This window comes from Shimia sp. R9_1 (assembly GCF_017743775.1).
Classification (GTDB): Bacteria; Pseudomonadota; Alphaproteobacteria; order Rhodobacterales; family Rhodobacteraceae; genus Shimia.
Window position 1 is genome coordinate 225,812 of the sequence record NZ_JAGHRN010000003.1, and the last position, 112,666, is coordinate 338,477.

At 58.9% G+C, this 112,666-nt stretch carries 112 protein-coding genes, 1 tRNA gene and 1 other RNA gene (2 of these 114 cut by a window edge); 61 read left to right on the forward strand and 53 right to left on the reverse strand.

Annotation, left to right across the window (positions count from 1 at the left end; translation table 11 throughout):
• Together J7399_RS12070 and J7399_RS12075 are read right to left on the reverse strand one after the other, a co-directional pair.
• Window positions 1–28: the beginning of a class I SAM-dependent methyltransferase gene (locus J7399_RS12070; protein WP_209086486.1), read on the reverse strand. The gene continues 665 nt to the left of window position 1, outside the view; only the first 28 of its 693 coding nucleotides appear in the window; its start codon is at window positions 26–28; its stop codon lies beyond the left edge, outside the window.
• Between the two features lie 204 nt (window positions 29–232).
• Complete coding sequence (locus J7399_RS12075; protein ID WP_209062531.1) at window positions 233–934, reverse strand: B12-binding domain-containing protein; 702 nt, start codon at window positions 932–934, stop codon at window positions 233–235.
• A gap of 232 nt (window positions 935–1,166) precedes the next feature.
• On the opposite strand from J7399_RS12075, the gene J7399_RS12080 reads away from it, so the two are divergent.
• Window positions 1,167–2,237, forward strand: coding sequence for a PA0069 family radical SAM protein (locus tag J7399_RS12080; protein ID WP_247742870.1), 1,071 nt, complete (start codon window positions 1,167–1,169; stop codon window positions 2,235–2,237).
• 178 nt (window positions 2,238–2,415) lie between these two features.
• On the forward strand, window positions 2,416–3,123 hold the full coding sequence (locus tag J7399_RS12085) for a TIGR02594 family protein (RefSeq protein ID WP_209086490.1): 708 nt from the start codon (window positions 2,416–2,418) through the stop codon (window positions 3,121–3,123).
• Window positions 3,124–3,206: 83 nt separating this feature from the next.
• Here the strand turns inward: J7399_RS12085 and bmt are convergent, their stop codons facing one another.
• From bmt to J7399_RS12100, 3 genes are all read right to left on the reverse strand, one after another.
• A complete protein-coding gene (bmt, locus tag J7399_RS12090; protein WP_209078917.1) occupies window positions 3,207–4,229 on the reverse strand; it encodes a betaine--homocysteine S-methyltransferase in 1,023 nt (340 codons plus the stop codon).
• A gap of 98 nt (window positions 4,230–4,327) precedes the next feature.
• Window positions 4,328–6,238: a phosphatidylglycerol lysyltransferase domain-containing protein gene (locus tag J7399_RS12095; protein WP_209086492.1), complete on the reverse strand. Its 1,911-nt coding sequence runs from the start codon at window positions 6,236–6,238 to the stop codon at window positions 4,328–4,330.
• A gap of 143 nt (window positions 6,239–6,381) precedes the next feature.
• Window positions 6,382–6,696, reverse strand: a complete 315-nt coding sequence (locus J7399_RS12100) for a DUF1476 domain-containing protein (protein WP_209086493.1) — start codon at window positions 6,694–6,696, stop codon at window positions 6,382–6,384.
• A 156-nt stretch (window positions 6,697–6,852) separates the two neighbouring features.
• Between J7399_RS12100 and purC the strand changes: the two genes are divergently transcribed.
• The 12 genes from purC to J7399_RS12160 all read left to right on the forward strand — a co-directional run bounded on the left by purC (window position 6,853) and on the right by J7399_RS12160 (window position 21,310).
• Window positions 6,853–7,611 (forward strand): phosphoribosylaminoimidazolesuccinocarboxamide synthase, encoded by a 759-nt coding sequence (gene purC / locus J7399_RS12105; RefSeq protein WP_209062544.1) that lies wholly within the window; start codon window positions 6,853–6,855, stop codon window positions 7,609–7,611.
• Between the two features lie 110 nt (window positions 7,612–7,721).
• Window positions 7,722–7,952, forward strand: coding sequence for a phosphoribosylformylglycinamidine synthase subunit PurS (purS, locus tag J7399_RS12110; RefSeq protein ID WP_209086495.1), 231 nt, complete (start codon window positions 7,722–7,724; stop codon window positions 7,950–7,952).
• On the forward strand, window positions 7,952–8,620 hold the full coding sequence (gene purQ / locus J7399_RS12115) for a phosphoribosylformylglycinamidine synthase subunit PurQ (RefSeq protein ID WP_209086497.1): 669 nt from the start codon (window positions 7,952–7,954) through the stop codon (window positions 8,618–8,620). Before purS ends, purQ begins: the two co-directional genes overlap by 1 nt.
• A gap of 66 nt (window positions 8,621–8,686) precedes the next feature.
• On the forward strand, window positions 8,687–10,420 hold the full coding sequence (locus tag J7399_RS12120) for an ATP-binding protein (protein WP_209062550.1): 1,734 nt from the start codon (window positions 8,687–8,689) through the stop codon (window positions 10,418–10,420).
• 4 nt (window positions 10,421–10,424) lie between these two features.
• Window positions 10,425–11,759 (forward strand): sigma-54 dependent transcriptional regulator, encoded by a 1,335-nt coding sequence (locus tag J7399_RS12125; RefSeq protein ID WP_209062552.1) that lies wholly within the window; start codon window positions 10,425–10,427, stop codon window positions 11,757–11,759.
• Window positions 11,760–11,886: 127 nt separating this feature from the next.
• A complete protein-coding gene (locus tag J7399_RS12130; RefSeq protein ID WP_209086499.1) occupies window positions 11,887–12,573 on the forward strand; it encodes an HAD family phosphatase in 687 nt (228 codons plus the stop codon).
• A 578-nt stretch (window positions 12,574–13,151) separates the two neighbouring features.
• Entirely contained in the window at window positions 13,152–16,478 is a 3,327-nt protein-coding gene (locus J7399_RS12135; RefSeq protein WP_247742871.1) for a ribonuclease E/G, read from the forward strand.
• 219 nt (window positions 16,479–16,697) lie between these two features.
• Window positions 16,698–17,831, forward strand: a complete 1,134-nt coding sequence (locus J7399_RS12140) for an ABC transporter substrate-binding protein (RefSeq protein WP_209062556.1) — start codon at window positions 16,698–16,700, stop codon at window positions 17,829–17,831.
• Between the two features lie 142 nt (window positions 17,832–17,973).
• Entirely contained in the window at window positions 17,974–18,891 is a 918-nt protein-coding gene (locus J7399_RS12145) for a branched-chain amino acid ABC transporter permease (RefSeq protein ID WP_209086501.1), read from the forward strand.
• Window position 18,892: 1 nt separating this feature from the next.
• Complete coding sequence (locus J7399_RS12150) at window positions 18,893–19,876, forward strand: branched-chain amino acid ABC transporter permease (RefSeq protein ID WP_209086503.1); 984 nt, start codon at window positions 18,893–18,895, stop codon at window positions 19,874–19,876.
• A complete protein-coding gene (locus tag J7399_RS12155) occupies window positions 19,869–20,624 on the forward strand; it encodes an ABC transporter ATP-binding protein (protein WP_209086506.1) in 756 nt (251 codons plus the stop codon). The genes J7399_RS12150 and J7399_RS12155 overlap by 8 nt, the downstream gene beginning before the upstream one ends.
• On the forward strand, window positions 20,621–21,310 hold the full coding sequence (locus J7399_RS12160; protein ID WP_209086509.1) for an ABC transporter ATP-binding protein: 690 nt from the start codon (window positions 20,621–20,623) through the stop codon (window positions 21,308–21,310). Before J7399_RS12155 ends, J7399_RS12160 begins: the two co-directional genes overlap by 4 nt.
• A 190-nt stretch (window positions 21,311–21,500) precedes the next feature.
• On the opposite strand, the gene J7399_RS12165 is transcribed toward J7399_RS12160, so the two are convergent.
• Window positions 21,501–22,613: a CaiB/BaiF CoA-transferase family protein gene (locus J7399_RS12165; protein WP_209086511.1), complete on the reverse strand. Its 1,113-nt coding sequence runs from the start codon at window positions 22,611–22,613 to the stop codon at window positions 21,501–21,503.
• 237 nt (window positions 22,614–22,850) lie between these two features.
• Here J7399_RS12165 and J7399_RS12170 point away from each other — a divergent pair, with 237 nt between their 5' ends.
• Window positions 22,851–24,065 carry an acyl-CoA dehydrogenase gene (locus J7399_RS12170; protein ID WP_209086513.1) on the forward strand — a complete coding sequence of 405 codons (1,215 nt, stop codon included), beginning with the start codon at window positions 22,851–22,853 and terminating at the stop codon, window positions 24,063–24,065.
• Between the two features lie 37 nt (window positions 24,066–24,102).
• On the opposite strand, the gene J7399_RS12175 is transcribed toward J7399_RS12170, so the two are convergent.
• The 3 genes from J7399_RS12175 to J7399_RS12185 form a co-directional block, all read right to left on the reverse strand.
• Entirely contained in the window at window positions 24,103–25,860 is a 1,758-nt protein-coding gene (locus J7399_RS12175) for a hydantoinase B/oxoprolinase family protein (protein WP_209086515.1), read from the reverse strand.
• The gene (locus tag J7399_RS12180; protein ID WP_348539462.1) at window positions 25,857–27,935 is read right to left on the reverse strand and encodes a hydantoinase/oxoprolinase family protein; all 2,079 of its coding nucleotides are present in this window, start codon (window positions 27,933–27,935) and stop codon (window positions 25,857–25,859) included. The genes J7399_RS12175 and J7399_RS12180 overlap by 4 nt, the downstream gene beginning before the upstream one ends.
• A gap of 61 nt (window positions 27,936–27,996) precedes the next feature.
• Window positions 27,997–28,782, reverse strand: a complete 786-nt coding sequence (locus tag J7399_RS12185) for a copper chaperone PCu(A)C (protein WP_209086517.1) — start codon at window positions 28,780–28,782, stop codon at window positions 27,997–27,999.
• A gap of 28 nt (window positions 28,783–28,810) precedes the next feature.
• Here J7399_RS12185 and J7399_RS12190 point away from each other — a divergent pair, with 28 nt between their 5' ends.
• The 6 genes from J7399_RS12190 (at window position 28,811) to J7399_RS12215 (ending at window position 35,000) form a co-directional block, all read left to right on the forward strand.
• Window positions 28,811–30,250 (forward strand): hypothetical protein, encoded by a 1,440-nt coding sequence (locus J7399_RS12190; protein ID WP_247742872.1) that lies wholly within the window; start codon window positions 28,811–28,813, stop codon window positions 30,248–30,250.
• 107 nt (window positions 30,251–30,357) lie between these two features.
• Window positions 30,358–31,662, forward strand: a complete 1,305-nt coding sequence (locus J7399_RS12195; RefSeq protein WP_209086519.1) for an ABC transporter substrate-binding protein — start codon at window positions 30,358–30,360, stop codon at window positions 31,660–31,662.
• A 66-nt stretch (window positions 31,663–31,728) separates the two neighbouring features.
• Window positions 31,729–32,655, forward strand: a complete 927-nt coding sequence (locus J7399_RS12200; RefSeq protein WP_209086521.1) for a branched-chain amino acid ABC transporter permease — start codon at window positions 31,729–31,731, stop codon at window positions 32,653–32,655.
• Complete coding sequence (locus J7399_RS12205) at window positions 32,652–33,599, forward strand: branched-chain amino acid ABC transporter permease (RefSeq protein ID WP_209086523.1); 948 nt, start codon at window positions 32,652–32,654, stop codon at window positions 33,597–33,599. Before J7399_RS12200 ends, J7399_RS12205 begins: the two co-directional genes overlap by 4 nt.
• Window positions 33,596–34,318, forward strand: a complete 723-nt coding sequence (locus tag J7399_RS12210) for an ABC transporter ATP-binding protein (RefSeq protein ID WP_209086526.1) — start codon at window positions 33,596–33,598, stop codon at window positions 34,316–34,318. Before J7399_RS12205 ends, J7399_RS12210 begins: the two co-directional genes overlap by 4 nt.
• Window positions 34,305–35,000: an ABC transporter ATP-binding protein gene (locus J7399_RS12215; protein ID WP_209086529.1), complete on the forward strand. Its 696-nt coding sequence runs from the start codon at window positions 34,305–34,307 to the stop codon at window positions 34,998–35,000. The genes J7399_RS12210 and J7399_RS12215 overlap by 14 nt, the downstream gene beginning before the upstream one ends.
• Window positions 35,001–35,032: 32 nt before the next feature.
• Here J7399_RS12215 and J7399_RS12220 read toward each other — a convergent pair whose 3' ends face one another.
• Window positions 35,033–35,548 (reverse strand): MarR family winged helix-turn-helix transcriptional regulator, encoded by a 516-nt coding sequence (locus tag J7399_RS12220; protein ID WP_348539463.1) that lies wholly within the window; start codon window positions 35,546–35,548, stop codon window positions 35,033–35,035.
• A gap of 79 nt (window positions 35,549–35,627) precedes the next feature.
• Between J7399_RS12220 and J7399_RS12225 the strand changes: the two genes are divergently transcribed.
• The 4 genes from J7399_RS12225 to J7399_RS12240 are packed head-to-tail and all read left to right on the forward strand — an operon-like array spanning window position 35,628 to window position 41,485.
• Window positions 35,628–36,482: an FAD binding domain-containing protein gene (locus tag J7399_RS12225; protein WP_209086531.1), complete on the forward strand. Its 855-nt coding sequence runs from the start codon at window positions 35,628–35,630 to the stop codon at window positions 36,480–36,482.
• Window positions 36,479–39,199 carry a molybdopterin cofactor-binding domain-containing protein gene (locus J7399_RS12230; RefSeq protein ID WP_209086533.1) on the forward strand — a complete coding sequence of 907 codons (2,721 nt, stop codon included), beginning with the start codon at window positions 36,479–36,481 and terminating at the stop codon, window positions 39,197–39,199. Before J7399_RS12225 ends, J7399_RS12230 begins: the two co-directional genes overlap by 4 nt.
• Window position 39,200: 1 nt before the next feature.
• Window positions 39,201–40,667: a 6-hydroxynicotinate reductase gene (locus J7399_RS12235; protein ID WP_209086535.1), complete on the forward strand. Its 1,467-nt coding sequence runs from the start codon at window positions 39,201–39,203 to the stop codon at window positions 40,665–40,667.
• A complete protein-coding gene (locus J7399_RS12240) occupies window positions 40,664–41,485 on the forward strand; it encodes a UPF0280 family protein (RefSeq protein WP_209086537.1) in 822 nt (273 codons plus the stop codon). Before J7399_RS12235 ends, J7399_RS12240 begins: the two co-directional genes overlap by 4 nt.
• Here the strand turns inward: J7399_RS12240 and rsmA are convergent.
• The 6 genes from rsmA to lptF all read right to left on the reverse strand — a co-directional run bounded on the left by rsmA (window position 41,469) and on the right by lptF (window position 49,031).
• Entirely contained in the window at window positions 41,469–42,311 is an 843-nt protein-coding gene (gene rsmA, locus J7399_RS12245) for a 16S rRNA (adenine(1518)-N(6)/adenine(1519)-N(6))-dimethyltransferase RsmA (RefSeq protein WP_209086539.1), read from the reverse strand. The genes J7399_RS12240 and rsmA overlap by 17 nt on opposite strands.
• Window positions 42,312–42,397: 86 nt before the next feature.
• Complete coding sequence (gene pdxA, locus J7399_RS12250) at window positions 42,398–43,390, reverse strand: 4-hydroxythreonine-4-phosphate dehydrogenase PdxA (protein ID WP_209086541.1); 993 nt, start codon at window positions 43,388–43,390, stop codon at window positions 42,398–42,400.
• Window positions 43,387–44,631: a peptidylprolyl isomerase gene (locus J7399_RS12255; RefSeq protein ID WP_209086544.1), complete on the reverse strand. Its 1,245-nt coding sequence runs from the start codon at window positions 44,629–44,631 to the stop codon at window positions 43,387–43,389. The genes pdxA and J7399_RS12255 overlap by 4 nt, the downstream gene beginning before the upstream one ends.
• 22 nt (window positions 44,632–44,653) lie before the next feature.
• Window positions 44,654–46,825 (reverse strand): LPS assembly protein LptD, encoded by a 2,172-nt coding sequence (gene lptD / locus J7399_RS12260; RefSeq protein ID WP_247742873.1) that lies wholly within the window; start codon window positions 46,823–46,825, stop codon window positions 44,654–44,656.
• Window positions 46,822–47,919, reverse strand: coding sequence for an LPS export ABC transporter permease LptG (gene lptG / locus J7399_RS12265; RefSeq protein WP_209086547.1), 1,098 nt, complete (start codon window positions 47,917–47,919; stop codon window positions 46,822–46,824). Before lptG ends, lptD begins: the two co-directional genes overlap by 4 nt.
• Window positions 47,916–49,031 carry an LPS export ABC transporter permease LptF gene (gene lptF, locus J7399_RS12270; protein ID WP_209086551.1) on the reverse strand — a complete coding sequence of 372 codons (1,116 nt, stop codon included), beginning with the start codon at window positions 49,029–49,031 and terminating at the stop codon, window positions 47,916–47,918. The genes lptG and lptF overlap by 4 nt, the downstream gene beginning before the upstream one ends.
• Window positions 49,032–49,175: 144 nt before the next feature.
• Here lptF and J7399_RS12275 point away from each other — a divergent pair, with 144 nt between their 5' ends.
• The gene (locus J7399_RS12275; protein ID WP_209086554.1) at window positions 49,176–50,642 is read left to right on the forward strand and encodes a leucyl aminopeptidase; all 1,467 of its coding nucleotides are present in this window, start codon (window positions 49,176–49,178) and stop codon (window positions 50,640–50,642) included.
• A 4-nt stretch (window positions 50,643–50,646) separates the two neighbouring features.
• Complete coding sequence (locus J7399_RS12280) at window positions 50,647–51,114, forward strand: DNA polymerase III subunit chi (RefSeq protein WP_209086557.1); 468 nt, start codon at window positions 50,647–50,649, stop codon at window positions 51,112–51,114.
• Between the two features lie 10 nt (window positions 51,115–51,124).
• On the opposite strand, the gene J7399_RS12285 is transcribed toward J7399_RS12280, so the two are convergent.
• From J7399_RS12285 to J7399_RS12295, 3 genes are read right to left on the reverse strand one after another with little or no spacing between them, the layout of a single operon-like run.
• Entirely contained in the window at window positions 51,125–51,706 is a 582-nt protein-coding gene (locus J7399_RS12285; protein ID WP_209086559.1) for a TIGR02281 family clan AA aspartic protease, read from the reverse strand.
• A 26-nt stretch (window positions 51,707–51,732) separates the two neighbouring features.
• A complete protein-coding gene (locus J7399_RS12290; RefSeq protein ID WP_209062609.1) occupies window positions 51,733–52,356 on the reverse strand; it encodes a MarC family protein in 624 nt (207 codons plus the stop codon).
• A 42-nt stretch (window positions 52,357–52,398) separates the two neighbouring features.
• Complete coding sequence (locus J7399_RS12295; protein WP_209086830.1) at window positions 52,399–54,249, reverse strand: ATP-binding cassette domain-containing protein; 1,851 nt, start codon at window positions 54,247–54,249, stop codon at window positions 52,399–52,401.
• 134 nt (window positions 54,250–54,383) lie between these two features.
• On the opposite strand from J7399_RS12295, the gene ndk reads away from it, so the two are divergent.
• Both ndk and J7399_RS12305 read left to right on the forward strand, forming a co-directional pair.
• Window positions 54,384–54,806: a nucleoside-diphosphate kinase gene (ndk, locus tag J7399_RS12300; protein ID WP_209062611.1), complete on the forward strand. Its 423-nt coding sequence runs from the start codon at window positions 54,384–54,386 to the stop codon at window positions 54,804–54,806.
• A gap of 91 nt (window positions 54,807–54,897) precedes the next feature.
• Window positions 54,898–55,434, forward strand: coding sequence for an NUDIX hydrolase (locus J7399_RS12305; protein WP_209086561.1), 537 nt, complete (start codon window positions 54,898–54,900; stop codon window positions 55,432–55,434).
• On the opposite strand, the gene J7399_RS12310 is transcribed toward J7399_RS12305, so the two are convergent.
• From J7399_RS12310 to J7399_RS12335, 7 genes are all read right to left on the reverse strand, one after another.
• The gene (locus J7399_RS12310) at window positions 55,431–55,760 is read right to left on the reverse strand and encodes a TfoX/Sxy family DNA transformation protein (protein ID WP_209062617.1); all 330 of its coding nucleotides are present in this window, start codon (window positions 55,758–55,760) and stop codon (window positions 55,431–55,433) included. The two genes, J7399_RS12305 and J7399_RS12310, sit on opposite strands and share 4 nt — an antisense overlap.
• A 44-nt stretch (window positions 55,761–55,804) precedes the next feature.
• Window positions 55,805–55,930, reverse strand: a complete 126-nt coding sequence (locus J7399_RS21095) for a hypothetical protein (RefSeq protein WP_280637792.1) — start codon at window positions 55,928–55,930, stop codon at window positions 55,805–55,807.
• A gap of 82 nt (window positions 55,931–56,012) precedes the next feature.
• Entirely contained in the window at window positions 56,013–56,660 is a 648-nt protein-coding gene (locus J7399_RS12315; protein ID WP_209086563.1) for a hypothetical protein, read from the reverse strand.
• A 271-nt stretch (window positions 56,661–56,931) separates the two neighbouring features.
• On the reverse strand, window positions 56,932–58,101 hold the full coding sequence (rnd, locus tag J7399_RS12320; protein ID WP_209086565.1) for a ribonuclease D: 1,170 nt from the start codon (window positions 58,099–58,101) through the stop codon (window positions 56,932–56,934).
• An 85-nt stretch (window positions 58,102–58,186) separates the two neighbouring features.
• Complete coding sequence (gene purN, locus J7399_RS12325; RefSeq protein ID WP_209086567.1) at window positions 58,187–58,780, reverse strand: phosphoribosylglycinamide formyltransferase; 594 nt, start codon at window positions 58,778–58,780, stop codon at window positions 58,187–58,189.
• The gene (gene purM, locus J7399_RS12330) at window positions 58,777–59,826 is read right to left on the reverse strand and encodes a phosphoribosylformylglycinamidine cyclo-ligase (RefSeq protein ID WP_209086569.1); all 1,050 of its coding nucleotides are present in this window, start codon (window positions 59,824–59,826) and stop codon (window positions 58,777–58,779) included. Before purM ends, purN begins: the two co-directional genes overlap by 4 nt.
• A 107-nt stretch (window positions 59,827–59,933) precedes the next feature.
• Window positions 59,934–60,899, reverse strand: coding sequence for an MBL fold metallo-hydrolase (locus J7399_RS12335; RefSeq protein WP_209086571.1), 966 nt, complete (start codon window positions 60,897–60,899; stop codon window positions 59,934–59,936).
• 125 nt (window positions 60,900–61,024) lie between these two features.
• Between J7399_RS12335 and J7399_RS12340 the strand changes: the two genes are divergently transcribed.
• Together J7399_RS12340 and J7399_RS12345 are read left to right on the forward strand one after the other, a co-directional pair.
• Window positions 61,025–61,957 (forward strand): LysR family transcriptional regulator, encoded by a 933-nt coding sequence (locus J7399_RS12340; protein WP_209086574.1) that lies wholly within the window; start codon window positions 61,025–61,027, stop codon window positions 61,955–61,957.
• 35 nt (window positions 61,958–61,992) lie between these two features.
• Window positions 61,993–62,068 (forward strand) — tRNA-Ile (locus J7399_RS12345).
• Window positions 62,069–62,158: 90 nt separating this feature from the next.
• Here the strand turns inward: J7399_RS12345 and J7399_RS12350 are convergent.
• On the reverse strand, window positions 62,159–62,665 hold the full coding sequence (locus tag J7399_RS12350) for a hypothetical protein (RefSeq protein WP_209086577.1): 507 nt from the start codon (window positions 62,663–62,665) through the stop codon (window positions 62,159–62,161).
• Between the two features lie 128 nt (window positions 62,666–62,793).
• On the opposite strand from J7399_RS12350, the gene J7399_RS12355 reads away from it, so the two are divergent.
• Complete coding sequence (locus J7399_RS12355; RefSeq protein WP_209086579.1) at window positions 62,794–63,204, forward strand: SufE family protein; 411 nt, start codon at window positions 62,794–62,796, stop codon at window positions 63,202–63,204.
• Between the two features lie 68 nt (window positions 63,205–63,272).
• Here J7399_RS12355 and J7399_RS12360 read toward each other — a convergent pair whose 3' ends face one another.
• From J7399_RS12360 to J7399_RS12415, 12 genes are all read right to left on the reverse strand, one after another.
• Complete coding sequence (locus J7399_RS12360; protein ID WP_209086582.1) at window positions 63,273–63,506, reverse strand: ribbon-helix-helix domain-containing protein; 234 nt, start codon at window positions 63,504–63,506, stop codon at window positions 63,273–63,275.
• Complete coding sequence (locus tag J7399_RS12365) at window positions 63,503–63,688, reverse strand: DUF4169 family protein (protein ID WP_209086585.1); 186 nt, start codon at window positions 63,686–63,688, stop codon at window positions 63,503–63,505. The genes J7399_RS12360 and J7399_RS12365 overlap by 4 nt, the downstream gene beginning before the upstream one ends.
• 76 nt (window positions 63,689–63,764) lie before the next feature.
• Window positions 63,765–63,902, reverse strand: coding sequence for a hypothetical protein (locus J7399_RS12370; protein ID WP_209086588.1), 138 nt, complete (start codon window positions 63,900–63,902; stop codon window positions 63,765–63,767).
• A gap of 131 nt (window positions 63,903–64,033) precedes the next feature.
• Entirely contained in the window at window positions 64,034–65,428 is a 1,395-nt protein-coding gene (gene fumC / locus J7399_RS12375; RefSeq protein WP_209086591.1) for a class II fumarate hydratase, read from the reverse strand.
• A 152-nt stretch (window positions 65,429–65,580) separates the two neighbouring features.
• Window positions 65,581–66,051: a ClpXP protease specificity-enhancing factor SspB gene (locus J7399_RS12380; protein WP_209062642.1), complete on the reverse strand. Its 471-nt coding sequence runs from the start codon at window positions 66,049–66,051 to the stop codon at window positions 65,581–65,583.
• Window positions 66,052–66,130: 79 nt separating this feature from the next.
• Window positions 66,131–67,387, reverse strand: coding sequence for a chromate efflux transporter (gene chrA, locus J7399_RS12385; RefSeq protein ID WP_209086594.1), 1,257 nt, complete (start codon window positions 67,385–67,387; stop codon window positions 66,131–66,133).
• Window positions 67,388–67,438: 51 nt separating this feature from the next.
• Window positions 67,439–67,870 carry a nuclear transport factor 2 family protein gene (locus J7399_RS12390; protein WP_209078875.1) on the reverse strand — a complete coding sequence of 144 codons (432 nt, stop codon included), beginning with the start codon at window positions 67,868–67,870 and terminating at the stop codon, window positions 67,439–67,441.
• A 229-nt stretch (window positions 67,871–68,099) separates the two neighbouring features.
• Window positions 68,100–68,449, reverse strand: a transfer-messenger RNA (tmRNA) gene (gene ssrA / locus J7399_RS12395).
• 108 nt (window positions 68,450–68,557) lie between these two features.
• The gene (locus J7399_RS12400) at window positions 68,558–69,205 is read right to left on the reverse strand and encodes a TenA family protein (RefSeq protein WP_209086597.1); all 648 of its coding nucleotides are present in this window, start codon (window positions 69,203–69,205) and stop codon (window positions 68,558–68,560) included.
• A gap of 77 nt (window positions 69,206–69,282) precedes the next feature.
• Window positions 69,283–69,915 carry a ferric reductase gene (locus tag J7399_RS12405; protein WP_247742874.1) on the reverse strand — a complete coding sequence of 211 codons (633 nt, stop codon included), beginning with the start codon at window positions 69,913–69,915 and terminating at the stop codon, window positions 69,283–69,285.
• Between the two features lies 1 nt (window position 69,916).
• A complete protein-coding gene (locus J7399_RS12410) occupies window positions 69,917–70,402 on the reverse strand; it encodes a twin-arginine translocation pathway signal (protein ID WP_209086599.1) in 486 nt (161 codons plus the stop codon).
• A gap of 111 nt (window positions 70,403–70,513) precedes the next feature.
• The gene (locus J7399_RS12415) at window positions 70,514–71,260 is read right to left on the reverse strand and encodes a FadR/GntR family transcriptional regulator (RefSeq protein WP_209086602.1); all 747 of its coding nucleotides are present in this window, start codon (window positions 71,258–71,260) and stop codon (window positions 70,514–70,516) included.
• A gap of 81 nt (window positions 71,261–71,341) precedes the next feature.
• On the opposite strand from J7399_RS12415, the gene J7399_RS12420 reads away from it, so the two are divergent.
• From J7399_RS12420 to J7399_RS12490, 15 genes are all read left to right on the forward strand, one after another.
• Window positions 71,342–72,145 carry a DUF2182 domain-containing protein gene (locus tag J7399_RS12420; RefSeq protein ID WP_209078870.1) on the forward strand — a complete coding sequence of 268 codons (804 nt, stop codon included), beginning with the start codon at window positions 71,342–71,344 and terminating at the stop codon, window positions 72,143–72,145.
• 2 nt (window positions 72,146–72,147) lie between these two features.
• Window positions 72,148–72,852, forward strand: a complete 705-nt coding sequence (locus tag J7399_RS12425; protein ID WP_209078869.1) for a DUF1326 domain-containing protein — start codon at window positions 72,148–72,150, stop codon at window positions 72,850–72,852.
• A complete protein-coding gene (locus tag J7399_RS12430) occupies window positions 72,852–73,367 on the forward strand; it encodes a DinB family protein (RefSeq protein ID WP_209086605.1) in 516 nt (171 codons plus the stop codon). The genes J7399_RS12425 and J7399_RS12430 overlap by 1 nt, the downstream gene beginning before the upstream one ends.
• Window positions 73,358–74,461: a dimethylsulfoniopropionate demethylase gene (locus tag J7399_RS12435; RefSeq protein ID WP_209086608.1), complete on the forward strand. Its 1,104-nt coding sequence runs from the start codon at window positions 73,358–73,360 to the stop codon at window positions 74,459–74,461. Before J7399_RS12430 ends, J7399_RS12435 begins: the two co-directional genes overlap by 10 nt.
• Before the next feature lie 105 nt (window positions 74,462–74,566).
• Entirely contained in the window at window positions 74,567–75,559 is a 993-nt protein-coding gene (gene acuI, locus J7399_RS12440) for an acryloyl-CoA reductase (protein ID WP_209086610.1), read from the forward strand.
• A gap of 201 nt (window positions 75,560–75,760) precedes the next feature.
• On the forward strand, window positions 75,761–76,204 hold the full coding sequence (locus tag J7399_RS12445; RefSeq protein WP_348539464.1) for a hypothetical protein: 444 nt from the start codon (window positions 75,761–75,763) through the stop codon (window positions 76,202–76,204).
• A 123-nt stretch (window positions 76,205–76,327) separates the two neighbouring features.
• Window positions 76,328–76,744 (forward strand): HIT family protein, encoded by a 417-nt coding sequence (locus tag J7399_RS12450; RefSeq protein ID WP_209062667.1) that lies wholly within the window; start codon window positions 76,328–76,330, stop codon window positions 76,742–76,744.
• A gap of 80 nt (window positions 76,745–76,824) precedes the next feature.
• Window positions 76,825–78,048: an aminotransferase class V-fold PLP-dependent enzyme gene (locus J7399_RS12455; protein WP_209086835.1), complete on the forward strand. Its 1,224-nt coding sequence runs from the start codon at window positions 76,825–76,827 to the stop codon at window positions 78,046–78,048.
• Between the two features lie 68 nt (window positions 78,049–78,116).
• The gene (locus J7399_RS12460; protein ID WP_209086613.1) at window positions 78,117–79,544 is read left to right on the forward strand and encodes a deoxyribodipyrimidine photo-lyase; all 1,428 of its coding nucleotides are present in this window, start codon (window positions 78,117–78,119) and stop codon (window positions 79,542–79,544) included.
• Window positions 79,545–79,609: 65 nt separating this feature from the next.
• Entirely contained in the window at window positions 79,610–80,821 is a 1,212-nt protein-coding gene (locus tag J7399_RS12465; RefSeq protein ID WP_209086616.1) for a cyclopropane-fatty-acyl-phospholipid synthase family protein, read from the forward strand.
• The gene (locus tag J7399_RS12470) at window positions 80,818–81,252 is read left to right on the forward strand and encodes a TrgA family protein (protein ID WP_209062673.1); all 435 of its coding nucleotides are present in this window, start codon (window positions 80,818–80,820) and stop codon (window positions 81,250–81,252) included. Before J7399_RS12465 ends, J7399_RS12470 begins: the two co-directional genes overlap by 4 nt.
• Window positions 81,253–81,255: 3 nt before the next feature.
• Window positions 81,256–82,383, forward strand: a complete 1,128-nt coding sequence (locus tag J7399_RS12475; RefSeq protein WP_209086619.1) for an NUDIX domain-containing protein — start codon at window positions 81,256–81,258, stop codon at window positions 82,381–82,383.
• 58 nt (window positions 82,384–82,441) lie between these two features.
• On the forward strand, window positions 82,442–83,479 hold the full coding sequence (locus J7399_RS12480; protein ID WP_209086622.1) for a cysteine synthase A: 1,038 nt from the start codon (window positions 82,442–82,444) through the stop codon (window positions 83,477–83,479).
• A 12-nt stretch (window positions 83,480–83,491) separates the two neighbouring features.
• Window positions 83,492–85,951 (forward strand): DUF3772 domain-containing protein, encoded by a 2,460-nt coding sequence (locus J7399_RS12485; RefSeq protein WP_209086625.1) that lies wholly within the window; start codon window positions 83,492–83,494, stop codon window positions 85,949–85,951.
• Entirely contained in the window at window positions 85,948–86,667 is a 720-nt protein-coding gene (locus J7399_RS12490; RefSeq protein ID WP_209086628.1) for an alanyl-tRNA editing protein, read from the forward strand. Before J7399_RS12485 ends, J7399_RS12490 begins: the two co-directional genes overlap by 4 nt.
• A 147-nt stretch (window positions 86,668–86,814) precedes the next feature.
• On the opposite strand, the gene J7399_RS12495 is transcribed toward J7399_RS12490, so the two are convergent.
• On the reverse strand, window positions 86,815–87,513 hold the full coding sequence (locus tag J7399_RS12495) for a PAS domain-containing protein (protein WP_209086631.1): 699 nt from the start codon (window positions 87,511–87,513) through the stop codon (window positions 86,815–86,817).
• A gap of 235 nt (window positions 87,514–87,748) precedes the next feature.
• On the opposite strand from J7399_RS12495, the gene J7399_RS12500 reads away from it, so the two are divergent.
• From J7399_RS12500 to J7399_RS12555, 12 genes are all read left to right on the forward strand, one after another.
• The gene (locus J7399_RS12500; RefSeq protein WP_247742875.1) at window positions 87,749–88,639 is read left to right on the forward strand and encodes a YicC/YloC family endoribonuclease; all 891 of its coding nucleotides are present in this window, start codon (window positions 87,749–87,751) and stop codon (window positions 88,637–88,639) included.
• 4 nt (window positions 88,640–88,643) lie between these two features.
• Window positions 88,644–89,285: a guanylate kinase gene (gmk, locus tag J7399_RS12505; RefSeq protein WP_209086633.1), complete on the forward strand. Its 642-nt coding sequence runs from the start codon at window positions 88,644–88,646 to the stop codon at window positions 89,283–89,285.
• Complete coding sequence (locus J7399_RS12510) at window positions 89,285–89,806, forward strand: gamma carbonic anhydrase family protein (RefSeq protein ID WP_209086635.1); 522 nt, start codon at window positions 89,285–89,287, stop codon at window positions 89,804–89,806. Before gmk ends, J7399_RS12510 begins: the two co-directional genes overlap by 1 nt.
• Window positions 89,807–89,938: 132 nt before the next feature.
• The gene (locus J7399_RS12515) at window positions 89,939–91,027 is read left to right on the forward strand and encodes an ATP-binding protein (protein ID WP_209062697.1); all 1,089 of its coding nucleotides are present in this window, start codon (window positions 89,939–89,941) and stop codon (window positions 91,025–91,027) included.
• 153 nt (window positions 91,028–91,180) lie between these two features.
• Window positions 91,181–92,218: a substrate-binding domain-containing protein gene (locus J7399_RS12520; protein WP_209062699.1), complete on the forward strand. Its 1,038-nt coding sequence runs from the start codon at window positions 91,181–91,183 to the stop codon at window positions 92,216–92,218.
• An 89-nt stretch (window positions 92,219–92,307) separates the two neighbouring features.
• Window positions 92,308–93,780 (forward strand): phosphate ABC transporter permease subunit PstC, encoded by a 1,473-nt coding sequence (gene pstC, locus J7399_RS12525; RefSeq protein ID WP_209086636.1) that lies wholly within the window; start codon window positions 92,308–92,310, stop codon window positions 93,778–93,780.
• The gene (gene pstA / locus J7399_RS12530; protein WP_209086639.1) at window positions 93,777–95,132 is read left to right on the forward strand and encodes a phosphate ABC transporter permease PstA; all 1,356 of its coding nucleotides are present in this window, start codon (window positions 93,777–93,779) and stop codon (window positions 95,130–95,132) included. The genes pstC and pstA overlap by 4 nt, the downstream gene beginning before the upstream one ends.
• A 17-nt stretch (window positions 95,133–95,149) precedes the next feature.
• The gene (gene pstB / locus J7399_RS12535) at window positions 95,150–95,947 is read left to right on the forward strand and encodes a phosphate ABC transporter ATP-binding protein PstB (protein WP_209062706.1); all 798 of its coding nucleotides are present in this window, start codon (window positions 95,150–95,152) and stop codon (window positions 95,945–95,947) included.
• A gap of 12 nt (window positions 95,948–95,959) precedes the next feature.
• The gene (gene phoU, locus J7399_RS12540; protein ID WP_209086641.1) at window positions 95,960–96,655 is read left to right on the forward strand and encodes a phosphate signaling complex protein PhoU; all 696 of its coding nucleotides are present in this window, start codon (window positions 95,960–95,962) and stop codon (window positions 96,653–96,655) included.
• Window positions 96,656–96,678: 23 nt separating this feature from the next.
• Window positions 96,679–97,368, forward strand: a complete 690-nt coding sequence (gene phoB / locus J7399_RS12545; RefSeq protein ID WP_209062710.1) for a phosphate regulon transcriptional regulator PhoB — start codon at window positions 96,679–96,681, stop codon at window positions 97,366–97,368.
• Window positions 97,369–97,678: 310 nt separating this feature from the next.
• Window positions 97,679–98,443: a LuxR family transcriptional regulator gene (locus J7399_RS12550; RefSeq protein ID WP_209078850.1), complete on the forward strand. Its 765-nt coding sequence runs from the start codon at window positions 97,679–97,681 to the stop codon at window positions 98,441–98,443.
• Window positions 98,444–99,163: 720 nt separating this feature from the next.
• Window positions 99,164–100,975 carry a methyl-accepting chemotaxis protein gene (locus J7399_RS12555; protein WP_209086643.1) on the forward strand — a complete coding sequence of 604 codons (1,812 nt, stop codon included), beginning with the start codon at window positions 99,164–99,166 and terminating at the stop codon, window positions 100,973–100,975.
• Window positions 100,976–101,200: 225 nt separating this feature from the next.
• Here the strand turns inward: J7399_RS12555 and tsf are convergent, their stop codons facing one another.
• The 3 genes from tsf to rpsB form a co-directional block, all read right to left on the reverse strand.
• On the reverse strand, window positions 101,201–102,076 hold the full coding sequence (tsf, locus tag J7399_RS12560) for a translation elongation factor Ts (protein WP_209062716.1): 876 nt from the start codon (window positions 102,074–102,076) through the stop codon (window positions 101,201–101,203).
• A 122-nt stretch (window positions 102,077–102,198) separates the two neighbouring features.
• Entirely contained in the window at window positions 102,199–102,759 is a 561-nt protein-coding gene (locus J7399_RS12565) for a hypothetical protein (protein ID WP_209086645.1), read from the reverse strand.
• Window positions 102,760–102,887: 128 nt separating this feature from the next.
• Entirely contained in the window at window positions 102,888–103,706 is an 819-nt protein-coding gene (rpsB, locus tag J7399_RS12570; RefSeq protein WP_209086647.1) for a 30S ribosomal protein S2, read from the reverse strand.
• 324 nt (window positions 103,707–104,030) lie between these two features.
• Between rpsB and J7399_RS12575 the strand changes: the two genes are divergently transcribed.
• Complete coding sequence (locus J7399_RS12575; RefSeq protein ID WP_209086649.1) at window positions 104,031–104,645, forward strand: glutathione S-transferase; 615 nt, start codon at window positions 104,031–104,033, stop codon at window positions 104,643–104,645.
• 55 nt (window positions 104,646–104,700) lie between these two features.
• On the opposite strand, the gene J7399_RS12580 is transcribed toward J7399_RS12575, so the two are convergent.
• From J7399_RS12580 to J7399_RS12590, 3 genes are all read right to left on the reverse strand, one after another.
• Window positions 104,701–105,519, reverse strand: a complete 819-nt coding sequence (locus tag J7399_RS12580; RefSeq protein ID WP_348539465.1) for a lysophospholipid acyltransferase family protein — start codon at window positions 105,517–105,519, stop codon at window positions 104,701–104,703.
• Window positions 105,516–106,295, reverse strand: coding sequence for a GNAT family N-acyltransferase (locus J7399_RS12585; RefSeq protein ID WP_209086651.1), 780 nt, complete (start codon window positions 106,293–106,295; stop codon window positions 105,516–105,518). The genes J7399_RS12580 and J7399_RS12585 overlap by 4 nt, the downstream gene beginning before the upstream one ends.
• A gap of 121 nt (window positions 106,296–106,416) precedes the next feature.
• Complete coding sequence (locus J7399_RS12590; RefSeq protein ID WP_209062721.1) at window positions 106,417–106,599, reverse strand: DUF3553 domain-containing protein; 183 nt, start codon at window positions 106,597–106,599, stop codon at window positions 106,417–106,419.
• A 29-nt stretch (window positions 106,600–106,628) separates the two neighbouring features.
• Here J7399_RS12590 and J7399_RS12595 point away from each other — a divergent pair, with 29 nt between their 5' ends.
• Window positions 106,629–107,225 (forward strand): histidine phosphotransferase family protein, encoded by a 597-nt coding sequence (locus J7399_RS12595; RefSeq protein WP_209086653.1) that lies wholly within the window; start codon window positions 106,629–106,631, stop codon window positions 107,223–107,225.
• A gap of 55 nt (window positions 107,226–107,280) precedes the next feature.
• Here J7399_RS12595 and J7399_RS12600 read toward each other — a convergent pair whose 3' ends face one another.
• The 7 genes from J7399_RS12600 to J7399_RS12630 all read right to left on the reverse strand — a co-directional run.
• Window positions 107,281–108,546, reverse strand: a complete 1,266-nt coding sequence (locus J7399_RS12600) for a glutamate-5-semialdehyde dehydrogenase (protein ID WP_209086655.1) — start codon at window positions 108,544–108,546, stop codon at window positions 107,281–107,283.
• A gap of 76 nt (window positions 108,547–108,622) precedes the next feature.
• On the reverse strand, window positions 108,623–109,729 hold the full coding sequence (gene proB, locus J7399_RS12605) for a glutamate 5-kinase (protein ID WP_209086658.1): 1,107 nt from the start codon (window positions 109,727–109,729) through the stop codon (window positions 108,623–108,625).
• Window positions 109,717–110,763 carry a GTPase ObgE gene (gene obgE, locus J7399_RS12610; RefSeq protein ID WP_209086661.1) on the reverse strand — a complete coding sequence of 349 codons (1,047 nt, stop codon included), beginning with the start codon at window positions 110,761–110,763 and terminating at the stop codon, window positions 109,717–109,719. Before obgE ends, proB begins: the two co-directional genes overlap by 13 nt.
• Before the next feature lie 55 nt (window positions 110,764–110,818).
• Complete coding sequence (locus J7399_RS12615) at window positions 110,819–111,358, reverse strand: GNAT family N-acetyltransferase (RefSeq protein ID WP_209062731.1); 540 nt, start codon at window positions 111,356–111,358, stop codon at window positions 110,819–110,821.
• 14 nt (window positions 111,359–111,372) lie between these two features.
• Window positions 111,373–111,966, reverse strand: coding sequence for a LysE family translocator (locus tag J7399_RS12620; protein ID WP_209086664.1), 594 nt, complete (start codon window positions 111,964–111,966; stop codon window positions 111,373–111,375).
• 83 nt (window positions 111,967–112,049) lie between these two features.
• Window positions 112,050–112,319, reverse strand: coding sequence for a 50S ribosomal protein L27 (gene rpmA / locus J7399_RS12625; RefSeq protein ID WP_209062735.1), 270 nt, complete (start codon window positions 112,317–112,319; stop codon window positions 112,050–112,052).
• 23 nt (window positions 112,320–112,342) lie between these two features.
• Window positions 112,343–112,666 carry the 3' portion of a 50S ribosomal protein L21 gene (locus J7399_RS12630; RefSeq protein ID WP_209086667.1) on the reverse strand. 282 nt of this gene lie beyond the right edge of the window, so only the last 324 of its 606 coding nucleotides appear in the window; its start codon lies off the right edge, out of view; its stop codon occupies window positions 112,343–112,345.

Consider the following 112,666-nt stretch of genomic DNA (forward strand, 5'->3'; position numbering starts at 1 on the left):
CGAGATCGGGAGAATAGAGACCGGACATGCGCGCACCTTATCGCATTTTGCGTTTGAGACTAATCACTTGTTCGCGGCGTCTCTGGGGGATCAGCGGCAAAAAATGATGGTTTGGTTTTGAGTGGAGCGCACAGGCAAAAACAGGCAAAACCTGGCGCATGTTACAAAAAGGCCCGCCTGATAAGGGCGGGCCAAGTCCGCTTCCGCGGAAGGGGAGTGTGACTTGGCTGTGTTAGCCGGCAGACATCTGGTTGTGCTTGCGCGAAACGAAGTCTTTTGCCATTTCCACGGCCACAGCAGCGTCGCGGCAGTAGCCGTCTGCGCCAATGGCTTTGCCGAACTCTTCGTTCAGTGGCGCGCCGCCAACCAGAACGATGTATTCGTCACGCAGGCCTTGCTCGACCATCGAGTCGATCACGACCTTCATGTAAGGCATGGTGGTGGTGAGCAGCGCAGACATGCCGAGGATGTCTGGTTTGTGCTCTTCCAGAGCTTCGATGTAGTTTTCTACCGGGTTGTTGATGCCCAGATCCACAACTTCAAAGCCTGCGCCTTCCATCATCATGGAAACGAGGTTTTTGCCGATGTCGTGGATGTCGCCTTTGACCGTGCCGATCACCATGGAGCCCATGCGTGGGGCGCCGGTTTCTGCCAGCAGCGGTTTCAGGATGGCCATGCCGCCTTTCATGGCGTTGGCCGCCAGCAGCACTTCTGGCACAAACAGGATACCGTCGCGGAAGTCTGCGCCCACGATGGTCATGCCGCCCACGAGGGCTTCTGTCAGGATGCGGTAGGGGGCCCAGCCGCGCTCCAGAAGAATGTTCACACCTTCTTCGATTTCCTCTTTGAGACCATCGTAGAGGTCGTCAAACATCTGCTGGACAAGTTCCTCGTCGTCCAGCTCGGACAGGATGATGTCTTCTTCTTCTGACATGCGCGTTCTCCCATACCTTGGCGTGGCCCTCATCGGGGCGCCGGTTGCTCTCTGATTTTCAGGTGTCGTTCTTTTTGCTGCGACAGACTGTCTGATTAACGACATAGCCAAAGCCTCGTGCGACGTGTAGCGGCAAAATTGGCCTGTGCGATGAAAGTTTTTCATCCAGATCATGGGGTTTGTTGTGTATGTTCTCTTTTTGTTCTAAATTGAGGGCATGTCCCAGGATGAGATGCCCAAAATCGACCCGAAGCGGCGGCGCGCCCGTGGTGCGTTGAGCAATCACGCGAGCCGATATGAGCCGGTACGCGAGGAGGTGACCGATGGGTGGGATATCGAAGAAGAGCGGCGCAGCTTTGTCACTGAGGTGAGTGAGGAGAGCCCGCGCTGCGTGATCACGCGCAACCAATCCCCGGATATTTCCTTTGACCGGTCGCTCAATCCGTATCGCGGCTGTGAGCATGGCTGTGTCTATTGTTTTGCACGGCCGACACATGCCTATCTGGGGCTGTCGCCGGGGCTGGATTTTGAAAGCAAGCTGGTGGCGCGGCCAAAGGCGGCGGAGGTTCTGGAGCGGGAGCTCTCCAAGACATCCTATAAGGCAGAGGTGATGGCGATCGGGACCAACACCGATCCCTATCAGCCGATTGAACGGCGCTACCGGATCATGCGGGCGACCTTGGAGGTTCTGGAGCGGTACAATCATCCGGTGGCGATTGTCACCAAAGGCACATTGATTGAGCGCGACATAGATATATTGGCGCGTATGGCAGAAAAAGGGTTGGCGCAGGTCGGGATTTCGCTGACCACCATGGATGCGGGGTTGTCGCGCGCGATGGAGCCGCGTTGCCCAGTGCCTGCGCGGCGGGTGGAGATGATTCGCAAGTTGAGCGCGGCGGGCGTTCCGGTGCGGGTGATGCTGGCGCCGGTGGTGCCGGGGCTGAGTGACCATGAGGTTGAGGCCTTGTTGACGGCGGGGGGCGAAGCCGGGGCCAAGGCGGCGAGCTGGGTGATGCTGCGTCTGCCGCGCGAGGTGGCACCGCTCTTTGAGGAATGGCTCAAGGAGGCGTTCCCGCAGCGGGCGGCGAAGGTCATGGCGCGGGTGCGGGAGATGCACGGGGGCGAGGTCTACGCGGCGGATTGGGGCAAGCGCATGCGGGGCGAAGGCGTCTACGCGGAGATGGTGGCGCAGCGGTTTGAGGCGGCGCGTAAGTGGTTGGGGCTGGCCCGTGATCTGCCCGCCCTGAGAACGGATTTGTTTGCGGTGCCTCTGGCGCGCGGCGGGCAGCTCGCCTTGTTTTAAGCGGCGTTTCAGGCACTTGTCGCGGAGTCTTCATGGGCGCCGTACAATAGAAGCTTTCAGGCAAGGTTAAGACGCCGGACGCGGGCTTGGTTCAGTCTATGCGCGTTTTGTGGTAGGATGGCGGCAGGGCACGCGGTTGTGCCGATTGATTTAGTGATTGGTTAAAGGGAGTATTTCGATGACTCCACGTGATTGGATTAAGGTTCAGAAGCGTTTGATTTTGCTGGGGTTTAACCCAGGGCCGGTGGACGGCATCCGGGGACGGATGACCATCGGGGCAATCAAGAATTTTCAGCAGTCAAAAGGGCTTGTGCCGGATGGCATTGTCGGGCCGCTGACCTATGATGCGTTGTTTGGTGAGGCCACGGGCGGCACGGTGCCGAGCTTTGACTCGCTGCCGTGGTTTGATGAGGCCAACCGGCTGATGGGCACACGTGAAGTGGCCGGGCCGGGCAACAACCCTGTGATCATGGATATGGCGGCGGATCTGGACATTGACTACGCCGGAGATGACGTACCTTGGTGTGGGTTGTTTGTGGCCCATTGTATCGGCTCGACCATGCCTGCCGAAGCTCTGCCCAACAACCCGCTGGGTGCGCGCAAATGGATGAGCTTTGGCGAGGAATGTGAGCCTCAGCTTGGCGCGGTGATTGTGTTCTGGCGCGAGAGCCGGGCGTCGTGGAAAGGCCATGTGGGCTTTTATGCGGGCGAGGATGCGACCCATGTGCATTGCCTTGGCGGGAACCAGAGCAATGCGGTGAACATCCGCCGCTTTCCACGCAACCGTGTGCTTGGCGCGCGTTGGCCGCTGACCGGTCCGTCACAGAGTGGCGTGACGCTGCAGGGCGGCTCTGGTGTGCAGGACACGGATGGCGACGAATCCTGATCCGGCGTCTTGTTTGTGAAAGCGAGCGAAACAAAAAAGCCCGGCGCAGGCCGGGCTTTTGGATTTTGATGTGAAGGCAGGTCTTAGGCGCTGCGACGGCGGCGGCCGCGGCGCTCACGTGCCGGTGCCTCGGCGTCATCACCGGTGCCATCGGTTGCGGACGAAAAGCCGCCAAGCACTTCGGTCACCTGCTCCAGCGACGGGCGGGCACCGCGTGGGCGGGTTTCCAGCGCCTTGCGCATCGCGCTCAGGTGCTCTGGCATGGTGCCACAGCAGCCGCCAATGATGGTTGCGCCACAGTCGCGCGCCATCACGGCATATTCTGCCATCAGTTCTGGTGTGCCGTCATAGTGGATGTGGCCGTCGTGGTATTTAGGGATGCCCGCGTTGCCCTTGGCGATGATCGGGGTTTCGGTGCCTTGTGCGGAGAACCCCAGCACGGTGCGCAGAAGGTCTGCTGCGCCGACGCCGCAGTTTGCCCCAAAGCCGATGGGCGCATTTGGCAGGCCATTGACCATCTGGACCATATCCGCGGAGGTCATACCCATCATGGTGCGGCCAGCGGTGTCAAAGCTCATGGTGCCACACCAAGGCATATCCGCCAGCGCGAAGGCTTCGGCTGCGGCCTTATACTCTTCAGGGGCCGAAATGGTTTCCAGCCAGAGCACATCTGCGCCGCCTTCTTTCAGGCCTTCGGCCTGCTCGTGAAACATCTCCACCGCGTCTGCGTGGCTGAGCGAGCCGACAGGTTCCATGATGTCGCCGGTCGGGCCAACGGAACCTGCCACGATCACCGGGCGGTTGGCGGCGTCTGCAACCTCGCGGCCAATCTCTGCGGCCAGTCGGTTCAGCTCGCGCACACGGCCTTGGGCGTCATGCAGTTTCAGGCGGGAGGCGTTGCCACCAAAGGAGTTGGTCAGAAAGATGTCTGAGCCGTTGTCCACCGCGAGGCTGTAGAGCTTCTTGATGTTCTGCGGGTGGGTCGCGTTCCAGAGTTCTGGCGCGTCCCCGGAGCTGAGGCCCATGTTGAACAGGTTGGTGCCGGTGGCGCCGTCGGCCATCAGCCAGTCGCGTTTCTCGAGAAGTCTGGACAGGGCGTTTGTCATCTGTGCCTCCTATCGGCGCGTCGATCACGCGCGCGTGTTGTGTTCAGCGCATGTGCCATGGCACTGACATGAGCACAACTTCATTTGCTGCAAGAAAATTATGAGGCGCGTTGCATAACCGGCTGCGGGATCGGCGCAAGTGGTTGATTTGCAGGCATACATGCGATTGGCGTGGCCGGTGCGCTGCGCAGGTTGACCGCGCGGATCATGTCCAACGTGGCCACACAAAGCTGCATCGGGCCGGGGGCTGCCATGAAGAGCGGCTGCCAGCGCGGGGCGAAACAGGCCTTGAACTGACGCAGGCCCGCGCCGCCACCATGTTTGAAATGTTTGGTGCGCAGGAAGCGCTCAAGCCGTGTGCGGCCGGTTGCCAACGCTGGAGCAGCGGCGAGAGAGAGGCTGTCCACGTTCAGCTCGGCGGCGGCTTCAATGGCGGTCTGCACAAGCAGGTGCATGGTGCCGTCCGGCGCGTCAGGCAGCACGCGCATCAGATCCAGACACCACTCATGGGCGGTGGCATGGAAGCTGACGAAGCCCACGAGGCGGGCCTCCTGATAAGCGAGGAAGACCTTTTGATGGCCCACATAGAGGTCATCGAAGCGGCCCATGGTCAGACCGCGCGGCACGCCGTTGCGCGCTTCCCATGCAGCAGAGACGCGGGCCATATCGGTCAGCGGCAGCCGGGTGCGGGAGGCAGAGACGGTGACGCCGGCTTTCTCGGCCTGACGCAGCTTGCGGCGCAGCTGGCGATAGGTTGAGCCGTCGGTGCTGTGATCTGCGGGGCGCAGGATGGCCTCATCAGAGACATGCATCACAGCCCAGCCAGCGGCGCGGGCGCGCACAGCCTGGCGGGCGGAGATTTTGTATTTGCAGGCGATGCGGTTTTGCGCGCGGGCGGCCTGACGCAGGGGGCGGGCCAATGTGTTGGCATCGCCTTCGATGGGGTCAAACAGGGCCACAAGGGTCTGGCCGGTGCGCACGGTGCCGTAGCGGCCCGCATCACAAGACAGAAGCGCGCCGCCGTTTTGACGGATCACGCCTAGCTCGGCGCGGCTGATTGGGGACAGCGGGGCGTCCTCCAGCGGCCGGAAGGCGCGCATGTGGCGCGGGGCGCGGGCAGGGCGCGGGCGCAGCAGGTGACGCATGAAGACCAGACCTGCGATCATCGCAGGCAGCGCGTAGTAAATTGCACGAAACGCCAGAACAGCGCCCAGCAGGGCGGGCTCCGGCTGATGTGGCAGCAGGGCCAGCAAGGTGAGCTCAAAGGGGCCAACGCCACCGGGGGTGCCGGAGAAAATCGCCGCGCCCAGAGCGATCAGGAAGACCGGCATGAGGGTTGCAAAGCCGATGGTGATCTCTGGCGGCAGCAAGACATAGAGCGCCAGACCGGCAAACACGGTGTCGAGCAAGCAGAGGCACAGCAGGCTGAACATGGCGGAAACCGTGGGCAGGCTGAACACGCGGCCCTGACGGGCCAGAACCGGAAACACAAAGGCCACAACCGCAAGCCCCAGCGCCACGGTCAGGATGCAATAGGGCATCAGGGCCGGGATATGCGGGGTTGGCAGGGTCAGCGCGGCGAGCGCGATGGTCACAGCAAGCGCTGCCATAAAGGTGACGGTGACAAAGGCCGTGATGCGCGCGGAATCTTTCAGCGACAGATCCGGGGTCATGCGCCAGCGCACAAAGGCACCCACAACTGCACCAGCGCCAAGGGTTTGGCCCAAACCAATCGCAGTGGCGCCAATGGCCATGGTCTCGGTTGAGGCGCGCTGTATCTGGAAGTGACGCTGTGCAATCACATCATAGCGCGCCACGGCGAGAAAACTGACGATGGTGGCGCCAATCGCAAGCGCCCATTGCAGCGTGGACACGCCCATGACCGCCGCCCAGAGCGCGGAAAGGTCCAAACCATTGAGTTGTCTTGCAAGAATCAAGCAACAGGCTGCGCCAAGTGCAAAAGGCCAGATGTGCCGCAGCACTTTCCCAACAGCTGAAAAACGCGTCATCGTAAAGTTTCCCGCCCCAAAAATTTTAAATCCACCTACCCAGCGCTACAGGAAAGAGGGTTTCTGCGGGCTTAACGTCTTCAATTGGACATAAAAAAACGCGCAGGTTGTCCTGCGCGCCTTGCGTGCTCTGATACGGTGTATCAGGCTTCGTTCATCAACTCGTCTTGCGCTTTGGCAAGGCATTCGCGGCGTTTTGCGCGAATGGCGGCCTCATCAACGATGCCTTCCAGATCAGCGGCCACTTTGCGGATCACGTCGTCATGGCCGGCTTCTTCGAAGTCTGCACGGATCACAGTGAGCGCATAGGCTTCGGCGTCTTCGCCAAATTTGTCCTGCAAATCAGCTGCCCAGAGCCCCAAGAGCTTGTTGGCGCGGGCCTCTGCCTTGAATTTGATTTCTTCATCGTGTGCGAATTTGGCCTCAAAGGCGGCTTCACGATCATCAAATGTGGTCATGGATGACTTTCCCTATAAGTCTCAACTGATGCACAGATTATATGCGCATCGCGTGAGATAAGCGCAAGAGCACTTGGCACGCTTGCGACAATCCACCCCTTCCAGTATGAGGGCGGCTGAATCCGGGACTCATTCTCGGAAAAAGAGGGTCTAGCGATGGCACGCGGCAAAAAAATCTACGAAGGCAAAGCAAAAATCCTGTTTGAAGGGCCTGAGCCGGGCACGATTGTGCAATACTTCAAAGACGATGCCACCGCGTTCAACGCTGAAAAGAAAGACGTGATTGACGGCAAAGGCGTGCTGAACAACCGCCTGAGCGAGTATTTCATGACCGGTCTGGGCCAGATTGGCGTGCCGACCCACTTTATGAAGCGCCTCAATATGCGTGAGCAGCTGGTGCGCAACTGTGAGATCATCCCGCTGGAAGTGATCGTGCGCAATTTTGCCGCAGGCTCCATGAGCAAGCGTCTGGGCATCGAGGAAGGCACGCAGCTGCCACGCCCGATTGTGGAATATTGCTTCAAGGACGACAGTCTTGGCGATCCGCTGGTGAGCGAAGAGCACATCGCGGCCTTTGGCTGGGCCAGCCAGCAGGACATGGACGACATTCTGGGCCTTGCGCTGCGGGTGAATGACTACCTCAGCGGCGTGATGTATGGCGTCGGCATCCGTCTGGTGGATTTCAAGATCGAGATCGGCCGTGTTTATGAAGGGGATTTCCAGCGCCTTGTGGTGGCTGATGAGATCAGCCCGGACAGCTGCCGCCTGTGGGACATCGAGACCGGGCGCAAGCTCGACAAAGACGTGTTCCGCCGCGATCTGGGCAATCTGACCGATGCCTATGCAGAAGTCGCGCGCCGTTTGGGTGTGATGCCGAAGGGCACCGGACCGCAAAAGCCGACTTTGGTGAACTGAGATCCCAAGCTGAGGCGCCTGCGTCCGGTTGCGGGCGCCGGACATGAGAAATTTCGGCAGGATGAAACGGGAAAGGCCCGTGATGATCTGCCCCACAGGAGAGACCGCTAATGAAAGCCCGCGTATACGTCATGTTGAAAAACGGTGTTCTGGACCCGCAAGGCGAGGCCGTGCGCCACGCGCTTGGCAGCCTTGGGTTTGATGGCGTGGATGGTGTGCGTCAGGGCAAGGTGATCGAGTTGGATCTGGCGGAAGGCACCACCGAAGCCACCGTGAACGAGATGTGCGAAAAGCTGCTCGCCAACACGGTGATCGAAAGCTACCAGGTGGAGATGGGCTGATGAAAGCGGCGGTCATTGTTTTTCCTGGCTCCAACTGTGACCGCGATCTCGCGGTGGCGTTTGAGCAGGCCGGTGCCGATGTCACCATGGTGTGGCACAAGGACACCGCATTGCCCGAGGGCATCGACATCGTGGGTGTGCCGGGCGGCTTCAGCTTTGGTGACTATCTGCGCTGTGGCGCGATTGCGGCCAACTCTCCGATCTGCCAATCCCTGATCCAGCACGCCGAGCGCGGCGGCTATGCGCTTGGGGTGTGCAACGGCTTTCAGATCCTGACCGAAACCGGCCTGCTGCCGGGCGCGCTGCGTCGCAATGCCGGGCTGAAATACATCTGCCGCACGGTTGGTCTGAACGTGGCCTCCGCGGACACGGCCTTCACATCCGGTTACAGCAAAGGCGACGTGGTGAACGTGCCGATTGCCCACCATGATGGTAATTATTTCGTGACGGATGAAAAGCTTGCGGAACTTCAGGCGGAAGACCGCATTGCTTTCACCTACACCGACAACCCGAATGGCTCGGTTGCGGATATTGCAGGTGTGGTCAGCAAGAACCGGCGCGTGCTTGGCATGATGCCGCACCCGGAGCGGGCGGCGGATATCGGCCATGGCGGCACCGACGGGGTGGCAATGTTCCGCGCGTTGGCGGATCAGTTCATGCTTGCCTGACTTGAGGCTAAGAGTTGAGCAGCGTAATGTTGAGCAATGACGCTGCCGACTTCTCGATCATATGACATGGCGCCTGCCACCCCCAGCGGGTGGCGAGCGCGTTTTGCTCTGATCATTATTGTTGTGGTTGCGGCAGCCACGATCTGGATCACCAACAGCTTCCTGACAGACCGGTTTACGGAAAACACGCGCAACCGTGCGGAGCTACGTCTGGCGCTCTATTCCGGTAACTTGCTGAGCGAGCTGCGCCGCAACGCGATTGTGCCGCAGCTTTTGGCAAAAGACCCTGAGCTGATCGGCGCTTTGGAATCACAGGACTTTTCCAGCTCGACCGCGCGCCTGATCAGCTTTGTTGACGAGATCGGCGCGGCCTCGCTTTTGCTTCTGGATGAAAGCGGGCGCACGGTGGCGGCCACAGATCGCACGCGGCTTGGCACGCTTTATCGCGATCAGCAGTTTTTCATCAACGCGCTGCGCTCCAACGCAACGCTGTTTACCACTGCTCGTGAAGAGACCGGGGCCTATCGTTTCATCTATTCGCGCCGGTTGGAAAGCCAGGGGGAGACCCTGGGTGTGATTGCCGTAGAGGTTGATCTGCACAAGTTTGAGCGGGCCTGGGCCGGGATTTCCGATGCGGTGCTGGTGACTGACAGCGAAGGCGTGATCATCCTTGCCAGCGAGCCGCGTTGGCGCGGGGCGACCGAGGAAGAAGCGCTGGCGCGTCAGCCTGCGCTTGGGGCGATTGAACGCGCCATCAAAGTGACCTCTGATTGGACGCAAGTGCCCGCGGATGCCTATCTGCAAGGGGAAGCGGTGATGCGCATGGGCGCGCGCATTCCATTCCGCGGCTGGCAGATGGCGAGCTTCACCACCTATGCCAGTGTGCGGGAAAAGGTGAATGCGGTTCTGGCGCTGGAGATCATGGGCTTTGCGATCCTGCTGGCCGTGGCGTTTTACGTGCTGGGGCGCAAGAGCGCCTCTCGCATGGTGTTTTTCCAGCGCGAAAGCGTGGAGCTGCGTCGGTTGAACCAGCGTTTGCAGCGCGAGATTGCAGAACGCGAGCGCATGCAGTTGAGCCTTGAGGTGGCGGAGCAAAGCCTCGCGCAGAGCTCCAAACTGGCCGCGCTTGGCGAAATGTCAGCGGCAGTGAGCCATGAGCTGAACCAGCCGCTGGCGGCGATGAAGACCTATCTGGCGGGCGCGCGTCTTCTAGTGCAGCGCAATCGCCCGGAAGAGGCGCTGACCTCGTTTCAGCGGATTGACGATCTGATTTCCCGGATGGGGTCGATCACCAAGCAGCTGAAATCCTATGCCCGCAAAGGCGGGGATGAGCTGCATGCGGTCGATATGGGGGATGCGGTGGCTTCCGCCCTGTCGATGATGGAGCCGCAGCTGCGCCAGCGTCAGGTGCAGATCAGCAAGATTGTGCCCTCAGAAACCGTCAAGGTGATGGGCGACCGGGTGCGGATTGAGCAGGTGATGATCAACCTCTTGCGCAATGCGCTGGACGCGACGGAGTCGGTGTCTGATCCGGAAATCGAGGTGCTTTTGGCGGTTGGAGAAACGGCGACGCTGACAGTGCGGGACAACGGGCCGGGGATCGAAGACCTCGACAGCTTGTTTGAGCCGTTCTTTACCACCAAGCAACCGGGAGACGGTGTCGGGCTGGGTCTCGCGATCTCTTCGGGCATCGTGAATGACCTTGGCGGGCGGCTTACAGCGCGCAATGGCGAGACACGGGGGGCTGTATTTGAAGTACAACTCCCTATCTTAAATGAAGATATAGAAGCAGCGGAGTGAACGCGTGGCTCAAGGAATGAAAATCGCAATCGTGGATGATGAACAGGACATGCGTCAGTCCATTAGCCAATGGTTGGCTCTGTCCGGCTATGACACGGAGACCTATGGCAGTGCAGAAGATGCGCTGAAGTCTCTGGGGGCGGATTACCCCGGGATTGTGATCAGCGACATCAAGATGCCCGGCATGGACGGGATGCAGTTCCTTAAGAAGCTGATGGGCACGGACAGTGCGTTGCCGGTGATCATGATCACCGGGCATGGGGACGTGCCGATGGCGGTGGAAGCCATGCGGGTGGGGGCGTTTGATTTCCTTGAGAAGCCTTTTAATCCCGACCGTATGACCCAACTGGCCAAGAAGGCCACCAATGCGCGCCGTCTGACGTTGGATGCCCGCGCGCTGCGTCGTGAGCTGAGCGATGGCGAGCAGATCATGGGCAAGCTGATTGGCGCAAGCCCGGTGATGACCCGCCTGAAAGAGGATATCCTAGATCTTGGGTTGGCCGATGGGCATGTGCTGATTGACGGGGAAACCGGCACCGGCAAAACGCTGGTGGCGCATGCGCTGCACGCTGTGGGCAGCCGCGGCGGGCGCAAATTTGTGCTGGTGAGTTGTGGCGCCTTCGAGGAAGAAGCGCTGGCCAAACGTCTGTTTGGGCCGATGAACCCGGAAGACAGCCAGTTGCCCGCCGTCGAGGAAGCGCGCGGCGGTACGCTGGTGCTGGAAGATATCGAAAGCCTGAGTGACAGCCTGCAGGCGAAATTACTCAATGTTATCAATGAGCAGGGCACCCCAGCTGAGACGCGAATCATTGCGATCTGCAATATGCAGGAGCAGGACCGCACCTGCGAAGATGCGCTGCGTCCGGATCTGTTTTACCGTCTGGCTGCGTTGCGGATCACTGTGCCGCCATTGCGTCAGCGGGGCGAAGACATCCTGTCGCTGTTCACGCGGCTGTCGGAGCAGTTCAGCGAGGAATACGGCTGTGATGCGCCCAAGGTCAGTGCGCAGGAGGCGGCGCAGCTGCTTCAGGCGCCATGGCCGGGCAACGTGCGCCAGCTGATCAATCTGGCGGAACGCGCGGTGCTGCAGAGCCGTCGTGGTGGTGGCACCATTGCGTCTCTACTGATGAACGATCACGAGGAAATGCAGCCGGTGGTGACCACCGAGGGCAAACCGCTGAAGGAATACGTCGAAGCCTTTGAGCGCATGCTGATTGACAACACTATGCGCCGCCATCGCGGCTCGATTGCGGGTGTCATGGAGGAGCTGTGCCTTCCGCGCCGGACGTTGAACGAGAAGATGGCCAAATATGGCCTGCAGCGGGCCGACTATCTCTAGGGATCATTACACGCCGTTAGGAATTTTGAACGCCACATGACCGAAGAGGGATTGTGGCGTTTGTATTTGTTTGCAATGGGTTGCGCAGCGCAACTTCACGTATTTCCTGCCTCAAAGGTGTTTTCAAATGACCGAGTTTCTGTCACGCCCCGCCGCGTTTCTTTTTGATATGGACGGGCTGCTGCTGGACACGGAGCGCATGTTTATGCAGGCGTTTGTGACTTTGACCTCGGAAATCGGCATTGCGGCGGAGCGTGCAGAGGCGTTTTTTGCCACGCTGGTTGGCTCTTCCAGTGCACACACTACGGCGAGATTGGTGGAGTTCTTGCCTGAGGGGATCGATTTTGCGGCCTTTGATCAGGCCTGGCGCGGATTGCATCGGGAAAACGCGCGTGCCGGATTGCCGGTGAAGGCACATGCGCGCGAGATCTTGACGGCCATTCGCGCCACGCAAATTCCTGTGGCTGTGGTGACATCAACCAATGCGGAAACGGCGCATCATCATCTGGATCAGGCGGGGTTGCTGCCGTTTTTTGAAACCGTCTGTGCAGGCGATGAGGTGGCCGCGAACAAGCCCGACCCTGCGCCTTATCTGGAAGCGGCGCGGCGGCTTGGTGTGGCTGCCTCCGATTGCGTGGCCTTTGAGGACAGCGATATGGGCACAACCGCGGCGGTGCGGGCAGGGTGTCACACCTTTCAGGTGCCTGATGTGCGTCCCGCTGACCAACCACTGCCAAATCTTGGGCAGGTGATCGTGCCAGACCTCGGAGAAGCGGCGCGGCGCATCTCTGTGTTGCAGCACGCCTTTGCATAAGCATTGAGTCGGCGCGCAGTGGCTTGTGGATAACTCGGGTGCCGGAGGTTCGATTTGCACGGCTCAAAGGGTTAATAAGGACTTAAGCCCGCAAGTTCCGGTGCCGCGAAAATATACCGAATTTCAAGGAATTTAGAGCAAAGCGCCGGGATATCCACAGCGTGGCGCGATTGGCCATTGTAATCTGGTCGGGCTTGGTCTTATGTAGTTTGACGGCAGGTGAATTTTTCATCGCCGCATGAGTTTCGCTGTTTGGCGCGTTTCAAACGGTCCGCAAAGCCCAAGAGGCACGGGATCGGCGCATCAGACAGACCGATTGGATCTGGAGACAGATCAATAGAGATGCCCGCACCGCTGTTGCGGAGGGCTTAGAACAGGCGCAGACGCGGCAATCATTGCCCGCTGTGTCGGAGAAGAAACGCGATGAAGCGCGCGATTGATTTGAGAGACCGAGTGGGGGCCGCAAGCGGCACCATCGGCGGCGCGCATCCCCTCGCTCTGACAAGACACCCCCTGCAACGTTACTGGCCTGATCCTCCGGGAGGGTCACGGCGCTTGTGTGGGTGCACACGGAAAACATGGCTAAGAAAATGCTCATCGATGCCACCCACGCGGAGGAAACCCGCGTCGTGGTGGTTGACGGAAACAAGGTTGAGGAGTTCGACTTTGAATCCGAAAACAAGCGGCAGCTCGCCGGCAACATCTATCTTGCAAAAGTAACACGGGTTGAGCCGTCGCTTCAGGCGGCTTTTGTGGACTATGGCGGAAACCGTCATGGCTTCCTTGCGTTCTCGGAAATCCATCCTGACTACTACCAGATCCCCGTGGCGGACCGTGAGGCGCTGCTGGAAGAAGAGCGCGCCTATGCTGAGGCGATGAAGGCGCGCGATGAGGATGAGGAGAAGCCGAAATCCCGTTCGCGTTCGCGCAGCCGCTCCCGCCGCAAGAAGGGCGAGGATCAGGTTGCCGGTGAGGCACAGACCACAGAGACCAACGAGGCCTCTGTTGAGGCGGAAACGCCGGTAGAGGCCGCCGCAGAGGCCCCCATGGCGGAGATTTCCGGCATGGAGACCATCGATCTGGTGGAAGATGCTGGCGATGATCCTGAAGAGGGTCTGTCCCCTATGGAGCTGGTGGAGGACACACCGGTTGAGGAGCCAACAGAGGCGTCTGATGCGGCAGAGGATGCGGGCGCAGATGCGCCTGCGGAAGAAGCTGAAGCAAGTGATGCGGCTGAAGACGCAACTGCAGAAGACGCTGAGGCGGCTGCCGAGGACACGGCTGAAGAAGTTTCTGAGGACGTAGCCGAAGAACCTGCTGGAGCGTCTGAGAGCGAGAGCGCAGAAGCAGACGAGTCTGGCAAAGACAGCGGTGGCAAGACCATGGCTGCTAACACTGAGGGCGAAGACGCCGTTGTTTCCAAAGATCCTGAAACAGGTGAGGAAACCGAGACAGAAGCCAACACCGGTGAAGACGCGGCTGAAGAAGCTCCTGCTGCTGAGGCAGAGGCAGACGCAGAAGATGCGGCTGTTGAGACCGTTGAAGCGGACGCAGTAGAGGCGGAGGCACCTGAGGCCGAAGCGGCTGAGGCTGAGACCGCTGAAGCGGATGCAGCAGAAGAGATTGCTGCGGAAGATGCTCCAGCGGAAGAAAGCGCTGAAGAAGCGCCGGCTGAAGAGGCTGCCGCTGAGTCTGACTCACCAGAGGCGGCTGCAGAAGAGGCATCTGACGCGGAAACTGCTGATGAAGCTGCGGACGAGTCTGAGGCAGAGAGCGATGAGTCTTCTGATGAAGATGACGACGAGGACAGCGAAGACAACGGCAAGAAAAACGGCCGTCGCCGCTCCCGCCGTCGTGGCAAACGCTCTGATGCGGCCGAAAAAGACGAGAACATCGAATCTGTCGCGGATGATGATGACAGCGATGACATTCGCCCACCCCGCAAGCCACGACCACGCCGCTACAAGATCCAGGAAGTGATCAAAGTGCGCCAGATCATGCTGGTGCAGGTGGTGAAAGAAGAGCGCGGCAACAAAGGCGCGGCGTTGACGACCTATCTGTCGCTGGCGGGCCGGTATTGCGTGCTGATGCCAAACACCGCGCGTGGTGGTGGCATTTCGCGCAAGATCACCAACGCTGCTGACCGCAAGAAGCTCAAAGAGATTGCGAGTGAGATCGACGTGCCACAGGGTGCGGGTCTGATCGTGCGCACAGCCGGTGCGAAACGCACCAAGAGCGAGATCAAGCGTGACTATGAATATCTGCAGCGCCTGTGGGAGCAGATCCGCGAGCTGACGCTGAAATCCATTGCGCCTGCGAAAATCTATGAAGAAGGCGACCTGATCAAACGTTCGATCCGTGATCTCTATTCACGTGAGATCGACGAGGTTCTGGTGGAAGGCGAGCGCGGCTATCGCATCGCCAAGGACTTCATGAAGATGATCATGCCGTCCCACGCCAAGAACGTGAAACAGTATCAGGACGCGCTGCCGCTGTTTGCGCGCTATCAGGTGGAAAGCTACCTGTCGGGCATGTTCAACCCGACTGTGCAGCTGAAATCTGGCGGCTATATCGTGATCGGTGTCACGGAAGCGCTGGTGGCAATTGACGTGAACTCCGGCCGGGCCACCAAAGAAGGCTCGATTGAAGAGACCGCGCTAAAGACAAACCTTGAGGCCGCGGAAGAAGTGGCACGCCAGCTGCGTCTGCGCGATCTGGCCGGTCTGATCGTGATCGACTTCATCGATATGGATGAGCGCAAGAACAACACAGCGGTTGAGAAGCGTCTGAAAGACAAGCTGAAAACCGACCGTGCGCGCATACAGGTGGGCCGTATCTCGGGCTTTGGCCTTTTGGAGATGTCCCGTCAGCGTTTGCGCCCGGGCATGATCGAGGCGACCACACAGCCGTGTCCGCATTGCCATGGCACCGGTCTGATCCGCTCTGATGACAACCTCGCGCTGTCGATCCTGCGTCAGCTGGAAGAAGAGGGCACCCGTGGCCGCTCTCGCGAAGTGCTGGTGAAAGCGCCGGTGGCGATTGCCAACTATCTGATGAACCAGAAGCGTGAGCATATCGCGCAAATCGAAGCGCGCTATGGCCTGTCCGTGCGTGTGGAAGGTGATCCTGCGCTGGTGTCTCCGGACTTCACCATCGAGAAGTTCAAGACCGCGACCCGTGTGGTGCCTGAGCCAAGCGCGCCGGTTGTCTCTGCTGATATGTCCATCATGGACGCGATTGACGAAGCTGAGGTTGAAGAGGCCGAAGAGGCGACCACTGCCGCTGAGGGGGCCGCCCCAGAGGATGGGGAGGCGAAACCGAAGAAGCGCCGCCGTCGTCGTCGCCGTCGTCGTGGCGGGTCTGACAACGCGGATGGTGACGCGAACGGCAACGACAACGCGTCGGACGAAAACGCAGAGGCCTCTGACAACGCGGATGCTGAGGCGAAAACCGACGAAGCGCCTGCAGAGGATGCAGAGGCGGAAGAGAAGCCCAAGAAGCGCTCTCGTAATCGTCGCAGCCGCTCCCGTGGCAAGAAGGCAGATGCAGAGACCAACGCAGACGTCGAAGCGCCAACTGAGGAGGCATCCGCTGAGGAAGCTGCGCCGGTAGAAGCTGAGACTGAGGCTGTGGTCGAGGCGGACGCGGCAGAGGTTGAAGCGCCAGAATCTGAGGCTGTTGAGGCCGTCGAAGAGGCGCCAGCACCTGCAGAAGAGCCCGCTGAGGACGCTGCCCCTGTGGTTGAAGAGACTGCAGAGCCAGTTGCCGAGACAGTTGTGGAAGAGGTGGCAGAAGAGCCTGCACCGGAGGCCACACCTGAGCCCGAGCCAGCGGTGTCGGAGGTGGCTCCAGAGCCTACCGCACCCCCCAAGCCAAAGCGGCGTGGCTGGTGGTCACGAGGCTGATAATTGAGAGACGCCGGGGTTCGCCCCGGCGTTTTCTTTTTGGATTGCGCTTTGACTTTATGTGAGCTTTGATCGCCAACGTGCTGAATTGACGTGTGAAACCTCTTTTTTAGGCTTCGATATTTCAAGCTTGAAAAAAATTTCGTCTGCTTATTGACGGAAAGGGGGCTGAGCGCTCAAGGTTTGGTAACAGGATAAAAAGCGATAGGGAGCGAAGCGATGTTTTTAAGGACGGCGGTTTTGGCTGCGTCGACGGCCCTTTTGGGCGCCATGGCGCAGGCAGATGTGAAGGTTGGGATGATCACCACTTTGTCCGGTGGCGGTGCCGGGCTTGGTATTGATGTGCGCGACGGATTTATGCTGGCGGTCAAGCAGGCCGGACGCGATGATCTGGAGGTTGTCATCGAGGATGACCAGCGCAAGCCGGATGTGGCAGTGCAGCTGGCCGACAAGATGATCCAATCTGAAAAGGTCGATGTATTGACCGGGATTATCTGGTCCAACCTCGCCATGGCCGTAGTGCCAGCCGCAACTGCGCAGGGCAAATTCTACCTCTCGCCAAATGCGGGCCCATCCCCATTGGCGGGCAAGGGCTGTCATCCGAACTACTTCAACGTGGCTTGGCAGAATGACAACCTGCATGAGGCAGCCGGGGCCTATGCCAATGATGCGGGCCTGAAAAACAGCTTCATCCTTGCGCCGAACTATCCGGCGGGCAAAGACGCGCTCACGGGCTACAAACGCATGTTTGGCGGCGAATTGGCGGGCGAGCTTTACACCAAGCTGGGCCAGACGGACTATGCGGCAGAGATTGCGCAGATCCGGGCGAGCGGCGCGGACAGCGTGTATTTCTTCCTGCCGGGCGGCATGGGGATTTCCTTCTTGAAGCAATATGCCGCGAGCGGCGTGGATCTGCCATTGGTGGGCCCTGCGTTCAGCTTTGATCAGGGCATTCTGCAAGCGGTGGGTGACGCGGCATTGGGCGTCAAAAACACCAGCCAATGGAACAAGGACATCGACAATGCGGCCAACGCGGCCTTTGTGGAGACCTTCCAGGCAGAATACGGGCGTCTGCCATCGCTTTATGCAAGCCAGGGCTTTGACACGGCAAATCTGTTGATCTCGGCCATGGGCAAAGCGGATGTGGCGGATGCGGATGCCTTCCGGGCGGCGCTGAAAGCGGCGGAGTTCGACTCCGTGCGCGGGGATTTTGCCTTTGGCGACAACCACCATCCGATCCAGGACATTTATGTGCGCGAAGTGATCAAAGAGGGGGATGTGTTCACCAATAAGATCATCGCGACCGGCCTGTCTGATCATGCCGATGCCTATGCGGCCGAGTGTAAGATGTAAGAGACCTTGGGGAAGGCTCGCGGGCCTTCCCCAATGATGTTCCAAGCGCAGGAAATGGTTGCGCTTTGGTGGGTAAATTTCTGATAGATATGACTTTCTGCCATGGGCAGAGCTGCGCTTAGGACCGGCGCGGGGTGGGGCAATGACAACTCTTCTATTCATAGAACAGCTGCTGAACGGGCTTCAGTTTGGCGTGATGCTGTTTCTGATGAGCGCCGGTTTGACGCTGGTGTTTGGCGTCATGGGGCTGATCAATCTGGCGCATGGCTCGCTCTATATGATCGGGGCTTTTGCAGCGGCAGCGGTGGCTGCGGCGACAGGATCTTTTCTGCTCGCGCTTATGGCTTCGCTGGCGGCGGCTGCATTGGCGGGGGCGTTGATTGAGCTGACGATCATCCGGCGGCTCTATGATCGGGACCATCTGGATCAGGTGTTGGCGACCTTTGCGCTGATCCTGATTTTCTCGGAAGGCACGCGCTGGCTGTTTGGCTCTTTCCCGCTGTTTCTGGATGTGCCTGCGGCGCTTTCAGGGCCGGTCACCTTGCCCGGCGGGATTCAGTATCCGGCCTATCGTTTGACCATCATTCTGGTTGGGCTGGCTGTGGCGGTGGGCATGTTTGCCCTGATCAACCGCACGCGGTTGGGCATTCGCATTCGCGCAGGTGAGGCGGATCGGGAGATGATCGCCGCACTTGGGGTGGATATTGCCAAGCTTTACACCTTTGTTTTTGCCCTTGGCGCGGCTTTGGCGGGTTTTGCCGGTGCGCTTGTGGGCGCGATCCAATCGGTGCAGGTGGGCATGGGGGAGCCTGTGCTGATCCTGGCTTTTGTGGTGATTGTGATTGGCGGCATCGGCTCGATCAAAGGGGCTTTTGTGGGCGCGTTGCTGGTGGGGCTGACCGACACGCTGGGGCGGTTTTTGCTGCCGCAGATGTTTGCCCTGATTTTGGAGCCTTCGGCGGCGGTTTCTGTGGGCTCAGCTTTGGCGTCGATGCTGATTTACATCCTGATGGCCGGTGTTTTGATCTTCCGCCCGCGCGGACTTTACGGGGTGGCCTGAGATGACGCGAGAGACTTGGACAAACCTCGCTGCGTTGGCCGTTTTGGCGGGTGTACCGCTGTGGGCTTATGTGGCGGATGAGCCGTTTATCATCACACTGGCGACACGCGCGGCGATCTTTGCGCTGGCGGGTGTGGGGCTGAACCTCGCGCTGGGGCTTGGCGGGCTGGTGAGCCTTGGCCATGCGGCGTTTTTTGGGATCGGCGGCTACGCCATGGGCATATTGGCAAGCCATGCGCAGGCCTACGCGCCGTTGGCGGAATGGCCCTTCCTGATTGAGGGCACAGAATCCATGCCGGTGATCTGGCTGGTGGCGGTGGTTGCAAGCGCGCTTGCGGCGCTGGCCATCGGGGCGCTGAGCCTGCGCACCTCTGGCGTGTATTTCATCATGATCACCTTGGCCTTTGGGCAGATGATTTATTACTTCGCGATCAGCTGGCCTGCTTATGGCGGCGAGGACGGGCTGTCGATTTATGTGCGCAACGGGTTTCCGGGGCTGAATACACTCGATCCGATCCAGTTCTTTGGTCTGTGTTTCGCGGTGCTCTGTACGGTGCTGGTGCTGATGTGGCTGGTGCAGAATTCGGCTTTCGGGCTGGCGCTGAGCGCGGCGCGGCAGAATGAGACGCGGGTGCTGTCGGTGGGCATGGTGCCGTATCGTCTGCGGCTGGTGGCCTTTGTGATTTCCGGGGCGATCACCGGATTGGCGGGGGCACTTTTTGCCGATCTGAACCGCTTTGTCAGCCCCACGATGCTGAGCTGGCAGATGTCTGGTGAGATCATGATTTTCATCATCATTGGCGGAGTGGGTCGTCTGTTTGGACCGGTGATCGGCGCGATGGTGTTTATCCTGCTGGAGCACACGTTGGGCGGCCTGTCAGAGTTCTGGCATGTCTATCTGGGAGCGCTTCTGCTTGGCATCGTGCTCTTTGCCAAAGGCGGCGTGATTGGCGCGATTGCGGGGCGGGAGAAAGCACATGACTGAGGTGGTGCTGCGCGCGGAGCGGCTTTTCAAAAGTTTCGGAGCCTTGAAGGCCACAAACGATGTGTCGCTGGATTTGCGCAAAGGGGAGATCCATGCGCTGATCGGCCCGAACGGCGCGGGGAAATCCACGCTGATCCAGCAGATCACGGGGCATTTGGCGTCGGATAGTGGCGCTGTGGAGCTCATGGGCACGCCGCTCACCGGGCTTGGCCCGGCGCAGAGGGCGCAGTTGGGATTGGGGCGGACGTTTCAGATCAGCGCGCTGGCGATGGAACACACGGTTTTGCAAAATGTGGTGCTTGGCGCGCTGGGGCAGCGTGGCACCGTGATGCGGTTTTTCGGGCCCGTGATGAAGGACAAATCCCTGCTGGCAGCGGCCCATGAAGCGCTTGAGCAAGTGGGCTTGTCCGAGTTTGCCAGCACGCGCACAGCGGACCTGAGCCACGGGCAGCGGCGGCAGTTGGAGGTGGCTGTGGCGCTGACGCTGAAACCAAAAGTGTTTTTGATGGATGAGCCGATGGCGGGGCTGGGGCTGGAAGGGGCGCAGCAGATGATTGCGCTGCTGACTGAGCTGCGAAAGGCTGCGCCGATCCTGCTGATTGAGCATGATATGGATGCTGTTTTTGCGCTTGCAGATCGGATCAGCGTGTTGGTTTACGGGGAGATCATCGCCACAGGCACGCCGGAAGAGATCAAGGTGAACCCGGAAATCCGGCGCGCCTATCTGGGGGATGAGGTGCCGGCATGAGCCTTTTGACTGTGCAGAATGTTGCGGCGTTTTACGGGCCAAGTCAGGCGCTGTTTGATGTGTCACTTGATGTGGCCGAAGGCGAGGTGATTGCGCTGATGGGGCGCAATGGCATGGGCAAAAGCACCACGGTGAAAGTGATCTGCCGGATGCTGGCGCAGTCTGCCGGGCAGGTTAGTTTCGCGGATCAGAACATCGGCGCCTTGCCGTCACATAAGGCGGCGCGGCTCGGCATCGGCTTGGTGCCGGAGGGACGGCGCTGTTTTGCAAATTTGTCGGTGCATGAGAACCTGATCGCCGCTGCGCGCAAGGGCGCTTGGGATTTTGCCGCCGTTTGCGCGCTGTTTCCGCGACTGGAAGAACGGCGCGATCAACTGGCCGCCTCACTGTCTGGCGGCGAGCAGCAGATGCTGGCCATCGGGCGCGCTTTGATGACCAACCCCAAGCTGCTCATTCTGGATGAGGCCACTGAGGGGCTTGCGCCGGTGATCCGTCAGGAAATCTGGGCGGCGATTGCCAAGCTCAAGGCGGAAACCGGCATGGCGATCATTGCGATAGACAAGTCGCTGCGTGAGCTGGGACAGGTGGCGGACCGTGCGGTCATCCTAGAAAAGGGGCGCACGGTCTGGAGTGGGGCTTTTGAAACCTTGGGTGCGGAAGAAACAGATCGCTATCTGGGCGTCTAAAACTTAGTCCAACAAATTTGCAACGCCTGAAAATAGTCACATAGACCAGCCCCTGACCCTGGGTGAGGGAGAAGCCCCCTCCCGTCAAACCAAAGGTTTGCCTTCGGCAAAACGGGGAGGGTCGGGGGCTGGTCGGCTTCGCCTCTCAAGGGAGGGGCGAGACCGGCTGAGTCAGATTTTGAGGCTCCGCTTAGGGTTTCACCTTTGGAAGCTTGGGCGCGGATTTGTCCAGCGCGAGCTCTGCATCTGAGAAGGTCCAGGGGCCGCGCACGCCTTTGACGCCATCGGCCTCAATCACCATGCCGCGTGCTTGGATCTGGGGATCGTTGAGCGTGTCGGCCACCGCGTTGATCGGCCCTGCGGGCACGGTGGCTGCCTCAAGCGCTGAGAGCAGATCGGCAGCGGACCATTTGGTGGTTTCAGCTTCGATTTCCGCGGTGAGCGCGTCGCGGTTCGTGACCCGCAGTTGGTTGGTGGCGTAGGCCGGATTGTCGCCAAGATCGCCACGGCTGAGCACACCACAGAGGCGCTGAAACTGCCCGTCATTGCCCACGGCAATGTTGATGTGGCCGTCGGACGTTGGCACCACCTGATAAGGCGCGATATTGGGGTGGGCGTTGCCCTTGCGCGTGGGGCTTTTGCCGGTGGCAAGGTAATTCATCGCCTGATTGGCCAGCAGCGCGGTGGCACAATCCAGAAGAGACATATCGATATGCTGGCCGCGCCCGGTGGTGTGGCGCTGCTCCACAGCGGCGAGAATGCCGATGGTGCCGTAGAGACCGGTCACCACATCGGTGACCGCAACGCCGACCTTCTGCGGCTGGCGCTCCGGCTCTCCGGTGATCGACATCAAGCCGGACATGCCCTGGATCATGAAATCATAGCCGGCACGGGAGGCATAGGGGCCGGTCTGGCCAAAGCCGGTGATGGAGCAATAGATCAGGCGGGGATTGATCTTGGCGAGGCTGTCGTAGTCCAGCCCGTATTTTTTGAGCCCGCCGACTTTGAAATTTTCGATCAGAATGTCGGCGTCTTTGATCAGCTCCAGCACCTGCGCGCGGCCTTCCTCGGTGCGGAAATCGGCAACGACGGAGGTTTTGCCCCGGTTGGCGGCATAGAAATAAGCAGCGGTTTTGTCACCGTCCCGTTCGATGAAGGGCGGGCCCCAGGTGCGGGTGTCATCCCCCTGAGGGGCCTCGACTTTAATCACCTCAGCGCCAAGATCGGCAAGGGATTGCCCGATCCATGGACCAGCAAGAATACGTGCGAGTTCAACAACTTTGAGACCGTGTAGTGGGGGCATTGGGGGCCTTTATCATTCTGGGCCAAGCTGTGTTAAACTGGCCGTCATATGCGCCGCCTTCGGCGGTGTTGCGGTCTAACAATTTGCAAAAACCCTGAAAAGGCAAGGGTATAGAATTTTTGCGACGTCGCGGACTTTTGCCGGCATTGGCTTGACCTTACAGGCGCGCGGCGCATTGTGGGCCGCAAAGAAGACACCCGCAAAATGCCCAGCCAAGGGCGCGAGGAAGGAGATCACATGGCCAAAGATCTGGCACCGCAGTCCAAACCGGAATTGGGATCATTCAACTGGGAAGATCCATTTCTGATCGAGAATCAACTTCTGGAAGATGAGCGCATGGTGCGTGATGCCGCGCGGGCGTATTGCGAAGAGAAGCTGGCGCCACGTGTCACCACAGCTTTTGAGAATGAAGAAACCGATCCGGCGATTTTTGCAGAGATGGGCGCGATGGGCCTGTTGGGCACCACCATTCCGGAAGAATACGGCGGGATCGGCTCCAGCTATGTGACCTACGGTCTGGTGGCGCGTGAGGTTGAGCGCGTGGACAGCGGCTATCGTTCGATGATGTCGGTACAAAGCTCGCTGGTGATGTATCCGATCTATGCCTATGGCAGCGAAGAGCAGCGCCAGAAGTATCTACCAAAGCTGGCCTCTGGCGAATGGATCGGGTGTTTTGGTCTGACCGAGCCGGATGCGGGCTCTGATCCTGCGGGCATGAAGACCACCGCGAAGAAAACTGACGGTGGCTACGTGCTGCACGGCTCCAAGATGTGGATCTCCAACGCGCCGATTGCGGATGTGTTTGTGGTCTGGGCCAAATCTGAGGCGCATGGTGGAAAGATCCGCGGCTTTGTGCTGGATAAGGGCACCAAGGGCCTGAGCGCGCCAAAAATCATGCATAAGGCCAGCCTGCGGGCCTCGATCACTGGTGAGATTGTTCTGGACAATGTTGAGGTCTCTGAGGATGCGTTGCTGCCGAATGCGGAAGGTCTCAAGGGGCCATTTGGCTGTCTCAATCGCGCGCGGTATGGCATTGCCTGGGGCGCGATGGGGGCGGCAGAGTATTGCTGGCATGCGGCACGCCAATATGGTCTGGACCGCAAGCAGTTCAACAAGCCGCTGGCACAGACCCAGCTGTTTCAGTTGAAGCTCGCAAACATGCAGACCGAGATTTCGCTGGGCCTGCAGGCGGCGCTACGTGTGGGGCGTCTGATGGATGAGGCGGAAGCTGCACCGGAAATGATCTCTCTGATCAAGCGCAACAACTGTGGCAAGGCGCTGGATATTGCGCGGATGTCGCGGGATATGCACGGCGGCAACGGCATCAGCCTTGAGTTTGGTGTGATCCGTCACATGGTGAACCTTGAGACCGTGAATACCTATGAAGGCACCCATGATGTACATGCGCTGATCCTTGGTCGGGCGCAGACTGGACTGCAGGCATTTTTCTGATTTTAATCAGTGCGTTGATGGATGAATTTGATGCGCGTCACTCACGGGTGGCGCGCATTTTTGCACGGAGGGTCTCTGTGCATTCTGCGTTATCATCCCCAGTGGCGGCATTGATCATCACGCCAAAGAGCTCCCGCGCCTGAGGCGGGTTATAGCGGCCAAGCCGCACGTCTTCGACGACAAGTGCCGGGTCCCGCGCCAGCGGGTCGCCGTAGCCACCTCCACCGGGGGTTTGCACATGCACCCGATCTCCGGGCGCAAGCGGGATGTCCTGTTCTTTGGACAGATGCTCGGGCGTGTAGGCCACGCCATCCTGCCAGACGGTGACGCGATTGATGCCGCCGTCACAGCCACCCAGCGCGCCTTGAGGGCCAAAGCGCCCGTGATCCATCACGAAGCTTGCCTTGGCATGGCCGCGGCGCAGCTCGATTTCATAATCAAGCCCAAAGCCGCCCCGTTGCGTGCCCGCGCCGCCGGAGCCTTCGTGCAGGGCATAGCGGTGATAGAGCACAGGGTAGGCCTGTTCCATGATTTCAATAGGCGGCGCTTTAGAGATGCCGATGGTTGAGCAGCCGTTGGCCAGCCCGTCATGGTCCGCATTGCCGCCATATCCGCCACCGGAAATCTGATACATCACATAGTCGCGCCCCTTTTCAGGATCATGCCCCCCCAGCGCAAAATTGCCGCTGGTGCCAGCGGGCGCGGCGGTGACACGGTCGGGCAGCGCGGGCACAAGCGCGGCAAAGACCGCTTCGGCGATGCGTTGGGAGACTTCGGCGGCGCAGCCTGAGACCGGGCGCGGGTAATTGGCATCCAGAAAGGTGTCCTCAATGCCCGTGACCGTGAAAGGCGCAAAAGCTCCGGCGTTCATTGGCACTTCGGGGTAGATGTGGCGCATGGCGAGATAGACCGCGCTGAGCGTGGTGGCGCGCACGGAATTCATCGGCCCCATACAGGGGGCGCTGCTGCCGCTGAAGTCAAAGGTCAGACCAGCGGCGTCGCGGGTGACCGCAAGCGCGATTTCAAGCGGGGTGTTCACCACGCCGTCGCTGTCGACATAGGCGGTGGCGCGGAAGTGGCCCGGCGCAATTTCATCAAGACAGCTGCGCATCTGGGTTTCGGCGCGGGCGCGTAGCTCTTTGATGGCAGTAGCAACCTGCGCATCCCCGTAGCGATCCAATAGTGCGCACAGGCGGTCCTGACCCACGAGCAGGGCGGCGGCCTGTGCCTGTACGTCGCCAATGCGCTGATCGGCCACGCGGATATTGGACTTGATGATCGAAAAGATTTCCTGATCCAAGACGCCCTGCTTGAAGAGTTTCACGGGGGGCAGGCGTAGGCCTTCTTGCTCCACTGCGGTGGCAGAGGCGGAGAAGCCGCCGGGAACCGCGCCGCCGGTGTCGGGCCAATGTCCTGTGTTGGACAGCCAGCAGAAGATCTTTCCATCGCGAAAGAGCGGCGTGGCAAAGCGCACGTCCATCAGATGTGTGCCGCCCAGATAGGGATCGTTCACGATGTAGATGTCGCCGGGCTCCGGGGCGGCCACGTCGCCTGCGGCAATCATCTCAACCAGTGTGCGGGTTGAATACTGCATGGTGCCGACAAAGACCGGAAGCCCTGCGTTGCCCTGTGCAATCAATGCCCCGTCGTCGGCGGCGTAGATACCATCGGAGCGGTCGTTGGCCTCAGCAATCACAGGGGAGAAGGCTGCGCGGGAAAAGCTGAGGTCCATCTCGTCGCAGACCTGTTGAAGCCCGGCCTGGATGACGGTCAGGGTGATCGGATCAACGGTCATGATGCGCTCCCGATGGTGATGATCAGATTGCCGTCTTCATCCGGTGTGGCTTGATCGCCGGGCGGGATGAGGACGGTGGTGTCGAGCTGTTCAATTACCGCCGGGCCGGTGAGGGTGAAGGAGGTGGGAAGGGCATCCCGCTCATAAACGGGTGTTGTGTGCCACCTGTCCTCAAAGAACACATCGCGGGTGCCGGTTTGGGCGGCCTGCAACGTGGGTTGCCGTTTGTTGGGGTCAAAGAGCAGGCTGAGATCCAGCGTTTCGCGGCGTCCGATCACAGAGCAATTGACGTTCACCACGGCGGCGTGGATGTCTTTCAAGGCGACATGAAAACGGTCGTTATAGGCTCTTTCAAAGAGCGCCTGCAGGGCGTCCTGCGCGATATAGGGGCTGGATAGGGGCACGCGAAGCAAGTGGGTTTGGCCGACAAACTGCATATCCAGTGAGTAGAGCGTGTCAATGTCTGTGATAGGCAGGTTTTCTCCTGAAATCAAACGCTTGCCGCGTGATGTTTGCGCGGTGAGTATCTCGGAGATTTCGTTGGGCTGCAGATCTTTGAGGGGCGTGTTGATGGTTTGCACAAAATCATGACGCAGATCAGCAACCACGCAGCCCAGCGCGTTGGTCAACCCGGGGCGCGCAGGCACAAGCACGCGGGGGATATTGAGTTCGCGCGCAAGAGCGCAGGCGTGCAGCGGACCAGCGCCGCCAAAGGCAAAGAGTGCAAAATCGCGGGGATCGGTGCCCAGTGAGAGCGAGACCATGCGGATGGCCCCGGCCATTTTGGTGTTGGCAACCTGGATCACGGCAGCGGCGGCCTGAGTGACGCTGCAGCCCAGCGCAGAGGCAATCTCGGTTTCAAAAATGCCTTCGACCGTCGCGCGTTGGGCCTCTCCGGTGATGGTGCTGAGGCCTGACGGGTTCAGCCGGCCAAGCAGCATGTTGGCGTCAGAGATGGTCGGGTCTGTGCCGCCCAGCCCGTAGCAGATCGGCCCCGGTGTTGCACCAGCGCTTTGCGGGCCGATGTCAAGCAAGCCGCCGCTGTTGATCTTGGCAATGGAGCCGCCGCCTGCGCCGACGGTGCGCACATCGACCATGGGTACATGGATGGGCATGCCGTATTCCACGTCGATTTCATTTGAGACCGAAGGCGTGGTGTCGCGGATCAAGGCAACGTCGGTGGAGGTGCCGCCCATATCATAGGTGATGACATTGGCGATGCCTGCCCGGCGGGCGGTGTAGGCGGAGGCCATAACGCCGGACGCGGGGCCGGACATCACGGTTTTGGCCGCCTCCTTGGCCACATGGACCGCGCTGACCATGCCGCCGTTGCCATTCATCACCAGCAGCTCACCGGGATAGCCTTTCTGGGCAAGAGTGGCGGCGAGCTTTTGCACATAACGATCCAGCAAAGGCTGCACAGAGGCATTCACGGCGGCGGTGACACCGCGCTCATATTCGCGGTTTTCCGAAAGAAGCTGGTGGCCCGCGGTGATGTAGCGGTTGGGCCAGAGGGACTGGATTTCGGCGATGGCCTCAAGCTCGTGCGCGGGGTTGGCGTAGGCGTGCAGGAAATGCACCACAATGGCCTCACATCCCGCATCCAGAAGCGTTTTGGCCGCTTCGCGAACGGCGGCTTTGTCCAGCGGGGTCAGAACATGGCCGCTGCTGTCCATGCGTTCCGGCACTTCAAGGCGCAGATCCCGTGGTATCAGGGGAGAGAAGGTGCCGTGCATCCCATAGGCTTGCGGGCGGGTGCGACGGCCCAGCTCCAGAATGTCGCGGAAACCCATGGTGGTTATTAGCCCGGTGCGGGCCAGTTGGCGCTCCAGAACCGCATTTGTCGTTGTGGTGGTGCCATGCACGATCAGGGAAAGATCTGCGGGGTTGCATCCGCCCGCGGCCAGGCTGTTGAGCACGCCCTCCGCCTGATTGGCGCGGGTGCTGGGCACTTTGGCGAGCTGTAGGCGCCCGTGCGCATCCAGCGCCACCAGATCGGTGAAGGTGCCGCCCACATCAATGCCGGCCACCGCCGCTTTGGGCGTCTGCATCGGCTCCGGAGCAGATTCGGGCAAAACGTGTCCTCCACGGCAAATTCATTTGCATACAAATGATGGAGGGCGCGGCTGGCCGCTGTCAATCGGCCAGAATACGAATCGCGGCGCTGATGGGTTGGTCTCCGACCACATAAGCGCGATGATCATTGGTTGAGAGCGTCACGCGGATGTCGTGCTCTCCGGGAGGCAGCGCGCCGATGGTGATGCTTGGCTCATACAGCCGACCAAGCTTCATGCCATTTAGGTAGATATGGCCATGCCCGGTGCCGGGAACATGGGGACCGTCCACCAGATGCGGTGTGAACTCGAAGTCTTGCGACAGCACCTGCACCACCCATCGCTCACCGTTCTGGGTCGCTGAAAGGGCGATTTCAGGCGCAGGTTCGCCTTCTCCGACGCGGCAGATGTCACCGATGCCAAAGAGGCCAAAATCGGGCGCTTCGCCGGTGGTGCGCGGGGCGACGATGCGGGCGCGGGTGTTGAGCGTGCCTGCGTTCTCAAAGGTGAGGGAAACGGGCAGGGTGCGCCCATCGTTCAAAGCACCGGATACGCCTTTGAGGTGGACAAACATCCCATCAGCCGCCAGTGAAACCGCTGAATCCGCAGGGATCGCGCGTCGGGTATCCTGACCGCTGAAAATGGCTTTCTCAGCGTCGGGGGCTGAGACAGAAATCAGCCGGTCGGGGTGGCCGTTGTTGGCAATTTTGAGGAAGACGGCGACCGCTTTGTCTTCGTCAACAAGCGGGGCGGCGGTGGCATTGGTGAGCAATACGTCGTTTGAGGCCTCAGGGCGCATCAGCGTCCAAGCGGCGCCAGAGACACAGAGAGCGATGAGGAAAAGCCCCAGTGGTTTTCGCGCTTTCATCCCAAAGGCCCCTCAGTATTATCCGCCCATGCTCCAGAAAAATCTGCCTTCCACTCTAAGCTTCAAAGAGATCGCTGCAAAGGCTTCCCTTGCGTTTGTGATCAACCTGCTGTGCGCGGGTGACGCGGTTGCCCACACAGCGGAAGGTGGATTTGTTCTGTTGTTGCCCACGGATATCTATATCGCGTCGGGCGTGCTGGCCGTAGCGCTGACGGTGGCGATGCTGATTGTTTTGCCGGATAGCTTTGTTTCTTTGTCTTTTAAAAACAAAAGGTTGTGGCGCGCGACAAATCTGCAGGTGTTGCCGGTAAGGCCACATCATCTCAGCAGTTTATTGTCCGCGCTGTTTCTCTTCTGGCTGATCTATATTGGGCTTGAAGGGCCAAGAGATCCGCTGGCAAATCCGTTGCCTCTGACGGTCTGGACATTGTGGTGGATTGCCTTTGTGACGGTGCAGGGGCTCTTTGGGAACCTCTGGCGCTGGGTGAACCCGTGGAGCGGGCCGGTTTGGTGTTTTCAAGCGCTGTTTGGGCGCTCTATGAGGCTGCGGTACCCAGCCTGGCTGGGACATTGGGTTGGGGTTGGCGCGTTTCTGGCGTTGGTGGGCTTTGTTTTGGCGGATCCGGCGCCCACTGATCCGGCGCGGCTGGCGCGGGTGGTGGCGGCCTATTGGGCGGTGACATTCTTTGGCCTGATCCTCTATGGCCCGCGCTGGGGCCACCGCGCAGATGGCGCGAGCATGATGCTGTGGCTCTATGGCAAGGTTGGCCTGTTTGCCCGGCGCGGCGCGCATTTGCGGCTGGGTCTGAACGGCTGGCAGCTGGTCAGCCTGCGCTCGGTGCCATTTGGCGTGGCGGTGCTGTGCCTGCTGATATTGGGCAGCGGTATTTTTGACGGGTTAAACGAGACCTTCTGGTGGCTGGATCAGCTGGGCCTCAATCCTCTGGAATTTCCGGGGCGGTCTGCGGTGATCTGGCAAACGCTTATTGGGCTGGTGCTGACCAATCTGGCCGTTGTGGGGTTGTTCGCCATGGCGCTTTGGCTGGGCTTGCGCTTGGGGCGGTCACAAATGCCGCTGCGCCGCGCGCTTTGCCTCTTTGCGCCAACGGTTTTGCCGATCGCACTGGGCTATCACGTGGCACATTACTTCACGAGTTTTCTGGTGCAGGCGCAATATGCGCTGGCGGCTGCAACCGATCCTTGGGCGCGTGGGCAGGACCTGTTGGGGCTTGGCACATTTTATGTCTCCACCGGTTTCTTCAACACCCAAGACAGCGTGCGTGTCTTGTGGCTCTGTCAGGCCGGAAGTGTGGTGATTGGGCATGTGGTGGCACTGCTGCTGGCGCATGCGGTGGCGCTGCGTCACGTTGAGACGCGTGTCGCCCTTACACAAGTGCCGGTCGCTATCTTTATGATTTTCTGCACGTTTTTTGGACTTTGGCTGCTTGCATCACCTCGCGGCTTCTGACACAAACCGCGCCCTCTAGACACAACCGCCAATCGTTTGCACTCTAACAAGCATTCTGATTGCGATATTTTCGGTCACAAAACCATGTGAACACAGGGGGACACAAGATGACCAAATCGAAGACGATTACGCCTAATTCACAACAGACAACCCGGCGCGGCGCGCTCAAAACTTTGGCGCTTGGCGGGACCGCGGCGGCGGCTTTGCCGATGTGGGCGCGCTATGCAGGCGCGCAGAGTGCGGAGCCGATCAAGATTGGGTTTCAGGTCCACCGCACCGGCATCGGCGCGGCCTACGGGCGCTGGTATGACCGCACCACACAAGCGGCAGCGGCGCTGATCAACGAGCAGGGCGGGATCAACGGCCGCCCCGTTGAGATCATCGCGGAAGACGATGGCACAGACCCGAAGCGTGGTGCCGAAGTGGTTGAAAAATTTGCCAATCAGCACAATTGCGACATTGGCTTTGGCACGTTGTTTTCCCATGTGGTGATCGGCTCTGCGCCGCGTGCGGGCGAGCTGAAGCTGCCGTATTTTGTGGTCAGCGAAGGCCATCATGTGGCGAGCGGCATGCTCAACCGCTACACCCTGCAACCCGGCATCACCGATGTGAAAAGCCAGGTGCAGGCGATGGCGCCGTTTGTGGCCAGCAACCTCGGCAAGAAGGTCACGATGATCTTTCCGGATTTTGCCTTTGGTCATGACCACCGGGATTTCTTCACCGCCGCGATTGAAGCGCAGGGTGGAGAGGTGCTGGAGCATATCGCCATTCCGCCCACGGAGACCTCGTTCACTAAGTATTTCCCCAAGATCCCGCGCGACACGGAGGTGATCTACCACGTGATGGTTGGCCCGGCTGTGCTGACCTTTGTGAAAGAACTTGGTGAGTTCTTTGGCCCACAACGGCCTGAAATATTTGGATTTATCGACAGTCTTGAAGCGGTGGACATTGGCAGCCCGGGGCTTGAGTTCCTCGAAGGCACCTATTTCTGGGAAGGCAATCCACGCTATGCGCAGGTGGATCAATCCTCCTATGACGCCTTCTTCCGCGAGCGGGTTGGGGTGGATGCCAATGGGGCCTCGGTGAGTGATCCCAAAGATGTGTCGACCTATGCGCATATGTTTGGCTGCTGGGAGACCTTGCATGTGGTCAAGGCGGGTATGGAAGCGGCTGGCTATCAAAGCACCGCGGATCGCGCCAAGCTGATTGAAGCTGTTGAGGCGATGACCGACATGCCACATTCCAATGCGCATCCACAGGGCGCGAAGGTGTTTAACGGCAAAACGCACCAGGTGTTTGGTCATCAGTACATCACCAAGGTGACCGACGGAAAACTGCTTCTGGTGCACACGACCTCCATTGAGGACACGTATTATCCGGACGAAGTGGACTACACCACACAACCGCTCTGATTGAGAAAAGTTGTGGTGCGCCAAGGGGTTGGCGCACCCTGCGTAGGCGATGCGGCAGGAGCGGCAATGGATTTTGGACCTTATTTGATGCTCGCCACGCTGGAAGGCGCGGTGACAGCGGCGGTGTTGGCGCTGACCGCGAGCGGCTTGGCGCTGGTGTTTGGCGTGATGCGCGTGGTGAATGTGGCGCATGGCGAATTTTTCATGCTGGGCGCGGTGCTGGCATGGTGGGTGACAAGCTGGCTGGATGGCTATGCCGCGCTTGGGTTTGCTCTGGCGCTGTTGAGTGTGCCGGTCATGGTTGGGGTTTTGGCCGCTTTGGCGGATGTCACGGTCTTGAAGCGCCTGTCCTATGATCCGGAGCGCACAATCGTCGCCACCATCGGTATTCTCTATATTTTGCAACAAGTTACGCTGATGACTTACGGCCCGGATGCGCGGCCGGTTACGCCGCCGTTCAACACTCGACTGGCCTTGCCCTGGGTGGAGATGACCGACACGGGGCTAAGCCTCTATTGGCCCTGGGGGTTGAGCATTACGAGCTACAAGCTTGCGGTGATAGGAGCGGCGGCCGGCGTGCTGGCCGCGCTTTGGTTGTTGATGACGCGCAGCAAGCTTGGGCTGATGATGCGGGCGACCGAACAAGATCGCGATATGGCATTGGCCTTTGGCATCCCGGTTGAGCGCGTCTATGCGCTGGTCTTTGGTCTGGGGGCAGGTCTTGCGGCTTTGGCGGCCGTGTTGATCGTGCCGATCCAGCAGGCCCATTACCTGATGGGGGGCGATCCGCTGCTGTTGAGCTTCATTGTGGTGATCATCGGCGGTTTGGGCAGCCTGCCGGGAACTGTGCTGGCCGCGCTGTTGATTGGTCTGTCTGACGGGATCATTTCGGTGTTCTTCTCGCCTACGCTGGCCAAGATCATGGCCACGGTTCTGGTGGCGCTGGTTCTGGTGTTCCGTCCGCAGGGTCTTTTCGGAGCCAGCCGCGCATGACTTCAGAAGTGAGGAAAATCATAGGGGTGCACGGTGGTGTTCTGGCAATCCTATTGGTTTTGCAATTCGTGCTGCCAGCCTATCACCATGGCAATCTGGCGCGGATCATGGTGCTTGCGACCTATGCGATCGGCTACAATTTGTTGTTTGGCTACACTGGTTTGCTGAGCCTAGGGCATGCGCTTTTCTTTGCGGCGGGGCTCTATGGCATGGGGCTTTGCATGACCCAGCTAGGGCTGAGCGCCGGGGGTGCTTTGCTGCTTGGTGTTTTGGTGGGGGCCACGGTTGGCGCGGTCATCGGCGCTCTGGCGCTGCGCACCGAAGGCGTGGCCTTCATGATTGTGACATTGATGTTTGCGCAGGCCGGATACCTGACGGTGCTCTACTTTGGGGCCTACACGCGCGGGGACGAAGGTTTTGTGATCCAGCAGGCGGACCGCATGTTGTGGGGATTTGATCTGTCTGATCCGAGCAACCGGTATTTTGCCGCTTTTGTTGTGTTTGCCGTGGCCTTTCTAGCGCTGCTGGCTGTGCTGAGATCGCGGTTTGGCCGCGTTTTGATCGCGATCCGCGAAAACGAAGAACGCGCGATGATGCTGGGCTATGACGTGATGCGCTACAAACTGATGGCTGTGGTGCTGTCAGCGACTTTGTCTGCGCTGTCTGGCGCGGCCTATGGGCTGCTGTTTGGCTACGTCGGGGCGAGCTTTGCCTCGGTTCAATACTCCATTTTCCCGCTGCTGTGGGTGCTTCTTGGTGGCGCTGGAACCGCGCTCGGTCCCTTGGTGGGGACGGTATTTATGTTCTACCTCATAGACTTAAGCTCAGGCATTACCACGGCTTACATGCTGATCGCCGGGGTGGTGCTGGTCTGTCTGACGCTGTTTGCCCCGCAAGGGTTGATGGGAGAGATCCGCAACCGGTTCTGGAGGTGGTTGCCATGAGTTTGCTTGTTGCGAAGGGGCTTTCCAAACAATTCAATGGCTTGCTGGCCGTTGACGATGTGAGCCTGGATATTCCCCAGGGACAGGTCCGTGCGTTGATTGGGCCAAATGGCGCGGGCAAGACCACATTGGTGGGCCTTTTGTCTGGCCGTTTGCAGAGCAGCGGTGGGGAGATTTCTTTCGATGGGCAGGATGTTACGGCGCTTTCTGCCCACAAGCGGATCGCCATGGGGATGGCCTATACCTTTCAGATCACCTCGATTTTTCCGAACCTGCCGGTCTGGGAGAATGTCGCATTAGGCGCGCGTCGGGTTTTTCCCTCTGCAGCTGAGGCAGATCGCAAAGTGGAAGCTGCGCTGAGCCGTGTGGGCCTGTTGGATCGGGCGTCAGAGGACGCTGGCGATTTGAGCTATGGCCACCAGCGGTTGCTGGAGATCGCGATGGGGTTGGCGCAGGCTCCAAAACTGCTGATCCTGGATGAGCCAACGCAGGGCCTGGCGGATGGAGAAGTTGCGGCGTTCAACCGTTTGATCGGAGAATTGCGGGCAACCTCAACCGTGCTTCTGATTGAACACAACATGGATGTGGTGATGCAAGTTGCTGATTTTGTGACAGTTTTGAAAGCCGGTCAGGTGCTTTTTGAAGGCACCCCAGAAGAGATTCAAGCCAGTGCGGCGGTGCAGGGCGCCTATCTCGGAGGCGAAAATGCTGAAGCTTGAGGCGGTGGATGCAGGTTATGGTCGTGCGCAGGTGCTTCGGCAGGTGTCATTTGAGGCGCAAGCCGGTGAAATCACATGTCTTCTGGGCCGTAACGGCGCTGGTAAGACCACCACAATGAAAGCCATTATGGGGCTGTTGCCGTTGATGGGCGGGCAGGTGCGGCTGGAGGCCGAAACGCTCTCCGCGCTGTCCGCGCATCAGGTGCCGCGTTGTGGCGTCGGCTATGTGCCGCAGGGGCGGCGGTTGTTTGGGGAGCTGACCGTTGGGCAGAACCTCGAAGTGGGGCGGTTTTCCAAGCCGGATAACGAGGGCGTTTTGGAAGAGGTTTTGCAACTTTTTCCAAGGCTCAGCGAGCGTTTTTCTCAGCGTGCGAACACGTTGAGCGGCGGGGAGCAGCAGATGCTTGCCATGGCGCGGGCGCTGAGTTTGCGGCCCAAGGTGGTTTTGCTTGATGAGCCGACAGAAGGGCTGCAGCCTTCCATGATTGCGGCCATTCGCGACGTGACAGAAACCATGAGAGATCAAGGCGTTGCCGTGGTTTTGGTCGAGCAGAGGGTCGAGGCGATTTTAGCGCTCGCAGATCGTGCGGCGTTGCTTGAAAACGGACGGATGCGCGGTGTGGTCTCTGGAGCAGATATGCGTGATGACCCGAGCATACTTGCCCGTCATCTGGGTGTCTGACGATGCGGTATGACGGCGTAGGTGCCAAACACTCAGATAAGTTTTTTCAGGAGCAGAGCGAAGATCGTCTGTTCGGCCTCATTCAGCGGGGCAAGCGTGTCTTTGGTGATTTGTTCGGCGGCGGCGGCGAGCTCTTCGTAAAGCGCCCAGCCTTCGGCGGTCGGTTTCAGCAGGACGCGGCGCTGGTCTTCGGGATCGGGCGCACTGGCCACCAGAGACTTGTTGCGCAGACGGTCCACCACGCCTTTGATGGTGGCGGCATCCATGGCGGTGGCGCGGCCCAAGGCGTTTTGCGACACCGCGCCAAGCGCGCAGAGTTTGGCCAGAGCGGCAAACTGTGTGGGGGTCAGATCGGTGATGCCTTCTGCGAAGATGGACAGATGGCGCTGTGTTGCGCGCCGCAAAAGAAAGCCAACCTGATCGTCCAGATCATAACGCTCTGCCGCGGTGCGCGGCGGAATTGGGGGCTGAGACGTGTCCATCGGGGGCATGTGCTGGGCCTGACTGCGGTCGCGCAAGAGGGCGCGATGGCTGGGATTTGTTGACACAGGCGCAGATCCTGCCGCAAAATCTGTTTGTATACCAACAAGATTTTGAGCAATGCGCCCTGAGGGCTGAGAGGACAGCATGGGGATTTATCACCGCCCCGACAAGTTGAAAGATGCGCTCGCGCTGCTGGAGGCCGAGAGGGTGATCATTGCGGCGGGGTGTACGGATCTCTTTGCGGCGACGGAAGCTCAGGAGCTGGGCAGTGGGGCTGACGATGTTGTGCTGGATGTGACGGCGCTTTCGGAACTGCAAGGCATTCAGAAGGTTGCCAAAGGTTGGCGGATCGGTGCTGCGGCCACCTGGAGCGATGTTGTGGCGGCATCTTTGCCACCGGCATTTGACATGCTGAAGCGGGCCGCGCGGCAGGTTGGCGGTATTCAGGTGCAGAACGCTGGGACCCTGGTTGGCAATGTCTGCAACGCCTCACCTGCGGCGGATGGTATGCCGCCGTTGCTTGCCTTGGATGCGGAGGTCGAACTGCTTAGGCCCGGTGGCATCCGTCGGATGGCTTTGCGTGATTTTGTGACCGGCCCGCGCCAGACTGCGCGGGAAAACGATGAAATTGTGAGCGCTTTGCTGGTGCCTGAGGGGAGCGCCTCCGGCCACAGCGCATTTGAGAAACTTGGCACCCGCAGCCATTTGGTGATTTCCATCGCGATGGTGGCCGCGCGTTTGGAGGTGAGCGACGGGCGAGTGACCGGCGCGGCAATGGCGGTAGGCGCTTGCAGCCCGGTGGCTGCGCGCCTGAGCGCGTTGGAGACCGCGCTGATCGGGGTGGCCGTTGATGATATTGAGGACGTGGTCGGGGAGGCGCAGATCAGCGCGGCTCTAAGTCCGATTTCAGATGTGCGCGGCAGTGCGGAGTACCGTTTGGAGGCGGTTCCCGAGCTTGTGCGTCGCGCCCTGCGGTCCGCAGCGGAGGCCGCGGGATGATCCATCTGAAGGTGAACGGAACACATCATGAAGTGGCTGCCGCGCCGGGGCGGCGGCTTTCGGATGTGTTGCGGCATGATTTGGGGCTGACGGGCACCAAAGTGGGCTGCGATGCTGGTGATTGCGGCGCCTGTACCGTGCTGCTCGATGGGGCCGCGACCTGCGCTTGCTTGACACCTGTGGCGCAAGCACAGGGGCGTCATATTGAAACCATCGAAGGACTGTCTGGCCCGGGACCAAGTGCGCTGCAGCGGGCATTTCTGCGGCACGGAGCTGCGCAATGTGGGATTTGCACGCCCGGTATGGTGATGGCGGCTGAAGCACTTCTGCGGGGGGAGCAAAAACCTGATCGGCAGGCAATTGAAGCGGCGCTTGGCGGTGTGCTGTGTCGCTGCACCGGTTATGCAAAGATCATTGATGCGGTGCTGGATGCAAGCGGCAGCGGTGCGGGCCCTGAACCGGATGCGGCGGCCTCGGTGGGTGCACGGGTTGAACGCCTGGATGGGGTGCCTAAGGTCTTGGGAGCAGAGGCTTTTGGAGCGGATGTGCTGCCAGAGGGCGCGCTTTGGGTCAGAGCCATTCGCAGCCCCCATGCGGCGGCGCGGTTTGCGTTCGGTGATCTGAAAGGCTGGGCTGCGGCGCAAGGCGTCGCGGTCTTCACGGCAGCAGATGTGCCGGGACGCAATGTGTCGGGGGTCATCCCGGCCTTTGTGGATCAGCCTGCCTTGGCGGACGGGCATGTGCGGTTGGCCGGAGAGCCTGTGGCGCTGGTGGCGGGCGCGCGGGATGTGGTCCTTGCCCTTGATATGGCGCAGGCTCCGATTGCGTGGCAGCCGGAGGCTGCGGTGCTGGATGTGGCTACGGCGCGCGCCGGTGATGCAAGGCAACTGCACGCGAGCCGTGCGGACAATCTGTTGATCGCAGGTGTCGTGCGCCGAGGTGAGGCTGCGGAGGCGGTTGCTAAAGCCGACCACGTGGTATCAGGTCAGTTCACTACAGGCCATGTAGAGCACGCCTATATCGAGCCGGAGGCCGGGGCGGCTTGGATGGAGGGCGATGTGCTCAATATCCGGGCCTGCACTCAGGCGCCTGTATTGGATCGTGATGAAACGGCGGCGGTGCTGGGGCTGCCGCAGGACAAGCTGCGCATCCGGCCAGCCGCAACGGGCGGCGGGTTTGGTGCGAAACTGGATCTGTCGGTGCAGCCGCTGATCGGGCTGGTGACATTGCTGACAGGGCGGCCCAGCGTGATGGTCTATGGACGTGCGGAAAGCATGCTGGCCTCCACGAAAAGGCATCCGGCGCAGATGACCGCAACGCTGGCCGCAGATGCGGATGGGCAGCTGACAGGAATGCTCTTTGACGGTGATTTTGACACCGGAGCTTACGCGAGTTGGGGGCCGACGGTGGCGGTTCGCGTACCGGTGCATGCCAGCGGGCCTTATGCGGTACCCAACTATGCCGCCGAGGCGCGGGCGATCCATACCAATGGGCCGGTGGCAGGTGCCTTTCGCGGCTTTGGTGTGCCGCAGGCGGCGGTACTGCAGGAAACCCTGCTGGATGAATTGGCAGATAAAGTTGGCATGGATCGGCTAGCGATCCGGCGCAAAAACGCTCTGACTGAGTCTGCAGAGACTGTTTGTGGGCAAACAGTGCAGGGCGTTGGCATTGGCGCTTGTCTTGAGGCGCTGCAGCCGCGCTGGGATGCGGCGCAAATCGCGGTGGCGGGCTTTAACGCGCAAAACAGTGGCAAGGCGCGCGGGATCGGCGTGGCCAGTTGCTGGTATGGCTGCGGAAACACAGCCTTGCCGAACCCTTCGACCATGCGGATGGGGATCACAACAGATGGGCGGATTTGTCTGCATCAAGGCGCGATGGATATTGGTCAGGGCGCCAATACGGTGATCGCGCAGATTGCTGCGGATGCGGTGGGCTTTCCGGTGCATCAGCTTGAGGTGCTGGACGCGGATACGGGGGTGTCACCGGACTGCGGAAAGACCTCGGCCAGCCGGCAAACAGTGGTGAGCGGCAAAGCTGCGCTTTTGGCGGGGCAAAGCTTGCGGGCGCAGATATTGCAGATGGCCAACATGGGGCCGGATGCGCGGATTTCCTTGCAAGGAGGGCACTTGCGCATTTCTGAGGCCGGAGCGACGCGAGAGATTGATCTGAGCGCGTTGCCTGTGGGGGCTGAGGGCTATGTGTTGATGGCGGAGGAAACCTATGATCCGCCCACCGAAGCATTGGATGAACACGGGCAGGGTGTGCCCTATGCGGTTTACGGCTACGGAGCGCAGTTGGCTGAGGTGGAGGTCGATCTGGCGCTTGGCACGGTGACGGTGCTGAAGATCACCGCCGCGCATGATTTGGGTCGGGTGATCAACCCGCTGCTCGCAGAGGGGCAGATTGAGGGAGGCATCGCACAAGGCCTTGGCATGGCCCTGATGGAAGAGTTTGTGCCGGGGCGCACGGAGAACCTGCATGACTATCTGATCCCGACGATTGGCGACATACCGGAGGTTGTTTCGCATCTGATTGAGGTGCCGGATCCGGAAGGGCCGATGGGGGCCAAGGGACTTGGAGAGCATGTTCTTATCCCAACGGCACCAGCCATTTTGAACGCAATCACAGATGCTTGCGGGGCGCGGTTGACGCAGTTGCCTGCGCGGCCAGATCGGGTTTTGGCGGCGATCAAAGCAGCAAAAGAGAGGTCTGGGTGAGATGAACACGACATCGGGCAAAGAGACACGTGTGCGGGAGGAGAAGATCCGCTGTGATGCTTGCCCGGTGATGTGCTATATCGGTGAAGGCAAAATCGGAGCCTGTGACCGCTATGCAAACCAGGGCGGCGAGATCGTCCGCTGTGATCCGCTGACGGTGCTGGACCGCACGCTGGAACATGGCGGGGAGGTTCGTCCCTTTCTTGGGCGCGACTGGCATGACGGGCTGTCGACCGATGATCTGTTTGTGACGGCCGTGGGCGCTGGCACCACCTATCCGGACTATAAACCCGCGCCGTTTCTGGCGAGTCGCGAGGTTGATGGCGCGGATTTTGTGACCGTGGTGACGGAGGCCATCTTCTCCTATTGCGGCGTTAAGGTGAAAATAGACACGGATCGGCATCTTGGACATGAGGGCGCGGTGATCCGTCATCAGGGGGAAGCGGTCGGGCTGATGATCACCAGCGAATATGGCTCTCAGATGATGAGCCTTGGCGGGGTTGATCACCTGACAGGCGGCAGCAAGTTGGAAGGGCGCGTGACCTGTGATGTGCTGCTGCGGCTGTTGAACCGTGAGGCCGTGACACTGACCGTTGATGGCGGCGCGGAGGTAGTGGTGGAGGCGGGTGTTGCCCCGATTGTGGACGGGCAGCAAGAAGCGCGGATGCGGGTGGGCTGCGGGTCGGCCACCATCGGCATGTTTGCAAGCCAGTGGCAGGGTTTGGTGGATGAGGTGGTGGTGGTGGATGACCACATCACTGGCGTTGTGAGCGAGCATCAGGCGGGCAAAGTGCTTGGCTGGCCGGACACGGGCATTCGCATCAAAGGACGGCGCAGCACGCCGGGGCGTTATTTTCAGGTGGCAGAGCCGGGGCTGGGCTGGGGCGGCACCAATATTGATGATCCGCTGTCGATCCTTGGACCATGGCTTGAGAAAAAAGGTGCGCGGGAAGGGCTGAGCCTGTTGATGGTCTCCACCACCGGAGAGCATGCGGCTTATTTTGAGCTCGACGCGGATTTGGAGCCGCAGGCCAAGCCGATGCCGGAGGCGTTGAAGCCGTCGGTGGCCTTGATCGCTGAGAACTGTGAGCCTGCGCTTTGCACAGTGATGTTTATGGGCGGTGCCGGTGGTTCGTTGCGCTCCGGCGTGACCCGCAACCCCGTAAAGCTGACCGATGCTGTTCAGGCCGGGCGCGCGGATGTCACCGTGGGCGGGGCAAAGTCATTTGTCTGGCCGGGCGGGGGCATCACGCTGATGGCAGATGTGACGCAAACGCCCAAGGGGGCCTTTGGCATGGTGCCAACGCCGGCCATTGTCGCGCCCTTGGAGTTTACCGTGTCCAAGGAGGAATATGAGGCGCTTGGCGGGCATGTTGACTCGGTGCGGGATGTTCTGGATATTTTGCAAAGCGGTGGCGCCTATGCGCGCGACAGCCATGTGTTTGGTAAAGGTGAGGACAGTGAATGACTGTTATGCCTCAGGTGGCGTGGTTGCCGGACGGGCGACGGTTGCATCTGCATCACGGCCCCATTGATCTGATCATTGAAATCTGGGGCGACGGGCGTGCTGAGGCCTATGTTGCGGTTGTGCAGCGGTTTGAGACGGTTTTGCAGGAATTGGTGGATGAGTTGCCGGGATTGCGGCAATCGGCCGATCAGGAAATCGTCTTTGAGGGGCAGATTGCCCAAAAAATGCAAAAGGCTGCGCGGGTCGGTTTGCCCGATTTTGTCACACCGATGATGGCGGTGGCCGGTGCGGTGGCAGATGAGATCGCCAATATCATCGCCAACGTCCCCGGTGTGGCGCGGGCCTATGTCAACAACGGCGGCGATGTGGCGCTGGTTCTGACGGAGGGGGAAACCCTGCGCGCCAAGGTGATTGGCAACTCCGCAGGCGTGAAAGTGAACGCGGAAGATCCGATCCGTGGCGTGGCGACCTCTGGCTGGTCAGGGCGCAGCCTGTCCCTTGGCATAGCGGATGCGGTGACTGTTCTGGCGCATACGGCGGCGGAGGCGGATGTGGCGGCAACCTTGATTGCCAATCACGTGGATGTTCCCGGGCATCCGGCGATCAAAAGAGCGCCTGCCAATGAGGTGCGTGAGGATACGGATCTGGGCGCCCGGCTGGTGACCGTCGATGTCGCGCCGATGCCTGCTGAAGATGTCGAGCAGGCCTTGCTTCGCGGCGTGCAATACTCGGAAAAGCTGTCACAAAAGATGCCCCTGGCCGGCGTGCACCTTTATGCGCAGGGGCAAGCGCGTTGTGGGCTCAAGTTTCTTTCATAACCCGTGCAAGCGCGCAGAACTGCTCTAGTGAGACCTGCTCGGCGCGTTCGGTGGGCTGGATGCCTGCGGCCAAGAGCCGGTCCTCGATGTCGGGTGCCTGACCTTTCAGAGCCGCGCGCAGCATCTTGCGACGCTGGTTGAAGGCGGCAGCGACCACACGTGACAGCGTGGCAGCGTCTGCGGGATAGCGCGGTTCTTCCAGCGCGGTGAGATGGACGACGGCGGAATGCACCTTTGGCGGCGGGGAAAATGCGCCGGGGGGCAGGGACATCACGATATTGGCGTTGGCACGCCATTGGGCGAGGATCGCAAGGCGGCCATAGGCTTTGGAACCCGGTTGTGCGGTGATACGTTCGGCCACTTCGCGCTGAAACATCAGGGTGAGGCTCTGCCAGAACGGCGGCCATTCCTTAGGCGTGAGCCAGCGCACCAGCAGCTCTGTGCCGACGTTATAGGGCAGGTTGGCGGCCACACGGATGGGTGGCGTAAGGTGGGCGAGCGGGTCCACTTCAAGCGCGTCGCCGTTGATGACCTGAAGCTGGCCGGGGTAGGCGGCTCCGATCTCTGCGAGCGCAGGGATGCAGCGGTCGTCTTTCTCGATGGCGAGCACGCGACGGGCACCTTCGGCGAGCAAGCCGCGGGTCAGGCCGCCGGGGCCGGGGCCGATTTCCAGCACGTCACATTCGGTCAGATCGCCTGCACGGCGGGCAATCTTGGCAGTCAGGTTGAGATCGAGCAGAAAGTTCTGTCCTAGAGATTTGCGGGCAGAGAGGCCATGGGTGTCAATCACCTGACGCAGCGGGGGAAGATCATCAATGGCGCTCATGGTGTTACCTGTGGCTTACCTGTGTGATTGCGCGCGCAGGGCGCGATATTGGCCTTGGTCGGGGATATGTGCCGCCCTGTGACGCGTCAAGCGCTTTGTGGGCGGCTGTCGGCCATGCGAGCGGCCATGCGCAGCGCCGCGATGGTGCTGGATGGGTTGGCCTGACCTGTGCCTGCGATGTCGAACGCGGTACCGTGATCCGGTGAGGTGCGGATGAACGGCAGGCCCAAGGTGACATTGACGCCGCCGTCAAAATCCAAGGTCTTGATTGGGATCAGCGCTTGATCGTGGTAGGCACAGATGGCCACATCATATCGCGCGCGGGCGGCGGCATGGAACATGGTGTCAGCGGGCAAAGGACCTGCGATATCAAAGCCCTCAGCGCGCAGCTTGTCGAGCACGGGGGCGATCACGCTTGCATCCTCATGGCCCATTGCGCCACCCTCACCTGCGTGCGGATTGAGGCCCGCCACCGCGATCCGGGGATTGCTGAGGCCAAACTGATCTGCGAGGCCTTTGATGGTGATGCGGATGGTGTCTTCCAGCAGTTCAGGTGTGAGTGCAGCAGGTACCTCGGACACAGGAATATGGATTGTGGTGGGCACAACGCGCAGCATTTCGGAGGCGAGCATCATCACCACATTGTCCACGCCGCCGAGATCCGCAAGAAATTCTGTATGGCCCGGATAGGCAAAATCCGCGCCGTCTTTCAGGGCTTTTTTATGGATTGGCAGCGTGCAGACCGCGCTGGCGCTGCCGGACATGGCCATATCAACCGCTTGGGAAATCACATCAATCACGCCTTCGGCGTTCTCAGGATCTGCCTGACCGGGTGTGCGTGGCGCGCCAAATGGATGGGGAAAGACCGGCAGGGCATCGGGCATCAAACCCGCAGCCTCCGCCGGGTCGTCAATCATCCGATGCGGCACCGTGCCGGGCAAATGATCGGGATCGGCGATCAGGAAAAACGGCAGCTCCTCTTTCAGGGACTGCCAGGCCTTCTCGGCGATCTCAAGGCCAATGCCCCCCGGTTCACCACAGGTGAGGGCAATGGGCGCGCGCGATGATGGGCTGGTCACTTTTCAATGATCCGGGCTTGGGCGCGCAGCTGGCTGAGATAGCTGTTGGCGTAGCTTTCCAGACGCTGGTTGCGCAGGGCTTGGGCCACGTCTTCGCGCGAGATTTCCTCAGCCAGTTGGGCTGTACGGCCGCAGAGCATCAGAAGAATGAGGTTCTGCCCATCTGCGGTGGTCAGATTGTAGGAGGCCTCGTTGTCGTCGAGCTTGGCCAACTCCAGCGCCACGTCCTGTGGAATTTCATTGGGCGCCTGTGTTTCACGCACCAGAATTTCCGCGGGCTGATCCTGCGCAATGGCAAAAAGGTCGTCACAACGGTCAAGGCTGCCAGCGAGTTCGTTGGCTTTTGCGAGGTTTTCCTCGGTGCGGCCACCCGGCAGATAATATTTCATGTAATCGACGGCGGAATAGGTCGGTGTTGAGCGGCCGGTCTCAGCCACATCCCGCAGCTGGAACAGCGCCACAGCGTTGGGCAGCGGCAGCGGGCGGCTCACTTCGCCGGGGCGCAGTGCAGTCACAACCGGCCGCAATTCAGCGGGCAGATTGGTGACATTCATCCAGTCCACACGTCCACCCTCGGCTTTGGTCGCTGAGGCGGAATAGGTGCGGGCGGCGTTTTCAAAGCTTTCAAAGCTGGTGAGCTCTGAAAGCTGCTCTGCGAGGCTGAGCACCTGACGTTGGTTTTGTGGCGTCAAAGGTATGATGATTTCATTCAACAGCACGCGCACGCCGCCGGAGCCGCTGTTCTGGGCGATGGCGCGGTCGATCTCTTCTTCGCTGACCTGAGCGTTGCCCCCGAAGCGGGACTGCACAACACCGGTCCAGGTGATGTTGGAGATGATGAAGTCGCGTAGCGTTTCTTCGTCGATCCCTTCACCGGACAGGGCCTGAACCAGATCGTCGATGTTCATGTTGATGCGGGCGGCGAAGTTGTCGAGGCCGTTCTGGATGCCTTCATCCGTGGCCGCAATGCCGGTGAGGCGGGCAGCCTGCAATTTCAAGCGGTCATCAATCAGCTGTTCGCGGGCCAGTTTTCCGGGATCACCTGGCGCGTTCATGATGGCAAGCAGGCGCGCGCGCTGATCAAGCTCATAGTAGCTGACGGCGGAGTCGTTCACCAAAATCGCTGGGCTGAAAGCGCTTTGCGCGGAGGCGGGTCCGGTCAGCAAGGCGGCTGCTGCGAGTGTGCTGGCGGTTCCAGTGAAGGCGCGCAGAAGGGAGCGGATGAAAGGGCGTCGCGTCATGAGAGTGTCGTCTTCCTGTAATTCAGCCACAGGTGCGGCTATAGCTCTTATCGTTTGAATTGACCGAAAATCCAAGCAGGGCCACGTTGATGCCAAAGGTGTTGCTGGATTGTACGGTATCGGATGTGGAGAAGCGGCGCGAGAGCGAAAGTTCGACCTGCACGCATTCGTTACGATACTGCAGACCGAGGCCTGCGCGGGCCGATTTCCCGGCCACGGCGTCATAGCGCCAGTCGACCAATCCGGTCCAATGGCGCGAGAAACGGTAGCTGCTGTCCAAGGTCCATTCCGAGATGCGCTCGTCGCGCGCTTCCTCGGGATCTCTTGCCAGCCAAATGTAGCTGGCATCCACCATCAGCATCGGATTGCTCCAGCCCAGGCGGGCGGCTGCCTTGTTGAGGGTGCCACCAGAATCCAGCAGGCCTCGGGCAGAGGCCACCAAACCGTTTTGGTTGTTGAACTGACCTGCGATCAGCAGATCTGAGGTCTTGCCGGACACGCCGGATGTTTCAGAAAAATCACCTTGGGACTGATCGCGGAACACTTGGCCAAAGGTGAAATGCCCCTCCCAGCCCTCTGAGGTGACGCGCGACCAGTTCACACCGAGTGCCGCAGCCAGGCCGCGTTCGCGCCGGTCATAAGACGGGAAGCGGGACAGAGCGAGGAGGTTGCCCTCGTCAAATTCCGCGCGGGTGCTTTCATCATTGGCAATGTCGAGATCGCTGCCGCCGGTCCAGCCAACCTGCGCGAGCGGTTCCAGCAGATAGGTTGCCCCGTCGGTGCCGCGTTTGACCAGTGGATAGCGCAGGTTCACGGCGACTGTGGGGGTGAAGCCGCTGTCAAAAGAGCTGAAGCTTGAATCGTTCAGTGTTTTGTATGCGTCAAAGGCCAACCCACCGGTTGCTCCTACGCGCAGGCCACCGGCCATTGTCCAGTTGCGCAGCCATTCAACGGAGGCGTTGGTGCGCGCCACATCGCGGCCGTCATCACCATCCGCACCTGAATCCCGCTGGTGGGAATGCGCCTCAAGCCTGGTGCGCAGCTCTCCGCCTATAAGGCTTGGGAAGTAGCGGCGCTCGGTTTCCGCCTGAAACACCAGTGTTGGCAGGGTGTTGTTGTCTTCGTCGTCGCGCAGCGAGCGGAAGTGGTACACGCCAAAGCTGGTGTTTTCATACCGAGAGGCGCGCTGAACCTTCACGCTGCTGTTGAGGCGGTCGAGATCTGAATAGTCGTAATCAGAGAGATAAGCATCATCTGATACGGCTTTGATATCAAAGGTAAGTTTGTAGTCTCTTTGTAGCTGGAAGAGGCCATTCGCAAAGGCGTAACCACGGGTTTCGCCAGGCCGTAGGTCATCGTCAGAAATCGCGCCATCAACCTGAAATCCGCCATTTTCAAACGCCTGCCGATAGCGGAATTCCAACGTGCGGGATTCGGTGGAGATATAAGGCGTGAGCGTGATGTCTTTGTCTTCGCCGATCGGGAAGAAGTAGGGCAGCTTTACCCCGTTGCCGAGCAGTGACGTGCGTGTGAATTGCGGAAACAGGAAGCCTTTGCTGCGTTTCAGCGTTGGGTCTGGCATCCGCAGGTAGGGGAAATAGAACACGGGCACATCGCGGACGAGAAAGCTCGCCTGCTCAAAATACACCTGCCGTTCTTCCTGATCGTGAATCACCCGTTTGGCACGGATTTGCCAAAGCGGGGCCTCGCCGGTTTCGCAAATCCGGCAGGATGAGACGGTCGTTTTGGTCAGGACGTTGTAGCGGCCCTCAACACGATTGAGCTGTTGCGCGGCCATTTGCACCTGATCGGCAAGCACAAGGCGCGCGCTGCGGATCAGGCCTGAACGGAAATCGGCATCAAGCTCGGCAGAGTCTGCAACGATGGAAACCTCATCGCCATCACTGATCCGGATAGGGCCAATGAGGCTGATCTCGCCGGTCTCGTTGTTGTAGGTGACCTCGCGGGCTTGCAGACGGGTCTTACCGGAGACAGCTTCGACATTTCCGCGCGCTTTGAGGATATTCTGTCCAACCAATTCCACGCTATCGGCAATCAGCACCACATTTTGCGGCGCCTCCTGGGCGGTGTTTGAACCTACCGCCGATGCGGGGGCGGATTGCGCGTAAGTGTGCGGAGCGAAAGCGCAAGTCAGTGCAGTGGCCGCCATCAGGCGGAAGAGGAGCTTCGTCATCCGTCCTCCATATGCAACAATAGCCCCAGTGCCAATAAGACACTTGCAGAAGGTGGTGCCCAGGCTGCGAGGAGCACCGGGATCTGACCGTTTTCTCCAAGGATCTGGGCGAAGTTGCGGATGAAATAGAGGCTAAAGCCAACAAGGATGGCAAACAGAACGGCGACGCCGGTGTTGCCAAAACGGGTGTGGCGCATGGTGAAAGCGGAGCCGACCAGAACCATGGCCATCAGGAACAGAGGCTGGGCCAGCTCCATGTGCAGCCAAACGGTGTGGCGGCGCGATGAAAACCCTGCCTCGTCAAGCTCTTTGATAAATTGTGGCAAAAGCCAAACGGAAATCGCAGAGGGGCTGCCGAAACGGTCGCGGATGCGGTCGGGCGTGAGATTGCTGGCCAGGTGGAGCGTTTCGTGATGCACTGCCTCGGCACCTTCGGTGACGCTGCGGTTGAGGTTCCAGACACGGGCGTTGGTGAGTTCCCAGCCTTCCTCAAGCAGGCGCGCGGTTTCTGCTTCGATGCGCGATTGCGGCCCGCCGTTGTCGGCGTATGTGATGACGCTGAGGTTGATGAACTGGCTTGCATCCGCATTGGTGCGGTCGGCGTGAATGACCGCGTGGCCCTCCGGCCCGCCTTGGCGCAGCCAGATACCTTCTTCTGTCAAAGACAGCGCCTCCCCGCCATTGTTGCGCAGCGCGTCGCTTTGCTTTTCGTATTCCAGAGAGGTGGTTGCGACCAGCGGGTTGAGAACTGTCACCGCAAGAAAGCCCAGCAGCATGGCCACAACAACAGGTGAGAGTACCGCGACGATCCCTGATCTGCCTGCGGCGCGCACAACCACCAGCTCTGAGCTGCGGGCCAGGCCGATGAACAGGGCCACGGTTGCCAGAATGACAATCAACGGCAGGAGTTGGTAAAGCCCCTGTGGCGCGCGCAGGAGCGTGAGGCCGAGCACGCGATAAAACCCAACCTCATCCACATCAAAGCGGCGGAGTTGTTCCATCATGTCCAAAAGCATGGTCAGCACAAAGAAGACGGTCAGGATGCTGAGGAACATCCACAGGAATTTGCGCGCGAAATAGAGGTGCGTGGTCATGCGGTTGCCCTCCGCAGGCGCAGAGGATTGGATGCGAAATAGAGCAAGCCAAAGGCCACAAAGAAGCCAAGGGCCGCGGGCAGATACAGCAGCGGCCAAAGGTCCGGGGCGTCCAGAACCGGATCAGAGACCACGTTTTTGAGCGCTTCGAGCACAACAAGGATGGCGAAGGCTGACAGGATCTGCCGCCAAACACCAAAGCGGCTAAAGCTGCCGATGATCAGCATGCCAAAGCCGATCAAGGCAAAGACGATACACATGATAGGTTGAGTAAAGCGGGCGTGGAATTCTTCGGTGACTTTCCCAAGGCTTTCTCCGGTCTCGGCAGACACGGAGGCAAGGCTGCCAAAAACATCCCAGGTTGGCATGAAGTCGATAGAGCCGCGGGAGGCGACATCCGGGTCAACAAGAGCGCTGATGTCATAGGAGAAATCAGCGAAGTTGGTGGTCATCAGACGATCCGTGCCGGTGGGGTTGAGCTGCATGAGGCCGTCGACCATCACCAGTTTGGGGCCGCTTTCATCCTGAACCAGATAGGCCTCCGCCGCGGTGTGAACCGTTGAGCTGCCGGGGTTGCGGCTATCCGCCATCAGCACGTCTCTGAGCACACCATCGGAGGTGATTTCGCGGATGTAGAAGGTGACCCCGTCAATGGGATGCAGAAAAGTGCCATCCGTCAAAAGGCGTGCGGTGACATTTTCGCTGATTTCAGACTGGCGCTGGCTCAGCTCTTTGGTGGAGCCAGGCACAAGAAAATGGGTCAGGGCGCTCATCATCAAAGCGGTGATCAGGCAAAAGATGGCCACGGGACGGGCCAGACGCCACGGGCTGAAGCCGGTGGCCTGCATGACGGTCAGTTCGCTTTCATTGGACAGGCGGTTGGTGACATAAACCGTGCCCGCGAAAACCGCGATTGGCAGCACGCGTCGGATCACGTTTGGCAAGGTCAGAACCGAGAGTTCCAAAAAGACAGCCACGTTCTGGCCGCTGGCGATCAGCTGGTCAAACAGCGACACTGCCTGGTTGACCCAATAGACCGACACAAGGATCAGCGCGAAGAAGCCAAACAGGGTTAGGAACTGCGACAGGATGTATCTGTCGAATCTGCTCACGCCGTGGACTCCCTCAAGTGCCTATTCTTTCGGCGCAGTTTAGTGGAATTGATTGCGCGGTGAAACTGCAATCTGGAGATGGCCACTGGTCAAGCCAGATCGGGCGCGCTAGGTGTTTGGCATCAGTAAAACGGAGACATCAGAATGCGCCCTGTGCAGTTTGCTTTTGAAGAAACCCAATTGGACGAAATTGCAAAGGCAGAGGGGCGGATCGCGATTTTTGTGCCTCAGGAGGGTAACCTCGATCAGGGCGCGCGTCGGATCAACCGGCTGACCCGTGGCGCGATTGAGCGTCTGCGTGAAGAAAAGGGTGAGAAAGCCTCAAATGGCGATCTGATCAGCCTCGCGTTTCCGGCTGGTTTGGCCGCAGAAGCCGTTGATGTTGTGGTGCTGCCGCGCCGTTGCAGCGTGGAAGAGGCGCGCAAGGCCGGGGCTGCGCTTGGTAAGGCGCGTGGCAAAGCGGCGCTAACGGTTTTGGCTGGCACTCATCCCAAAGCGGCGCAGATCGCTTTTGGCATCGCGATGCGTGACTACGGTTTTGATGACCACAAAACCGCAGAGACCAAGGACGATGCGCGTGCCGTGCGCATGATGGTGAGCAAGCCTGACGATGTTGAGGCCGCCGCTGCCCCCTTGTTGGCCGTTGCCGATGGGGCGTTTTTCACACGTGACCTGACCAATGAGCCCGCCAATGTGCTGACCACCACTGAATTTGCCGACCGTCTGGTTGCGCTGAAGGACATCGGCCTTGAGGTTGAGGTGCTGGAAGAGGATCAGCTCAAGGAATTGGGTATGGGCGCGCTTCTCTCCGTTGGTGAAGGTTCTGAGTGCCCTTCCAAAGTTGTCGTAATGCAATGGAAAGGTGGCGACGCCAAGGCCGCGCCATTGGCGCTGGTTGGCAAAGGTGTGGTGTTTGACACGGGTGGCATTTCGCTCAAACCGGCAGCCGGCATGGAAGACATGACCATGGACATGGGCGGCGCAGGTGTTGTGGCCGGCACCATGAAAGCGCTGGCGTTGCGCAAGGCGAAGGCCAATGTGGTTGGCCTTGTTGGCCTCGTGGAAAACATGCCCTCTGGCCGTGCGACCCGTCCGGGGGATGTGGTGACTTCTATGAAGGGGGACACCATTGAGGTGATCAACACAGATGCCGAGGGCCGTTTGGTGCTTTGCGATGTGATGCACTATGCGCAGGAGCGCTTTAAACCGGCAGGTATGATTGATCTGGCCACTTTGACAGGTGCGATCATCATCGGTCTGGGCCATGAAAACGCGGGCGTTTTCTCTAACGATGATATGCTGTGCAACGCCTTCCTGAAAGCGGCGGATGCGGAAGGTGAAGGCGCGTGGCGGATGCCGCTGGGCAAAGGCTATGCCAAACAGCTGAAATCGCGGATTGCAGACGTGAAAAACGTTGGTGGCCGTCCGGCGGGGTCGATCACAGCGGCGGAATTCCTGCAGCGCTTTGTACAGGAAGACATGCCGTGGATTCACCTCGATATCGCGGGCGTTGCCAGCGTGAAATCGGAAACCGCGCTGGCGCCTGCTGGTGCGACCGGTTGGGGCGTGAGCGCGCTGAGCCGATTGGTGGCGGACAACTTCGAGGTATAAGCCCTTGGGCGCGGCCTATTTTTATCACCTGACACAAGCACCGCTTGATACCACGCTGCCGCGTCTTCTGGAGAAGGCGCGGGGCGCGGGCTGGGCCATTGCTGTGCGGGGGGTGGACCCGGGCCGCATGGAATGGTTGGATCAAAAGCTCTGGCTTTTGGGCGATGAGAGCTTTCTGGCGCATGGGCTAGCAGGTGGACCTTATGACAGGTTGCAGCCCATCTTGCTGACGACGTCGCCTGATACGCCCAATGAAGCGGCGTGTATCATGTCAGTGGATGGCGCGGCGGTGAGCGCGGAAGAGGTCAACACAACCGAGCGTGTCTGTATTCTGTTTGACGGGCATGACCCGGAGGCCGTTCAGCATGCACGGGGGCAGTGGAAAGCGCTGACCGATGCGGGTTGCGCGGCGCAATACTGGTCTGAAGAGACGGGTGTTTGGCAGAAAAAGGCGGAAAGCGGCGGGAACTAAGATCCCCGGCTTACCGCGTTAGAATCAAACGGTTTCCTGCGATCGTGATCTGCGTATAGCGCTGCAGATAAGACATGCCGAGGAGCGACTGAGGCATCTCGCCTTCGTTCACCGTGGCGCGCACGTCGCGGTCTGTAAAATCTCCCAGAGAGATTTCCTCGATCCAGACTGGCGCAATCCGGACTTCTCCGTTGGCTGTCATGGCGCGGCCCCAATAGGCGAGGTTGTCCGGATCAAGACCGGCGCGGCGGGCGTCTGCTTTGGACAGCACGATCTCAGATGCACCGGTATCCACCACAAAGTCGACGTTGGCTCCGTTGAGGCGCAGGGTGGCGTAGTAGTGGCCATCATTGCTGCGCGGGATTTCGATGCGGCTGCCGTCATCCAGCACGGTTTGCATGGGGCGCACCGTGGAGCGGATGTCTTCCCACATGCCAGCCACCGCAATGGCCCCCAGAAATATCAGCACCCATATGGCCGCGTTGCGCAGGGTCTGGCCAAGTGCAAGCCGGCCCGATGAGATGTACCACATCAGAACCATCACCAGTAGCAGGCTCAGATATGCGAGGTGGCCGATCTCAAATTCGCTCATGATGCGGAGGTCCCAGATGCGCTTTGTTAGCCAACAAGCCCAAAATCTTTGAGGCCATCAAGGATAAACTGCACGGCAAGCGCTGCGAGCAGCATGCCGAGAAGGCGGGTGATCACGGTGATGCCGGTGCGGCCAAGCAGGCGCTCCAGATAGCCTGCGGTGAGGAACAGACAGAACACAATCGCCAGAACCAGAAGCGCAACGCCAAGCACCGCAAGGGTGGCCTGTACGCCGGTGTCCTGACCTGCGAGCAGGATCACGGAGGTGATCGCGCCGGGGCCTGCCAGCAGGGGAATGGCCAGCGGGAAGATCGAAGGATCCGGGTAGTCTTCCTCAGCTTCTTCGGCCTGATCTTCGCGCCGTTTTGTGCGGCGTTCAAAGAGCATATCGAAAGCTGTTACAAAAAGCAGGATTCCACCCGCGATCCGGAACGCAGGCATGGAGATGCCAATGCCGTTCAGCACAGCTTCGCCAAGGAAGCCGAAGAGCGACAGGATCACAAAGGCCGTGACGCAGGAACGGATGGCGATTGTGCGCCGTTCGCGCGCGGGCACGCCCTGTGTCAGCGACACATAGATCGGGAAAAGGCCAATCGGGTCGATGATCACAAAAAGCGTCACAAAGGCCGTGATAAAGGCGGCGCTGTCCATGGTGGTTGGGTTTTCCTTTTAATGATGGAGAAAAGGCTAAGGTCAGCCTTCGGCTTTTTCCAGCTTTTCCAGCGCTTTCATCCAAAGATCTTCGGCGCGGTCCTGAGCGTCACGGACTTCGGCATATTTCTTCTGCCAGACTTCCATTTCGCCAAGTTTCTCGCCCTCATAGAAAGCCGGGTCCGCCAGCTTGGTTGCCAGCTTGTCTGCCATCTCGTTGAGTTTTTCGACCCGCTGCTCTGACTTTCGCACCTCGGCACGCAGAGCCAGAATTTCGTCGCGACTGGCTTTTTTGGCCACGGGTTTGGCTTTTGGTTTTCCACTGACCGGTTTGTCAGAGGTGAGCAGAAGTTTGCGGTAAGCCTGAAGGTCATCCTCATAGGGCTTCACCGTGCCATCTTTGACCAGCCAGAGGCGATCGGCCACCAAGGTGAGCAGGTGCATGTCGTGGCTGACCAGAATGACCGCGCCGGTATAGGCTGTAAGCGCCTCAACGAGGGCCTCGCGGCTCTCAATGTCGAGGTGGTTGGTCGGTTCGTCGAGGATCAGAAGATGCGGCGCATCCAAGGTCGCAAGCAGCAGCGACAGACGCGCCTTTTGGCCACCTGACAAGCGCCCGACTTCGGTTTCCGCCTGTGCGGCACCCAGGCCAAATCCTGCAAGTCGTGCACGCAGGCGTGCCTGACCTTCCGCCGGACGCTCGCGCATCAGGTGCTGGATAGGTGTCTCGTCCACGTAAAGCTCATCAACCTGATGCTGCGCAAAGAAGCCGATGCGCAGTTTGGATGAGGTGGTGAATTTGCCCCCCATCGGCTCAAGTCGGCTGGACAATAATTTCGCGAGAGTCGACTTACCCTGACCATTTTTGCCCAGAAGTGCGATACGGTCGTCCTGATCTATGCGCAGATTCAGGTTTTTAAGCACAACCGTTTCGCCGTAGCCTGTCGATCCACCTTCAATCGCGATGATGGGCGGGGACAGCTCTTCGGGCTTGGGAAAGGTGAAGACCACACGTGCTGCATCTTCAGGCGCTGTGATCGGCGTCATCCTTTCCAGCATTTTCACGCGGCTTTGCGCCTGTTTGGCTTTAGACGCCTTGGCTTTGAAGCGGTCCACGAAGGCTTGCAGGTGTTCACGCTGCGCTTGCTGCTTTTTGGCGGCCGCAGCCTGAACGGCGCGTTGTTCGGCGCGTTGGCGGGCGAATTGATCATAAGGGCCGGTGTAATAAGCCAGCTTGCGTTCATCCAAATGCAGGATCGCGCCGACGGAGCGGTTCAGAAGTTCGCGGTCGTGCGAGATGATCAGAACGGTGTGCGGATATTTGACCAGATAGTTTTCCAGCCAGAGCGCGCCTTCGAGGTCGAGATAGTTGGTCGGCTCGTCAAGCAGCAGGTAATCGGGCTGCGAAAACAGCACAGCCGCCAAGGCCACGCGCATGCGCCAGCCGCCGGAGTAGTCAGAACACGGGCGCAGTTGATCTTCGTGATCAAAGCCAAGCCCCTTGAGGATGGAGGCGGCACGGGCCTCTGCACTCCAAGCGTCAATGTCGCTGAGGCGGGTTTGAATTTCGGCAATGCGGTCTGAGTCGGTGGCGGTTTCTGATTCAGCCAGCAAGGCTGCGCGTTCAGTGTCGGCCGCCAACACCGTGTCGATCAGTGACACCTCATTTGAGGGCACCTCCTGCGCCACACCGCCGATGCGGGCTCGCTGGGGCAGGGTGATGCTGCCACCTTCCAGAGACAACTCGCCGCGGATCAGGCGGAAAAGAGTGGTTTTTCCGGCGCCGTTGCGGCCGATCAAACCCACTTTGTGGCCGGTGGGAATGGTCGCAGAGGCGCCTTCAAACAGAGGGCGGCCTTCGACGGAATAGGAGATGTCAGAGATCTTAAGCATGACGCGGGTTTGGCGCAGTATTACGGCGGCGTCAATCATCGCTTTTCAAGTCGTTAATCGCGTGCTATCGGAGCGACAATTCGAATGCGGGGCGGGCGTGGTGCTGGCCCCAATCTTATATGGAGAAAAGAGACATGGCTCTGGAACGCACCTTCTCGATCATCAAGCCTGATGCCACCCGCCGCAACCTGACCGGCGCAATCAACGCCAAGTTCGAAGAAGCTGGCCTGCGCATCGTGGCGCAAAAGCGCATTCACCTGACCAAAGAGCAGGCAGGTGTGTTCTACGCGGTGCACGCAGAGCGTCCTTTCTACGACGAACTGTGCGAATTCATGGCATCTGCGCCAATCGTGGCACAGGTTCTGGAAGGCGAGGGCGCAATCGCGAAAAACCGCGAAGTGATGGGCGCAACCAACCCAGCAGACGCAGCACCAGGCACCATCCGCGCCGAGTTCGCTGAATCCGTTGGCGAAAACTCCGTGCACGGTTCTGACGCACCAGAAACTGCAGCGGTAGAAATCGCATACTTCTTCTCCGGTCTGGAGCTGGTGGGCTAAGCATTGCCTTGGGGCGAGATTATCGCCACTATGAATTTACGGATGGGTCGCGGGAATGCCGCGGCCCATTTTTTGTTCTGAGAGGGTGGTGATGGACGTTTGGAAAACAAAAGCGCGGGAAACGGTTTTTGAGGCTGCGCCCTATGTGAAGGTTGCCAAAGAAACGGTGGAGCTGCCCGATGGGCGGTTGATTGATGACTTCTACCAATTGGAGCTGCGGTCGTTTGCGCTGGTTGTGCCGGTGATGAAAGACGGCAGCGTGATGATGTTGCGGCAATACAAACACGGGCCGCGCAAAGTCTCTGTCACTTTTCCGGCGGGTTTCATTGATCCGGGCGAGGTGCCGGAGGTGGCAGCACAGCGCGAGTTGATGGAAGAGACCGGTTTGGCGGTTGGCACGCTGATCCCCATGGGCAGCTATGTCGACAATGCCAATCAGAAAGGATGTGAAGGCCACTACTTTCTTGCGCAGGGATGTCGTCGGGTTGCCACGCCGGATGCCGGTGATCTGGAGGAAATGCAGGAAGAGCTTTGGACGATAGAAGAGCTGGATCGCGCGATGCTGAACGGTGATCTGGCCGTGACCCATCATGTGGCGGCCTGGGGCATGGCGCGCCTTCGGCTCTAGCGTTTTTCGATCACGCCAATTTTGTTGAGCATGTCTTCGAGTTCCGAGCGGCCCTTGTCATGGGCGCGGGCCTTGAGCGCATCAAAGCGTTTGCGCAGGGCGTCTTTCTCTTTGCCTTTGCAATCATTCCAAGGGCGGCCTTGCAGCCCCATCACCAGGACATAGTACCCGATGAAATGAGGCTTGGTGCCGGTCTTAAGCAGACGGGCATAGGTTTCATCGGCCCCCAGCGCTCTCAGCTCTTCAGCGGTGTGAATACCGGCGCGGGCGCAGGCTTCTTCATAAGCCGGGCCGAGGTTGCGGATGGAGGAAATCGGGTCTGACATGGCCCAACCATAAGGTGGGACCAAATCGTGAACAAGAGGGGATGTTAGATCATCGCCCAGTCTGTGAATTTTGCATCCGCGTTTGGAGCGGGCTTTGCTGCAGAAGCAGAGCTTTCCGGCTGCTGTGCGTTCTGGGAGGGGTGCTGTGATTCAGGTTTTGATGTGGCCATGATCCTGCTCCTTTTGGTCTAAGTGTCTGATCTCTTTTGGTGTGCCTGTGATCCAACCTTGGGCACAGACGTGAGATGTCTCCTAACATTGCGCCGCAATGTGCGGCCGGAAGGCTTGCTTTGAGGCAAATTCATGCCCTTTCAGGTGGATTTGAGTAAACTTTGGGCGCGCTTTGCGTGTTTGATAAGAAGGCTCGCGGTCTGAGCCAGTTTGCGACTCTGCGGGATTGGTCAGCGGGTGTTGAGGTTTCACATCGAGGTAAGTGATCTTTTCCTTGATGAGCCCGTTTTCAAAGACGAGCACATCCAAAGCCGGAAGCATAACTGACGCCTCTGAATTTGTTTGCCGCCGTGGATCGCGCGGTACGACGGTTTTGGCATCAACCGTCAGATCGTGTTTGAGAACCGTATAGTTCACTCCGGTGAGAATGGTCATACGGCCGGTTTGCTTTGGCGGAGCTGCGGTATCGAGCGCTTCAAGCAAGGCGTTCAGGCTGTCGTTGTCCTGCGCGGGATTGATGCCGGCTGCGACCAGACGAAAGGCGGCGTGCTCGGGCTCGAGCGCGACAAGCGCGTCCATGTCGTGGCTTGCCCAGCTTGAACCGTAGGTGGCCAGCAATGTGGCGAGATCTTGTTTGGCTTCGGCGCTGGCCGAGAGCGTGGAGAGTGTGGCGGCAAGAGCGAGCGTGGCCGGAAGCGTGAAGAAGGCACTTGGGGCTGTCTTGGACATGTCGCAATTCCTTTCGCGCAAAGAAGCGGTTGCGCCGAGATGCTCATGTGCCAAGGGCTTTTAGCTGGCTCTCATTGAGGTGCGGCAATGGGCGCGGTGTATCTCCATGATAGGAACAGGCCGCGCTGCATCTGAATGTTGACTTCGGTCATGCAGACGACAGTTTCGGACAGGCGAGCCGATAGTGCGCGCCAAGTTTGGCCGCGACTGTTTTGGCCAAGACGGTGCAGTGCAACGTCTTGCAGGCCATGTTTGCTGAGGCTTGGACGCCTTAGAGCTTCACGATTTTGATCGCGGATCCTTTGGCGGCGAGGGCAACTTCGCCTGTGCAGAGACGCAGGGCGTCTGCACCAAAGACCTCATGCCGCCAGCCATGCAGCGCGACAACATCGCGCCCGCCAGAGGCCAGAGTATCCAGATCAGCGGAGGTCGCGATCAGTTTTGGCGCCACACCGGAGCTTTCGGTTTTGGCTTTCAAAAGCACACGCAGAAGATCAGCCAAGGCCGGGTTGACCTGTTGCTTGTCGTCACGTTTGGGCAGGCGTGGCATCTCATCAGACGGGCAGGACACCCCTGCTTTGACAGCGGCGAGGATGCCATCGGCAATGTCACCCTTGCGTGCTTCGCGCAGCAGCAGGCGGGAGCGGCCCAGATCCTGCATATTGCCGGGTTTGGTTGAAGCCAGCTCTACCAGAGCGTCGTCTTTGAACACGCGGTTGCGTGGCACGTTGCGCTCTTGCGCATAGGCCTCGCGAAATTTTGCAAGCTCGCGCACGATGGCAAGGAACTTGGGTGAAGTGGTGCGGGTCTTGACCCGTTTCCACGCATTTTCCGGATCGATGATGTAGGTCTCCGGACGGGTGAGCATCTGGATCTCTTCTTCCACCCAATGGGCGCGGCCGGTCTCTTTGAGCTTGGCAGCAAGGAATTCGTAGATTTTGCGCAGATGGGTCACATCTGCCAGCGCGTAGGTTTTCTGCGCCTCGGTCAGCGGACGGCGGGACCAGTCGGTGAAGCGGGAGCTTTTGTCCAAGCCCTGCTTTGCAATCTTGCGCACAAGGGTCTCATACCCAACCTGCTCACCAAAGCCGCAGACCATGGCTGCAACCTGCGTGTCAAACAGCGGGTTCGGGAAAACACCGGCCTCAACAAAGAAGATCTCAAGGTCCTGACGCGCGGCGTGGAAGACCTTGACCACAGAAGTATCGCGGAAGAGCTCATAGAGCGGTTCAAGGGAGATGCCGTCCACCAGTGGGTCGACCAGAACCGCCTTGTCCTCTTCGTCACCGGGCATGTCGCTGGGCACAGCGAGCTGAACGAGACACAGCTTGGAGTAGTAGGTGCGTTCCCGCAGAAACTCGGTGTCGATGGTAACGTAGGGGGCCTTGCGCGCCATTTCGCAGAACTGCGCAAGCTCTTCAGTGGTGGTGATGGTCTTCATAGGTGGCGTATCTTCTTCGTCCGTATTGCCGTGCTCTTCTAACCAGCACTAAGCAGAAACATAGGGGAAAGCAATTCACCAACCCTTAAAGCGTGAAGGGTGTGGTATTTCCGGCGGCGAAACGGCGCAGAGCGGCGGGATAAAGCCGGTGCTCCTGTACCAAAACGCGTTCCGCGAGAATTTCGGGGGTGTCGTCAGGCAAGACCGGCACACGTGCTTGGCCCAGAATTGGACCGTCATCCAGCAAAGGCGTGACCATATGCACGGTGCAGCCATGCTCCGCGTCGCCCGCTTCGAGCGCGCGCGCATGGGTGTGCAAGCCTTTGTATTTGGGCAGCAGGGACGGATGAATGTTCAGCATACGGCCTTCCCAAGGGGCGACAAAGCCCTCGGTAAGCACACGCATGAACCCGGCCAGACAAAGGATGTCTGGTTGGACCTTATCAAGCTCTGCCTGAAGTGCCGCCTCAAAAGCCGGGCGGTCGCCCTTAAATGGGCGGTGGTCCACGGAGACGGTTGGCACACCCAAGGCCGACGCCTTCGCGAGACCGCCAGCATCGGCGCTGTTGGCAAGCACCAGAACCGGCTCTGCCTCATGGCCGGGTTCGGCCATGTCCTCCAGCAGGCGGACCATATTGGACCCACCGCCGGAGATAAAAATCGCTACGCGTTTTTTCACAGAAGCGATCCGCTGTAGGTGACGCCTTCGCCTTTGGTCACGGTGCCAAGGGTGTAAACGGTTTCACCTTGCTCGCGCAGAAGCGCCGCAAGCGCATCGGCCTGATCTGCTTCGACAGACAGGATCATACCCACGCCGCAGTTGAAGGTCTTGAGCAGTTCAGCTTCATCCATGCCGCCGGTTTTGGCGAGCCATTGGAACACAGAAGGCAGCTCCCAGCTGGAGAGGTCAATCGCACCGGCCAGACCTTTTGGCAGCACACGGGGCAGATTTTCAGTGAGACCGCCGCCGGTGATATGCGCCAGAGCATGCACGCCACCTGCGCGCACGGCGGCCAGCGCCTGTTTCACATAAAGACGGGTTGGCGCGAGCAGCGCAGCACCGAGGGTCTGGCTCGCGTCCCATGGGCAGGTGTCATCCCAGCCAAGGCCGGAAACCTCAACAAGCTTGCGCACAAGGCTGTAGCCGTTGGAGTGTACGCCGTTGGAGCCGAGCCCCAGAAGCACGTCACCCTCTTTCACGCCGGCGGGCAGGTCCGCGCCGCGTTCCATCGCGCCAACAGAGAAGCCTGCAAGGTCAAAGTCGCCCGCTTCATACATGCCGGGCATTTCTGCGGTTTCGCCGCCGATCAGGGCGCAGCCGGACTGATAGCACCCTTCTGCGATGCCTTCGATGATGCGTGCGGCGGTTTCGGTTTCAAGTTTGCCGGTGGCAAAATAGTCGAGGAAGAACAGAGGCTCAGCGCCCTGACATACCAGATCGTTCACGCACATGGCCACCAGATCAATGCCCACGCCGTCAACATTGCCGGTGTCGATGGCAATGCGCAGCTTGGTGCCCACACCATCAGTGGCCGCAACCAGGATCGGATCGTTGTAGCCTGCATCTTTGAGATCAAAGAGCGCGCCAAAGCCACCAAGGCCCGCCATCACGCCGGAACGTGTTGTACGTTTGGCCGCAGGTTTGATGCGCTCTACCAGCGCGTTGCCTGCGTCGATGTCCACACCTGCATCTGCGTAGGTGATGCCGTTTTTGCCGTCGCTCATGGGGCGTGTCCTCTCAATCAATACTTGGCGCGTTGCTTAAAGGATCACTTGGGCAAAGGGAACCATGGATTGCACCGTCTGCGCTAACAGACGGTGCATCTGAGTATTTAGGCGCCGTATTGCCACGGCGCGGCCTGATAGCTGAAGCCATTCGCCGATTTCTGCACCTTACCAAAGCCCGGGAAATCCAGATGCGCGCCGGTGACCAGCAGGTTGTCAGCGACGGCGCGGTCAAACATCTGCAGGCGGGTGTCGACGGTCTGTTTCGGATCTCCATCAAAGGCGAGGGTGAGGCCCGGGTTTGCGAACTGCAAGGCGGTCATATGCACGATGTCGCCCCAGAACAGCAATTGCTTATTGCCGGATTGCAAGAGGTAGCCAGTGTGCCCGGGTGTGTGTCCCGGCAGAGGTAGAGCGACCAGCCCGGACAAAGGCTCCTGTTCCTTGGTATGAAACAAGAGCTGACCCTTGTAAGGTGCCACACTGTTGCGCGCCATTTGGAAGAACCCGCGGCTGCCCTCCGGCACGCCGGCCATGATGGCGTCGTCGTGCCAGAAGTTATATTCGGTTTCAGAAACCGCGATTTGCGCATTGGGGAAAGCGGTGCTGCCATCGGTGTTGAGAAGCCCGCCAGCGTGGTCAGGGTGCATATGGGTCAGCGCAACGGTGTCGATGTCCATAGCGGACACCCCGATGGCCTCAAGGGCTGTGCCCATCGCGCCAAGCGTGTCTCCCATCAGGTTGGCAGAGCCTGCGTCGATCAGGGTTTTTCTGGCACCTTGCTCGATCAGAAAGGTATTTACAGGAATGCGCACGCCGCCCGGTTGGAGCGTTTGCTGCGCGTCTGCCAGAGCGGAAGTAACGGCGGTTTCGTCAAAATCAGACAGCAGTCCGGGTGCTGCGTCGAGATAGCCGTCCAAAAGCGCCGTCACAGTGGCCTCTCCAACCGTGAAGCGCACAGTCGCTGGCAGAGCTTTGGCGGCGGGGCCTTTGGCGTGGAGTACTTTCGGCAGGCTGATCAATGCGGGTGCTGCCATTGAGGACATGAGGAAACGTCTGCGGGACAAAGACATAAGGAACTCCGATATCGTTCACAGGGGTTAATTCGCCAGCTTGTGCTGGTGATGATGAAATAGCATTGCTATTCTGGTGCAGTACCGGGCTGCGCCTGATAGTTGATATAAGAGGTGCTAATACCATGGATCGTCTGGGACTGCTGGAAACATTTGTGAGCGCAATTGCTGAGGGCAGCTTGTCTGCGGCGGGGCAGCATCGGGGGATCACCCAGTCTGCGGTGAGCCAGCAGATCAGGCAGCTGGAGGCGGCCATGGGTCAGCAGCTTTTGCATCGCTCGCCCAATGGGGTTTCTGCAACGCGGGCAGGGGTGCTGGTCTGGGAGCATGCGCTGAAGCTGCTTGAGCGCCATGATCTGATGCTGGCGGAGCTTGATGCGCTTGGCAGCGAGGTGGCCGGAACTTTGCGGATCAGTGTCGGGCATTTTCTCGGGCGCGAGGTTTTTGGGCCGGTTCTGATCGGTCTTGGAAACGAACATGCCGAGCTGGATATTGTGCTGAAGCTCGAAGACCGTTTTGTGGATGTGGTGCGTGAAGGGTTTGATCTGGCTATTCGTGCCGGAAAGCTGGGTGAAACCTCAGGCTACGGCCGTAAAATTGCGGCGTTGGAGACGGTGTTTTTTGCAAGCCCAAGCTATTTGGATCAGCACGGGCGGCCGGAGAAGCCCGAAGACCTCAAGCGGCTCAAGTTCATTCAGCACCATGAGGACAAAACGCTGGGCTCGTTTTCAGTGTCGCGGGACGGGATCGAATATCAGGCTCCGGTCCGGATCGGTTTCACCGCGGACGATCCCGACATCATTTTCAAAGCAGTGAAATCAGGGGCTGGCTACACGCGGGTTGCGCGCATGTTGATCCAGAAAGAGCTGGATGACGGCGTGTATGAAGAGATTCTGCCGGGCTTTGCTGCGCCGACAAAAGATCTGTTTGCGGTGACGCCGACGCGGATCATTCCAGGCTCCAAGGTCGAGCTGGTGATCAATACATTTGTTGAGAAATTGGCCGCGATCCACAGGCAGGCGGTCGCGGCGAACACGAATAACAAACTGACCGCTTGACGCCGTCTTTGGCATTTCATAACCAAGCATCAGGCGGGCCTGTAGCTCAACGGTTAGAGCAGAGCGCTCATAACGCTTTGGTTGCGGGTTCAAATCCTGCCGGGCCTACCACACACCGCCAGTCTCTCCCAAGCATCTGACACAGAAAATCTCTGCCAAAGGCGAAATACCTTTGACGTGAGGATGTTAGCTGCCGCGCTTTTAGCGTGCGCGGCGATCCAGAGTGTTGTTTGCTGCGGCCACGCGAATAGTGCGCACGCCTGCCATCTGCTGATCCGTCAGCACCACCGCGGTGGTGATTTCACGTGTCAGATCAGAGCCGCCGAGGATCGGGTTCTCGGGTGGGATCGCCAGAAAATCAAGCGTCAGAACGCCGCCGTCGACGCCACCGTCGCGGGCAATCAGGCGGGCATCATGGGTGCCGTGCACAGAGGAGACGCCAACCGCCATAACAAGCTGTCCCTCGGTCACGCGGTGCACTTCGACATTGGAGACCTGCGTAACCGGTTGCCCGACGTAGGCGACAATCTCGTCACGGGCAAAGATCGAGCGGCCGCCTTCTTCCTCCGCATCGGGAATCAGCGGGTTGCCTTCCACGACTTGGTTGCTTTTGCCGCTGCCCTCAAACCAGTTGACCGGGTTGAGGCGGGATTGGCAGGCGGTCAAAGCCAAGGTGGAGGTCAGCAAAATCAGGACTGGAGTGCGCATCGATAAGCCTCATTCTTTGACACCATGGGTTATCCTATTCGTATTGGCTTGAAAAGCATGGATAGCGGGGCTGGACCTTTTGTGACTGTCCACTTAGGTGAAAGACAGACAGAAGGAGAGCCGAGCCTATGGCTGCGCAAGCGTTTGAAGACATTGTCGAAGACTTCGAGTTCATCGAGGATTGGGAAGACCGCTATCGCTATGTGATCGAGCAGGGCAAGGATATGGCCCCGTTGGATGAGGCGCTGCGCGTGCCGGCGACCAAGGTGGATGGCTGCGCCAGTCAGGTTTGGCTGCATCCCAAGATCGAAGAAGGCGTGTTCAGCTTTGAGGGCGCAAGCGACGCGATGATCGTGAGCGGTCTGATTGCGGTGTTGCGCAAGCTCTACAACGGGTTGTCTCTGGCTGAGGTCTTGGCAGTAGATGCCCGCGCGGAAATGGAGCGACTGGGGTTGAATGAGCATCTGTCTTCGCAACGCTCCAACGGATTGCGCGCGATGATTGAGCGTATCCGTCTTGTGGCAGGCGACGCGGCCTGATCACTTGAAAGCGCCCAACAGGGCGCTGCCTCCGGCGGGGATATTTTTGGCAAGAGGAAGCCTGCGGGCTAAAGCGCGGCGTGCTGCGCTTTGCTGCGATAGTGGTTGAGAATGTAGAGACGGATGGCCGTGGCAAGGCCCGCTTCCAAATCGCGATCTGCATCAATCTGCGCTGCCAATTCGTTGATTGGAATTGATTTTTCCTCGGCGATCTCTCGGAAAGCGCGCCAGAAATCTTCTTCAAGAGAGACGCTCGTGCGGTGGCCACGCAGGGTCAGCGAGCGTTTTTGAGGGCGGCTCATTCCGGATCTTTGCTGCGTTCTTTGCCGTCCAGATCCCGCTCGGACTTCTCTGCCTGCGCCTCTTCCAATTGCTTCTGCGCCTTGGTGCGTCCGAATTTCACAGCGTTTTCGTCTGCCTGCGTTTTTTGATCGGCGCGTGCGCGCGCTTTGCGGAATTTGTTCAGGTTGATAATCTCGGCCATGGACCCAAGGTATCGCGACGTGCCCGATTTGCATAGAGGCCTTTGCATTTGATCCGAAACGCTTTTTGCAAGCTTTTCAGAGGCCCATCGCATCATGAGATGTTGCGCAGGCCAAGCTGCCATCGGTGGCAAAGACCGGCGAAGAGGCGAGGGACAGGCCGCCAAGCACAAAGATGATCAGCAGAAAGAGTGGGGGAAGAAATTGACGTTTCATAGGGCGCTCGTTGGTCAGGATATGTAGCTGGTACGGGTGCGGCCATGAATTCCGTCGTTGATATTTGACTTTTTGCAAAAGAAAAGGCGGCCCAAAATGGACCGCCTTGATGTCTTTTGAAGCCTGAGAGATCAGTCTTTGGGGCCGATCATCTGCTCCGGGCGCACAACGGCGTCAAAAGTTTCCGCGTCCACAAAGCCAAGCGCGATGGCTTCTTCTTTGAGGGTGGTGCCGTTTTTATGCGCGGTCTTGGCAACGGTCGTGGCGTTGTCATAGCCGATGGTTGGCGCCAGAGCGGTCACCAGCATGAGGCTCTCTTTCATCAGCTTGTCGATGCGTGGCTCGTTGGCTTTGATGCCGTTGAGCATACGCTCGGTGAAGCTGTCGGCCACGTCACCCAGAAGCTGCATGGATTGCAGCAGGTTGTAGCTCATCATCGGGTTGTAGACGTTAAGCTCGAAGTGGCCCTGAGAGCCGGCAAAAGTCATCGCCGCGTTGTTGCCCATCACATGCGCGGCAACCTGAGTCATCGCTTCGGCCTGTGTTGGGTTCACTTTGCCCGGCATGATGGAGGAGCCTGGCTCGTTTTCCGGCAGGATCAGCTCGCCGAGACCGGAGCGTGGGCCAGAGCCGAGGAAGCGGATGTCGTTGGCGATCTTGTACATTGCGCCAGCAACAGTGGCGAGCGCGCCGGACATGAAGACCATCGCGTCATGAGCCGCAAGTGCTTCGAATTTGTTGGGTGCAGTCACGAAGGGCAGGCCGGTGATTTCGGCCATGTTGGCCGCCACAGCTTCGCCCCAGCCTTTCTGGGTGTTCAGACCGGTGCCAACGGCGGTGCCGCCTTGAGCCAGCTCGTAGATGCCCGGAAGTGCGGCTTCAACACGCGCGATGCCCTGACGGATCTGGTGTGCGTAGCCGCCAAATTCCTGACCCAAGGTGAGCGGGGTCGCGTCCTGGGTATGGGTGCGGCCGATCTTGATGATGTCCTTGAACTCTTCGGCTTTCGCATCGAGACCTTCAGCCAGTTTGGTGAGGCCAGGCAGCAGCACGTCGCGCACAGTCATTGCAGCCGCAATGTGCATTGCGGTTGGGAAAGTGTCGTTGGAGGACTGACCCATGTTGCAGTGATCGTTGGGGTGCACCGGATCTTTGGAGCCGATCACACCGCCGAGGATTTCGATCGCGCGGTTTGCAATCACCTCGTTGGAGTTCATGTTGGACTGGGTGCCGGAGCCGGTCTGCCAGACAACAAGCGGGAAGTTGTCGTCAAACTTGCCTGCAACCACTTCAGACGCCGCTTGGATCACCGCGTCAGCGATTTTCTCGTCCAGCTTGCCGGTGGCCTTGTTCTGCATGGCGCAGGCTTGTTTGATCACGCCAAGCGCGCGCACGATGGCGACCGGCTGCTTTTCCCAACCAATTGGGAAGTTCATGATCGAACGCTGGGTCTGTGCGCCCCAATATTTGTCAGAAGGAACTTCCAGCGGGCCAAAGCTGTCGGTTTCGGTGCGGGTATCTGCCATCGTGACCTCCGGTAAAATATGTCAGGAGTGTCATAGCGGAATGGGGCCAAAGTGCAATACAGTATACCGTGGGATACCGCTAACGCAGCTGTGAAACTTCAAGCAAACTGGCGCAAATTGGCGAAGTCCGCGACGATTGGCGCGGCGAGGCTTTACTTGCGGAAGCTGTCCAGTGAGACAACTTCGGCGTCTTTGCGGGGCTCTTCGACAATCTCTTCGAGGTTGATTTCCTCGGGCAGCTCGTCGAGCTCTTCATCTTCCAGCTCGTCTTCCTGCGTTTCAAAGCGCAGGCCAAATTCGACGGACGGGTCCACGAAGGTCTTGATGGCGTTGTAAGGAATGTACAGAGGCTCAGGTGAATCGCCGAAGTTCAGCGTGACCGCAAAGCCTTCGTCAGAGACTGTGAGATTGTCATACCAATGCTGCATCACCACGGTCATTTCGCCGGGGTAGCGGTCTGCCAGCCATTCGGCGATCTCCACATCCGGGTGCTGTGTGTCAAAGGTGATGAAGAAGTGGTGCTCGCCCGGAAGTCCATTGGATTGCACGTCGGTCAGAACCGTCTGGATCAGACTGCGCATCGCGCGGTGCATAAGGTTTCCGTAGTCGATGGTTCCGGACATGGGCTAGCTCCGATGGTCTACAATTCCGACAATAGCTCATTGAGCGGGAAACGAAAGATGATGCATGTCAAAAAGTGCATCATATCCAACCCAAAGCTGTCGCGCTTGCGGCGCTGATAAACAGTGTTGTGAGGAGTGGCAACCGAAGGGTGAACAGAGCGAGGCTTGCGAGGACACAAAGCAGCGCGGCTTGCAGGTCAAAACTCGTTAGAACGGGCAGGGGACCAAAGCCGGTTTGCACGGTTTCTCCAAACAGCAGATTTAGCGTGAACCACAGGCTCAAATTGAGGATCACGCCAAGAACCGCTGCCGAGATCAGGCTGAGGGCGTGGCTGAGGCGCGGCTCGGATAGGATGCGCGCAACATGAGGGGCACCTGCAAATATCCATAGAAAACAAGGGATAAAGGTGCACCAGAGCGCCGTCAGCCCCGCGGCAAAGGCGAGCCATGGTCCACCCTGCAAAGCGCCGGAAAGGGTTGCAACAAATTGGGTGACAAGAATCAGCGGGCCGGGAGTGGTTTCGGCAAGGCCGAGCGCATCCATCATCTGATCTGTCGACAGCCAGCCGAAGTCTTGCACCACGGTCTGCACCATGTAAGCGAGCAATGCATAGGCGCCGCCGAAGCTGACGACTGCCAGTTTTGAAAAGAACAGCGCGACGTCTTTCAGAAAACCGCCCTGTATCCAGAAAAAGAGCACAGGCGCAGCCCAAAGGCTGCCCCAGACTAGGATGGCCTTGAGTGATGTTATGATGGGATTGCCGCTGGATGGTGTCGGGCTTGCCGCGACATGCGTGCTGTCTTTGGAAGGGATCAGAAAACCGATTGCCGCAGCGATGAGAATGACCGCCGGAAAAGGTAGGAGAGCTGAGAAAAGCGCCAGAAAACTTGCCAGTGCAACGGCGGTATTTAGTTTGTTTGTCAGCACCTTGCGTGACAAACCTAACAGCGCTTGCAGAATAATCGCAACCACGGCGGCTTTGACACCCACAAAGGCGGCAGCGACCAGAGGCAAGCTGCCATAAGCGGCGTAACCGGCTGCGAGGCAAAAGATAAGCGCCGCACCGGGCAGGACAAACAGAGGGCCAGCGATGAGGCCGCCAACAGTGCCGCGCAGTTTCCAGCCACAGAAAGTGGCGAGCTGCATGGCCTCGGGGCCGGGCAAAAGCATGCAAAAGGAGAGGGCGCCAAGGAACTCGCGTTCCTCAAGCCAGGGGCGACGCTCGACCAGTTCCTGATGCATCAAGCTGATTTGCGCCGCCGGACCACCAAAGGACAGCAGACCTATGCGTCCAAAAACGCGAAAAAGATCGGAAAGAAGCGGCGTCTGTGACATGCGCTCATGGCTAGCGACGCGGGTCACAGATGCAAGAGATTCGTTTCAGTCTTAAGCGACCTTTTGTCCGGTCAGGCAGAGTGCGATGGTTTGCTCTGGCAGAAGGCCGAGCTGCTGGAAAAATCCAACCATATCAAAGTTATTATAGGCTTCGACCATAACTTCGCCTTCAAAGCGGACGAAAAGCTGGCCAAAGCCTTTGATGCGGTCCCCGCCGGTCGGGTTGGCGATGCTCATGGTCCAGAGTGCTGCGGCCCAATCGCCATCGTCCATCACCTTGTCCACGGTCACGATCGGATCCTCGACGAGCGCCAGATACATGGTCGCCATTTCCCGAAAGTCGTCAGGGCCAACGCCAAAGCCGGGCAGTACCCCTTCGGCAGTGCTGTCCGGGCGGAACATCTCGTCGATGGCGTCCATATCTTGTTCGATCCAAACCCGACGAAACCAGTCTTTGATGATTTGCTGCTTGTCCACAGTCATTGTTTCGTACCCTACTTTGTTATCCCCACAACCACGCTAGGTTTTAAAGAGTAAGTGAAAGGTTAAAAAATTAGATCAAAAGATGGCGAAAATGTGTTTTTTGCACCTCACGCCGCTTTTTGAGATCTAATTCATTAGTAACCACTCGCCAAGGTTGAGCTGTTAACCAATTTCACGTTGGATTCCAAAGCTCTCGCCAGTTTTGTGGGTATTGTCTTAACGTAACTTAAGTGCAGGTTTCTGTTGCCAGGTACCTGCGAACCCCGCCTGAAGCTGCAAGCGTCAGGGCTTAAAGTTCGGTGTTAGGCACTGCTTACGCAGCGACTGCTACCGGTGCACGATTGTCATTTGCAATTGTACGATTTTCGCCGATAACGGTGGCAGACAGCCGAGACAAAGCTAACTTCTTTAGACGTCCGTCGATCCTATTTCGTCCCCATGATCCCCAAATGAAGGATGTTTGGTGGAGACGCCGGGTACCGCCCCCGGGTCCGATCCGTTTATTACAAGCGCGTTTATGTCCATAGTCCCCGAGGAGACACCCTTTAGATAGTCCGGAGCCGTTGCGTGTGCAAGCGGGTGTTAACGAGTTTTTTCTGCGTCTGTATTGCGGCTGTATCGCGGCGGTGCGAATTTCGGTCAGCTGAATTGTGTTAATCGACCGTACGTTGCGCCGCCGCTGGCAAGTTATGCGGCGTAGGATGCATCCCAGAAGGCGCGCTCCAGTTTGGTGGCGCGCAGAAACAGCGCCTCAACTTCGGCTTTGGCCTCATCAGACAATGTTGCCCAAGCCGCATCAAGCTGGCCACGCAGATAGTCCACCACGCCTTCGAAGCCTTCGCCTGCGTGCAGGGTGATCCACTCGGCAAAATAGAACGGCAGATCCTCTTTGGGCGGGTTCACCGGGGTGGCCCAGCTGAGGTAGACCCATTCAGCGACCACGAGCACGGCCAGCATCAGCTCATAACGGCCCGAGGCCGCGGCCTCTGCCATCAGTGCGATGAAACCTTCGGTGGGGGCAGCGGGCAGTGCGGTCTGCGCGGCTTCGTCCATGCCCAGCGCTTCAAAGGAGCGCAGGAAGTAGGTGTTTTCCGGACCTGTGACCAAGGCCAGAAACTGCGCCGCGGGAACAGAATCAGCGAGTGACGGCGCATGGGCAATGGCGCTGGCCAAGAGCCGCACAAAACCGTCGATGAACTGATAGTCCTGCGCCAGATACCAGCGCATCTTGTCCAGATCCAATGTGCCCTCTGCAAGCTCTGCGCAAAACGGGTGGGTTGTGGCGGCGATCCAGTCTTCTCCGGCAAGCTCTCGCAGATGATCAGTGGGGCGCATGGGGGTCTCCTGTCCGTCGGGCGTTTTGCCCGTTTTGGCGGAGAAAAGCGTTTGACGGCGCAAACCGCAAGCAGGTTTTAGTGGCGACGGCGCGGGCGGCGCCCCCGAACGTCCCAGAGCACCCAGATGGTGGTGGCAAGCACGGCCATGCAGGTGAGCCATTTTGAGACCGTGCCCATGGTGCCTTCGATCAGCAGGGCATGCACCACGGTTGAGATCACGATGATCAGGGCCAGCGTGTTGTGCAGTATCGACCAATGTAGAAACCGCAGCGGCAGTCGTTGGCGCAGCGTGACCAGCAGCGCGGTGATGATCAGCCCATAGAAGGCAAACGCGCCGTAGACGGAAAAAGGCGTAGGCGCGACCAGCAGGAGCGCATCCAAAGCATCCGGCGGGCTGGTCAAATAGAGCCCTCCAATGTGCACGGCCACGGCGATCAATATCAGGCTGCCCGTGGCGCGGTGCCAGAGGCGGGCGCTGCGCGGGCGCAGTCCGGGCAGGTGATTGGCTGCCAGCAAAGGTTGCACAAAAAACAGCAGCAGCGCGATGATACCCGCAAACCCGGCCAGGATATAGGCGAGGTTGCGGTAGGCGAGATAGGGGCTCTGGGAGGCTATGATCAACGGCAACAGCAAGGCCATTGCAAGCGCACCCCAGATGAGCGCGGCCTTGCCGGGCGTGGCGATGGGCTTCTCTGTCACTTCTGCCATGTTAGGCAGGCTGCAGCACAAAATCGACGGTGAGTGAGGTGTCTTGCGCGCTTTGCATCACCGGGCGCAAAAAGAGCGTTTTATACGCCCCGTCGTCATAAGCGAGATGGGCATGCGGCTCTCCGAAGTTTGGCACGATCTGCTCCATCTCCAGACTGTAGGTGCCGTCCGCGCGGGTCAGTACCGAGCCGTGATTGCGGGGCTCGCGCTCTCCGCCAAGCGTGGTTGCGGCCCAGATCTGGATGCGGGTGTCGGCAACCGGTGCGCCATTGCCAGCGCGCAGAACGGTGCCGGAGACAATGAAACCTGAGCCGAGGCGATCCACCAGCGGCGCATTGGGGCGGTAGTTGTTTGAGCCGCCGCGCATGGTTTGGGTGGGTTTCATCCCTGCGGCCTGCGCGGGGGACACAAGGCCTGATGCCAGCGCGGTGCCAACAAGACCCGCCCCGATGAGAAAGCGGCGGCGGTTGTAGTAGGGGACATTCATGAGGAGGCTCCTTTCTCGGAAAGAACAGGTGCGGTCCTCAAAAGTGTGCCACAGCCCCGAAAGGAGAGTGCACACAAATTCGTGAGCTGCTTTGGAAAGGCAGGAGATGGCTTATCGTTCTGATTGCGCCTTGGCAGCAGCACGGGCGGCCATGGCCTCTTCTCCGAGTGTCAGAGTGTAGGCCGTGAGTTCAGCGAGCGCGGTGTCCGCTGCGGCGCCGTCCTGAGTCTCCAGAGCGTCTGCGATGCGGGTGTGTAAACCGATGATCACATCGCGGTTGCGCTGGGTGAAGGTGATCATGTTCATCAGGGGCTGCATCGCCTCAACCGCGCCGGCCAGTTGATAAGACAGCACCGGATTAGAGGCGCCATCCACCAGCGCGCGGTGAAAGGCCACATCTGAATCGCAAAACCGCTCGTCTGACAGGCCGGGCTGGGCCTGACGGTGAATTTCGGCGCGCATCGTGGCCAGATGATCCGGCGTGCGGCGCTTTGCCGATAGGGGCGCGCAGGCGCGCTCCAGCGCAAAGCGGGCTTCACAGGCGGTTTCAAAATCCACCGCATTCATGGAGAGCAAAAGCGTGCTGGTTGTGATGTGCTGGGCAAAGGCCTCGTCATAAGACAGCCTGCGCACAAAGGCCCCGCCGGAGGCGCCACGCTGTGTGCGGATTAGGTTTTGCGCGGCCAGACGTTTGAGCGCCTCGCGCACTGTGGGGCGAGAGACCTGAAACTGATCTGCCAGTTCCGCCTCTGAGGGCAGGCGCTCATCCACGATCATCTCCCCCGAAATGATGGCATCCCGGATCGATTTGGCGATTTGCGCCGAAAGGTCGGCGGAGCTTTTGGGGTCAATTTTCATTTGTCTGACATTTAATGTTTGCTGCACCTTCAATTGTCTGACATTAAATAGGGAAATGCACGAGTCGCCAAGGGAGGGGAGATGTCGCGCTTTGATTTTCTTTCCGTAAGAAGCATTTTATGGCTGAGTTTCTTTGCTGCCATTCTGGCGGCATGGTGGGTCATGTACGATATGGCCATGTCGATGGACGTGGATCTGATCGGGCGTCCCGGCGAGATGGGCGCGCGTATGGCGGCGATGGATCCGCGCATGCCGATGTATATGCCAATGGCGAATTTCGGCCCGCTGTTTGTGATGTGGGCGGTGATGATGGCGGCGATGATGCTGCCGACCATGGTGCCCACATTGACCAACTATCAGCGCCTGATGACCTCTGCGGATGGCAGCTGGGGCGGCTGGGTTGGTGTTTTGCTGGGCTATCTGATTGTCTGGGTGGCCTTTGCGGCAGTGATCACTGGAGTGCAGCTTGCTCTGCTGTTTGGCGGCGTGGTGGACATGCTCGGCATTGCGAAAAGCCCTTGGGTCTCAGCAGGTCTGCTGATCGTGGTGGGCGCGTTTCAGTTCACCCGTGCCAAAGAGGTGTGCCATGGCGTGTGCCACAGCCCGATGACCTATTTCCTTGGCCACTGGCGCACCGGTTTTGACGGTGGGCTGCGCATGGGGCTTGGATTGGGGGCCTTTTGTGTCGGCTGTTGCTGGGGCTTTATGGCGCTGGGTTTTGTCGGCGGCGTGATGAGCCTGTTGTGGATGGGCCTCGCCACGCTTTTCATGGTGCTTGAGAAACTGCCACAGATTGGCCATCGGGTGACCAAACCCATGGGCGTGGCGCTGATTGCTGGGGGTGGCGTTCTGATCGCCATGCCAAGCTTGTTTTATGGAGGATAAACATGGCTTTGGAGCGCAAACCTGATGCGGAAAAACTGCCGGTGTCACAGCGGATCGACAACCGGATGAGCAACCCCAAGCGCCGCAAGATGACGCCGACGGAATGGGCGATCAAGGGCGAGTTGATCCTGAACTGCTCCTGCACCGTGTTCTGCCCCTGTGTGGTGTCGCTGGGCCAGCATCCGCCCACCGAAGGCGACTGTAAGGCCTGGATGGCGATTGCCATTGATGAGGGGCATTATGAGGGCGAAGATCTGAGCGGGCTGAATGTGGGCCTGATGGTCTATATCCCCGGCAAGATGGCTGAGGGTGACTGGCGTGTGGCGGCCTATGTGGATGAGCGCGCCAGCGGTAAGGCCTACAACGGTCTGTTGCAGATTTTCTCGGGTCAAGCGGGCGGCACCACGGGCCTCTTTACCATGCTGGTGAGCGACATCTTCTCCGCAGAGCGTGAAAAGGTCGACATCATTCGCGACGGCAAGAAGCGTGCGCTCTATGTGGGGCGCAAAATTCAGGGCGAGGTGGAGATGCTGGAGGGTGCAAGCCCGGATCATCCGGTGATGATTTCCAACTCCAAATACTGGATGGGGCCGGACATCATTGCCGCTGTGGGCACGAAATCCAAAGTGCGCGACTTTGGCCGGGTCTGGGACTTTGGTGGCAAATCCGCAGAGATCTGCCCGATCGACTGGAAAGGCCCGCGGTAATGATTTCGCCTGCGTACTGTCAGATGATGGCGCGTTATAATGCTTGGCAAAACAGTCAGTTGCGCAGTGCTTGCGACGATTTGAGCGATGCAGAGCTGCGCGAGGATCGCGGGGCATTTTTTGGCTCGATCATGGCGACGCTGAACCACATTCTGTGGGGCGATACCCTGTGGATCAGCCGTCTGGACGGGGGCGCGGGGCCCAAAGTGCCCGCCAAGCAGCACGCGGAGCTCTGCGCGACCTATGCGCTTTGGTCTGAGAAGCGTTTGGCCGTGGACCGACGGATCGCTGCGTGGGCCGAGGCGCTGCGCGCGGAGGATCTGGAAGGTGATCTGAAATGGCACGCCCAGATGCTGAATGCGGATATGCAAAAACCGGTTGCGCAATGTGTGGTGCAGCTTTTTAACCATCAGACCCATCACCGTGGCCAGATCCATGCCATGCTGACCAGCATTGGACGTGATCCCGGCGACACGGATGTGGCGTTGTTGCCGGAGGGCGCGACATGGCTTTGATTTCTCCTTCCCGGCGTCTGCGCCGCACGCCGTTTTCCGACGGTGTCGAAGCGGCCGGTGTGAAAGCCTACACCGTTTACAACCGTATGCTTCTGCCGACGGTGTTCCGTTCGGTTGAGGAAGATTACCGGCACCTCAAGACTGCGGTGCAAGTCTGGGATGTGGCCGTGGAGCGGCAGGTCGAGCTGCGCGGGCCGGATGCCGGCCGTCTGATGCAGATGCTGACCCCACGCGATCTGCGCTCGATGCTGCCAGGCCAGTGTTTCTATGTGCCGATTGTCGATGAGACCGGCGGGATGCTGAATGATCCGGTGGCGGTGAAACTGGCCGAGGATCGCTGGTGGATTTCCATTGCCGACAGTGACTTGCTGTTCTGGGTCAAGGGCATTGCCTATGGCTATCGTCTGGATGTGCTGGTGGATGAGCCGGATGTGAGCCCGCTGGCGGTGCAAGGCCCCAAGGCTGAAGAGCTGATGGCGCGGGTGTTTGGCGACAAGATCCGCGACGTGAAATTCTTCCGCTTCGGCTGGTTTGATTTTCAGGGCCGCAATCTGGTGGTGGCGCGCTCGGGCTACTCCAAACAGGGCGGGTTTGAGATCTACGTGGAAGGCAGCGACATTGGCATGCCCCTTTGGAACGCGCTTATGGAAGCGGGCAAGGATCTGGATGTGCATGCAGGCTGCCCTAATCTGATTGAGCGGATTGAAGGCGGATTGCTGAGTTATGGCAATGACATGACCGATGACAACACGCCTCATGAATGCGGGCTTGGGCGGTTCTGTAACACAAATACCGCGATTGGCTGTGTCGGGCGCGATGCATTGTTGCGGGTGGCACAGGAAGGGCCGGTGCGTCAGATCCGTCCGATTGAAATCCATGGGGAGGCCGTGCCGCCTTGTGACCGGCTCTGGCCGGTGATGGATGGAGATCAGCATGTGGGCAATGTGAGCAGTGCAGCCTGGTCGCCGGACTTTAACACCAATGTGGCCATCGGCATGGTTCGCATGACCCATTGGAATGGCGGTACCGAGCTGGATGTACTGACACCGGATGGGGTGCGTGCGGTCACGGTCTGGGAAGCTTTCTGGAGCTGACACCTGCGGCGGAGGTCGGGTGCCTCCGGCGGGGATATTTTGAGAATGAGAAACCTGAAATGACATGCGCCAAGGGCGTTTGGCGCAACAGTTAGGAGAGATGAGATGTTTAAGGCATTGGTGATGACGCAGGGCGAGGATGGTCTTGCCAGCGGGGCCATTCAGGAGCTGGACGAGAGCCAGCTGCCCGAAGGAAATGTGACCGTTGCGGTGGAATATTCCACGGTGAACTACAAGGACGGGCTGTGCCTGTCCCCCAAGGGCGGCGGGCTGGTGCGCGCCTATCCGCATGTGCCGGGGATCGATTTTGCCGGCACCGTGGAAAGCTCTGAGGATGAGCGCTATAAGCCGGGCGACAAGGTTGTGCTGACCGGCTGGCGCGTGGGCGAGGTGCATTGGGGCGGTTATGGCCAGAAAGCGCGCGTGAAGGGCGATTGGTTGGTGCCGCTGCCAGAAGGGCTGAGCACCAAACAGGCCATGGCTGTGGGCACGGCGGGCTTTACCTCCATGCTGTCGGTGATGGCGCTTGAGGATCACGGTGTGACGCCTGAGAAAGGCCCGGTTCTGGTGACCGGTGCGGCGGGGGGCGTTGGCTCTGTAGCCGTGGCGATCCTGGCGAACCTTGGCTATGAGGTTGCCGGTGTCACCGGGCGTCCGGAGACAGCGGACTATCTGAAGTCACTGGGCGTGACACAGATTGTACCGCGCGAAGAGCTGAATGAGACCATCAAACGGCCTATGGAAAGCGAGACCTGGGCGGGATGTATTGACGCTGTGGGCGGCGCCATGCTGGCCCGTGTGCTGGGTCAGGTGAAATACGGCGGCTCGGTTGCGGCCGTTGGTCTCGCGGGTGGCGCGGGCTTGCCTGCAACCGTGATCCCCTTCCTGCTGCGTGGCGTGAACCTCCTCGGCATCGACTCTGTGATGCGCCCCTATGAGGACCGCGTGCGGGCCTGGCAGCGGATCGCCACGGATCTGCCGATGGAGAAGCTGGAAGCAATGGTGAAGCCAGCGAGCCTGTCGGATCTGCCGCAACTGGGCGCCGATATTCTGAAAGGTCAGGTTCAGGGTCGTGTTGTGGTGGATGTGAACGCCTGACACACACTGAGAGTGAACGTTTTGAGGTATCCCCTCGGGGGTGCCTTTTCTTTTTTGAGGAGAATCATATTCACAAAAAAGAATGTATATGATTTCGATCAAAGGCGCTGAGATCGCTTTGTGGTGCTGTGACATCCAGAGATGTCTCCGCACTTTCCCATTGCGGGCATCTGTCTGATTTATGGATGAAAGGATGCCATTGTGACCCGATTGAAAACACACCTTGCGACCGTTGCCGCTGCGTTTTGTCTTTGTGCTGGCTATACGACAGCGCAGGAGGCGCCAAAGCTGGTGACCATTCTGACCGAGGCCGCACCGCAGACGCAGTTGATGGCGATGGTGTTGACCCTTCAGGCAGCGCAACAGGGGGCGGCTCCGCATGTGTTGTTGTGTGACGCGGGCGGTGACTTGGCGCTGAAAGATGCGCCGGAGAGCGCCACGGCGGGGCAACCTCCTATGAATGTGAGCCCGCAGGGGCTGATGCAGAAGATCATGACCATGCCCGGTGCAAAGGTTGAGGTCTGCGCGCTTTATTTGCCGGGATTGGGGCAGGGGCCAGAGATCCTTCTGGAAGGTGTGGGTGTCGCCAAACCCGGTGCCATGGCGCAGGCGATGATGGCGGCGGATGCGCGTATGAGCTTCTGATCCGCCCACGCGGCTTTCTGTTCACCTCCCACTGCACTCACGATTGCAAATCGGCTTGCACTCGGGGGGTGGCAGAGGCACCTTGGCGGCCAACGAACACCACCACAGCGGAGCGGCGTGGCCATGTCTTATGACAGCGACAATATTTTTGCAAAAATCCTGCGGGGCGAAATCCCGAGCGAGAAACTTTATGAAGATGAAGACACCTATGTGTTTATGGACATCATGCCGCGCGCGGATGGCCATTGTCTGGTGATCCCGAAAACGCCTTGCCGCAATATGCTGGACGCAACACCCGAACAGCTCGCCGCCTGTCTGAAAACGGTTCAGAAGATGGGCCATGCGGTGATGAAGGCGTTTGATGCGGATGGTGTGACCGTTCAGCAGTTCAATGAGGCCGCAGGCGGGCAGGAGGTGTTCCACCTGCATTATCACGTGTTGCCACGCCATGAGGGCGTGGGCGTGCGCCCGCCCGGCACCATGGCCGATTTTGACGTGCTGAAAGCGCAGGCCGATAAGATACGGGCCGCGCTGGCTTAATCTGTTTTGACGGGGTGCATCCCCGCTTGACCTTCCCCTGCATCAAGGCTCTTCTCTGACGCAATCAAAAGTGGAGAGCCCTGATGCTTGATGTGGAGTTTGTACGCAGCCAGTTCCCGGCCTTTGGCGAGGATGCGCTGAAGGGGCAGGCGTTTTTTGAGAATGCCGGGGGCAGCTACACCTGCGCGCCAGTGATCGAGCGGCTCTCACGGTTTTATCGGGAACGTAAGGTCCAGCCCTATGCGCCTTACCGCGCCTCAGAGTTGGCGGGAGCGGAGATGGATGAGGCCCGTGCGCGCCTTGCCGCTGTGATGGGCGTGGACACCGACGAAGTGTCTTTTGGCCCGTCCAGCACGCAAAACACCTATGTTCTTGCGCAGGCCTTTCGCCAGTGGATGGACCCGGGCGATGCCATTATCGTCACCAACCAGGACCATGAGGCCAACAGCGGCCCCTGGCGGCGTCTGGCGGATGAGGGCATCGAGGTGCGCGAATGGCGCATTGATCCGGAAAGCGGGCATCTGGACCTTGAGGCGCTGTCCGCGCTGCTTGATGATCGCGTGCGGCTGGTGTGTTTTCCGCATTGCTCCAATGTGATTGGAGAGATCAATCCGGTTGCCGAGATCACGGCGCTTGCGCATGCGGCGGGGGCGTTTGTGTGTGTCGATGGCGTGAGCTATGCGCCTCACGGGCTGCCGGATGTGGGCGCGATGGGGCCTGATATCTATCTTTTCTCCAGCTACAAGACCTACGGTCCGCATCAGGGGATCATGGTCATCCGGCGCACGCTGGGGGAGCTGTTGCCCAATCAGGCGCATTACTTCAACGCGGGCACGCTTTACAAACGGTTCACACCAGCAGGTCCGGATCACGCGCAGGTCGCAGCCTGTGCCGGAATGGTGGATTATTTTGAGGCGTTGGCCGCCCACCATGGGGTGATGGGCAGCACCGCAGCGGCCACGGGGGCAGCCGTGCATGATCTGATGAGAGATCATGAAATCAAGCTCTTACAGCCGCTTCTTGATTTTGCCTCCACGCGCAATTCAGTGCGTCTTTTGGGCCCCAAGGATGCAAAAAACCGCGCGCCAACCGTTGCGCTGGTTGCGCAAGCGCCGGGTGCGGCTCTGGCCGAACGGCTGGCTGCACATGACATCATGGCGGGGGGCGGAGATTTCTACGCGGTGCGTGCGCTGGAGGGCATGAATGTGGATGTGACCCATGGTGTTTTGCGGGTCAGCTTCGTGCATTACACCTCCGAACAGGAGGTCTCACGGCTGATTGACGCGCTGGACGCGGTTTTGTGAAAATTCGTGTGATCCACTCTCTTTAAAATCCCGTAAACTCAGAAGCATACGGGATAGGACAACCAGATTTGGCCCAGAACCAAAACTCCAAAGCCACCACTCTCTTTTGGTTCCGGCGCGATTTGCGGCTGTGCGACAACCCTGGCCTTGCGGCTTCGGCCGCACGCGGCAATGTGGTGCCTGTCTTTGTATATGACGACGCGGTCAAGCGACTGGGGGCAGCGTCAAAGCTGCGGCTTGAGATGTCGTTAAGGGCGCTGGCGCAGGATCTGGACGCGCACGGAATGCGGCTGATCCTGCGCCGTGGCGCGCCGGCAGACATACTCCGAGAGATCGCAGAGGAGACCGGCGCGGATGCGGTGCATTGGAGCCGCGCCTATGCGCCGGATTGGGTGGCGAGGGACACCGATGTCAAAGCGACCTTAAAGGCCGCGGGGCTTGATGCGCAAAGCTTTGCAGGCACGCTGCTGTTTGAGCCTTGGACGGTGGAGACCGGGCAGGGCATGCCCTATCGGGTCTATACGCCGTTCTGGAAGGCTGTGCGGGGGCGGGTTGTAGAGGCACCGCTTGCTGCGCCAAAGCTGACAGCGCCGCAGGTTTGGCCGGATAGCGACGATCTGGAAGACTGGGGTCTTTCGGCTGACATGCGTCGTGGCGGCGCTGTGGTGACGCAGTTTGTGAGTGCCGGGGAAGCTGCGGCTCAGCAAACTCTTTCGCGATTTCTGGATGAAAAAATCGCTGACTACAAAGAGGCACGGGACCGATTGGATCAGGCGGCGACCTCTGAGCTATCTGATGCGCTGACATTTGGGGAGATCAGCCCGGCGCAGATGTGGCACGGTGGCCAGCGCGCGCGTCAGAGTGGTGCGGCGGGCGCGGAGCATTTCCTCAAAGAGGTGGTCTGGCGTGAGTTTGCCTGGCATTTACTGTGGCATTTTCCGCAGTTGCCGGAGGCCAATTGGCGCGAAGGTTGGGATCAGTTTGACTGGATCGAAGATCCGGAGCATCCGCATTTTGAGGCCTGGTGTCAGGGGCGCACGGGGGTGGCCGTGGTGGATGCCGCGATGCGCGAGCTCTACATCACTGGCAAGATGCACAACCGCGCGCGGATGATCGTGGCCAGCTATCTGACCAAACATCTGCGCATTCACTGGAAGCTGGGCCTGAAATGGTTTGAAGATTGTCTGGTGGATTGGGATCCGGCCTCCAACGCCATGGGCTGGCAGTGGGTGGCTGGCTGCGGGCCGGATGCGGCACCCTATTTTCGGATCTTCAATCCGGACACGCAGGCCGACAAGTTTGACCCCGATCAGCGTTATCGCCGCCGCTGGCTGGCGCATGAGGCGGGGGCTGGCAGCGCGACTGCGCAGCTGTTTTTTGAGGCGATGCCGCTCAGTTGGCAGGCCGGTTTTGACCGCCCGCAGATGCAGCCGATTGTCAGCCTGCCGGAAGGGCGCGCACGGGCCTTGGCCGCCTATGAGGCTTTCAAAGCTTAATAATTTCTTGCCGCTAGGCGGTTTCTGCGCCTAGGATTCAGACCACGCTAAGAGGAGGGAGAAAGATGTTCCTGACTTCAACACAAGGTGAGACCAACTTGCCGCGCTATTTTTCCGCTGTTTTTGCGACAGCCCAAAAGATCAATCACGGGCGGATTGATTTTGTGATGGAGGATGGCCGTGTGTTTCGAGCCGAAGGTCCAAAGCCCGGTCCGGTCTGTGAGATGCATGTGCACAATGGCGATACATTTGGCCGCTTGATGCGCGAAGGCGAGCTTGGGTTCTCTGAGGCCTATCTGGAAGGCTGGTGGAGCACACCGGACTTGCAGGCGTTTTTTGATTTTCTGCGTGCGGACAATGACGCGCTGTACGACGGCTTTCCGGGGATGTTCTTTGTGCGCGCTTATGAGCGTATGCGCCACTGGATGAACAACAATTCCAAGACGCAGGCCAAGAAGAACATCAGCTATCACTATGATTTGGGGAATGAATTTTACGGTCTGTGGCTGGATGACACGATGACCTACAGCTCGGCCCTGTTCAAAACCGGCCAAGAGAGCATGGAGGCGGCGCAAACCGCCAAATATGCCTCGATGGTGGATCAGATGGGCGTGAAGCCCGGCGATCATGTGCTGGAAATCGGCTGTGGCTGGGGTGGCTTTGCGGAATATGCCGCCAAGGAGCGGGGGCTGCGTGTGACAGGGCTGACCATCTCAGAAGAGCAACTCAAGTACGCGCAGGATCGCATTGAAAAGGCTGGTCTTTCTGATCTTGTGGAGTTCAAGCTTCAGGATTATCGCGATGAGACCGCGCATTACGACGGGATTGCCAGCATCGAGATGTTTGAGGCGGTGGGTGAGAAATACTGGCCGGTCTATTTCCAGACCGTCCGGGATCGTCTGAAGCCCGGTGCCAAGGCAACGCTGCAGATCATCACGATCACCGAAAGCCGCTTTGAAGAGTATCGGAAGGGTGTTGATTTTATTCAGAAATACATCTTTCCGGGTGGCATGTTGCCGAGCCCGACCGCGCTTAAGGATGAGGTCAAGAAGGCGGGTCTGCTGTTCACCGGGTCGATTGAATTTGGCGAGAGCTACAGCCAGACCCTGCGGCGCTGGTATGAGACGTTTAATGCGCAATGGGAGCGCATTCAGCCCATGGGGTTTGATGAAAGGTTCCGCCGCATGTGGAATTTTTACCTAACCTCTTGTGCCGCGGCGTTTCACAGTGGAAGTTGTGACGTAACGCAAATCACAATATCCAAACCGGGCGCATGATCTCATCCAACAAACTGATTGCTGCCATCTCACTCGCCGTGGTCGGCGGGTTTGTGGCGGAATTTGCCAAGCCACAAATGCCGGAAGGCTCAAACCCTGGCTACATGACGCTGATCTCCGCAGCTGTGGGGCTTTGTGTTGGCTGGCGCATTATGGGGCCGCGCGCCGGGCGCAGCGGTTCTATCGGTTTGGGTATGCTGGGTGTCGTGTCATTGGTGTTCTGGGGATTGGCTGTGTTTGGCACCATCGAGATGCTCAGGCTTGCCATGCGCCGACGGTTTGATGAACCGGTTGAGGCGCTTGAGATGATTGTGACCATCGCGTTGAAATATGGGCAATATCTCGCAGCGACGCCGGTCTATATCACCCTTGCGGTTGGCATTGTGATCAGCGGATATGTCACCAACTTTGCTTATCGCCGCTGGGGTTGATTTATGAAAAATCTGTTTGTGTATGGCACGTTGCGACACGTGCCTTTGCTTGAGGCTGTGCTTGGGAAAACCGCCGAAGCCCTGAAGCTGGCGCCCGCACGCCTGAAGGATCACGCGGTTCATGCGGTGCAGGGGCAGGATTTCCCTATCATCAAGGACGCGCCGGGCGAGGTTGCCGAGGGGCTTTGGATTGGCGCACTCACCGAGGCGGATGTGGCGCGCTTGGAGTTCTATGAGGGCGGCTTTGATTATGATCTTGAGCCGGTCACTGTGGATCTCGAGGGCACGGCCCAGACCACGGAAGTGTTCAAGAGCGAAGACGGGGGTTGGGTGCCGGATGGGCCTTGGTCTCTCAGCGCGTGGCAGGAAAGATATGGCGCGGCAGCGGTGTTTGGTGCCATCGAGGAGATGAGCTATTTCGGCACGCGCAGCCGCGAGGACGTGGACCGGATGCTGCCGATGATCCGTGCACGGGCGACATCCAAGGCACAGGCGCAATCGCGCAATCTCGCCGTCAGCCCAAGCGGCATGACCCGTGATGACGTCAGCGATGTGACGTTGAACCGCCCCTATGCGAAGTATTTCACGCTGGATGAGCTTACCCTGAGCTTTCGCCGCTATGACGGTGCGCAGAGCGAGATGGTGGAACGTGCGGTATTTGTGGCGACCGATGCGGTGATCGTGCTGCCTTATGATCCGGTGCGTGATCGCGTGATGCTGATCGAGCAATTCCGTCCCGGCCCTTATGCGCGTGGCGATGCGCTGCCTTGGCAGCTGGAGCCGATTGCCGGGCGCATTGATGCAGGAGAAACAGCGGAGAACACCGCGCGTCGGGAGGCGGAAGAAGAAGCCGGGCTGACGCTGGGCGCGCTGCATGAGGTGGCCAATTGCTATGCCTCGCCGGGCTGTACGACTGAATTTTACAACATATTTGTCGGCCTCACGGATCTGCCGGATGACGTGATCGGCGTCTCTGGTCTCGATCAGGAGGCAGAGGATATCCGCTCTTATCTGTTCAGCTATGACCGGCTGATGGAGATGGTGGATCAGATGCAGGCGGTGAATGCGCCGCTGGTGCTGGCGGCGCTGTGGTTGGCACGCCATCGTGATCGTCTGCGCAGGACCGCTTGAGTTCCGGCGCGCCCTTGCCTACACAGGTTTTCAAACATCCATAAAAGGACCGCGCAACATGCATATTGCCCGTGATCTTGCCCAAGCGATCGGCAACACCCCTTTGATCCGTCTCAACAAAGTGAGCGAGGCGACCGGCTGTGAGATTTACGGCAAGGCGGAATTCATGAACCCTGGCCAATCGGTGAAAGACCGTGCGGCGCTCTACATCATCAAAGATGCGCTTGAAAGTGGCGCGCTGAAGCCCGGCGGCACAATTGTCGAAGGCACCGCGGGCAACACCGGCATCGGTCTTGCACTGGTGGGCGCCTCCATGGGGTTCAAGACCGTGATTGTGATCCCTGAGACGCAATCTCAGGAAAAGAAAGATATGCTGCGCCTTGCGGGTGCGGAGCTGGTGCAGGTGCCTGCTGCGCCTTACCGCAACCCCAACAACTATGTGCGCTACTCTGGCCGTCTGGCCGCAGAGCTGGCCAAGACCGAGCCAAACGGCGCGATCTGGGCGAACCAGTTTGACAACGTTGCCAACCGGCGTGCCCACGTGGAAACCACCGGCCCTGAAGTTTGGGAACAGACCGGCGGCAAAGTGGACGGCTTTATCTGTGCGGTTGGCTCTGGCGGCACATTGGCCGGTGTGGCCGAAGCCATTCAGGGCAAAGGCGTGAAAATCGGTCTGGCCGATCCCATGGGCGCGGCGCTGCACAGCTTCTACACCACAGGTGAGCTGAAATCCGAAGGTGGCTCGATCACCGAAGGCATCGGTCAGGGCCGGATCACCGCCAACCTTGAGGGCTTTACCCCGGACATGAGCTATCAGATTTCTGATGAAGAGGCGCTGCCTTATGTCTTTGATCTGTTGCAGGACGAAGGCCTGTGCCTTGGCGGCTCTTCCGGTGTGAACATCGCGGGCGCGGTGCGCATGGCGAAAGAGATGGGCCCGGGCCACACCATTGTGACCATCCTTTGTGACTATGGCACACGCTATCAGTCCAAACTCTTCAACCCGGCGTTCCTGAAGGAAAAAGGCCTGCCGACCCCGGAATGGCTGGGCAACAAAGGCCCATCCAGCATTCCGGGCGTGTTTGAAGACGTCTAAGGGCAACTGACGATGCGCGCTCTCGCCCGGACCCTGCTAGCGGCAACCCTGTGTTTGGTTGTCTGGATGACGGCGGTCTGGGCGCAAGGCGCCAGCGGGCTGGATGCCGGGCCAAATTACGAGGATTGGCGCTCCGTCGCAGCCCGTGCCGAATTGGCCATTGAAAACAATCGCGCCTCTGAAGGCGCGATGACCGAGCTGCGCAAACAGTTGGTGGACTGGCGCCGACAGTTTGCCGCCGACAGTTCACGCAGCAGCGTGTCTTCTCAGACCTTGGAGGCGCAGCTCAACCGTTTGGGGCCGGTGCCCGAGGGCGGTGAGGCCGCAGATGTGGCGGCTGAGCGGCAGCGATTGGAAACCCAACTTTCTGAAGCGCAGGCGCCCATCCGGCAGGCAGAGCTCGCCCAAGCGGAGGCCAATGAGCTGATCCGCGCGATTGATGCTTTGCTGCGCGACCGGCAGACAGATTTGCTTCTGGAGCCGGGACCGATCCCGTTGATCCCCTCACTGTGGCCTGCAGCTTTTGTTGAAGTGGGCAAAACCATCCGCCTGCTGACGCTGGAGTTTGAGGGCAACTGGAAACAGCAGCGCCTGCGCCATGAACTGCGCAAGTCATTGCCGCTGATGCTGTTCTATCTGGCGATTGGCGCCTTGCTGGTGACGCGCGGTATGCGCTGGACCGATGCCGCCCTGAGCCGGATTGTCTCCCAAAGCGAGCATATGTCGGCACTGCGCTGGATCTCGGTCTTTTTGCTGTCCTTTGGCCAAGTGCTGTTGCCGATGCTGGGCGCGGTGGCTTTGGCAGAAGCGGTCTATGCCACTGATCTGGCGGGGCTGCGCGGCGGGGTGATCCTGTCTCTGCTGCCACAGATGACTTTTGAGCTGTTGGTGGCTAAATGGCTGGGAGAACGCTTTTTCTCACGTCATGAGCGTCCTCTGATGCCGGTAAATCTGACGGAGAAGGACAAACGCCGCGGACGTCTTGCTGCCACGGTGCTGGGTGCGTTGCTGGCTTTGGCGACGCTGACCGGCGAAATGTCCCGCTTTGAAAGCTGGGATCGCGGTACAGAGTCGGTGGTGTTCTTTGTGTTGTGCGTTCTGGCGGCTGTCTGCTTGGTGCAGATCGCTTTGCTGGGCAAGAAACACGCCCAAAGCCTGACCGATGAAACCTCGCTGAGCCGGTCTGCGCTTGAGCAGATGCTGCGTATTTTGGCGGTTTTTGCCATGGGCGCTGCGGTTGTCGGGATTGCGGTGTCGCTGGCTGGTCTGGTGCGCGGCGGCAGTTTCCTGATTTTCTCCACCGCCAAGACCATGTTGTTGGTGGGTTTCTTGCTGGTTTCCCAACGGGTGATCCAGAAGGTCTACGCCGCGCTCGAAGGGCGTGATGACGATGAAAGCTCACTGGCGGCGGTGATCACGGGCATCGCCATGGTGATTGCCGCGCTGCCGATACTGGCCCTCACCTGGGGCGTGCGCACTGCGGATTTGCAGGAGCTGTGGACTCAGTGGAACAACGGGCTGAGTTTCAGCGGGTTGACCCTGTCACCGCGGGTGATCCTGATCCTGATTGTGGTGTTTGTGATCGGTCACGGCATCACACGTTTGATGCAGAGCTTTCTGCGCGACAACATCCTGCCCAAGACGCGCGTGGATGTGGGCGGGCAGACGGCGATTGTGTCCGGTGCTGGCTACATTGGTAATTTCATCGCCATTCTGGTGGCCCTGTCGATTGCTGGCATCAACCTGAGCAATGTGGCTCTGTTTGCCGGGGCGCTGTCTGTTGGGATCGGCTTTGGTCTGCAAACCATCGTGTCCAACTTTGTGAGCGGTATCATCCTTCTGATCGAGCGCCCGGTGAGCGAGGGCGACTGGATCGAGGTCGGCGGCCAGATGGGCTATGTGCGCGATATTTCGGTGCGCTCCACACGGATTGAGACCTTTGACCGCACAGATGTGGTGGTGCCGAACTCTGATCTGATCTCTGGCACGGTGACCAACTACACGCGCGGCAACACGGTTGGGCGTGTGATTGTGCCGGTGGGCGTGGCCTATGGCACCGATACGCGGCGGGTTGAGAAGATCCTGATGGAAATTGCAGAGGGCCATCCGATGGTACTGGCCAATCCGGGACCGGCAGTGGTGTTTCAGGGCTTTGGCGCGGATGCGTTGGACTTTGAAATCCGCGCTATTCTGCGGGATGTGAACTGGATGCTGACCGTAAAAAGCGATCTCAACCACGCGATTGCGGAGCGGTTTGTTGCGGAAGGCATCGAGATACCTTTTGCGCAGCGCGATATCTGGCTGCGCAATCCGGAAGCTTTGCGTGCTGCACCTGCTACCGGGCCGAAGCCGATGGATGCGGAGGCCAGAGCGTCAGTTGTGTCCGCCAAGAGCAAGCTGACGCCGCCTGACGCGGAGGATATGGGCGGTGACGGGACCGCTGAGGGGGAGCCTGACGGGGAGGGGCGATGACGGACTTGTTGTTTTTGAAAGATGCGTATCTGAAGGAAGCACCGGCAAAGGTGATCGGACACACGCCGGAAGGCGGCATCCTGCTGGATGAGACGCTGTTTTACGCCACCAGCGGCGGACAACCCGGCGACAGCGGCGAGCTGCGCTGGGATGGTAAGACGCTGAAAATCGCCACGGCTGTCAAAGTGCCGGAAGGCGGCATTGCGCTGGTGCCTTCGGAACCGGAGGAGCTGCCACCCGTAGGGGCGCAGCTGATGCAGGTGTTAGATTGGCCCCGTCGTCACCGCCACATGCGTGTGCACACGGCGCTGCATCTGTTGTCTGTGGTGATCCCGCTGCCGGTGACCGGTGGGTCGATTGGCACCGAGAAAGGCCGGCTAGATTTTGATATGCCGGAGGCGCCGGAGGACAAAGAGGCCTTAACGGATGCTCTTAACGCGTTGATCTCTCAGGACTTTGCGATTTCAGAGACCTGGATCACGGATGAGGAGCTGGAAGCCAATCCGGGGCTTGTGAAGACCATGTCTGTTGCGCCGCCAAAAGGCGCCGGTCGTGTGCGGCTGGTGCGGATCGGCTCTGACACGGAACAGGTGGATTTGCAGCCTTGCGGCGGCACACATGTGGCGAGTACCGCTGAGATTGGGCGCGTGCGGATCGGCAAGATCGAGAAAAAAGGGCGTCAGAACCGCCGCGTTTATCTTCATCTTGAGGGGTGAATTCGCAGAACGGCTCAAGCGCTATGCCTGTGCGCGATCTGTGTTCTTTAGCGCTTTGAATTCACGGTAAAAAACGAAAAAAGGCGAGGTGCCATGACCAAATAGACCTCGCCTTTTTCGTGACCAGTGGAGGGATCTCCAGAGGTCTTAACTGTCAGTCACCACAAGCCGCAGGTGGGCGTGTTTGGTGGGGGCCAGAGTTGTCTGCACAGGTGCCTTGGGCGCTTTGGCGCTTTGCGCGGCAGGATCAAACTGAGGCATGGAAATCTTCTGCGGACGCAGGATTGTCGCGACCGGTTCAGAGCTGTTCTCGCTGGCGGCTTCGATGCGGCGCAGGAAGCTGCCTTCCAGATCAAAGCGTTCCGGGCTGCGGCCAACGTCGCCATCTATGGTGATTGCGCCAAGGATACGGTTCACCTCACCGGAGTCGCTGCGCAGTGGCAGGAGCATCATCTCGCCTTGCAGACCGGTGCGGCCAAAGCTGCGGCGGGAGGTGAGCTCAAGACGGCCTACGGCTGGTGCGGAGAACACTTTTTCCAGCACTTCGCCAAAGCTTTCTCGGGAGTCGCCGTTGATCAGGGCAGACATTGGCATGCCGCGCATGTCCATGCCCATCACATCAGACAGGGTGTTGCAGGAGACGCGCAGACGGGCGAGACCCGGTGCAATGCGCTCCAGAATGAAAGCGTGCTTCAGGAGTTTCTGGATACGGCGCGGATCAACATCGCTGCGGTATGGGATGGAGTCACCATCGCGGAGACCTTCCCAGTAGGCTTTCACCTCCTGCATCACCTCGATGCTGTGCACTTTGGCGGCACCAGATTTTCCGTCTCCAAAAATTCTCACAACTCTCTCCCCGAATACCTATGGCGTTAGTCGTTACTCGTACGCAGAAGCTTTCGTTCTTTCTTGATTATCTGTCGGAACGGAAAGCGTTTACAACTCGTAAAACACTTATCTCACATTTTATTTGTTTTGCGCCCAAAATAGTCAAAACTGGTTAACGCATCGGCGCGTTAACATTGCTCTTCAGCTCAGAATAGATTTAGGTGCAGCAATAGCTTAGCGGCAGGAGGATCGGATGCTGGAGTCAATGACAGGATATGCGTCTCACAAGGGAGACGCGCTGGGACACAGCTGGACGTGGGATCTGCGTAGTGTGAATGCCAAGGGGTTGGATCTGCGTCTGCGGGTGCCTGACTGGATTGAGGGGCTGGAGCCAGCGGTGCGCGGCGCTTTGTCCAAGGCGCTAGCGCGCGGGAGCGTGAACCTGTCGCTGCGTGTTCAGAAAGAAGAAGAGCAAGGTGCGCTGTCGGTGAATGCCGGACAGCTGGCTGCGGTGCTAAGTGCGATCAAGACGGCTGAAGCACAGGCGGCAGAGGCCGGTGTGACGCTCGCACCGTCAAAGGCCAGCGATCTGCTGGGCATCCGGGGCGTGTTGGAAACCACATCTGAGGAGACCGACACCAAAGCGCTGTTGCAGGCGCTGATGGCGGAGGTGCCTGCGTTGCTTGAGAGCTTTAGGGCGATGCGCCAACAGGAAGGGCAGGCGCTTCAGGCCGTGTTGATGGATCAGCTCAGCCAGATTGAAACACTGACCGCGCAGGCGGCGGAAGCGGCAGAGGCGCGGCGGGCCGAAAGCGCGGACACCCTGCGCAGCAATCTGGCGCGGGTTCTTGAGAACAGTGATGGAGCTGATGAAGCTCGGGTGGCACAAGAGCTGGCGATGCTGGCCGTGAAATCCGACGTTATGGAAGAGCTGGACCGGCTGCGCGCCCATGTTGAGGCTGCGCGCGGGTTGATCGAAACCGGAAGCCCGATTGGCCGTAAACTCGATTTTCTGATGCAGGAATTCAACCGTGAGGCCAATACGCTCTGCTCCAAGGCGCAATCGGTGGATTTGACGCGGATTGGGCTGGACCTCAAAGCCGTGATAGATCAGATGCGGGAACAGGTTCAAAACGTGGAATGAGACTATGAGCAACAGACGCGGCCTTCTGATCATTTTGTCGAGCCCCTCCGGCGCAGGGAAATCAACGCTGGCGCAGCGCCTGATGGCCTGGGATCCGGGGCTGAAGTTTTCGGTTTCTGCCACCACACGCGCGCCACGCCCCGGCGAAGAGCACGGGCGCGAATACTTCTTCATGAAAGAAGACGCGTTCAAAGCGCAGGTGGCGGAAGGCCAGATGCTGGAGCACGCACACGTCTTCGGGAATTTCTACGGCTCGCCAGCGGGCCCTGTGAAAGAGACCATCGATTCCGGTCAGGATGTGCTGTTTGACGTGGATTGGCAGGGCGAGATCCAGATCCGCAATTCGGATCTCGGTAAACACGCGCTGTCGATCTTTATCCTGCCTCCCAGCATTGTTGAGCTGCGCCGCCGTCTGGAAACCCGCGCGCAGGACAGTGAGGATGTGATCGCCAAACGTATGCTCAAGAGCTGGGATGAGATCAGCCACTGGGGCTATTATGACTATGTGCTGGTCAACGACGATCTGGATGAGACTGAAGCGCGCTTGAAAACCATCGTGGAAGCAGAGCGTATGCGCCGGATTCAGCAGCCGGAGCTGCAGGACCATGTGCGCCAGTTGCAGATGCAGTTTGAGGAGATGTCCTGATGGCGATTTACGAGCTGGATGGGGTGCAGCCGCAACAGGACGAGAACAGCTGGTGCGCGTCGGATGCCAATCTGATCGGCAATGTGGTGCTGGAGGCCGGTGCCTCGGTCTGGTTTGGCAGCACGCTGCGCGGTGACAACGAAGAAATCCGTGTTGGCGCGGGCTCCAATGTGCAGGAAAACTGCGTGCTGCATACGGATATGGGCTTTCCGCTTTCGATCGGCGCGGGGTGTACGATTGGCCATAAGGTGATGCTGCATGGCTGCACCGTCGGAGAGAACAGCCTGATCGGCATGGGCGCAATCGTTCTGAATGGCGCCAAGATCGGCAAAAACTGCCTGATCGGGGCAGGGGCGTTGATCCCGGAAGGCAAAGAAATTCCGGATGGCAGCCTTGTGATGGGCACGCCCGGCAAGGTGGTGCGCACGCTGGATGAGGCGGCGATTGCCAAGCTGCGGCTGTCGGCTCTGCACTATCAGGAGAACTTCCTGCGCTACAAATCGGGGCTGCGCGAAATCTGAAGCGCTTGCGGTGAAATATGACAAAGCTGGCTTTGCGGGCCGGATTTGTCATATCTCTGTTACAAATCTGCGGTTTGTGCCTTGCAAGTGCGCCATGCCGGATTGGCGCGGTGTTTGAGGCAGGGAGTCGACATGCAGCGTGAGTTTTACAGGTCTTATCTGGAGGCCATCCCCCTACCAGCGGTGCTGGTGGACAGCCGCGCGCGGATCATTGGCGGCAATGCAGCGGCAGTAAAGCTGAACCCGCATGCGGATGGGGATCGTCCCCTGATCCTGGTGTTTCGTCAGCCGAGCCTGAACACCGCGGTTGAGGATTGTCTGCGCGAAGGCGAAGCGCAGCGCGCGATCTATCTGCACAGCGAAGGTCCGCAGGAACACCGTTATGATGTGACCTGCTCGCCCGTGACATTGACACCTGATGATAGCGGGCCAAGGGGTTTGCGCCTGCCGCAGGGCGGGCAGAGCTTCAAAGGTGTGCTGATCTGCTTTCAGGACGTCACCGAAATGCAGCAACTCGATCAGATGCGCCGCGACTTTGTGGCCAATGTGAGCCACGAGCTGCGCACGCCGCTGACTGCAATCCTTGGGTTTGTGGAAACGCTGCAAGGGCCTGCGCGGGCGGATCCCAAGGCGCAGGACCGTTTCCTTGGCATCATGTCGGCAGAAGCAAGCCGGATGAACCGCCTTGTGGGGGATCTGCTGTCTTTGAGCCGTGTGGAAGAGGTTTCACGGATGCGGCCCACGGATCCGGTGGATCTGGATCAGGTGGTCCGCTCTGTGCTGCAAAATCTTGGGCCAATGGCAGAAGACAACGATTGCGCGCTGATCTATGAGCGGGAGCGTGATCCGGCCGTGGTGGCAGGCGATGCGGATCAGCTTTTGCAGGTTGTCACAAACCTTGTGGAGAACGCGCTGAAATACGGCGGGAACGGCACGCAGGTGACTGTGACCCTCAAAGAGCGCAGCAATAGCAATGGCGTGATGGGGCCAGGCTTTGCGCTGGCGGTCAAAGATGACGGTCCGGGAATCGACTCTGTGCACATTGCACGTTTAACGGAGCGTTTTTACCGGATCGACTCTCATAGGTCGCGGGAAATGGGCGGAACCGGCCTTGGACTCGCAATTGTAAAACACATTATTAACCGTCACCGGGGGCGTCTGCAGATCGACAGCGTGGTGGGTAAAGGTAGTGTTTTCAAGGTGTTGCTTCCGCTGCGTTAACTTTTACCTAACGTCTTTTTTGCGCAAAAGACATATTTTCTGGCCCACTGTCATACAGCTGTTACATAGCCGTCACAAAAGCTTCGAACAGGCGCATTAGACCGCGTCGTGAGACTGACAACGACACAGTCCACAACACATGGAGTTAAATTAATGTCTGTCAAACTGACTGCCTCTGCTCTGGCCATCGCGGCCGTTGCTGCCACTTCTGCCGCCGCGCGTGACCAAGTTCAGGTCGCCGGTTCCTCCACGGTTCTGCCTTACGCTTCCATCGTTGCAGAAGCTTTCGGCGAAAACTTCGACTTCCCAACCCCGGTTGTTGAATCCGGTGGGTCTTCCGCAGGTCTGAAGCGCTTCTGCCAGGGTGTTGGCACCGAGCACACCGACGTTGCAAACGCGTCCCGCAAAATCCGCGACAAAGAAATCAAAGCCTGTGCCGAGAACGGTGTGACCGACATCATCGAAGTGCGCATCGGTTATGACGGCATCGTGTTTGCTTCCCAGCTGAACGGCCCTGAGTATGTGGCTTTCACGCAGTCTGACATCTTCAACGCGCTGGCACCAAAAGTGATGGTTGACGGCAAGCTGGTTGATAACCCGCATAAGAAATGGTCCGACTTCAACGCTGACCTGCCAGCAGAAGACATCCTGGCGTTCATCCCAGGCACCAAGCACGGCACCCGTGAAGTGTTCGAAGAGAAAGTTGTTGCAGCGGGCTGTGAAGCCACTGGCGCTTTTGAAGCGATGATGGCGGCTGGCATGTCTGAGGACGATGCAGAAGACGCATGTCTGGAAGTGATGTCTGACGGCCGCGCCGTGGACATTGACGGTGACTACACCGAGACTCTGGCATCCATCGACGCCAACGCAAACGGCATCGGCGTGTTCGGCCTGGCGTTCTATGAGAACAACACCGACAAGCTGAAAGTGGCGACAATGGCGGGCGTTGAGCCTTCCACCGAAACCATCTCCACCGGTGAATACCCTGTATCCCGCCCGCTGTTCTTCTACGTGAAGAAAGCGCACATCGGCGTGATCCCAGGCCTGAAAGAATATGCTGAGTTCTTCATCTCCGATGAGATCGCAGGCGGCGACGGCCCTCTGGCAGAGTACGGCCTCGTGTCCGACCCAGCACTGGTTGAAACTCAGGATGCAGTTGCTGCTGAGAAAACCATGGGTGGCGACAGCTAATCCGACCTGAGTGTCGATGAAACATCTGAGGCGGCGCCTGTCGCCGCCTCTTTTCCAATTTGTCTTGGAATGAGACTACTGGGGGACCCATGCCTGTAATTTGGCTCTGCGTGATTGTGCTGGCGATATCCATCGTCGGCTTTATTTTTGGGAGACAGCGCGCGTTGAGCAGCGCTGGCGGTGACGCGCGAAATCTCCATTCCCTGCCGAACTACTACGGCTGGAATGTGTTTATGAAAGTCGTGGCCCCCGCGTTCGGGTTGATGATTGTTTGGCTGATTGCCCAGCCACTTGTCATCCAGAACAGCATTTCCGGCATGATCCCTGAAACCGAGATCAAAGAAGGCTCCAGCATTGGCCTCGTGATGGCCGAGGTACGCCGCACCGCGGATGGGCTGAACAACGCGGTGGCCGCGGGTGTGATCTCTCAGGATCTGTCCAATGATCCGGGTGCCGATGTTGAGGCGCTGACCGCCAGCCTGAAAGAGGCGGGGCAGGTTGTGACCTCCACCATCACCCAGCCAATCCTGCTGGCCGCGCAGGCCTACCGCACCATGACCAACACCGGCAGCCTGATTTTGGCCGCACTGGTGCTTCTGGTGTCGCTGGGTGCCGCGGGCTTTGCCGTGCGTCAGGCCGACAAGGACTACAAAGCGCGCAATGTGGTGGAGCAGGGCGTTCTGGCGCTGCTGATGGCGGCGGCCTCTGTGGCGATCCTCACCACCATTGGCATCGTTCTCTCGCTGGTGTTCAACACCGCCGAATTCTTCCGTCTCTATCCGGCGGCGGACTTCTTCACGCTGCTGGAATGGGCACCAAGCTTCTCCGGCCGTGGCGGGGCCTCCAAGCTGGGCATCCTGCCGCTGCTGTGGGGGACGATCTATATTTCGATCATTGCGCTTTTGGTGGCTGTGCCGATTGGACTGTTCGCTGCGGTCTATCTGTCTGAGTACGCCACACCACGTGTGCGCGGCATTGCGAAGCCGCTGCTGGAGATCCTCGCGGGTATCCCGACCATCGTTTACGGTCTTTTCGCACTGCTGACCATCGGGCCGCTACTTGTTTCCGTGTTTGGCGAAGATGGCGCGGGCTGGATGAGCGGTGGCCGCGCGGTGATGACCGCTGGTATCGCCATGGGCATTATGCTGATCCCATTTGTGAGCTCGCTGTCTGATGACATCATCAACGCGGTACCGCAGGCGATGCGTGACGGCTCCTACGGGCTGGGCGCAACCCAGTCTGAGACCATCAAACAGGTGATCCTGCCAGCGGCGTTGCCGGGCATCGTTGGTGCGATCCTTCTGGCCGCAAGCCGCGCGATTGGCGAGACCATGATTGTGGTGATGGGGGCAGGGGCCGCTGCACGGCTGTCTCTCAACCCGTTTGAGGCCATGACCACAGTGACCGCCAAGATCGTCTCTCAGCTGACCGGGGACTCCGACTTTGCCTCCCCTGAGGCGCTGGTAGCCTTCGCCCTTGGTATCTCACTTTTTGTTCTGACTTTGGGGCTGAACGTCTTTGCCCTCTATATCGTCCGTAAGTATCGGGAGCAGTACGAATGACCGACGCAAGCCTTCCTAACGCTGGCGCAAAGCCGCAGTCCGGCTCGCTCACGACCGTGGACGCGCGCACCAAGAAGCGCAATGCCGCCGAGAAACGCTTCCGCGCCTATGGTGTCGCGGCGATTTCGACAGGCATCCTGTTTCTGATCGTGCTGCTGTTTTCCATCGTGACAAGCGGTATTGGCGCTTTCCAGCAGACCTTCATCACGGTGCCGGTCTCTCTGGATGAAGCCAAGCTCGACAAAAAGGGCAACCGCAACATCGACGACATCAAGAAGGTTTCAACCTTCGGCTATAACCCTCTGATCCAAAAGGCTGTTCTCAAAGCCGTCGAGGATGCGGGCATTGAAACACCGCTGAAAAAGTCCAAAGACATGAAGGCGCTGATTTCGGCCTCTGCAGCTGGGCAGGTGCGCGCGGCGGTGATCGACAATCCGGCGCTGATTGGCCAGACCGTCGAGTTCAAGTTCCTCGCCTCCAGCCGCGTTGACGGCTATCTGAAGGACCGCGTGAAGCGTGAACATCTGGCGCGTGACAAGAACATCGACGCAGAGCACCTCGACATCGTGGATGGGCTTCAGGACGCAGGCGTTCTCGCAAAAACATTCAACCCGGCCTTCATCTTCGGCGCGGATGCATCTGAAAGCCGCGCAGAGCAAGCCGGTATCGGTGTTTCCATGCTGGGATCGCTGTTCATGATGTTTGTGGTGTTGTTCCTGGCGTTGCCATTGGGCGTGGCCGCTTCGATCTATCTTGAGGAATTTGCGCCTAAGAACCGCCTGACAGATCTAATCGAGGTGAACATCTCCAACCTCGCAGCGGTGCCATCCATCGTGTTTGGTATCCTTGGTTTGGCGGTCTTCATCCAGTTCATGCACCTGCCGCAATCCGCGCCGTTGGTGGGTGGTCTGGTGCTGACGCTGATGACCTTGCCGACCATCATCATCTCGACCCGCGCCTCGCTGAAATCGGTGCCGCCAAGCATCCGTGATGCGGCGCTGGGGGTAGGGGCCTCCAAGATGCAATCGGTCTTCCATCACGTGCTGCCACTGGCCGCACCTGGCATCCTGACCGGCACCATCATTGGTCTGGCGCAGGCGCTTGGGGAAACCGCACCTCTTCTGCTGATCGGTATGGTGGGATACATTGCCTCGAACGCGCCTGACGGCATTGCCAGCGGTCTGCTCGATCCGAATTCCGCGATGCCCGCGCAGATCTATGAATGGGCAAAACGGGCTGACCCGGCCTATTATGAACGCGCTTGGGGCGGGATCATCATTCTGTTGGTCTTCCTCATCTCAATGAACACTCTCGCAGTCATCCTGCGCCGCCGGTTTGAGCGCCGTTGGTAAGCAAAGGATTGAAACACATGTACGATCAAGCTGAACTGGGGGCCGCTGTGGACCAGAATTCAACCAAAATCTCCGCCCGTAACGTGCAGGTCTATTACGGCGACACCCATGCGATCAAAGACGTGAACGTCGATATCGACGCCAAAGCTGTGACCGCCTTCATCGGTCCGTCCGGTTGCGGCAAGTCCACTTTCCTGCGTTGTATCAACCGGATGAACGACACAATTGATGTGTGCCGCGTGAAAGGCGACATTCTTATTGATGGCGAAGACATCTATGACAAGCGCGTCGATCCTGTGCAGCTGCGCGCCAAGGTCGGCATGGTGTTCCAGAAGCCGAACCCGTTCCCAAAGTCGATCTATGACAACATCGCTTATGGCCCGCGCATCCACGGTCTCGCCAAGAACAAGGCAGATCTCGATGATATCGTTGAGAAATCCCTGCGCCGCGGTGCGATTTGGGATGAGGTGAAAGACCGTCTGCACGCGCCGGGCACCGGTTTGTCCGGTGGTCAGCAGCAGCGTCTGTGCATCGCACGCGCTGTGGCAACCGAGCCAGAAGTGCTGCTGATGGACGAGCCATGTTCTGCGCTTGACCCGATTGCAACCGCACAGGTGGAAGAGCTGATTGACGAGCTGCGCCACCAGTATTCCGTGGTGATCGTGACGCACTCCATGCAGCAGGCCGCGCGCGTCAGCCAAAAAACCGCGTTCTTCCACCTGGGCAATCTTGTGGAATTTGGGGAGACCTCGCAGATCTTCACCAACCCAAAAGATGAACGCACCGAAAGCTATATCACTGGCCGGATCGGCTAAGGAGACTGGATTATGAACGACCAACATATTGCCTCTGCCTTTGACCGTGACCTCGAGGGTATTCAGGCGCATGTGATGAAAATGGGCGGCCTTGTTGAGGCGGCGATCGGTGATGCGGCCGCCTCCATGCAGAACCGCGACGAAGAGCTCGCAGGTGAAGTGCGCAAAGGCGACAAGGCAGTGGACGCGCTTGAAGATCTGATCAACGAGCAATGCGCCAACCTGATTGCGCTGCGCGCGCCAGCGGCCGTGGATTTGCGGGTTGTGCTGTCGGTGATGAAGATCGCCGCCAACCTGGAACGCATTGGCGACTATGCCAAAAACATGGCCAAACGCACAGCGGTTCTGGTGCATATGGAGCAGGTTGAAGGCGCGCACAGCTCGCTGCGCCGCATGGCACAGGAAGTGCAGCTGATGCTCAAAGATGTGCTGGATGCCTTTATCCAGCGCGACGTTGCTTTGGCCCAGGATGTGCTGGAGCGCGATCAGAACATCGACCAGATGTACAATGCGCTGTTCCGCGAATTCCTGACCTTCATGATGGAAGATCCGCGCCACATTACGCCCTGTATGCACCTGCATTTCATGGCGAAAAACACTGAGCGCATGGGCGACCATGTGACAGCGATTGCCGAGCAGGTGATCTATCTGGTGACCGGCTCCATGCCAGAAGAAGCGCGCCCCAAGGCGACCCGACTGGACGCCTGACGGCGGTTTGAGAGGCAAAGCAGATGGCAAAAGATCATCCCACAGTTCTCGTTGTAGAAGATGAGCCGGCGCAGCGCGAGGTGCTGAGCTACAACCTTCAGGCAGAGGGTTTTGACGTGGAGGCCGCCGCAGATGGCGACACGGCGCTGCTGATGGTTCAGGAAGTTCTGCCCGATATTATCGTGCTCGACTGGATGCTGCCGGGCACATCTGGCATCGAAATCTGTCGGCGCCTGAAAACCCGTGCGGAGACCAAAGACATTCCGGTGATCATGTTGTCTGCGCGCTCTGAGGAAGTGGACCGTGTCCGTGGCCTTGAAACCGGCGCAGATGATTATGTGGTCAAACCATACTCCGTGATGGAGCTGATGGCGCGGGTGCGCAACCAGCTGCGCCGTGTGCGTCCATCCTCGGTGGGTCAGACGCTGACCTATGAGGATATCATTCTGGACGCGGAAACCCATCGCGTGACGCGCTCTGACGAAGCGTTGCGTTTGGGGCCAACCGAGTTCCGGCTGCTCGCGACCTTTATGGAGAAGCCGGGCCGGGTTTGGAGCCGGGAGCAGTTGCTGGATCGGGTCTGGGGCCGGGACATCTACGTCGATAGCCGCACGGTGGATGTGCATATCGGGCGGCTGCGCAAAGCGCTCTGTGTGCATGGCGGAGAAGATCCGCTGAGAACAGTGCGCGGCGCAGGCTATGCGCTTGGCTGACTTTCTTTAGTATCAAAAGGCAGGCAGGGCGCGATGAGGCGCGCCTTGTATGCCGCTGATAATCAAGAGAAGTTCGGATGTTAGATCAAGTTTGGCTACATGATCCGTATTTCATATAATTGGTATTATGTTACTTATTGACACACCAATGATGATGAATCCACCTCTGGACACATAACTGGGCTTTACTATACCTTAAAGGTTAGTTCGTGGGGATGAACGGTCCTGATGAAAACTCGAAATTCTGCCGAAATGAGCGCCCGTAAACCGATCCGGCGCTTGTTCGTCTACTTGCCAAACGGATGCACGTATGGACGAATCTTTGGATTATGTTGAAACGGTGATGAACCAGACCAGCCTTGAAGCGCTCTGGGAATTGCACTGCGCCAAAATGGCGACCTATGGTTTTGACAAAATCATCTATGGCTACACCAACTATCGCAGCGGTATGTCGCTGGGTGATGTGGAGGATTTCTTTATCCTGTCCAACCACCAGCGCGACTATCTCGACAAATATATCGGTGAAGGCCTCTATTTTGATGGCCCCATGATGAAATGGTCGCTGGACAATGCTGGCGCACAAAGCTGGAGCATCATTCAGAACGCCTTTGCGGCTGGCAATCTGACCGAGAAACAGATGCGCGTTTACGAGGTCAACAGAAGCTACGGTTTGAGCGCTGGCTACACTATTAGTTTTCCAACGGTTTCGTCACGGCATAAAGGTGCGATTTCACTGGGTGCACGCACAGACATGTCTCAGGAAGAGGTCGATAAGCTCTGGAAATCTGTGGGGCGGGAAATCTCTTTAATCAATAATGTGGTACATCTTAAAATACAGTCCCTGCCCTATAAAAACCCAGAACGCGAACTCACAAAACGCCAAAGAGAAGTTTTGGAATGGGTCGGTGACGGCAAAACTATTCAGGATATTGCCCTGTTGATCGAGCGCACTCCCGCGACAGTTGAGAAGCATTTGCGACTCGCCAGAGATGCCATGAATGTAGAGACAACGGCGCAAGCTTTGCTAAAGGCGTCATTTATGCGTCAAATTTACTTGCTAGAGGGACAAAACTGACGCATGATAGGGTCATTAGTATGGTATCCCTGACTTGTTGGTTAATTGTCAGACTGGCACTATCGAATTGTTCCGTGAGTGGTGGCTTTGGCCTTGGAACACATCGGCACTGATCCTCGCAATTACGAGGCTCTCTGGGTCGACCGGTATCAACCCGGACGTTAGCTTTGGTTTATTTTAACTAGGAGCTGACACTTTTCGGTGGCCTCCCCATCCCCATGTTTTGGAGGCCTTGAAAAAGGGCGGCGTCATCTTTAGGTGGCGTCGCTTTTCTGTTTGGTGCGGAGTTTTTGCACTCCCGAGAATCAACGGCTTAGAAGATTCGGTTTCATACCAACGTGGGCAAGGCGCTGTACTGTTAGGGTTTAAGGTATGACGAGGCCGATCATCTTGCGCGTGCATTCTGAGAGATGGAAGGCCTTTTGCCTCTCAGACCTTTGCACCTAAATGCATAAAGTGATCCAACGGCTTTGTTGTAACGTAAGGAGCCATTCGAGCTGGCCCTATCTTTTTTAAGCCTTTGTTTTTGAGGCAATTTCACTGCCATTTCTTCAGGCTACGCCTATGTGAGATGGCTCTCAAAACGCCCTTCTCTCATCAAACGCCTGATCAACTCTTTTGCGCGTTTAACCGTTCGTTATCGCCAATTTCTGAGTGTCGCCAAAAGACATGCGGTGGCTTCTGTGGCGATCGCTACAGGCTATTGGAAATGGAGAAGACATGAACAACCTAGCCATCGGTACACGATTATTTGTCACGTTTGGTTTTATGTTGATTCTCATGATTGGCCTCGCGATGGTCGCCGTTTGGAGGGTTGAAGCAGCCCGCGAAACGCTGGCGCAAATCAACGAGATCAATTCTGTGAAGCAACGTCATGCGATCAATTTTCGCGGCAGCGTACACGACAGAGCCATTGCTATCCGCGATGTTGTTTTGATCCCTGCTGGCACCGAACGCGATGCGCAGGTTGATCTGATTGAAAAACTGGCTGCGGATTATGCGGAAAACGAGGTGCAACTGACCAAACTGCTGTCAGATAGCACGCAGGCGCAGCCTGAAGAAATCGAAATCGCCGCGCGTATTGCTGAAGTGCAGGCCAAAACCAATCCACTGGTTGATGAGATCGCCGCCAAGATCTATTCGGGTGACCCTCAGCAGCAAGCGCAGGCGCTCGAGCTGCTTTATGTGGTGTCGCCTCTGTTTTCTGACTGGCTCGGGGTGATCAACGAGTTCATCGACTTTGAAGAAGCCGCGAACCAGGCGGCCGGGACAGAAGTAACAGCCGCAATGGACAGCTTTGGCATGCATGTGGTGATCATCCTTTTGTCAGCCGTTGTTTTGTCTGCCTTTGCCGCGCTGTCGGTCACCCGCTCTGTCACCCGCCCGATCGCGCACCTGCAGGCCTTGCTGAGCCGTATGGCGGATGGGGATGTGACTGCGGACGACAGCCTTGCCCAGAGAAAAGATGAGATTGGTGCGCTGGCGCGTGTGGTGGCGTCTCTGCGTGAGGCGCTTGAGGACAATCAGCGCAAGGAAGAGGAAATCCGCGAGAATGCTCGGCAGGTTGAAACCGTTGTCGAGGCGCTCGGCAAGGGACTTAAGGAGCTTTCGAAGGGCGATTTGACCTATCGTCTGGACACGGCTTTTGCCGGCTCGATGGACACTCTGCGTAAAGACTTCAACACCTCAGCGGAGAAGCTGAACTCCCTGTTGGCTGCGATCCGTGCAAACTCCTCGACCGTGAAGCATTTCTCCTCTGAGTTGGCGAGCGCTTCTCGTGAGTTGGCACAACGTACCGAAGGCCAGTCGGCGACGCTTGATGAAACCACCTCTGCCATGGAAGATCTGACAGCCAGTGCAAAGTCTGCAGCACAAAGCGCGCGCAACGTCGAGCAGATCGTATCAGAAGCTCGGGAAGAGGCGGATCAAAGCGGCGAGATTGTCTCTATGGCCGCGAATTCGATGGCCAAGATTGAGACCTCCTCTAACCAGATTTCGGCGATCATCGCGGTGATCGAGGATATCTCTTTCCAAACCAATCTATTGGCGCTGAATGCAGGTGTGGAAGCCGCCCGCGCCGGAGAAGCTGGACGGGGGTTCGCGGTTGTCGCCTCCGAAGTGCGCTCACTGGCGCTCAGATCCACAGACTCTGCGCAGGAGATCAAAGATCTGATCGCAGTCAGCTCGGATCAGGTGTCTGAAGGTGTGGATCTGGTGGCGCGCATGGGCGGAGAGCTGAAGAGCATCGCTGACAAGGTTGGCGGGATTTCCGATGTGGTCGGAGAAATTGTGCAGGTGGTGGATCAGCAGTCCAATACGATTGCAGAGGTCAACACCGGTATTGCGCAGCTGGATCGTGTCACGCAGCAGAACACTGCGATGGTCGATCAGACACAGCAGCACTGTACAACGCTGGAAGACAACTCCGTTGAGTTGATCCAGCAGATGTCCGTCTTTGAGATCGAAGAGACGGTTGGCTCCGCTGACGGTGATGTTGTCACTGAGACGGAAGCGCAGCACATCGCGGCCTGATCAACGCAGATTGTAGAACCAACGTGAGGGGATCCTGTTTCAGGGTCCCCTTATGCATTCTGGCCTTCTGAGAAGGCCGTATGGCGGCCTTTAGGATGAGAGCCGGAGAGATGCAGCCCCCTGCCCCTAAACGCTCCGTAGATGAAAAACAGAGCCGTTCGAATACAAAAAAACGCCGCACACTCTGCAGTGTGCGGCGTTCAAAATTTTCGACTTCAGAGGGGCTTAGCCCTGAGCGGCTTTCGCCACTTCTGCTGCGAAGTCTTCTTCTTTTTTCTCGATGCCTTCGCCCACTTCCATGCGGACGTAGCCAACGATTTCCGCACCTGCTTCTTTGGCAGCTGCTTCAACGGTCAGGTCTGGGTTGATCACGAAGTTCTGGCCCAGCAGGGTCACTTCGGACATGAATTTCTTCATGCGGCCCACGATCATTTTCTCGATCACCTGCTCCGGCTTGCCGGATTCACGTGCGATCTCGATCTGAACGTTTTTCTCTTTTTCAACGATAGCCGGGTCGAGGTCTGCTTCGCCCAGGGCCTGCGGGTTGGCCGCTGCGATGTGCATTGCAACCTGCTTGCCGAATGCTTCGTCGCCGCCTTTCAGCGCCACGAGAACACCGATTTTGCCCATGCCGTCGGTCGCCGGGTTGTGCACGTAGGAGGTCACAACGTCGCCTTCCACGGATGCCATACGGCGCACAGACATGTTTTCACCGATGGTGGCAACAGCGTCGGTTACGGTTTCTTCAACGGTCTTGCCGCCCAGATCCGCTGCTTTCAGCGCGTCAACGTCTGCAACGTTGATTGCTGCGCCAGCGATTTTTGCAACCATGGACTGGAAGTCAGCGTTTTTGCCAACGAAGTCGGTTTCGGAGTTTACCTCAACGGCAACACCTTTGCCACCTTCAACGGTGACAGCCACCAGACCTTCGGCTGCGGTACGGCCGGATTTCTTGGCCGCTTTTGCCAGGCCTTTGGTGCGCAGCCAGTCGATTGCTGCTTCCTGATCGCCATCGGTTTCGGTCAACGCTTTTTTCGCGTCCATCATGCCTGCGCCGGTCATCTCGCGCAGTTCTTTAACCATTGCTGCTGTGATCGCCATCTGTGGCTCTCCTAATCTGTAAATCAGGGCCTCGATTATCCTTAAGATGCACGGACGTCAACCTTGCATTGGCTGGCCTGTCTAAGGCAACAACAACTTCGGAGGTATAGCCTACAGAGTTTCTATTTGGTACCGTTTTGATAGCCAGAAAATGGTAAGAAGGAGCCAAAAAATCGAGCCCAAAGAGGAACGTATGTCAGCTTCAATCCATTGCCGGCCGCAACCTTATTGTGTGAAATAAGATTGACCACAACATGCTCTTCTTCAAAACGTGAATCTACGGTGTCATAGAGCGCCTGAAGGTCACTAATGTCAGCATCTTGGCTTCGACGTTTTAGTTCCGCCTTCAAATAGTCGTACTGTGTTTCCGCCGCGCGATGCTTGCCAGCAAGCTCCGCTGGTTTTTTGAACAAGTCAGCCAAAATGGAAACGACACCGATAAATGTCAACAAACCTGCAACGCTCTCAGGCTGTACAGACAGATCGTTTTTGATCATCGAAAGTGGAACATTTACGAGGTCTGAAATGTGTTTGTCTATACCAAGTACTGGTACAAAAAGGCCGATCAAAGCGCCTGCCATAGCCCCTTGATGGAACCTTCTGTGATGACCGGCTCTCATATTGTGATAGATCGCCGCACGTTGGAGATCGAAGTCCAACTCTTCTCTTGATGTAAAGCTCATGTTCTTGATCCTGCCTCGTTTTTTCTCCTTCCACAATAGGCACGACCCCCAAGAAAATCAATCTTGAGGGCCTTCAAGGTAAAAAAACGGTTAGCAAACCGCGGCTTTTTGCCGACTGTGGCTAAGCTTTAGCCCTCGGAAGCTGCTGGTTCGTCCTTTTCGTACTTTACGGGGCGACGCACGCCAGCTTCAGCTTCCTCGGCCACGGCTTCTTCAACCGGAGCTTCGAATTCGCCCAGATCCACGCCTGCGGCGCCCAGCTGTGCGGTCATGCCGTCCAGAGCAGCGCGGGCTGCGAGGTCACAGTACAGGGAGATCGCGCGGGATGCGTCGTCGTTGCCTGGGATGATGTAGTCAACGCCGTCTGGGGAGCAGTTGGTGTCAACCACAGCCACAACTGGGATGCCCAGCTTATTGGCTTCGGCGATAGCCAGTGCTTCTTTTTTCACGTCGATGACGAACAGCAGGTCAGGAACGCCGCCCATGTCGCGGATACCGCCGAGAGAGGCTTGCAGCTTCTCCTGGTCGCGTTCGATGCCCAGACGCTCTTTCTTGGTCAGGCCTTCTGCGCCGGATGCCAGCTTCTCGTCGATCTCTTTCAGACGGTTGATGGACTGGGAAACGGTTTTCCAGTTGGTCAGCGTGCCGCCGAGCCAGCGGTGGTTCATGAAGTACTGAGCGGATTTCTCTGCTGCATCTGCGATTGGCGCTGCGGCCTGACGCTTGGTGCCAACGAAGAGAACGCGGCCGCCTTTTGCAACAGTGTCACGAACGGCTGTCAGAGCCTGGTCCAGCATAGGAACGGTCTGGGTCAGGTCCATGATGTGGATGCCGTTGCGGGAGCCGTAGATGAACGGGCCCATGCGTGGGTTCCAGCGCTGTGTTTGGTGACCAAAGTGAACGCCAGCTTCCAGCAGCTGACGCATGGAGAACTCGGGAAGAGCCATGCTATTTTCCTTTTCCGGTTTACGCCTTGGCGGGGAGAAGTGAGAGCGGATGCTCCAACCGGCGGACCGACAGGGATGTCTCCCCTGCCCAAGCCCAAACCCCGCCTGCGGGTTTGAATGGCGCGCGTTTACAGCAGGTTTTACTATCATGCAAGGGCCGAGTGGCGGTCTTGGCCGCAAAAGGTGCAAAACACCGTGCGCTTTGGGTTGACCTCACCTCACCGCACGGCAAAATCCTTAATAGGTTTACGATTGCGCAGCAAGCGCTGCTGGCCAATGGCGGTGCATTTGTCTGTGCGACCACTCAGCTAAGGAGCTGTTTTTATGATCAAACTCTATCACCTCAACCGGTCGCGTTCGCTGCGCATCATGTGGCTTCTGGAAGAAATAGGAGTTGAATATGAACTTTGCGCTTATCAGCGGAACAGCGAGACTTTTCTGGCGCCTGAAACGCTGAAAGACATCCACCCGCTGGGCAAAGCGCCGATGCTGGAAATCGACGGGCAGCTGATCACGGAGTCTGCCGCGATTGTCGAGATCCTGTGCCAAAGATTCGCGCTGCATATGATCCCGGCCGCCACAGATGTCGCAGCCTCCCTTGAACATCTCCAACTGATGCATTTCGCTGAAGGCTCCGCGATGACACCTTTGTTGCTTGGGATCTATACCAGCATTCTGGGTGATGCCGCCGCGCCGCTGCAACCGCGCATCCAGTCAGAAACCAAGAACCACTTTGACTATATGGAGGGCCTGATCCGCCCGTCAGGTCATTTTGTGCTGGATGAGTTGTCTGCTGTGGATGTGATGATGCTGTTCCCCGCGCAATCTGCGATCCATCGTCTGGGACTGGCAGAGACCTACCCCAAGCTGGCGGCCTATGTTGCGGCGATTGAGGCGCGACCGGCGTTTCAGCGCGCAGTGGCGCGTGACAACGGATGACAGAAGGTTTCTGTGGGGCGTATTGAGCTGATCAAGCGCGCCCCATTGGCGACATTTACCGGCCAAGCCCTGCGCGGATTTGATCTTCAGCGGCTCGCGCAAGCGCTTTGCGGTTGGCGAAGTCTAAAACCTTCAGGGGCGGATGATAGACCACCTCTACCCTCCCCTGCCGCGCAGCAGCCAAGGTCGATAGAAGATGTGGGCCAAAGTCCATATCCCCCCACCAGCCGTAAAACCGCGGCTCTGCCCCTTTTGGGGCCGTGTAATGCACTGTGACAGGCTGAATCAGCATCTCCTCGCGCAGGCGGGGATCAAAGAACGCCTCAAAGAGTGTTGTTTTGAAAGGCAAAACCCGCAAGCTGTCGCTGCTGGTGCCTTCCGGGAAGAACAGGAGCTGATGCCCGGCCAGCAGGCGATCCTCAAACATGGTTTTGTGCGCCCGTGCTTCGCGACGGTCCCGTCGAATGAACAGCGTGCCCGTTGCGCGGGCCAGCCAGCCGATGCCGGGCCAATTTGCCACCTCTGCTTTGGAGACGAAGTAGACCTGCTGCGGCGCGTTGAGGGCAAAGATGTCAAGCCAGGAGGAGTGGTTGGCCACCACAGCACCGCGATCTTTGATTGGCATGCCGGAAACTGAAAAGCGGATGCCCAAGAGGCGGAAGGCGTTTCTGCAGACAAATTGCGTGATGTAGGGCGTCCATGGGCGGCGCAAGCCAAAGATTGGCCGCTCGATCAGGCGCAACAGAAGCAAGAGCGCGAGGCAGCCAAAGACAAGGAGTGCCAAAGGAAATCCGCGCAGGATGGCACGTACTATGCCCATGGCCCCGAGTTTGGGCAGTGTTGGATAGCCGTCTTCGCTTTCCCATGTGCTCACAGCGAACGCTCCTTGGTATAAAGCGCGCGGTTTTTCTCGTTCATCCGGGCAGTGTCGAGGATCAGGCAAACGTCCGTGGTGTTAAATGCATGGTCGAGATAAGCCCCCTCCCCGACAAAGCCGCCAAGACGCAGGTAGGCCTTGATCAGAGGGGGAACCGACAGCATGGCTGCGCGGCGGTCGATCTCCTCTTCAGGGATGAGGTCCATCGGCTGGAACACATCGGCCTGTGTGCGGGTGCGAATGCCTTCAGGGGCCAGATGCCGGCTGTGCAGCAGGGACAGCGCGGCCGCATGTTCGGCCACATCGGTGCCGTGGAAACTGGCGACCCCAAAGAGCACCTCGATTTCATGCGCGGCGACATAGGCGGCCAGCGCATTCCAGAGATGAAACATCGCCGCTCCGCCGCGGTAGTCCGGATGCAGACAGGATCGGCCCAGTTCCAGAAGGCGGCGGCCTGAGGCCTTCAAGGTGGAGAGATCATATTCATCCTCTGAATAGAACTGTCCGATCTCTTGGGCTTTCTCATCGGTGAGCAGACGGTAGACGCCGACCACCTGATCGATGGGATCGGCATCCCGCGCGTGATCCATCAGGATCAGATGGTCAAAATGCGCATCAAAGCGGTCCTGCTCAAGTTTGGCCTCGTGATCCACCATCGGACCGTCTGCGTCGAGCTCCTCAACAAAAACGCGATACCGCAGGCGCTGAGCGGCCTTTAATTCGGCCTCAGAGCTCACAATTTTAACTTCGAAGTCTGGCGCCTGCGCAGTCATGGGAATGAGGCTTCCTCTTTGTTTTTAGGGTTCTTAGGCAGGGAAGTGCACAAAATCAACCGGCGTCGTTGGGTCGGCGTGTTGACGTTTTCAGATGCGCATGCACAATTTGTTAACCAAATTAGGTTTCTGATGCGGGCATCAACATGATACGCGTTCCATCGATGACAACTTTGCCCGCGTCTCGGAAATTGACGGTAACTTTGCCGCCGATGTTGGATTGCACCTGTCCCAGCCCCCAGTCGGGTTGGTCCGGATGGGTCACCAACATTCCGGGTTCAAGAAAGGCATTGAGATCGTCCATTGGGCCACTCGTCTCTAAAAGGAATACAGATGTCAGATAATACGGATTTCTCCGCATTGGTAGGGTCACGGATTTGCCACGACCTGATCAGCCCGGTGGGTGCCATCGGCAACGGGCTTGAGTTGCTCTCGCTGACAGGCGACGCCAAGGGCCCGGAAATGGAGATGATCGAGGACAGCGTGAAAAACGCCAACGCCCGCATCCGTCTTTTCAGGGTGGCCTTTGGGCAGCCGGGGGATGAGCAGATGGTCGGCGCGCAGGAGATCCAGTCTATCCTTGCGGATCTGGCACCAAGCTCGCGGGTGGAAACCTTTTGGGAAGTTGAAGGCGCTGTGGCGCGGCCTGAACTTCGCCTCGCCTTCCTCACTCTCATGTGTTTTGAGGCCTCCATGCCCTTTGGCGGCACGATCAGCATCGCCAAAGAAGGCGCAGGTTGGTACCTGCTGGCGGAAAGCGAAAAACTGCGCGCGGACACCGCGCTTTGGGGCCCGGTGTCTCACGGCGGCGTGCCTGAAGGGTTGGTGCCTGCAAAAGTTCAGTTTGGGCTTTTGCCTCAAGGCGCAAAGCTGCTTGGGCGTCCGCTGAGCGTGTCCATGACCGATATGAGTTTGGAAGTACGCTTCTAAACATAGAAAAGGCGCCGGAGATCGGCGCCTTTCTTTTTTCTCAAGTGTCGCCGGGTTAGGCGCGCGTGGTGCCGTCCCCTTCGACCAGATATTTGAAGCTGGTCAGCTGAGCCGCGCCCACCGGACCACGGGCGTGCATTTTGCCGGTGGCGATGCCGATTTCCGCACCCATGCCAAATTCGCCGCCATCGGCAAACTGCGTGGAAGCGTTGCGCATCAGGATGGCGCTGTCCAGTCGTTCAAAGAAGCGCGCGGCAGTGGCGTCATCTTCGGTCAGGATACAGTCGGTGTGGTTTGAGCCATACTGGCGGATATGCGCGATGGCACCATCAACATCAGGAACCACTTTGGCAGCGATATCCATGTCGAGGTACTCTTTGCCCCAATCCTCGGACTTGGCCGCAGTGGTGCCTGCGATCTTGGCGAGGGTCTCGTCTGCATGCACGCGCACACCTGCATCAAGCAGCATCTGAATGAGCGCAGTGCCGAGGCTGTCCACAAGGTTTTCGTTGATCAGCAGGCATTCCGCAGCGCCGCAAATACCGGTGCGGCGGGTCTTTGCGTTCAGGATCACATCCATCGCTTTTTGCGCGTCCGCCGCGGCGTCTACATAGATATGGACGATGCCTTCAAGGTGGGCGAAGACCGGCACGCGGGCTTCACGCTGCACAAGACCCACGAGGCCTTTGCCGCCGCGCGGTACAATCACATCCACGGTGTCGACCATGGTCAACAGCTCTTGAACCGCGGCACGGTCACGGGTGGGCACAAGCTGGATGGCGGCTTCGGGCAAGCCAGCAGATTTCAGGCCCTCTACGAGACAGGCGTGGATGGCACCGGAGCTGTGAAAACTCTCTGAGCCGCCGCGCAGGATCACGGCGTTACCGGATTTCAGGCAAAGCGCGCCGGCGTCAGCGGTCACATTGGGGCGGCTTTCATAGATTACGCCCACAACGCCCAGAGGGGTGCGCACGCGGCGGATGTTGAGCCCGGAAGGCATGTCCCACTCGGTGAGCACTTCGCCGACAGGATCATCCTGTGCCGCGACTGTGCGCAGGCCAGTGACGATGCCACCGATGCGGTCCTCATCTAGCATAAGGCGATCCATCATCGCATCAGACAGGCCTTTGTTGCGACCAAACTCGAGGTCTTTTTTGTTAGCCTCAATGATCTCGGCGCGGCGGGACCAGACCGCATCTGCGGCGGCCTCAAGCGCGGCGCGTTTCACCTCCGGCGGGGCAAAGGCCAGCTCCGCGCTTGCCGCTTTGGCTTGCGCGCCAATCTGGGCCATCAGGGCGGGGATGTCTGCGATGTCTTTCATCAGATCTGTCCTTTGTTGAGGGTCTTTGGTTGGATTTGTTTCGCCTTCGGCGAGGATATTTTTAGCAAGAGGAAGGCTAAAGCGCCATGTCGTCGCGGTGGATCAGCGCGGCGCGGCCCGGGTAGCCAAGGATGTCCTCGATCTCGCGGCTGTGGTGGCCCTTGATCTTGGCCGCATCCTTGGAGGTGTAGGCCGCAAGACCCTGCCCCAGACGGTGACCGGTGCTGTCGGTGATCTCGATCGGGTCTCCCCGGCTGAAATCGCCGTTGACCGCGGTAACGCCGGCAGGCAACAGGCTTTTGCCCGCGGCCAGCGCGCGCGCGGCACCCGCATCCACCACGAGAGCGCCCTGGGGTTTCATCGAGTTGATCCAGCGTTTGCGCGCCAGCTGTGGGGTGCCCTGGGCGGTGAACCATGTGGCATTGGCCCCGTTTTCCAGCGCCTGCACGGGGCGGATGGCGGAGCCTTCGGTGATCGCCATGGCGCAGCCGCCTGCGGTGGCGGTTTTGGCCGCCATCAGCTTGGTGATCATGCCGCCTTTGGAGAGGCCAGAGACCCCCTCGCCCGCCATGTCTTCGATCTCAGGCGTGATGGTCTCGATCACCTCAAAGCGTTTGGCGCTTGGGTCGGTCATGGGGTTGGCGGAATAAAAGCCATCCACATCCGAGAGCAGGATCAGATGATCCGCGCCTGTGGTCAGGGCAATCTGAGCGGCAAGCCGGTCGTTGTCGCCATAGCGGATTTCATCGGTGGCGACAGTGTCGTTTTCATTCACGATGGGCACCACACCCAATGTGAGCAGCTGATCCAGCGTTGCGCGGGAGTTGAGGTAGCGACGGCGGTTGGCGCTGTCCTCCAGCGTCACAAGCACCTGCGCAGTGGTGATGCCATGTGGCGCAAGTGCCTCTTCATAGGCGCGTGCGAGCCGGATCTGGCCCACGGCGGCGGCGGCTTGAGACTGATCCAGCGTCAGGTCGCTGGCAGGCAGACCAAGTGCGCCGCGCCCCAAGGCAATGGAGCCTGAGGACACCAGCACAACATCGGTGCAGCGCGCCTTCAGCATCGCCACATCTTCGGCCAATGCCTTGAGCCAATCGGCTTTCAACAGGCCGGTGCTGCGGTCAACAAGCAGGGCTGACCCGATTTTTACAACAACCCGTTTTGCAGTCTTCAGGGTTGCCACGGCGCCTCTTCCTCGTCAGCGGTCTCTTCGATTTTCTGACGCAGGCGGTCCTCGTCGATTTCCGCACGCAGGGCACGCAGCACCTCAGTAGTGCCCTCATGGCTCGCGCCAGACATCAGCATCACGGGGCCGCCAACAACCGCCTCCAGCTCCTCTTTCAGGAATTCACGCTCCTCCGTATCCAACGAGTCGATCTTGTTGAGCACGGTCACACGAGGTTTGTCCGCGAGGATGTCCGCATAGTTGGTGATTTCCTGCACGATGGTTTTGTAATCCTCCAGCAAGGTGCCAGAGGTGCCATCCACCAGATGCAGAAGCACAGCGCAGCGCTCCACGTGGCCAAGGAAAAGATCGCCAAGGCCCCTGCCCTCGCTGGCGCCTTCGATCAGGCCGGGAATATCCGCCACCACAAATTCCACGCCATCAACCCCCACAACCCCGAGGTTCGGGTGCAGTGTTGTGAAGGGGTAATCCGCAATTTTTGGCCGCGCATTGGAGGTCGCCGCAAGGAAGGTCGATTTGCCGGCGTTGGGCAGACCCAGCAGGCCCACATCGGCAATCAGTTTCAGACGCAGCCAGATGGTGCGCTCCACACCCGGCTGGCCGGGGTTGGCACGGCGCGGCGCCTGGTTTGTTGAGGATTTGAAGTGCAGGTTGCCGAAACCGCCGTTGCCGCCTTTGGCGAGCAGGACGCGCTGGCCCACTTCGGTCAGGTCGGCAATCAGGGTTTCCTGATCCTCGTCCAGAATCTCGGTGCCCACAGGCACCCGCAGCACGATGTCGTCACCGGATTTACCGGTGCGCTGGTTGCCCATGCCGGGCTGGCCGGATTTGGCAAAGAAGTGCTGCTGATAGCGGAAGTCGATCAGCGTGTTCAGCCCGTCCACGGCCTCGGCCCAGACATAGCCACCGTTGCCGCCGTCCCCGCCATCGGGGCCGCCGTATTCGATGTATTTCTCGCGTCGGAAGGACACACAGCCACCCCCGCCGCCACCCGAGCGGATGTAGACTTTGGCAAGGTCGAGGAATTTCATAACATTTGTCCTTTTGCGGCGCGTTCTGCGCTCATACCCTGCCTGACGGCAAGGCTCAATCCAGTTTCAGACTGTAGGTCCAAGTGGGCACATTGGCGTTGCGCGCCAAAGAGAAGCTTTCCGCGTCACCCAGATACTGGAAACCACAGTTGGTCAGCACACGTGCCGAGGCCGGGTTGTCCTGAAAGACGCTGGCAAAGATGGTGCTGCTATTCAGCGGGTTGGCCGCAATCAGCAGGCGCACCGCTTCAGATGCCAGACCGGTGTTCCAGAAAGCTTTGCCAATCCAATAGCTGATCTCTACCTGACCCTCGTCAACACGTGTCAAACCGATGAGGCCCATGACCTCGGGCTGCTGATCAGAGCTGCCATCAATGGCCCAGACATCTTCCACGCGGCCTTCAGATTGGGCGCGCGTGATAAAGGCTTCGGTCGCGCCGGGCGGCACCGGATGCGCAATGCTCGTGGTCATGCGCGCCAATTCGCGGTCTGCGGTGTGCATCTCGATCAGGCCCTGATCGGAGCGGCGCAACGGGCGCAGCACAAAGCGTTCGGTTTCGATCACAGGCTGGTTGACGATAGTATCCAGTTTCATGCCTGTTCTCCTCCTCAAAGAACTACGTAAAGCACTGAGGCCACAGTGAGCGCGGCCAAAGTGCGCATCAAATAACGTTCGGCGGGTTTTCCGGCGACGGTTTGGGCGATCCGGTCCCCTGCATAGGTCCAGATCGGATGAAAAACGGCTTGCGCCGCCAAAAGACAGATGGCGATGGTGGCCGTGGCCTGCAACGCCGGTGTCGAAGGTGTTACAAAATTTGTGAAGCCTGCGACGATCATCGCCCAGGCTTTGGGGTTGAGCGGATGCACCAGCAGACCCGCGGCAAAACCGGGCGCTTGAGTCACCGCATCCTTATCTGCAGAGAGGCGCAGGTGCGCCACTTTCCAAGCCAGCCAGCAAATATAGGCGGCACTGGCCCATTTCAGCCCGGCAAAAAGGCCGGGGATCGCATCGGCAAGCTCCATCAGACCAAAGCCGATGGGCCAGATGATCAGCTGTTTGCCCAAGGCCACGCCCGCCACAAAAGGCAAGGCGGCTCGAAAGCCAAAGCGCGCACCAGTGGCCAATAGCGCCATATTCGCAGGCCCAGGTGTGCCGACCTGGCTTGCGGCAAAGACGCCAAAACTGATCACTGCGACGCTCATCTTTCTGACTGAACCTCATCAAACGAAAAAGGGACCGGCTGTTTCGCCGGTCCCTTAAATGTCTCATTACCCTTAAGGTCGGCTTACTCTGCGGCCTCCGCCACTGGCAGGACCGAAATAAAGGTGCGGCCCTTGAGGCCTTTGTGGAACTTCACGTTGCCGTCAACAGTTGCAAAGATGGTGTGATCTTTGCCCATGCCAACGCCTTCACCTGGCCACATCTTGGTGCCGCGCTGACGCACGATGATGTTGCCTGGGATCACGTTTTCGCCACCGTATTTTTTCACGCCAAGACGACGACCCGCGGAGTCGCGACCGTTACGGGAACTACCACCAGCTTTTTTATGTGCCATATCGTTAGTCTCCTATACTTCGCTTACTTCGCCAGTTCGGCTGCTTGTGCAACCCACTCAGGCTTCACTTTAACAGCGTCAAAGCTGTCTACGTCAACCGCTGCGAGCTGTGCAAAAGAGGTGATGCCTGCATCTGCCAGCTTTTTCGCTGCTGCCGGGCCTACACCGTTGATTGCGGTCAGGTCATCAGCTGCTGCAGCGGCAGGTGCCTCTGCTTTTGCTTCTGCCTTCGCCGCTTTCTTGGCTGGTTTGGCTTCTGCAGGTGCTGCAACGGAGCCTGCGCCCACTGCCGCTTTTACACCAGACTTGTCTGCGCCGGACGCGAGAATGTCGGTGATGCGAACCAG

Excerpts from the sequence above, each read along its gene's own strand:
- J7399_RS12075 (WP_209062531.1), bottom strand. The coding sequence starts at position 934 with ATGTCAGAAGAAGAAGACATCATCCTGTCCGAGCTGGACGACGAGGAA.
- J7399_RS12080 (WP_247742870.1), top strand. The coding sequence starts at position 1,167 with ATGCCCAAAATCGACCCGAAGCGGCGGCGCGCCCGTGGTGCGTTGAGC.
- J7399_RS12085 (WP_209086490.1), top strand. The coding sequence starts at position 2,416 with ATGACTCCACGTGATTGGATTAAGGTTCAGAAGCGTTTGATTTTGCTG.
- bmt (WP_209078917.1), bottom strand. The coding sequence starts at position 4,229 with ATGACAAACGCCCTGTCCAGACTTCTCGAGAAACGCGACTGGCTGATG.
- J7399_RS12095 (WP_209086492.1), bottom strand. The coding sequence starts at position 6,238 with ATGACGCGTTTTTCAGCTGTTGGGAAAGTGCTGCGGCACATCTGGCCT.
- J7399_RS12100 (WP_209086493.1), bottom strand. The coding sequence starts at position 6,696 with ATGACCACATTTGATGATCGTGAAGCCGCCTTTGAGGCCAAATTCGCA.
- purC (WP_209062544.1), top strand. The coding sequence starts at position 6,853 with ATGGCACGCGGCAAAAAAATCTACGAAGGCAAAGCAAAAATCCTGTTT.
- purS (WP_209086495.1), top strand. The coding sequence starts at position 7,722 with ATGAAAGCCCGCGTATACGTCATGTTGAAAAACGGTGTTCTGGACCCG.
- purQ (WP_209086497.1), top strand. The coding sequence starts at position 7,952 with ATGAAAGCGGCGGTCATTGTTTTTCCTGGCTCCAACTGTGACCGCGAT.
- J7399_RS12120 (WP_209062550.1), top strand. The coding sequence starts at position 8,687 with ATGGCGCCTGCCACCCCCAGCGGGTGGCGAGCGCGTTTTGCTCTGATC.
- J7399_RS12130 (WP_209086499.1), top strand. The coding sequence starts at position 11,887 with ATGACCGAGTTTCTGTCACGCCCCGCCGCGTTTCTTTTTGATATGGAC.
- J7399_RS12135 (WP_247742871.1), top strand. The coding sequence starts at position 13,152 with ATGGCTAAGAAAATGCTCATCGATGCCACCCACGCGGAGGAAACCCGC.
- J7399_RS12140 (WP_209062556.1), top strand. The coding sequence starts at position 16,698 with ATGTTTTTAAGGACGGCGGTTTTGGCTGCGTCGACGGCCCTTTTGGGC.
- J7399_RS12145 (WP_209086501.1), top strand. The coding sequence starts at position 17,974 with ATGACAACTCTTCTATTCATAGAACAGCTGCTGAACGGGCTTCAGTTT.
- J7399_RS12150 (WP_209086503.1), top strand. The coding sequence starts at position 18,893 with ATGACGCGAGAGACTTGGACAAACCTCGCTGCGTTGGCCGTTTTGGCG.
- J7399_RS12155 (WP_209086506.1), top strand. The coding sequence starts at position 19,869 with ATGACTGAGGTGGTGCTGCGCGCGGAGCGGCTTTTCAAAAGTTTCGGA.
- J7399_RS12160 (WP_209086509.1), top strand. The coding sequence starts at position 20,621 with ATGAGCCTTTTGACTGTGCAGAATGTTGCGGCGTTTTACGGGCCAAGT.
- J7399_RS12165 (WP_209086511.1), bottom strand. The coding sequence starts at position 22,613 with ATGCCCCCACTACACGGTCTCAAAGTTGTTGAACTCGCACGTATTCTT.
- J7399_RS12170 (WP_209086513.1), top strand. The coding sequence starts at position 22,851 with ATGGCCAAAGATCTGGCACCGCAGTCCAAACCGGAATTGGGATCATTC.
- J7399_RS12175 (WP_209086515.1), bottom strand. The coding sequence starts at position 25,860 with ATGACCGTTGATCCGATCACCCTGACCGTCATCCAGGCCGGGCTTCAA.
- J7399_RS12185 (WP_209086517.1), bottom strand. The coding sequence starts at position 28,782 with ATGAAAGCGCGAAAACCACTGGGGCTTTTCCTCATCGCTCTCTGTGTC.
- J7399_RS12190 (WP_247742872.1), top strand. The coding sequence starts at position 28,811 with ATGCTCCAGAAAAATCTGCCTTCCACTCTAAGCTTCAAAGAGATCGCT.
- J7399_RS12195 (WP_209086519.1), top strand. The coding sequence starts at position 30,358 with ATGACCAAATCGAAGACGATTACGCCTAATTCACAACAGACAACCCGG.
- J7399_RS12200 (WP_209086521.1), top strand. The coding sequence starts at position 31,729 with ATGGATTTTGGACCTTATTTGATGCTCGCCACGCTGGAAGGCGCGGTG.
- J7399_RS12205 (WP_209086523.1), top strand. The coding sequence starts at position 32,652 with ATGACTTCAGAAGTGAGGAAAATCATAGGGGTGCACGGTGGTGTTCTG.
- J7399_RS12210 (WP_209086526.1), top strand. The coding sequence starts at position 33,596 with ATGAGTTTGCTTGTTGCGAAGGGGCTTTCCAAACAATTCAATGGCTTG.
- J7399_RS12215 (WP_209086529.1), top strand. The coding sequence starts at position 34,305 with ATGCTGAAGCTTGAGGCGGTGGATGCAGGTTATGGTCGTGCGCAGGTG.
- J7399_RS12225 (WP_209086531.1), top strand. The coding sequence starts at position 35,628 with ATGGGGATTTATCACCGCCCCGACAAGTTGAAAGATGCGCTCGCGCTG.
- J7399_RS12230 (WP_209086533.1), top strand. The coding sequence starts at position 36,479 with ATGATCCATCTGAAGGTGAACGGAACACATCATGAAGTGGCTGCCGCG.
- J7399_RS12235 (WP_209086535.1), top strand. The coding sequence starts at position 39,201 with ATGAACACGACATCGGGCAAAGAGACACGTGTGCGGGAGGAGAAGATC.
- J7399_RS12240 (WP_209086537.1), top strand. The coding sequence starts at position 40,664 with ATGACTGTTATGCCTCAGGTGGCGTGGTTGCCGGACGGGCGACGGTTG.
- rsmA (WP_209086539.1), bottom strand. The coding sequence starts at position 42,311 with ATGAGCGCCATTGATGATCTTCCCCCGCTGCGTCAGGTGATTGACACC.
- J7399_RS12255 (WP_209086544.1), bottom strand. The coding sequence starts at position 44,631 with ATGACGCGACGCCCTTTCATCCGCTCCCTTCTGCGCGCCTTCACTGGA.
- lptD (WP_247742873.1), bottom strand. The coding sequence starts at position 46,825 with ATGACGAAGCTCCTCTTCCGCCTGATGGCGGCCACTGCACTGACTTGC.
- lptG (WP_209086547.1), bottom strand. The coding sequence starts at position 47,919 with ATGACCACGCACCTCTATTTCGCGCGCAAATTCCTGTGGATGTTCCTC.
- J7399_RS12275 (WP_209086554.1), top strand. The coding sequence starts at position 49,176 with ATGCGCCCTGTGCAGTTTGCTTTTGAAGAAACCCAATTGGACGAAATT.
- J7399_RS12285 (WP_209086559.1), bottom strand. The coding sequence starts at position 51,706 with ATGAGCGAATTTGAGATCGGCCACCTCGCATATCTGAGCCTGCTACTG.
- J7399_RS12290 (WP_209062609.1), bottom strand. The coding sequence starts at position 52,356 with ATGGACAGCGCCGCCTTTATCACGGCCTTTGTGACGCTTTTTGTGATC.
- J7399_RS12295 (WP_209086830.1), bottom strand. The coding sequence starts at position 54,249 with ATGCTTAAGATCTCTGACATCTCCTATTCCGTCGAAGGCCGCCCTCTG.
- ndk (WP_209062611.1), top strand. The coding sequence starts at position 54,384 with ATGGCTCTGGAACGCACCTTCTCGATCATCAAGCCTGATGCCACCCGC.
- J7399_RS12305 (WP_209086561.1), top strand. The coding sequence starts at position 54,898 with ATGGACGTTTGGAAAACAAAAGCGCGGGAAACGGTTTTTGAGGCTGCG.
- J7399_RS12310 (WP_209062617.1), bottom strand. The coding sequence starts at position 55,760 with ATGTCAGACCCGATTTCCTCCATCCGCAACCTCGGCCCGGCTTATGAA.
- J7399_RS21095 (WP_280637792.1), bottom strand. The coding sequence starts at position 55,930 with ATGGCCACATCAAAACCTGAATCACAGCACCCCTCCCAGAACGCACAG.
- J7399_RS12315 (WP_209086563.1), bottom strand. The coding sequence starts at position 56,660 with ATGTCCAAGACAGCCCCAAGTGCCTTCTTCACGCTTCCGGCCACGCTC.
- rnd (WP_209086565.1), bottom strand. The coding sequence starts at position 58,101 with ATGAAGACCATCACCACCACTGAAGAGCTTGCGCAGTTCTGCGAAATG.
- purM (WP_209086569.1), bottom strand. The coding sequence starts at position 59,826 with ATGAGCGACGGCAAAAACGGCATCACCTACGCAGATGCAGGTGTGGAC.
- J7399_RS12335 (WP_209086571.1), bottom strand. The coding sequence starts at position 60,899 with ATGTCTTTGTCCCGCAGACGTTTCCTCATGTCCTCAATGGCAGCACCC.
- J7399_RS12340 (WP_209086574.1), top strand. The coding sequence starts at position 61,025 with ATGGATCGTCTGGGACTGCTGGAAACATTTGTGAGCGCAATTGCTGAG.
- J7399_RS12350 (WP_209086577.1), bottom strand. The coding sequence starts at position 62,665 with ATGCGCACTCCAGTCCTGATTTTGCTGACCTCCACCTTGGCTTTGACC.
- J7399_RS12355 (WP_209086579.1), top strand. The coding sequence starts at position 62,794 with ATGGCTGCGCAAGCGTTTGAAGACATTGTCGAAGACTTCGAGTTCATC.
- J7399_RS12360 (WP_209086582.1), bottom strand. The coding sequence starts at position 63,506 with ATGAGCCGCCCTCAAAAACGCTCGCTGACCCTGCGTGGCCACCGCACG.
- J7399_RS12365 (WP_209086585.1), bottom strand. The coding sequence starts at position 63,688 with ATGGCCGAGATTATCAACCTGAACAAATTCCGCAAAGCGCGCGCACGC.
- J7399_RS12370 (WP_209086588.1), bottom strand. The coding sequence starts at position 63,902 with ATGAAACGTCAATTTCTTCCCCCACTCTTTCTGCTGATCATCTTTGTG.
- fumC (WP_209086591.1), bottom strand. The coding sequence starts at position 65,428 with ATGGCAGATACCCGCACCGAAACCGACAGCTTTGGCCCGCTGGAAGTT.
- J7399_RS12380 (WP_209062642.1), bottom strand. The coding sequence starts at position 66,051 with ATGTCCGGAACCATCGACTACGGAAACCTTATGCACCGCGCGATGCGC.
- chrA (WP_209086594.1), bottom strand. The coding sequence starts at position 67,387 with ATGTCACAGACGCCGCTTCTTTCCGATCTTTTTCGCGTTTTTGGACGC.
- J7399_RS12390 (WP_209078875.1), bottom strand. The coding sequence starts at position 67,870 with ATGACTGTGGACAAGCAGCAAATCATCAAAGACTGGTTTCGTCGGGTT.
- J7399_RS12400 (WP_209086597.1), bottom strand. The coding sequence starts at position 69,205 with ATGCGCCCCACTGATCATCTGCGAGAGCTTGCCGGAGAAGACTGGATC.
- J7399_RS12405 (WP_247742874.1), bottom strand. The coding sequence starts at position 69,915 with ATGGCAGAAGTGACAGAGAAGCCCATCGCCACGCCCGGCAAGGCCGCG.
- J7399_RS12410 (WP_209086599.1), bottom strand. The coding sequence starts at position 70,402 with ATGAATGTCCCCTACTACAACCGCCGCCGCTTTCTCATCGGGGCGGGT.
- J7399_RS12415 (WP_209086602.1), bottom strand. The coding sequence starts at position 71,260 with ATGAAAATTGACCCCAAAAGCTCCGCCGACCTTTCGGCGCAAATCGCC.
- J7399_RS12420 (WP_209078870.1), top strand. The coding sequence starts at position 71,342 with ATGTCGCGCTTTGATTTTCTTTCCGTAAGAAGCATTTTATGGCTGAGT.
- J7399_RS12425 (WP_209078869.1), top strand. The coding sequence starts at position 72,148 with ATGGCTTTGGAGCGCAAACCTGATGCGGAAAAACTGCCGGTGTCACAG.
- J7399_RS12430 (WP_209086605.1), top strand. The coding sequence starts at position 72,852 with ATGATTTCGCCTGCGTACTGTCAGATGATGGCGCGTTATAATGCTTGG.
- J7399_RS12435 (WP_209086608.1), top strand. The coding sequence starts at position 73,358 with ATGGCTTTGATTTCTCCTTCCCGGCGTCTGCGCCGCACGCCGTTTTCC.
- acuI (WP_209086610.1), top strand. The coding sequence starts at position 74,567 with ATGTTTAAGGCATTGGTGATGACGCAGGGCGAGGATGGTCTTGCCAGC.
- J7399_RS12450 (WP_209062667.1), top strand. The coding sequence starts at position 76,328 with ATGTCTTATGACAGCGACAATATTTTTGCAAAAATCCTGCGGGGCGAA.
- J7399_RS12465 (WP_209086616.1), top strand. The coding sequence starts at position 79,610 with ATGTTCCTGACTTCAACACAAGGTGAGACCAACTTGCCGCGCTATTTT.
- J7399_RS12470 (WP_209062673.1), top strand. The coding sequence starts at position 80,818 with ATGATCTCATCCAACAAACTGATTGCTGCCATCTCACTCGCCGTGGTC.
- J7399_RS12475 (WP_209086619.1), top strand. The coding sequence starts at position 81,256 with ATGAAAAATCTGTTTGTGTATGGCACGTTGCGACACGTGCCTTTGCTT.
- J7399_RS12480 (WP_209086622.1), top strand. The coding sequence starts at position 82,442 with ATGCATATTGCCCGTGATCTTGCCCAAGCGATCGGCAACACCCCTTTG.
- J7399_RS12485 (WP_209086625.1), top strand. The coding sequence starts at position 83,492 with ATGCGCGCTCTCGCCCGGACCCTGCTAGCGGCAACCCTGTGTTTGGTT.
- J7399_RS12490 (WP_209086628.1), top strand. The coding sequence starts at position 85,948 with ATGACGGACTTGTTGTTTTTGAAAGATGCGTATCTGAAGGAAGCACCG.
- J7399_RS12500 (WP_247742875.1), top strand. The coding sequence starts at position 87,749 with ATGCTGGAGTCAATGACAGGATATGCGTCTCACAAGGGAGACGCGCTG.
- gmk (WP_209086633.1), top strand. The coding sequence starts at position 88,644 with ATGAGCAACAGACGCGGCCTTCTGATCATTTTGTCGAGCCCCTCCGGC.
- J7399_RS12510 (WP_209086635.1), top strand. The coding sequence starts at position 89,285 with ATGGCGATTTACGAGCTGGATGGGGTGCAGCCGCAACAGGACGAGAAC.
- J7399_RS12515 (WP_209062697.1), top strand. The coding sequence starts at position 89,939 with ATGCAGCGTGAGTTTTACAGGTCTTATCTGGAGGCCATCCCCCTACCA.
- J7399_RS12520 (WP_209062699.1), top strand. The coding sequence starts at position 91,181 with ATGTCTGTCAAACTGACTGCCTCTGCTCTGGCCATCGCGGCCGTTGCT.
- pstC (WP_209086636.1), top strand. The coding sequence starts at position 92,308 with ATGCCTGTAATTTGGCTCTGCGTGATTGTGCTGGCGATATCCATCGTC.
- pstA (WP_209086639.1), top strand. The coding sequence starts at position 93,777 with ATGACCGACGCAAGCCTTCCTAACGCTGGCGCAAAGCCGCAGTCCGGC.
- pstB (WP_209062706.1), top strand. The coding sequence starts at position 95,150 with ATGTACGATCAAGCTGAACTGGGGGCCGCTGTGGACCAGAATTCAACC.
- phoU (WP_209086641.1), top strand. The coding sequence starts at position 95,960 with ATGAACGACCAACATATTGCCTCTGCCTTTGACCGTGACCTCGAGGGT.
- phoB (WP_209062710.1), top strand. The coding sequence starts at position 96,679 with ATGGCAAAAGATCATCCCACAGTTCTCGTTGTAGAAGATGAGCCGGCG.
- J7399_RS12550 (WP_209078850.1), top strand. The coding sequence starts at position 97,679 with ATGGACGAATCTTTGGATTATGTTGAAACGGTGATGAACCAGACCAGC.
- J7399_RS12555 (WP_209086643.1), top strand. The coding sequence starts at position 99,164 with ATGAACAACCTAGCCATCGGTACACGATTATTTGTCACGTTTGGTTTT.
- tsf (WP_209062716.1), bottom strand. The coding sequence starts at position 102,076 with ATGGCGATCACAGCAGCAATGGTTAAAGAACTGCGCGAGATGACCGGC.
- J7399_RS12565 (WP_209086645.1), bottom strand. The coding sequence starts at position 102,759 with ATGAGCTTTACATCAAGAGAAGAGTTGGACTTCGATCTCCAACGTGCG.
- rpsB (WP_209086647.1), bottom strand. The coding sequence starts at position 103,706 with ATGGCTCTTCCCGAGTTCTCCATGCGTCAGCTGCTGGAAGCTGGCGTT.
- J7399_RS12575 (WP_209086649.1), top strand. The coding sequence starts at position 104,031 with ATGATCAAACTCTATCACCTCAACCGGTCGCGTTCGCTGCGCATCATG.
- J7399_RS12585 (WP_209086651.1), bottom strand. The coding sequence starts at position 106,295 with ATGACTGCGCAGGCGCCAGACTTCGAAGTTAAAATTGTGAGCTCTGAG.
- J7399_RS12590 (WP_209062721.1), bottom strand. The coding sequence starts at position 106,599 with ATGGACGATCTCAATGCCTTTCTTGAACCCGGAATGTTGGTGACCCAT.
- J7399_RS12595 (WP_209086653.1), top strand. The coding sequence starts at position 106,629 with ATGTCAGATAATACGGATTTCTCCGCATTGGTAGGGTCACGGATTTGC.
- J7399_RS12600 (WP_209086655.1), bottom strand. The coding sequence starts at position 108,546 with ATGAAAGACATCGCAGACATCCCCGCCCTGATGGCCCAGATTGGCGCG.
- obgE (WP_209086661.1), bottom strand. The coding sequence starts at position 110,763 with ATGAAATTCCTCGACCTTGCCAAAGTCTACATCCGCTCGGGTGGCGGC.
- J7399_RS12615 (WP_209062731.1), bottom strand. The coding sequence starts at position 111,358 with ATGAAACTGGATACTATCGTCAACCAGCCTGTGATCGAAACCGAACGC.
- J7399_RS12620 (WP_209086664.1), bottom strand. The coding sequence starts at position 111,966 with ATGAGCGTCGCAGTGATCAGTTTTGGCGTCTTTGCCGCAAGCCAGGTC.
- rpmA (WP_209062735.1), bottom strand. The coding sequence starts at position 112,319 with ATGGCACATAAAAAAGCTGGTGGTAGTTCCCGTAACGGTCGCGACTCC.